The sequence below is a fragment of the Larkinella harenae genome (assembly GCF_054780515.1).
On sequence record NZ_BAAGWE010000001.1, the window covers coordinates 807,400 to 922,742 of the forward strand.

Here is a 115,343-nt window from a genome sequence, read left to right on the forward strand (position 1 = left end):
GTTGAGCAGCGTCTGCATGTTCAGGTTCCAGGCACCGAGCGGATCGGTTTCTCCTTTAGCCGAAAGTACGGCCGCCAGGTGATAAATCTGGGTGATCCGGTACCGCTGAACCAGTTTGGCCAGCGCATCGGCATTGGTGGCGTCCAGTAACTCAAAAATACCGGCTTGGTTTTCGGGCAAACGCAGGTCAGCGCCAATGACCGAATTCATTCCGTAAAGGGCCTGAAGCCGGGGGAGAAGGGCTGTACCGATCTGGCCGTTGGCTCCGATCACTAAAATGGTTTCGCGCTTCATTTTTCTAGTCAGTTGAAGTGTAAACTTAACAACGAAAAGTCAAGAGTTGTTTTGTGGTGCAAATTTACCTCAACCGACTATTTTTGTGTAATTATTCAATAAATCCGTTAATATTGTTGCTAATATATTTCTACGAAGATAATATTTCTGTTTTTGAAGAATTGCCCTGAACGGTTTTAGAAAAATTTTCGGCATGGATCAACTGGATGAAACGGACAAAAAGCTGCTACGGCTTTTGCAGGAAGATGCGAAGCTGACAACGAAAGAGTTAGCGGGACAGCTGGGCCTGACGCTCTCGCCGGTTTACGAACGCATCAAACGGCTGGAAGGGCTGGGCTTTATCAAGCAATACGTGGCGGTTCTGGATAAAAATCTGCTGGGCCAGCCCATCACGGCGTTCTGCCAGGTGTCGATGCGCTACCATGACAAAGCGTTTATCGACAAGTTCGAGGAAGAAATCAAGAAACTGGAAGAGGTGCAGGAATGCTACCATATGGCCGGTCAGGTTGACTTCTTGCTCAAAATTCACGTCAGCAGCCTGGACGGCTACCACAACTTTGTGAAATACAAGCTATCTGAAATTGAGAATATTGGCGTGTTAAACAGCACGTTTGTTCTGAAAGAGATCAAGCATAACCTGGGCTACGCCATTCATTGATTACCGATACGCGGCAAGGTCCAGCCGTACCGGATGGCAAACAGTCGAAGGAGGGTAATGCTAGCGGCTGATAGTAGAAAATTCAAAGTGGGATCGATGGCCAACGATTTCCCCAGAATATACAACAGCGCACCCGCCAGGCAGGCCGTGGCATACACGTGTTTTTCGAAAATCAGCGGGATGTCATTCACTAGTGTGTCGCGCAGCACACCGCCAAACAGGGCCGACATCACACCCAGCAAAACCGCAGCCCAGTTGTTGACATCCAGGCTCAACGCTTTTTGTAACCCGAAAATGGTGTAAATACCGATACCGAGCGTATCGAAAAAAAGCAGGGGTCGCCGGAGCTGACCAAACCACCAGCGTCGTCCGACGATGGCAATGGCGACGCCCATCATAATCACCATGATGTAATTGGGGTCTCGGATCCAGAAAATGGGATGAGCGCCCATGATGATATCACGGGTCGTTCCGCCACCGACCGCGGTCAGGAAACCAATAAAAGAGATGCCGAACAGGTCGTGGTACATTTTTTTACTCAAGGCGGAGAGTGCTCCGGAGATGGCAAAAATGCCCGTGCCGATTAGGTCGAGGAGATACCAATTGCTCATGACTCAAAGGAAACATTTTTTCGCCAGATGCTGCGAAAATTGTCTAGTTTCGTAGCGTTCCTGACCTCTTTTTGACCCCTTTCCATTATGCTTCGCTTCTTGTTTCAATCGATCGGTTTTGTCACTACTTTGTTCGCTTTGTCCGGTGAAACGGTATTGTCTTTCCGCGCAGTAACGGAAGAAACAACGGTTTTTCAGCAAGGCGAAGGAGGGTATCAATGTTATCGGATTCCGGCAATTGTGAAAGCGCCCGGCGGGCAGTTGCTGGCGTTTGCGGAAGGACGGAAAGCGGGTTGCAACGATTTCGGGGATATTGATCTGGTCATGCGCATCAGTGCGGACAACGGCCGAACCTGGGGAGCACTTCGGGTCGTGGTTGATAACGGCAACTTGCTGGCCGGGAATCCCGCACCGGTTTTTGACCGCACCGACCGGGCTTTTAGGAACGGGCGCCTTTTTTTGTTCTACAACACCAGCACGGTTTCGGAAAATGATATCCGGAAAGGGCTGGGTATCCGGGAAGTTTGGTACAAGACCAGTACCGACAATGGGCAAACCTGGTCGGAGGCTGTCAACATCACGACGCAGGTAAACCGCCCGAACAAACCCGATGTAAATCCCGCTTATGCCTTTCCGGAAGACTGGCGGTGGTACGCCAATACGCCGGGCCACGCCCTGCAAATCCGGAAAGGCGGCTACAAAGGCCGGATTTTTGTAGCCGCCAACCACACCGCCGGACCACTTCAGCCGCAGTTCCGCGAGGGCCGGGCGCACGGTTTTTACTCCGATGATCACGGTAAAACCTGGAAACTGACCCCGGAGGTTGCCTACCCCGGCAGTAATGAAAGTACAGCCGCCGAAACTTCGGACGGCCACGTATTGCTGAACAGCCGGAACCAGTCCGGTGACGTAAAAAACCGGTTGTTGTCGCTTTCAAAAAGGGGCGGGGAAAAGTGGGAGCCCGTGCGGGTGGCCCAGGATTTGCCCGATCCAGTTTGCCAGGGGAGTATGATCGATTACCAACCCCGCCGAGGCAAACACGTGCTGCTGTTTTCCAATCCGAACAGCCCAACCAGCCGCGAAAACCTGACCATCCGGTTCAGCACCGACGACGGCCAGAGCTGGTCGGCGGGCAAAACCGTTTACGGCGGTCCGTCAGCGTATTCTGATCTGGTGATTCAGCAGGATGGTAACATCGGCGTGTTATACGAGAAAGATAAGTACGACCGGATTGTTTATCAATCATTGACATATGATTGGCTGGCTCAACAGTAGAAGCCGTGAACAAATTGCTTTCCAGTCTGATAAATCCACAGCCACATCAGGATGAAAAAGCTTGTTTATGTCTGGCTGGCCGTACTGGCCTTTTCCTGCAAAAAGAACGAACCAGAATTTGTGCTGCCCGTGTACGAAGACTGGTATGTTTTTCAATCCCCCATTGACCGACCTATCCAAGGCGTCTGGGGTGATATTGACAAAACGCTTTTGATTTCGACCGGCATTGCCGTCTACCGATCTGTCGATCGGGGAACGACCTGGCAGGCGGTTATTCCGCACTCCAGCAACGGTATTTTCGGGATTACGAAGCAGCAGGATACGCTGTTTGCCATGACGGGCCTGACCAACCGGGGATTTGGATCAACCTATCGTCAGGCATTGGTGAATCCCAGTCAGTACAGTGTTGACGATGGCCAGACCTGGCAGCAGTACAAACGGTACAACCCCACGCTAGACTACGACCGTCTTTCGGAAGCTGAGAAGCGTCGCTTTTTTATCAATCCGGTTACAACCGCAGCGGGAAATTCCTACATCATCAACGTCGTTTATCTGGACGATTCTACCCAGGCCAGACGCCGGTTCGAAACTCCGGGCGTTACAACGTCAGCGGGGAATCGGATCGACCTGCCGCAGCTTCACCAGTTGAACAGTCTCTACCTCGACGCCAGCGAACGGCTTTACCTGTCCGGTACGGATGCGGTGTGTGGGCGTGACCCCAATTTTGCGTTCTGCAACAGCAAGGAAGGACGCGGTATGGTCTACGTGTCTAAAAAGCCCCGGCCCTGATGAATAACCGTCGGAAAGCTATCTACGCCGATGGATCAATTTCGGGATTCAGCCAAACTACTTTTTGTTCGGGCTGGTGCTCCTGACCAATGATGTCGCGGTACAGATCCGGTCGGCGGGCTTTTTTGTAGCGATACCCGCCCGCCATGGTTAATTTTTCCGGTGTACAGGTCGCAATCGCCATGTCGTTACCCAGATTTCGGCATTCGGCCAGTACGTCGCCAAACGGATCCAGAATCATCGAACAGCCATTTTTGAGCTGATCGTCGTCCATGCCGATTGGGTTGGAGAAAACCACATAAATACCGTTGTCGTAAGCCCGGGCGGGTAGCCACTTCATGAGCCACGCCCGGCCTTTCATGCCGTCAAATTCGAGCCGCAGCGAGGTGGGGTCCTGCTCCCGGTTTTCCCAAAGCGCTGGATCGACGAAGCCTGCACCTGGTCGGGTGGAGGGCGTACACATCGTGACGTGCGGCATGAAAATAATATCGGCGCCCAGCAGCGTCGTTGCCCGGACGTTTTCGATCACGTTGTTGTCGTAGCAGATCAGAATGCCACATTTCCAGCCTTTGATTTCAAACACCACATACTGATCGCCCGGCAGCAGGTGCGGATTGATAAATGGGTGCAGTTTGCGGTATTTGGCAATTAATCCGTTTTCACCGACGCAAACCTGCGCCTTGAACAGCCGGTCCTGCTCATCTTTTTCGAACAGGCCCGCCAGAATCACAATCTGGTGTTCACGGGCAATGTCGGTTAGCGTCTGAATGCTTTCTCCGTCCGGAATGCGCTCGGCGATGTCCAGCATCTGCTCGCGCGACAGGTGCCGGGCGTGGGTGTAGCCGGGAATGGAGCACTCGTGAAAAGCAACCACATCGGCTCCTTTCTGGGCAGCCTGGGCCGCCATTCGGCGAATAATGGCCAGGTTGTGCGTTTTCTGGCCGTTGAAATGTTCGAACTGGGCGGTAGCAATACGAAGCGGTTCCATCCCGCAAAAGTAGCAATAGAATGCGGTTCCGCTATGGCCGAACGCGCCAATTTGCCCGGCAAGTACCGTACCTACTGTTTGGCTGCTTCCAGGAGCATTTTCTGTTGCAACCAGGCCAGGTTAAACCGGTAGTGAATGCTGCTGCTGATCAGGTGGATCAGGTTATCGGGAGTTTGCGTCAGGGCCAGGTATCCGCGTGGTTCGGCGTTGGTCGCATTCATTTCAAATGCACCGGTCCAGGCTCCCCCGTTAAGGTAGCGGTATTGGCCATCGGTCAGCAGTTTTTTGACCGGCCAGGTTTTGCCTTCGTCGAATGACAGGGCTGCGTACATGCCGTAGCCTTTGAACGAATTGCCCTTGGCGTCGGTAAAGAGCATTCCTTTTTTGGAATCGTCGGCTTCTTCGGGGTGGTGTGTAAAACCAATCAGCATGATCGGTCCTTCGTTCAGGCGGTACAGAATCAGTCGTTGACCGCCCGCAATGGGTGGGAATTCCGAGGGTGAATAGGTCCAGGTTTTCCCCATGTCGCGCGACAGACTCATGGGCATCCGTAACACACCGTCGGCGTTGGCAATGTTGTCGCTGCGACCGAAGGCCAGCAAACTGCCGTCTTTCAGCTGCGTAACGCCCGCGTGGATTCCGGCAATCAAACCGCCGGTCGCGCCATTTTTGTAGTCCGGTTTCTGCGGCTCCGTGTACGGAGCCACCCAGGTTTTGCCGCCGTCTTTACTGACGTGTACCGCCGAGCCGCCCGATGAGCTGGGGTCGGCGTCGCAGGCTTGCACCAGCCAGCCTTCTTTGGTCTGGAATAGCCCGGCAATGACCTGATGCCGTTTTTCGTGTTCGGGTGCCACCATTTTCGGGGCCGACCAGGTAGCGCCGTTGTCGCGGCTGGTTCGCAATGCCATCGCCAGATTCTGCCAGTCACCGCTGACTTCGACGCCGTTCATGTGGTAGATCGTGCCTTTGCTATCGTGAAAAATCGAGCTGCCCGTCATGTTGCGGTCTGGCACTTTGAAAAACTCCGACGGCATCTCCCAGCGCGCCTGACCATTGCGTAAGCGACTGGCCACCACGGTCATTTCGCGCCCGGCTTCTTTTTCGGTCGAGAACCAGATCGCCATCAGGTCGCCGTTGGGCATCCAGGTGATAGCGGGTTGATGGTTATGCGAATAAAACGGTGTTCCGGAATTACAGTCCGGTTTGTTGACGTAACGGATTGGTTCGAGAAAAACCGGCTGGGTAGCCGATACGGTTTTCCAGCTGAACGGTTTTTGCGAAACGTTTTGTGCGTAAGCGTTGGGTGGTATAGCCGGAAGCGGTTGGGTAGTTGGTGGTTCGGCCTGCACGACCCGAAAGCCTACCAGCCAGTTCTTGTCTTCGGGAATCATGCCGAGCCGGTTGGTGGTGCGCAGGTACTGCACCGGCGTTCCGTGGCTGCCTCCGCGCGTGACGCGAAACTGGCCGGATGTGCGGCCCACCGGATCGCGTTGTTCGGCGGCTTCGTAAGGGCCGTACCAATCCAAACACCACTCTTCCACATTGCCGTGCATATCCTGAAGACCCCAAGGGTTGGCGGGCGTTCGGCCCACGGTGAGGGGAACGACCACCGGAATGCGGTCGGTTTTCTGGCTTTTTTGATAGTCTTTGGGCAAAAACCGTCCCGTCGAAAAGGGCGTGACGGTTCCGGCATGACAGGCGTACTCCCATTCGGCTTCCGTTGGCAGCCGGTACGGTTTTCCTTCTTTTTTACTGAGCCAATCGCAGAACGCCACGGCTTCGGCGTAGCTTACAAACACCACGGCTTCGTCGTCATCTTTCGAAAAACCGGCTTTCCCGCGTAGTTTTTTGTGTTCCGGATCGAACGCTTCGTACTGGGCATTGGTCACTTCCGTTATCGCCATTCGAAACGGCCTGGAAATCGTGACGCGGTGAACCGGTGCTTCGTCGTAATCCTCTCCTTCGCCTTCCGAGCCCCTATAAAACCGTCCGGCGGGAACCGTAACGAGTTTCATGCCCAGCGAGTTCGTCTCCTGGGCGAGAACGGTTTTGGTTAAAAGAAGTGAGATGGCTAACAGACGAATGGATTTCATAACGAAAATGCGGAATAGGCTAAATTGGATTTATCCGGACTAAAGGTCGTAAAATAAATCAAATTTAACCGACGAGCTTTCCGGCGTAAACCGTTTCGATGCCCAACGACGCCTGAAGCTGGTTGGCCGTTTCCACAAGGGCGTCCATGTCGCGTTGCAGGTCTTCAGTCAGCACGCCCACTTCCCGGCGGGTATAAAGCGAAATTGGTAAACCGCGTTTTTGCAGGGTGTATTTGGCAATAATGGGGTATGCTGAGTGAACCAGGTCCATGCAATCGACGAAGAACTGCTGCACACGGTCGATGTCCGGCTGGCGCTCGGTATTGTTAAAATGATCACAAAGCCAGACAATCAACTCCGGGAATTCATTACCCTGAATACACGACAGCCCGGCGGCCCCCGCCCGCAATGATGATACGGCATTCACCATGTAAGCATCGTACAAGCCGAATTGGTAGTTGGCTCCGGCGGCAATCCGGCGGGCCACTTCGGCATCGTCCAGGCAGGTGTCTTTGTGGTAAATCAGCCGCCCGGTCGGCAACAGATCGTTCAAGATATCGGTATTAATGACGCGTTTGTACGGTACCGGGCATTCATAAAAACCGAGCGGAATAGCATCGGTCAGATTGATCAATTCATGCATGCGTTCCAGAAAAACCGCATCTGACTCCTCCTCGTTGGCGATCAGGCTGGTAATTACAATGACCGCCTGAATGCCGGTCGCATATATACGCTTAGCGAAGTCGGCTTGCTGGGCAATGGGGCCACCAAACGTTCCGGTTGCTACCACGGGCACGCGTCCGGCAACCTGATCGACGACGAATTGGGTAACGTCCAGCCGTTCCTGCTCGGTTAGTTCATACATTTCACTGGATAAACAGTTGGCAAACAGCCCCGTTGCGCCGGTTTCGAGGTAAAAGTCAATCAGCTGCGCCAGCGCCGGGTAATCAACGGCCCCGTTTTCCTGGAACGGTGTGAGCATGACGGGAATGAAACCACGAGGTAATGAACCGACGGAAGAGGAGGAAGGCATGATAAGGATAGAATAAAAAGGTTGAAAATAGAGACAGGTTGGTTTTTCGCAGACGCTAGCGGAGTTCGTTAGCGTTGGGCGGAGTCGCTGATAACTCTACAGAACTCCGCTCAACGCTGCGAAATAAATTAAGGGTTTAGGAGAATTTTGGGTTAGGGGTAATCGTCTACTCGTTGAGAACTGTATTTTGGGGTTTAGGAATAGCAGTATGTTTGTTGCCGCGTAGTTTGGTAAGCAGCAGGCCCACCAGGAAAATAGTCAGGGTGCCGACCACCATAATCATATTTTGGTGAAACGGGCTGCGCAGCGAAGCATATTCGTCCGGAATCTGGCTGGAAAAAGTCATCCAGACAATGACCAGCAGTCCAATGGCCGTGGCCATCCAGGCTTCCGTATTGCGGGTCTGCCGGGAAATGATGCCCAATAAAAACAATCCCAGCATACCACCGGCGAAAATTCCGGAGAGCATCCACCAGATATCCAGCACACTCTTGACGCCAATCATAGCGATACCGGTTGTCATGCCCAGCACGCCGAAAACCGTGGTGGCAATGTAGAGCAACCGCAGGGACTGCCGGTCCGACAGGTTGGGGTTCAAATACCGTTGGTAAATGTCCACCGAAAAAACCGTAGCGGATGCGTTCATGCTCGAACTAATCGTGCTCATGGCTGCGGACAGGATGGCGGCAACGATCAACCCGACCAGCCCTGCCGGAACCTTGTTGACCATGAAGTGCGGCATTACTTTATCCCCAAATTCGGCCGGAGTGAGGGTGTTAGCCAGCTGGCGTATCGCTTCCTGACTGCCGTTGGGCAACCGTTCGCCCGCCACCTGCATCCGAACGGCGTCGAGCAGCTCTGGGTTGCTCATGTAATAGGCATACAGACACGAGCCCAGTACAAAGAACATGAGCGAAACCGGCACGTACAGATAGACGCACAGCCAGATCGAGCGGGTGGCTTCCTTGATGGAGGTGGTGGTGTGATACCGCTGAACGTAGTTCTGATCCATCCCGAAGTTGTTCAGGTTCATGAAAAAACCGTAGAGGAACACGACCCAGAAAGTGGCCTGTGTAAAATCGGGCGAGAAACTGCCGAGGCTGAACTTGTCATCGACCTTACCAATTTCTACAATTTTGCTCACCCCGCCCGGCATACCATCGATGACCAGCCAGAGAATGATCAACGCGCCGGCGGTTTTGATAACCCCCTGCACCACTTCCGTCCAGATCACGGCTTCCATTCCGCCCATAACCGTATAGAGGATGATACACAGGCCCACAACAACCATGATCGTCGCCATCGGGTAGCCCGTCAAGGCTTGTAGACTCAGGGCAATACCGAAGAAAATGGAACCCATGCGGGCAAGTTGCGTCAGCAGAAAGCAAGCCACGGCGTAGGTCCGGGCCCAGGCTCCAAAGCGGTGTTCGAGGTGGGTGTACGCTGATACTTCGCCGGTGGTTCGGTAAAACGGCACAAAAAACTTGGCCGCTACCCAGGCGGAGAGGGGCATTGCCAGACTGAAAACGAATGAGTTCCAGTTGCTGCCGAAGGCTTTTCCCGGCACGCCCAGAAAGGTGTTGCTGCTGAGGAAAGTGGCGTAAATCGACATGCCGATGGCCCAGCCGGGAATCTTGCCCGAAGCCTTTGTAAACTGGTCGGCACTGTTGTTGTTGCGCGAGAAATAAATCCCAACCGCTATCATCCCGATCAGGTAAGCAACAATGACCAGCAAATCAATAACGGGTAGGTTCTTCATCAGTTGGGTTACGGTAATTTATCAGAATTATTTCGCAGGCTCCGACGAAAATAACAGCTTCTTTCTTAGCTTGCAAACGCGATTTTATGACTGCGCTGTTATTTTATTTAATTTTACTGGCAAAAATAGTGGATAAAGCCGCTAGTGTGTTGTCTAGAGTTTTCCAATCATTATACGAATTTATCATAAACGAGTGAGGACGGAATGAAGGCTCATTTTCATAAAGTACCGATCAATGCCCAGGATTCATTCAGTGTTCGGCACGACCGGAAGCCTAACTTTGGGAACATCTGGCACTATCATCCCGAACTGGAATTACACTATGTGATTCAGGGTGAGGGCGTCCGGTTCATTGGCGATAATGTCAGCAATTTTTCGGCGGGCGAAATCCTGCTGGTGGGCGAAAACCTGCCGCATACGTGGCGGTGTAACGACGATTATTTCCGGGAAGATGCTGATGTACAGGTGGAAGCAATCCTGATGCAGTTCCGACCCGACTGCCTGGGTCGAGATTTTCTGAACCTGGCCGAAACCCAACCCGTCCGGCGGCTTTACGAACGGGCGTCGCGGGGGCTGTTGATCAGGGGCGAAACGGGCGAGAAGGTGGCCACATTGCTGTACAGTGCCGTGGATGCCCGCCCGCTGCAACGTCTGATTATCCTGCTGTCGATTCTGGAAATTCTGTCGCAATCCGATGAGCTGGAGACCATTACCTCCGAACACGCTTTTTACCAGTCGAACGAACAGGAAACCGTGCGGCTCAATAAGGTGTGTAGTTACACGCTGTCAAATTACGCCAAGGAAATTACCCTCGAAGAAATTGCCTCCATCGCTAACCTGAGCGTTACGTCGTTCTGCCGGTATTTTAAACTGATGACGCATAAAACATACCACGAGTTTCTGACGGAAATCCGGATCAGCCACGCGTGCCGGGCGCTGATCGAAGACAAGCTGAGTGCAGAAGTCATCTGTTCGGAAAGCGGTTTTAACAACCTATCGAATTTTTACCGCCATTTTAAGCGGGTCAAAGGCGTTACCCCCCTCGAGTACAAGCGAAATTATCTGCAGTGAAACGATGAATACGTTTCTATTTATGGTGATTTATGCGCAGGGAGAATAGCCTGAAAGTGCCATAAACCGTATACTATAAACCGAAAACGGTATACCGACTAATCCTAAACCGAGAACTCGTTTAATGAACTCCCGAATTGGCTGGCTCATTCTTGGCGCGGGCCTGCAAACCTGCGCGCCCAAAGCGCATGTAACAATGAATTTTACCGAAAAACAGCTCACTTCTGATGCCAAAGGGCATACGATTCACAATGCCCAGGCATTTTCTCCTTCCGACGAATGGCTCGTGTATGATACCCGTAATGTGGATACGGGTATAGGCAGTACCGGTTCCATTGAAATGGTAAACGTCAGCTCGGGCGAAATCAAGATCTTGTATCAAACGGAGAACCAAACCCAGTTTGGTCCCGGCGTAGGTGCCGTCACGTTTTCACCTGTTCAAAACCGGGTGCTGTTCATCCACGGCATCCGGAATGCAGACGCCGAAAAACCGTACGGTTTTGCCCGTCGCACGGGCGTTGCCATCGATACCGATCAGCCCGGCAAACCGATTTTTCTGGATGCCCGCGATGTGACGCCACCGTTTACGCCGGGAGCTTTGCGGGGTGGTACCCATGCCCACGGCTGGAGTGCCGACGGCCAGTGGATCAGCTTTACGTACAACGATTATTTGCTCGACCGATTGGGCAAAACCAACCCGGCGGTAAAGGATTTGCGCGTAGTGGGTGTGATGGCCCCGCTCAAAAAAGTGGCCGTGGCCGATGATGGCTCGCGGGAGAACAATTCGGGGGAGCTGTTTTCGGTGGTGGTGACCCGCGTGACGGAATCCCCCAAACCGGGCAGCGACGAAATTGACAAAGCGTTTGACGAAGGCTGGATTGGCACGGATGGGTATCAAAAAACCGATGGTAGTCGCCAGAAACGGGCGCTGGCCTTTCAGGGGAATGTGCGAACGAGAGATGGCAAAACCGTCGCCGAAATTTTTGTGATCGATTTGCCCGACGATCTGACCCAAGCCGTCGATGGGCAACCGCTGGAAGGTACCGAAACCACCCGGCCCAACCCGCCCAAGGGTGTTCAGCAACGCCGGATCACGTTTACGGAGCACGGCGCGGAAGGCCCCCGGCACTGGTTGCGGACCACGCCCGACGGTGCATTGATCGGCTTTCTGGCGAAAGATACTTCCGGCGTAATTCAGCTGTTTGGCGTATCGCCCAACGGTGGCACCATTCGGCAACTCACGAAACAGCCGTTTTCGATTCAAACAACCTTCAATTTCAGTCCGGATGGCAAGTGGGTGGCGTATACCGCCGACAACAGCGTATTCATCACCGAAGTAGCCACCGGCGAGTTTCGGCGGTTAACACCCCGGTCGTCGGACGATGAGCAGCCCCGCAACGGCATTGTCTGGTCCAACAAAGGTGATCAGATTGCGTATAACCGGTATGTGACAACGGACAAAGGACGGTTTTTGCAGCTCTTTGTACTGCGGGAAGAAAAGTAGGGCCACTGGAGAGAGACACGCTGACGCCCGGTCAGCGTGTCATCAGGCCGTAGTGAAACAAGGCTAAAATTCTGTTTCAGACCATGATGGAGACCGCGACAAGGCCGTTGTTTCTCCCTAATAATAAGACGGCGACGGGCGTGAAACTTTAAGTAGGATAACCTGGTATTGCCAGAAGCGGGGTGACCATAAGTTCCCTTTTCAGCCCTGTTGATCCGTTGGAGCAAGGCTAACAGACCGTGCGCCAACAAACATCTTCCCTTTTCACTACAACATAGCGACTTTTGGCTACATCCGTTTTCTGATGGCTGATGAACTTTGCATCAACAAAAAATCAGAAACGATGAACTTACAAAACAACACCATTTTGATTACGGGCGGAACGGGCGGTTTCGGCTTCGAATTTGCCTCCAAATTGATGGCTCTGGGAAACACCGTAATCATCACCGGCCGAAATGCACAAAAGCTTCAGGAAGTAAAAAGTAAGCTTCCGGCGGTGCATACCATTCAGAGCGATGTCAGCAATGCAGCTGATATCGTCGATCTCTACAACCGGGTTACGCAGGAATTTCCAGATCTGAACATCCTGATCAACAATGCCGGAGAAATGCGTAAGATCAGCCTGCATCAACAACACGACCTGACGGACATTACGCGCGAAATCGAAATCAACCTGATGGGGCCCATCCGCATGGTACAGCAGTTTCTGCCTCACCTGAAAAAACAAAAAACCGCTGCTATTCTCAATGTTACGTCGGGAATCGCCCTGTTGCCGTTCGCCATATCACCCATTTATAGCGGCAGCAAAGCAGGACTGCGCTCCTACACCCAGGCGTTGAGAGTCCAGTTAAAAAACACCAACATCAACGTAATCGAACTGGTGGCTCCCGGCTCTTCCACACCGCTCAACGACAAGTTTAAGGACGAAGATGGGTTTAGCGCCAGTATGCTGATGGCACCGGATAAAATAGTGGATGCCGCCATCAGAGGAATGCAGAACGACAAAGAAGAAGTGTACCCCGGTATTGCCAAGGTAATGCGGATGATGAGCCGAATTGCGCCTAAATTCCTGATTGCGCAGTCTGGTAAAATGGGAGCATCAACCATGTACGGAACGCACCCGTCTAAAAGCTGAAAAAATGAAAAAGTTATGCTGCGTAGCTACCATGCTGCTGTTGTCGGTGACCGTGTTTGCCCAAAACTCACCTGCCGACCGGATAACCGGCATTTGGCTCAGTGAGGATTCCGATGTGGGGCTTAAATTTGAAATTTTTAAAGCCGAAGGGAAGTATTTTGGGAAACTGTTGTGGGCCACAACGATGTTTGAAGCAGACGGAAAAACCCCCAAGAAGGACCCCAAAAATCCCGATAAGACGTTGCGGAACCGGTCAAGGCAACACATCATCAATGTGACCAACCTCAGGTATGCCGATGGCGAGTATACCGGCGGAAAGTTATACAACCCGGATGATGGAAGGACCTACAGCCTGAAAGCAAAATTACCACACGTCAACCAGTTGGAATTTCGGGGCTATATGGGTATTTCTCTGCTTGGGCAAACCATGAAGTTCAAAAGGATTCCGTAATTACACACTAATAAAAGACAAACCGATGAAAATCGTTAGCATCATCCTCCTGTTGATTTCTGCATTCCTGAGCCTCAAACACGGCTGGGACGCTTTTCAGCCAGCCAACGCCGAACAAACAAAAATGATGGCGGATCTGGGCATTACCAAAACCGCCATGCCGTTTTTTGGCGTATTTTCGATTCTTATTGGATTAATGATACTTTTTCCGCAAACCTTCTTTCTGGGCAATGTTCTGAATGCCATCACCATTGTGTTGATCATGGCGCTGTCGTTGCAGGCAGGAAACATCAGAATGGCCCTAATCGAAATACCGTTTCTGGCTATGCCGTTGGTATTGATCGGGTTGAAGCATCCATTAACTCATTAACGCTCTTATCATGGCAGATTCAAAACCGTATCGCATAAAATCCATCACGGAAATTCACCGGTTAATGGGGCTTCCCAAACCGCATCATCCGCTCATCGGCATGATCGACCTGAAAGGGCTTAAGAACGACCCCAACCTAACTTCCGTTGTTTCTGATCTTTACGTTGTATCGCTAAAAAGGGGCTGCGACAAACTCTTCTATGGCCAACAGCGCTATGATTTTGACGAAGGCTTAATGGCTTTCATCGCCCCCGGTCAGATTCTGCGGGGCGAAGCAAACGGGGTGCCTCACACGCTCGATGGCTGGATGTTGTTTATTCATCCTGATTTTCTGTGGAATACGCCACTCGCCAAAAAAATCAGGCAATACGAGTACTTTGGCTATGCTTCCAACGAGGCTTTGTTTCTTTCGGATAAGGAAGAAACCATGATCAATGGTATCGTCGATAACATCAAACAGGAGTACCACTCCACCATTGACAAATTCAGCCAGGACGTCATTATTGCTCAACTGGAGCTTTTGCTGACCTACGCCCAACGCTTTTACGAACGGCAGTTCATCACCCGCAAGATCACCAACCACAAAATGCTGGACCGGTTGGAAGAGGTACTGGCGGATTATTTCAAGAACGAAGATTTGGCTTCCAAAGGGCTGCCCACGGTTCGCTACATGGCCGACGCACTGCACATGTCCACCAAATATTTAAGCAGTTTACTCAAACAGCTGACCGGGCAAACCACACAGCAGCTCATCCACGAAAAACTGATCGAGAAAGCCAAAGAAAAACTATCCACCACCGACCTGTCCGTCAGCGAAATTGCCTACGAACTAGGCTTTGAGCATTCCCAGTCATTCAATAAACTGTTCAAGGCGAAGACCCGGCAAAGTCCGCTGGAGTTCAGGCAGTCGTTTAACTAATCGGGCGCTCCGGCGTTAGTGCGAAAACCAGCTATCAGGAATATCGGCGGGTTCCGATCCGTTCAGGCTGTATTTCAGCTTGAGCGTAAAGCCGCCCCCGCCCTCGATGAAGTCCGCTTCGAACGGGTGCGCCCCTTTCTGTAACGCTACCTGTCCGCTTTTTTCAATCGGGAAATGGTTGCCGTCGTTATCAACCACCATCCGGTCGGCAATGCGCAGAATACCGCCGTCGTCGCAGGTGTAGAAGAAGCTGTAAACGCCCGTTTCCGGAACGGTCAGGTACCCGCGAAACTGAATGCCAAAGCTAGGCGCATTGACGGATTTCGGCACCACCACGTTGTGGATCGTATACGAACTGTCGGCGGTTTGCTGTTTCATCAGCTTGGTTTCCTTGAAGTATTTTTTGTAATAGTGACACTGCAGACCGGCTTTGGGCGCAGTAACCGTTGCGGGCGTTGCGTAGGCTTGCTGCTGGTACCGAAGCGAGTATACATCCCCGCGCACTCCCGAGGGCGTGAAAGCCGCCACCCGAACGGTTTGGGGCTTCAAAATCTCCAGCCCGTCTTTGAGTTCGGGGGAGTTGATCTGAGGCTGCGAACCGTCGGTTGTGTAGCGCAGGGTGTAGCTGTCCAACGGTTTTTTGATGCGCAGCGTGGCTTTGTCAACAAAGACGTTCTCTTCGGCAAAACCGGTCAGATCCGGCAGACGGTAATGAATGCCCATTTTTTCCATGCGCCCGTAGTGCTGAAGCAGCCGTTGCTGGAATGATGCGTAATCGGGGCGGTTGGTCCAGACTACTTCCGACAGCGCCGTCATGCGGGGCATGGCCATGTAGTCGGCCCGGTTTTCCGACGGGATGTATTCAGTCCAGATGTTGGCCTGCGCACCCAGAAAAAGGTTCTTTTGCTCCGGGGTGATGCCTTCGGGAACGACGGCCAGGTTATACACATTCTCGACCGACTGAATACCCGGAGGACTGTCGAAGTACAGCGTGCTGACGGGCGTCATCACCACCTTGTTGCCGTTGCGGGCGGCTTTCTGAGGAGCGTCTTTTACCCAGCTGCGCCAGTACATCACCGTTGCCGAGGGCTTAAGACCGCCCTCGAGCGCGTCGTCCCAAACCAGCAATTTCTTCCCCTTCGACTGAACGTAGGCTTCAATCCGGTGAACGAAGTAGCTTTGCAGTTCCTCCACGTTTTTGATGCCCTCCCGCTTCATCAGTTCCTGACAGGCGGTGGATTGCGCCCAGGTGGTTTTTTCAACCTCGTCTGCCCCGATGTGGATGTAAGAACTCGGGAAGAGCGTCATCACTTCGTTCAGGACGGTTTCCATGAACGTATAGGTGGGTTCGTTGCAGGGGCAAACAGGCACCGAAAACGTTTTTCCCATGCCCGGCTGGCCGGTGCAGCTCAGAAACGGATACGCCTGAATGGCCGAACTCAGGTGGCCAGGCATGTCAATTTCGGGGATGATTTCGATGTGCCGGGCGGCCGCGTACGCGATGAGCTTGCGCATCTGATCCTGTGTATAAAAACCGCCGTATTGCGTCTGTCCGTTGTGCTGCCGGAGAAATTGCTTCGGTAAATCAAAATCCGGGTTTTCGACGGCCCGTTTTAAAACCACCGAATCCTGATTGTTAAACGTCCGCCAGGCCCCTTCGCTCGTCAGTTTGGGGTAGGCTTTGATTTCCAGCCGCCAGCCCTGGTCGTCGGTCAGGTGGAGGTGAAAGGTGTTAAACTTGTAAAGCGCCAGCCGGTCGATGAATTTTTCTAAATAGTCGATGGAATAAAAATGGCGTGACACGTCGAGGTGCATCCCCCGCCAGCCGTAAGCTGGTTGATCCTGAATCTGGACCGCCGGAAGAACCAGCGACGACACCGGTTTGGCACTCCGGCTCTCAAGGTCAACGGGCAGCAACTGGCGAATCGTCTGAATGGCGCGGAACATGCCGACGGGCTGTCCGGCCTTCAGCGTTACCTGTTGAGGAGTAATGGTCAGGACGTACGCTTCCAGATTGGTCAGGGTCGCATCGTGCTGCAGGACGATCCGGGTGCCCTTGCCGGTAGCGGGCAACGGTTTTCTCAGACCAGCCTGGAGCAAGGCCTGCAACTGCCGGCTTTCGTTCGCAAAACGGTTGTCTTGCACGATCAGGGCGGTTTGGGCCGTTACCGTAAACTGGCCCGCAGCGGGTGCAAGCGAGGTGGGGTAGGGAATAAGCGGATATCGTTGCGCCGGATGCTGCGCTTTCACTTCCAGGACGGCCAGCAAAACCGTCAGCACGACAACATAAATTCGAATCATCGGTAAGATAAATGAGGAAAAAGACCGCTTAAAAAGCGATTCACTAGCTACAGGAAGGGTTCAGGGCGGAAGGCTGACGCGAATCGGGATTCTGTTTTTCAGAGAAGCAACTGATTTACACATCAGCCGGACTCATTCGGCATTACGCCAACCCGTTTCGGACCGTAATATTACCCCTTACAAGCCGGTTCTGCAAACGGGGAATGGTCATGTTTACCCTATCAAGACTACGCTGTCGGCATTGAGCGAGCGGTTTCGGAAGGCGGTTTTACTCGCTTTTGAACCGGATTGGAACCCAGATTTCTTCCTCCGAATCCGGATCATTGTTTCGGTACTTCTCGCCCAGCACTTCAAAATGTGGCCGGTGATCCAGCATATAGTCCGAATGGGGTAGCCACGTTCCGAAAATGTGGTGAAAGGTTTCGGCAAAGTCACTCGAAGCGCCTTTGTAGTGAAAAACGGCGTACAAACCACCGGGCAATGTAAAAGCCGTCATGCCGTCCGGAATAGCTTCGAAATCAGCAACCTCCAACAGGGCCCATTTTTCAAATTCGATGGTGAGCAGGAAATCGGCGTAGGTGAACGGTTTGTCGTAAACCTGCAATGAAACCAGCTCCGTCGTTACCGGATTGGCGATTTCTTTCCGGCGGGGCATGAAACTCCGCCATAACTCACCGGTTCGGTCGTTGGCAACCGACATGCGCAGCCGCTTGCCAACTAATTTCTTTTCGGGTAAGATTTCAATTCGTGGGGTCATCGCTGTCAGGATCATTTACGGCTTGGCATGACGCATTTCGAGACCCACCGACGTCCGGGGTTTGAAACCCGTCCACGGTTCGGCGTCGGAGCTTTCGGGGAGCGTAAGGTATTTTGCGTAAGCCATTCCTTTGAGGTGAATGCCCAGAAAAGCCGTGACAAAATGCTGGTTGATGTTGTTGATCCGGCGCTCGTTCCAGGCGGGTTCGGCGAAGTGCATGTAATCTTCGGATGCTTGGCCAGGTTTCAGCGTGGCGGCTGGCGGTGGGTTCGGCGCGACGTTGTGCCGGGCGTTGATGTAGGTCAGCAGATACCGGTCGGCATTCACGGTACCGTCGTAAATCGCTTTGACCCCTTTTTCGTACCCCGAAACGTCGTCTTTGCTGCCCGCTACCAACAGCGTCGGGAGTTTTAGGCCCGCCAGCCCTTCGGCATTCCACAGCCCGCGTTCCATGCCCCAGGGCGCAAACGCCACCACGGCTTTGATGCGCGGGTCCTGCGAGGTTTTGTAATCAGGAGCGGCCATCGTCCGGTTTTGCAGAGCCGTACTACCGCCGGTCAGCTGCCCGAAAAAGCCACTCGCCTGGGGACTGAATCCGGCCCCCGCCACGTTGAGCACTCCGTAGCCGCCCATCGAGTAGCCGATCAGCGCGGTTTGATCGGCGTTGACGAGCCCGGCCAGAAAGTGATTGGAATTTTTGGCACTCAGCCGCGCCAGTTCATCCAGCACAAACAGATCGTCGAGCGGACGATTGAGCAGGGTGCTGGGAAAGCCGCCCAGGTCGCGGTAAGTCGATTCGGTATGGTCGATGGCCGCAACTACGTAGCCTTTGGACGCCAGATTTTCGGTGAGGTACGTCAGCAAAAGCCGTGAGCCGGGGTAACCGTGCGAGACAATCACCAGCGGATACGCCCCTGTGCCCGGATCGGGTTGGGCATCGCGCAGCGCCCGGCCTACAAACGTAAACGGGACCAGCGGGCGTTTGGGGTCGTTGGCCCGGCCCAGCACTTCGTTGTATGTAACCAGCTGATCGTTACCCGCCGGAATCCGGGCCGGGTACCAGACTTCAACCGTCAGGGGCCGGTCGTAAACCGGGCTTTTTCCGTCTTTGGTTCGCAGCACATCCACCTGCGCCTTGTGGGTCAGCTTCAGCGTCCGGACGCCCACCCCGTAGGTGCCGCGGGGAGCCAGTTCCGGGGCGTCGGGCAACGGATCGCCGGGCAGAAAGGCGTCGGTGGTTTGGGCGTTGGCAGACCAACCGATGACTATAAAAAGAAAGAGCAGCCGCTTTTTCAAGGTCAGCATAGCGCGTGTGAGGGAGATGGGTCAAAATGGTCTTCAAATTACAAATTGCGCGGAGTAAACGTACACGCAACCCCGCAAATCCGTACTTTAGCGACCCAAAAAAGCACGTTGCATGTATACTTTATACGCCATTCCGAATTGCGATACCGTGAAAAAAGCCCGCACCTGGCTGGCCGATCACGGTGTTGAGTATCAGTTTTACGATTACAAAAAACAAGGTATCGACCGGCCCACAATTGAACACTGGCTGACGCAAAAGCCGTGGGAAGAACTCGTTAACCGCGCCGGAACGACCTGGAAAAAACTGCCCGATGCCGAAAAGCCCGCCGATGCCGAAGCCGCCATCGCGCTGATGATGGAGAAACCGTCGGTGATTCGTCGCCCGCTAATCGAAGCGGAGGGGAAAATAATTGCATTGGGTTTTAAACCGGATGAGTACGAAAATGTGTTCTCTAGCTAGAGACTCTTTTGACACTGAGTATGAGTAAACGAACGCTGGATTCTCCGGAAGACATTCGTTTTCTGGTGGATTCGTTTTATGAGAAAGTGCAGGCCGATGACTTCATTGGCCCGGTTTTTACCGACGTCGCTCACGTTGACTGGGATAAACATTTGCCCAAAATGTATGCGTTCTGGGAAAACATCATCCTGGGCAACAACGCGTACCAGGGCCACCCATTCCGGCCCCACCTGCTCATCAACCAGCAACATACGCTGACCCTCGACCATTTTGAGCGCTGGCTGAAACTGTTTTCGGAGACGCTGACGGAGCATTTCGAAGGCACCAATGCCGAACTGACCCGGCAACGGGCCACGCAGATCGCGCTGGTCTGGAACAACAAGTTTCAGTACATCAACAACGATTCGTACATGGGCTAATCATCAGCCCGGCGACTGGTTTTTGTTGCGTCGGCAGCGCTCACTGCAATACTTTACCTCGTCCCAGACAGTTTCCCATTTTTTGCGCCAGCTAAACGGTTTTCCGCAAACGGCGCAAATCTTGGTGGGCAAATGCTGCTTTTTCATATCGGGTTTTCGGCCGAGAAATCAGGCATGGTTTGCGGACGGGCGTACGGAAACTGCCCGATTTTTTCTAGCTTGTAATAGCTGTTCAGGCCCGAAATACCAACATCGTTGACGCGGCTTAGATCAAAATGCCCTTCTTCATCAACGGCTTCGTCGGGCACAATCAGGTGTTCAATCTGACCGATGATCAGCATCGTTCCGTTGAGTTCAATCGGTAACCCCTGCAAAAATTTCATTCCCATTTTCAGTGAACTTTCCTTCACAAACGGAGCCTGAAAACCGGAGAGGTATTCTTCCGTGAAGTGGCACTGGTCAAACTCCGATTCCTCCCGTTTGAATTTGGCCGAGGTGTAGTGTGCCTGCTCGATAAAAGCTTCGTGGACGTGGTTGATGGTGTAGTAGCCGGTTTCGAGAATGTTTTCGTAGGTATGCTGGCCCGCGTCGCGCTCCGGGCGGAGCACAAAGCCCAGCAGGGCCGGATTGCTTCCCAAATGAACGACGGAGCTAAAAATGGCCAAATTCGATTGCCCTTGGTTGGAAACCGTGCCGATCAGGTTCGCCGGTTTGATGCCGGTCACGGAATTGATGATGTTGAGCCGGCGGATTCGCTCGGTGTTGTTCAGTTCTTCTTTTGTCAGGTGCATAATGGTTTGGAAAAACCGTGTTTGGATCAAGACACCAGCTACACGAGGGCTTAATTGCTTTCTCATAACGCGCCGTTGAGCAGGAAGGTTAAGAATTATTCAGTCCCTGTCGCCTTTTGCCCGATTTTTTGCGCCTTTTGACACCCCCGGTCTGGGCGGATTTTGAGAGTTTTGCGCTGATAAACAACTAGATACTATGAAATCAATCTTCTGCCTGGTAGCTGGTTTGTGGTTTACGGGCAGCCTGACCGCGCAGGCTCAGCAGATACGCTTGGCTTACTTCGGCGAAACCGTCACCCATTACGGGTTGAAAGTTGCCTACGAACACCCGCTCATTTCCCGCATCAAACCCCGCAATAATGCCCGGAAAGAATTTCTGATTACGCCCGGCCTGGCGGTTTATAACCATCCGCATAACCACATCGGCATCATCTTTTCGCCCGAGCTGGCCTACCAGCGAACGGGGCCGCGTGGTGGCGTGTTTGAGGTCAGCCTGTCCAATTCTTATTTGCGGTATTTTCTGGCCGGACAAACGTTCGAAGTTGGGGAGAATGGCGCTTTTCAGCGAGTCAAAATGGCGGGTCGAGGGGCTTACCTACCCACGGTTTCGGTGGGTTTTGGCCGGGATTTATCCGTTCGGAAAAACCGTTCCCTGGCCTGGTATGCCCGGCTGAATGTGATGCAGCAACGACCGTTCAACGCATCCCAGTTATACCGCTTCGCCATTGAGTGTGGCATTCGTAAACCGTTGAAACGACCATGAAAATTTTCTATCCATACCTTCTTTTTTTCGTGATTCTCTCACTTTCTGCCTGTGAGAAAGGCGAGGTGACGGATACCGAACGGACGCTTTATTTACGGCACAAAGGCGCGGATATGCCCATCTGGGTGCGCGGCAACCTGGCGTCGAACAAACTGATTCTTTTCCTGCACGGCGGCCCCGGCGACTGCGCCATGTGTTACCGTCATTACCTCAAAGACCTGGAAAAAGACGTGGCCGTGGCCTACTGGGATCAGCGCATTGCGGGCTCGTCGTCCGGGAAAGTAGACGTGAAAACGCTGAACTACGAGCAGTTTGGCGAAGATGCCTATTACGTGGTGAAGCTTCTGAAAGAACAGTATCCAAACACCCGGGTTTACCTGCTGGCCCACAGCTTCGGCGTCGAGTTGGCGTGGCAGTTTCTGACCACGCGCGACAACCAGAAAATGGTCAGCGGGCTGGTGGCCGTCAACGGAACGTTTTCAACTTACCGCTGGCTGGTGCAGATGCGGGAATGGATTTTGCGCGAAGCCCGGGTTCAGAACCAGACCGAAATTACCAACTACGTCGAAGCCAATCCGGTGACCCGTGAGAACCTGGGTACTTACAAATGGCCAGAACTTTACAAACGCATGCTGGATCTGGGCGGTAACCCAGTTTCGATTTATGACGACAAATCGTTTGTGCTCAATTATGTGTTTGCCTCCCCCAACACCGCGCTGGCGCAGTTTTCACACCCCAAATCATATAACGACTACGGTGAGCATGAAATCCGTACGTACGAAAAAGGACCGTTGCTGAAAAATATCGAGATTCCGGTCAGCCTGTTCTGGGGAAAGAAAGACGGCGTTGTACCCATCGAAATTGGTTATGAGACCCGTGATCTGCTGACAAAAACCGTTCCGACCTTCGTGACGTTCGAGCAATCACACCATGAACCATTCATTACGGAAACCGACCGGTTTGTGGCCGAAGTATTGAAGTTTGTCAAATGATTTTTCTTGCTGATCGGGATTGTAACTTCTCGTCGGCACGCTTAGTATGGACTAAAAAAACGTCCTACGCTAATTTTAGTACACATCTGGAACTGATTGAACGGTTTATCGTGTGTTGTGACTAATTCATATTAGACACAAAGAAGAATGAGCAACACAACAAACAAAACCGCTTCAACCTTTACGATTGGCGGTGAGCTGGAAATTAAACGATTGGGCTACGGCGGTATGCAGTTGACGGGTCCCGGCGTTTGGGGCGATGCACCCAACCGGGAAACGGCTAAGGAGGTATTGCGGAATGCGGTCGAAGCGGGCGTAAATTTCATTGATACGGCGGATTCCTACGGACCCCATACCAACGAGGTACTGATTGCCGATGCGTTGCATCCCTATAAGGATGGGCTGCTGATTGCGACCAAAGGTGGTTTCGACCGAACCGGCCCAAATCAATGGGTCACCAATGGGCGTCCGGAACACATTCGCGAAGCGATTGAAGGCAGTCTGAAACGGCTGAAACTCGACCGCATTGATCTCTGGCAACTGCACCGGTTTGATCCAAAAGTTCCGGTGGAAGAAACGCTCGGGCCGGTGGTGGAAGCCGTTCAGGCCGGGAAAATCCGACACGTGGGATTGTCGGAAGTGGGTATTGAAGACATCGAGCGGGCCGAGAAAGTGCTGCCGATTGTGTCGGTGCAAAATCTGTACAACCTCGGCAACCGTCGGTGGGAAGAGGTGCTGGATTATACTACCCAGCGTGGTATGGCGTTTATTCCGTGGTATCCGCTGGCGTCGGGGCCGGACAAGCTCGCAAAGAAAATCGAGAAAATCGCGCAGAAGCACAACGCCACCACAGCGCAAATCGCACTGGCCTGGCTGCTGAAGCGTTCTGCAAACATGCTGCTAATTCCGGGTACCAGTTCGCCGGAACATTTGAAGGAGAACCTGGCCGCCGAGCAGATTGACCTGTCTGATGAAGACTTTGCCGCTTTGTCGGAGTAGGTTTCAGACAAAAGAGAAAAGACAGGAGAAGAAAGACGTACCGTTTCAGCTCTCTTGTCTTTTCTCTTTATGCTATTCTCACTTTTTATCCCACCAGACTTTGCTCAGGTACGTATCGCCGTTGCTTAACCGGGAAGCGGCCTCGTTGTAGTTGGCTACGTTTCGGAGCCGCTCGGTGCTCGAGTAAACCCCCCGGCGCGGAATCTGACCGTTGGTCGTTCCCGGATTGGGGCCCGGCGTCAGTTTGGGGTAACCCGTCCGGCGCCATTCGGCGTAGGCTTCGTAATGCCGCATAAATAGACTAATCCATTTCTGGGTCATGATTTGTTCGAGTTGCTGCTCGGCAGAACCCGTTAGTTTGCCTTCCCGGGCGATGTAAGCCGCGATATCCGCTTCGGCCAAGGAGTACGGCTGGAGCTGCATGGCAGCCCGGATGCCAGCCTGGTAGAAACCTTCAGCCTGGGCGGGCGTGAGACCACCCCAGCCCAGTAATGCAGCTTCGGCCTTGAAAAAACAGTTGTCGGAATAAGCCAGGAATACATACGGGAACGTGGCTTTTCGGTCGTTGTAAATCGAAATGGTGCCGTACGAATAATCGTCCCGGTTGATGATGACGCTGCCGCCCAGCGCAACGCCTAAACCGCGATAAATCGGTTTCCCGGCTTTTTTGGAGTTCTCGGTGGGTTCGGCAATGCGCGGCAAACGGGGGTCATTCTTGGCCAGTAATAGGTCAATGAACGGAGCCGCCAGCTGATTCAGTTCTTTACTGCTGTTGTATCCCGCAATGGTCGGGTGGTAACCAAACGGATTACCGTCCTGCGTAACGGTGGGCATGGCGCCGTTTTCGGCATTGCTCTCAATCAACGGGGCTTTCAGGGCTTCTTCAACGGTTTTACGCGCCAGGGCCGCATCGGCATACCGTAACCGCATACCCAGCCGAAGTTTCAGGGAGTTGCCCAACTTACGCCATTTGGTGACATCACCTTTATAAACAAAGTCCGCATTGCTGTACGAAACATCCGTTGCCGTCAGTTGGCTGATGGCTGCGTCCAGGTCGGCAATGAGCGATTTATAAATGTCTTCCTGTTTGTCGTATTTCGGTAACAGCGTCAGATTATTGTCGGGCAAACCGGCTTGGGTATACGGAATATCACCCCAGAAATCGGTCATGCGTTGCCAGAAATAGATTTCCGTAATCTTGGCAATGGCCAGTTTGGTGCGTCCGTTGGGGGTGGCTTCCTGGCCTTTCAGAACCTGATTCCGAATCTGCGAAAGGTTTTTGATCAGTTCGTAATGAGTAGCCCAGTTGCCGGTTTCGTACAGATCGCGGTCTTCCAGGTATTGCGACGGGGCCGAGAGCGAACCGCTGGCCCACTGCTGTACCCACGATCCGACCTGCCACCAGTTGGTGCCGTCGGCCAGAAAACCGTTGAGTTGGGCCTGCGAATACAGGTATTCCGCCGGGACGTTGCGGGGTTGCGTCGGCGACGTGTTCAGCTCCTCAAAATTATTGGTACAGGCCGATGCCGTCGCGAGCAAACCCAGTACCGGAAGCAGTATTTTTTTAGAAAAATGGTTCATGGTTTTGATTCAGTTTGGGTTCCGATCAGAAGCTCAGGTTTAGGTCGACACCAACGGTGCGCATCAGCGGCAACGAGTGTTGTTCCATGCCCATTGTGCCGGAGTTGACGTTGATTGATGCGTTTTCCGGTGAAAAACCGTCGGTATGCCGTTCGAGGTAGCCCAGGTTTCGGCCGTACAGGGCAATGGATGCGCCCCGAACCACTTTGTTGTTTTTGAGAATCGCCGAAGGGAGTTGGTAGGCCAGCCGAACCTCGCGGATGGCAACGTAGCTGGCATCGTACAGGAATTCTTCGGCCACGGCAAATCCTTTATCCGACGCTACCCGGTTCCAGTAAGCCTGGGCCGTTACCGGAATATCGTTGGGCTGGCCGGTGCTGATCCACTGGTTGCCTTCCCGGCGCGCTTTTACCCCTTCGGCAATCAAACCGCCTTCGCGGCCTTCCAGTGTCCGCTTCGACGTACCGTAGGCGGCTTCCTGCACGCGGCCCTGCGAGAAAATCTGACCACCCCGCCGGATGTCGATCAGCGTGCTCAATGACAATCCTTTGTACGAGAAGCTGTTGGTGACTCCACCAATCCATTTGGGCGTTGCGTTGCCGATTGCCACCGTTGCAATGCTTTGTACGATCGGCAGACCTTTGTCGTCGATCAGGCGATTGCCGTTGGCGTCTTTGAGCCAGGCATAATCGGCGGCTTTCAACTGGCCGTACGGTTCACCCGGCGCGGCTACCACGCGGATGTTGCGGTCGGAACCCACAACGATTTCGTTCACCCCGTCGATCAGTTCCAGCACCTTGTTGCGGTTGACGGAAAAGTTGAAACTGGCGTCCCACGTAAAACCGTTGCTCAGTTTGACGGGCGTACCGCCGATCAGCACCTCAACGCCCTTGTTTTCAATCCGGCCCGCGTTGGTTAGCTTGCTGCTATAACCCGTTGATTGCGAGATAACAATGGGTAGAATCTGGTTGCTCGTAACGGAATGGTAATAGGTAAAATCCAGGTTCAGACGGTTTTTGAAAAACCGTAGTTCCGCTCCGGCTTCGTACGACGTTTTTAATTCGTTTTTCAGGTTCGGGTCGACCACCGTACTGGTGTACGTTGCCAGCGGCTGATTTAGAAATGTGTTGGCGTTCAGGTTGTAATACCCCAGCGTTGAGTACGGATCGCCCGACCGGCCAGCCTGCGCGTACGAAGCCCGGACTTTCAGGTAATCCAGCGCCGGGAAATTCAGCGAAAACGCATCCGTAACCGCCCAGCTTAGGCCTACTGAGGGGTAAAAGTACGAGCTGTTGGTCAGCGGGAGCGTAGACGACCAGTCGTTGCGCGCCGACACGTCGAGGAACAGGTAGTTGCGGAAGCCGACGGTGGCCTGCCCAAACACGGAGTTGATAACCGACTCCGCCACGCCCAGGCGTGGCGTATTCAGGACCGTCCGACCGATGGCGTACAGCCCTGGAATGCTGAGCTGCGAACCGGCATTTCCCGTAATCCGGTAGCGGTTGCTGAGGTGGTTGGCCCCGAGGTTGGCACTGATCGAGAAATCACCAATTTCGCGGTTGATCATCAGCAAACCGTCCACGTTTTCGGTTTTGTTGAACTCTACGTTTTCATAAACATCCCCGGTTTGTGATGTCCTTGTTCCGACGGCTTTCCAGCCAAACTGCCGTTCGTAGTACAGATCGGAGCCGTAACGAAGCTGTACGTTAATGCCTTTGGCGATCTCGTAATTCAGCTTGGCGTAGGCAATAATCCGGTCGCGGGTGTCTTCGTTGTGCGTGTTGTTGATCGTCCAAAACGGGTTGGAGGTTACGGAGTTACTTTCAAAAATTTTCTCCCCGCCGACAAAAAAGGCGTTACCGCCCAAGTCCTGCGAATAGCGGATGTCTTTGGCCGAGTACTCATACCGTTTCAGACCGTCCATGCTTAGGCTGCGGGGGACATACAGGAACCGGTAAACGGGGTTCATGCCATCATCGCCCACGTACGGCCGGTTGTTGACCTTCTGGTTGATGTAGTTGACTTTGGTGTCCAGGTTCAATCCCTTCGCAATGTCTGCCGACAGCTTAACCGTCACCGAATTTCGGTTCAGTTTGTTGGTGGGCACAAAACCGTCGTTGTTGAGGTTGGTCAGCGAAAAGTAGTAGTTCACTTTTTCACCCCCGCCATCGACACTAACGGTATTGATTGCTTGTTTTTCGGGTTTGAAGAAAGCCGTGTACGGGTCCGTAATGGGAGAATAGCTTACGGTATCCCCCCACATGTCTTCTACGGTTTGGCCCTGCATTTTGGGGCCCCAGCTGCCGCGCGTTGTTGGGTTCCGGCCGGCGCTCAGTTTGGGCACTCCACCCGTCAGGTTGGGGTTGAACGCAACGACCGTGCCATTGGCTTGCCGGTAAAACGTAAACTGGCCGTTGTAGCCCTGTCCGTATTCGTTCTGGTAATCCGGTTTCACGAGGGCGTTTCCGACCGAATAACTACCGCTGTACTGAACCGACGGGCGACGGTTGCGACGGCCCGATTTGGTTGTAATGATTACCACGCCATTGGCACCCAGCTGACCGTACAAAGCCGCGCCGTTGGGGCCTTTCAGGATGGTCATGGATTCGATGTCGTTAGGATTGATGTTCGAAATACCGTCACCGCCGTCCAGACCGCCCTGTAATTGAAAAGAGCTGATAGCCCGGCGATTGGAATTGTCGATCGGAACGCCATCAATCACATAAAGCGGTTGCGAATTTCCGGATAGCGAAGAGTTACCCCGAATCACGATCCGTGACGAACCGGCGGAGCCTCCCGCCGATGAGGTAACCTGTACCCCGGCCACTTTTCCCGACAGGGCCGTTCCGAGGTTGGTGACGTTGGCCTGCGCCAGATCCGAACCTTTGATTTCGCCGGCGGCATAAGCCAGCGCTTTTTTCTCCCGCTTGATCCCTAATGCCGTTACGATTACTTCATTGAGCGTTTGGTCGCCCGGCATCAGGCGCACCGTGATGACACTTTGCGTACCGACGGTAACTTCCTGGCTGGCGTAGCCGACGAAGCTAAAAACCAGGACGGCATTCCCGTTGGCGACGTTGAGCTTGTAGGCACCCTGTGCGTCGGTGGTGGTGCCCTGGGTGGTCCCTTTTACGGCGATGCTTACGCCCGGCAGTGGTTCACCTTTGTCGTCGCTAACGGTTCCAGAAACTGCCTGATCCAATGACGCGGTTGTCAACTCTGTGGTTATCAAATCACTCGTTTTATCCTTGGTCAGAATGATGCGGTTGTCGGCCACCTCGTACGCAATGCCCAGCGGAGTGAGCATTCGTTCGAGCACCCCGGAGAGTTGTTCGTTGGCGGCATTGACCGAGATGTCGCGGTCGGCCCGGATGTTTTGCGGGACGTAGATAAACCGGATCTGCGTCTGTTTTTCAATGGTGGCCAAAACCTGTTTCAGCGATTTGTTTTTCAGTTGGAGGCTGATGCGCTGGCTGAGCAGTTCTTTCGTGGCCTGGTCCGGACTGAGGGCAAAGCCCGTTCGGGTAACGGCCAGCAGCAGGAGCAGGTACACGATTCGGGAACATGAATTTCCGAACGGTAGGATTGGTAATCGTTTTCTCATGGTTTGTTTAATAAAGGTGTCGCATGGTTTACTAGGAGTTTACTCGCCACATCCGGTTGCCAGGATGAGGATTTTGCCGTCGGTTACCTCGTAGGAGCCTTCGAGCGATTTGCTGATCAGTCGCAATTGTTCATAGAGCGACAGGCCGGTCAGCGAAGCCGTCAGGGTGCATTTCTGGAGTAAAGGTTCGTTGTAGACAATGTCGATGGCGTAGTTGTCTTCGATGCGCCGGAATACCTCAGAAACGGGGGCATCTTCAAAATCGAAGGAAACCGTTGCCGCATGGTGGGTAATCACAACGGGTTGTTCGACCAGTTCTTTTCGAAAAATTTCTTCTTTGGCGTTGAAAACAACCTGCTGATTGGGCGTCAGGACCACGCCCGTTACGACCGGTTTTTCGGCATTTCGCTGCTGTTCCAGTTCTTTGCGGGAGTACACCGTCACGCGCCCGGTCCGAACGGCCACGGTTACCTGCGGGTTTTCGTCGTGCGCCTTTACGGTGAAGCTGGTGCCGACTACCCGCGTCACTACGTCACGGGCATAGACCAGAAACGGAACTTTCGGATTCGGAACCACGTCGAAAAATGCTTCACCCGTCAGGATAACGGCCCGCACCGGCTGACCAAAACCGGCCACGTGCTGAATCCGGCTGTTGGGCTGGAGCCGAACCGTGCTTCCGTCGGGCAGCCGTACCTCAACGGGTTTGGTTGTGCGGTTGACCTGTTCCACCATGCCTTCCCGGGGCGCTGGATTGACCCGCGAAATTTTGAGGGATTCGGTTTGTTCGGTCACGAGCCAGATAAAAGATCCCAGCACCAGAAAGAACAGGGCTACGGCCGCGACACGGTACCAGGTATGTTCCCAACGCGCCACGGTTTTGGTTGACGGTAGCTGGTTGATCCGGCGGAGAATCTGGTCCGCTTCGTGGTCGAGCGTTACATCGGTCAGGCTGGCATCCAGCGGATTGAGGGCTTCCAGAATATCCTTCGCTAACAAAGCTTCCGACCGGTTGGGGTGAGCTTCCGCCATCCAGTCCGACCAGAACGCTGCGGCAGCCGGGTCACGGCCATACACCCAGGCAATAAAGGAATCGTCGGTTAGAAAATCTTCGGCTTTGTACTGCTGATACGCCTGCATGGATGCGGAATAAGGTGTTCCACCGGGTGTCTCACCTGGGGTGTTATATGGGGATAGAACGGTTTTTTGACTTGATACCCATTCCGAATAAAAATTTTTTATTTACATCAATTTCCTGTCTTGATACTATTTTTTGGTTTATTTTCGAAACTTTGTGGATGCTAAACCACCGTAAGCCTAACCCTCGGACCGTATGGAGAAAAATAGACCAGATTCAGAGGTATGGGATCAGGTGCGCAGGGGAGATGAGCTGGCTTTTGAAGAATTGATCCGGCGTTTTTACCGGCCTCTGTACCACTATGGTCTCAAATTTACCCGCGATGTCGATTTGCTGAAGGACGGTATTCAGGATTTGTTTGTCGAACTGTGGACCTACCGCCGGAACATCACGCAGACGGTGTATGTGCGGGTGTATCTCTTCAAATCATTACGGCGGAAATTATACAAGGACGCGCTCCGAAGAGGGGGAGTAGAGCCGCTGGAAGAGGATTTCTCCGATGGTTTTTTATACGCCGAAAGTTTTGAAGACGAGTTAATCCGTACCGAGTTGTCGGCTTACCAGCGCAGTCGGCTGGAGAGTTTACTGAAGACGCTGACCGACCGCCAGCAGGAAGCGATTCACCTGAAATTTTTTGCCGCACTGCCCAACGACAAAATCGCTGAAGTGATGGGCCTTAGCTACCAATCCGTCGGAAACCTGCTGCATCGGGCGGTCAACAAACTGCGGGAAGGCTGGGGTGGTTTGCTGCTGTGATAAAAAGTCCTGCACTCCGGCCCGTTGTGTATTTCCTACCTCCCCTAAAAATCACTAACTTTGCAATCCTCCGCTTAAGTCGTTTTACTCCGCTTGGCTTCGCGAAATAGCTTGAAGATTATTTCGCAGAGTTTAGCAGAGATTACCAGAGTTTAGCGGAGAGGTAACTTACGGAATTGAATCATGTTTGAAAATCTCCAGGATAAGCTTAGTCAGGCTTTCAAAACGTTAAAAGGACAGGGCCGGATTACCGAAATTAACGTTGCGACAACCGTCAAGGAAGTGCGCCGGGCGCTAACCGACGCCGACGTTAACTACAAAGTCGCCAAAGAGGTCACGGATCGGGTCAAGGAAAAAGCCCTCGACCGCAAAGTACTGATTGCCGTTGAGCCGGGGCAATTGTTCGTCAAAATCGTTCAGGAAGAACTGACTGAACTGATGGGCGGAGAAGCACAGAGTATCAACCTCAAAGGCGATCCGGCCATTATCCTGATTGCCGGTTTGCAGGGTTCGGGGAAGACAACGTTCTCGGGAAAGCTGGCCGCTCACCTCAAAAAGCAGGGCCGTAACGTCTTGCTGACTGCCTGTGATATTTACCGCCCGGCGGCTATCGACCAGCTCAAAGTGCTGGGCGAGCAGGTTGGCGTGGAAGTGTATGCCGAACCGGAAAACAAAAATGCCGTTGAGATTGCGCAGAACGCCCTGGCGCACGCGCGTAAGAGCAATAAAAAAGTAGTCATTGTCGATACCGCCGGTCGTCTGGCCGTCGATGAGGTGATGATGAAAGAGGTCGAGAACCTCAAGAAATCGTTGAATCCGTCCGAGACGTTGTTCGTTGTCGACTCGATGACGGGTCAGGATGCGGTTAATACGGCCAAGACCTTCAACGACCGGCTGAATTTCGACGGTGTGGTGCTGACGAAGCTGGACGGTGACGCCCGTGGTGGGGCCGCACTCTCGATCCGGGGCGTGGTGCAGAAACCGATCAAATTCATCAGTACCGGGGAAAAAATGGAAGCGCTTGACGTCTTCTACCCCGACCGGATGGCCAGCCGGATTCTGGGCATGGGTGACGTGATTTCGCTCGTGGAGCGGGCGCAGCAGGCTTTTGACGAAGACGAAGCCAAGCGCATCAGCTCCAAGATGCGGCAGAATAAGTTCGATTTCAACGACTTCCGTGGCCAGTTGCAGCAGATCAAAAAGATGGGGAACATCAAAGACCTCATCGGCATGATTCCCGGCATGGGCAAGATGATGAAGGATATTGATATCGATAACGATTCGTTCAAGCCCATCGAAGCCATTATTGGCTCCATGACGCCGAAAGAACGCGAGCGCCCTGACATTATCGACGGAAATCGCAAAAAACGCATTGCCAACGGTAGTGGTACGTCCATTCAGGAAGTAAACAACCTGTTGAAGCAGTTTGACGAAATGCGGAAGATGATGAAGAAAATGAACCAGATGCAGTCGTCGGGTAAACTCAGTAAAATGATGAAATAACCCAGAGCCGGTTATTGTCTGGACCAAAAGGCTGGCTGCATCCGATGCAGCCAGCCTTTTTTACTTATCCTGCATCCGCACACGCTGGCTGGCGCTCAATACAGACAACAATTGGCCGGTGCACCGGTATTCGGATGCGTTGCTGCTAGTGGCCGAAACATTGAACGAACAGGGTAAATCAGCGGACGCATTGCCTTATGTAAGCCAGGTACGGAGCCGGTTACCCGCACCAACCGCCGGAAGTCAAACGGCTTTACGGGCTGCCATTGCCAAAGAATGGCGAATAGAACTGGCTTTCGAAAACCACCGCTGGCTGGATTTGCTCCGGAAGGGGCAAGTTATTCCGGTCATGACGGTCTACGGTGCGAAAGTCAAAGCGGTCGATTCGGGCATTCCGGCCAATGCGTATCAGGTTTCCAACGAAAAACTACTCTTTCCGATTCCTTTTACCGAGTTGCAGCGCAATACGGCTCTGGCCCAAAATCCGGGTTACTAATTCGCGATGAGCGATTTCCGTGTGCTGATTCGGCGATTGAACCGGCGCACGAAAATTGCTAACGACTATGCACAGCAAGGTTTTGATTTCAATTTGGTTGGTTGTTCTCCAGAGCGGCTGCCTGTCCGGGTTACGGGCAGCCGCCTTAATGCGTCCCGACCAGCTCACCTGCGAATACCGGTCGAATCCGCTGGGCATTGATACGCCCCGGCCCCGGTTGAGCTGGACACTCTCTGCCGATCAGCGAAACCAGCGGCAAACCGCTTACGAGCTGCTCGTGAGCGATGATCTGAAAGCCCTGACCGCCAATCGCGGAACGGCCTGGGCAAGCGGCAAGATCGCATCTCCCCAAAGTCTGCACATTGCTTACAGCGGGCAGGCGTTACAACCGTTTACCCGGTATTACTGGCGGGTTCGGGTGTACGATCAGAACGGCCAGCCGTCGGCCTGGAGTGCGCCGGCCTGGTTTGAAACCGCGCTGCTGAAACCGTCTGACTGGCAGGCCCGCTGGATCGGTGATGACCAAAAACCGTTTGACCGGGATGAAGATTTTTACCAGGCCGATCCCATGCCGCTATTCCGGAAAGCATTTACGGCAAAAAAGAAAATTAGCTCGGCCCGGCTGTACATCAGTGGAGTCGGTTATTACGAAGCCTACCTGAACGTCCAGAAGGTGGGCGATCAGGTTCTTGACCCGGGCTGGACGGCCTATGGCAAACAGGTGTTGTATTCGGTTTTTGACGTCACGTCGCTGCTGCGCTCCGGTCCAAACGTTGCCGGAATCATGCTCGGGAATGGCTGGTATAATCCGCTGCCGTTGCGGCTTTTTGGGCGGTTCAATCTACGGGACGTCCAGCAAACCGGTCGCCCGTGCGTGAAAGCCCAGATCCGGGTGCGCTATGCTGATGAGTCGGTTGACTGGGTTACCACCGACGAGAGTTGGGAGACGGCTCCGGGGCCGGTTCTGCGCAATAGCGTGTACCTGGGCGAACACTACGATGCGCGCCAACAAAGTAACGGATGGAACACCGCCGGACAACCCGGATCGAACTGGAAGAAAGCCACGCTGGTGGCCGGACCGTCGGGTACACTGACCGCCCAGATGCAGCCACCCGTCAGAGTGACCAACGTGTTGAAGCCGGTGGCGGTTACCGAACCCAAACCGGGTGTGTTCGTTTTTGATCTGGGACAGAACTTTGCGGGTGTCGCGCGGATCCGCGTGCAGGGTTCTGCCGGAACGCACATTACGCTGCGGTACGGAGAGGATATTCATAAAGACGGTTCGCTGAATGTAATGACCACCGTAGCCGGTCAGATCAAAGTCGCCGGACGCGGAGGGCCGGGTGCTCCGCCGGTTGCCTGGCAGGAAGACAGCTACATCCTGCACGGAAATGGCCGTGAAGTCTGGAATCCGCGGTTTACGTTCCACGGTTTCCGGTACGTTGAAGTAACCGGCTGGCCCGGTAAACCCACCCTGAACGATCTGGAAGGCCTGCGGATGAACAGCGATCTGGCCGATGCCAGTGACTTTGCCTGCTCCAACGAGCTGTTCAACCGGCTGAATGCCGTGACGGAGTGGACGTTCCTGAGCAACGTTTTCAGTGTTCAATCCGACTGCCCGGCGCGCGAAAAGCTCGGGTACGGCGGTGATATCATGGCTACGTCGGAAGCGTTTATCTACCATTTTGATATGGCTAATTTTTACCGGAAAGCCGTACGGGATTTTGTGAACGACCAGCGTTCGGAGGGTGGTATGCCCGAAACGGCGCCGTTTGTGGGCATCGCCGACCGGGGGCCGAAAGACAGCGGTTCCGGGCCGCTGGGCTGGCAACTGGCGTTTCCGTATCTGATGAAACAGCTTCACCTATTTTACGGCGACAAGAACATTCTGGAAGAAAATTATGCTGCGCTGGTTCGTCAGATGGAGTATTTGCACACCCGCGCCCAGGACGGTTTGTTTCATCAGGACATCAGCGATCACGAAGCGCTGGACACCAAGCCGGAAGCGTTGACTGCGTCCTCGTTTTATTACCATCACCTGAGGCTGGCCGCTGAATTTGCGGGCTTACTGGCCAAAACCGAGGATTCAACGAAATACGCGCGTCGGGCTGCACAAACCAAAGGAGCGATTCTGCAAACCTACCTGGTGCCGCGCACCGGACGGTTTGACAACGCCACGCAGTCGGCCCAGGTGTTTGCACTCTGGTACGGTTTTGCGCCCGAATCGGAAAAAGCCGCGGCTTTTCAGCGATTGGAGGAGGAGATTGCCCGGCATAAGGGCCACGTATCGACCGGTCTTTTTGCGACCAAGATGCTGTTTGACGTGATGCGCACCGAAAACCGCAACGACCTGGCTTATCGAATTATGAACCAGCGCGATTTTCCGGGCTGGGGATACATGCTCGAAAAGGGAGCAACGACCATCTGGGAAACCTGGGCCTATTCCGACAATGTGTACTCCCAGAACCACCCCATGTTCGGCTCAGCCACCGAATGGTTTTACCGCTCGCTACTCGGTATTAATCCCCTCGCAGCGGGTTTTGAACGAGTCCAACTGAAACCACAACCCACGCAGGACCTGACCTGGGCCAAAGGGCACTACGCATCGGTTCGCGGTAAAATTGGCAGTGACTGGAAAATTGAGAACGGTCGTTTTCAGTGGCAGGTGAGCGTTCCGCCCAACGTCCAAGCCGAAATCTGGGTGCCTGCCAAGGCCAATAGTGCGGTGCAGGAAAGCGGTAAACCGGCCAGCGAAGTTCCGGAGCTACGGTTTTTACGCACCGAAAACGGTTACGCCGTTTACGAATCGGGCTCGGGTGTTTATTCATTTTCATCCGATGCACCGAACTGACAGAGAAGGATTTATTCCCAACTAACCCTTTTTGATTATGGTAAAGCGGCATTTTATGCGGTACGCCCTTTCCTGGGGCGTTTCGCTGGGCGCCTGCGCGTTCGTTTTTTTGTCCACGGGCTCCCGGCCTGAGCCTCAACCAGCGGTGAATAAGCCCGCGGCCCAGTCCTGGAACGAGTTAAAAACGCAGTTTGCGAATCCGGCGTCGGCCTACGGCAGCGGCCCGCTGTTTGTCTGGAACGACCGGATGCGGAAAAGCCAGCTCGATACCCTGCTGAACGATTTGCATCAGGCCGGTTTTGGGGGCGTGTTTGTGCATCCCCGACCGGGCATGATCACGGAATATTTGTCGAAGGACTGGTTCGATCTGTACCGCCATACCCTGCAGCGCAGTAAAGAAAAGGGTATGGAATTGTGGATTTACGACGAAAATTCGTACCCCAGCGGTTTTGCGGGTGGCCACGTGCCGGATCAATACCCCGAATCATCCAATGAGGGGCAGGGATTGCGCTGGATCAGGGCCCGTCAGGTGCCGGATTCGGCTGCGGTTTTTCCGGTCATCCTGAAAAAAGAAGGTGAGACCTGGACCAATGTTACCGCAAACTGGCAGACGGAGCGCGGAAAAACCGGTACGTATGCCCTGTTTGCCAAAGCGTTTTACAACAAATCGCCCTGGTACGGCGGCTTCTCCTACGTTGACCTGCTGAAACCCGGCGTTACCGAAAAGTTCATCGATGTGACGATGACGCGGGGATACGAAAAACATTTCAAGGCCGAATTCGGGAAAAGTATCAAAGGGGTTTTTACGGATGAACCCAACATCGAAGCACCCGGTAACGGGACCATTCGCTGGACACCCGACCTGTTCGAGCAGTTCCGCAAGCGGTGGGGCTACGATTTGCAACCCCATCTGCCCGCGCTCTGGGAAGAAGTTGGCCCCTGGAAGCAAGTGCGACACAACTATTACCAGACGCTGCTGAACCTGTTTATTGATCGCTGGGCCAAACCGTGGTATACCTATTGCGAGCAGCACAATCTGGAATGGACCGGCCATTATTGGGAGCACGAATGGCCCAACCCAAACAACGGGGGCGACAACATGGCGATGTATGCCTGGCATCAGCGTCCGGCCATCGATATGCTGTTCAACCAGTTCAACGAAGAAAGCCACCACGCGCAGTTTGGCAACATCCGGTCGGTGAAGGAACTGGCGAGTGTCGCCAATCAACTGGGTAAGTCGCGCACGCTGAGCGAAACCTACGGCGGGGGCGGCTGGGAAGTCACCTTTCAGGACTTCAAACGGCTGGGCGACTGGGAGTACGTACTGGGCGTCAACTACATGAACCAGCACCTGTCGTATGCCACGATTAAGGGCGCGCGCAAATACGACTATCCGCCCTCCTTTTCGTACCACGAACCGTGGTGGCCGCATTATCGTCAGTTGAACGACTACTTCCGTCGGCTTTCACTGGCCCTTTCGGCGGGCAAACAGGACAACCGTGTGCTGGTGCTCGAACCGTCGACGACGGCCTGGATGTATTACCGTCGGCAGGGCCGGAATCCGGACATGGATCGGGTGGGGCAGGAGTTTCAGCGGTTTGTAACAGCCTTGGAGAAGGAGCAGATTGAGTACGATCTGGGTTCGGAAAATATCATTGAAAACCACGGAGCGGTGGAAAAGGCGGCTTTTCGGGTTGGGCAGCGGGCCTACGACGTGGTGATTTTGCCGCCCCTGCTGGAAAACCTCGACCGCAAAACCGCAGATTTATTGAAAACATATGCCGCCAACGGCGGAAAAGTGCTGGATTTTAGTAAGTGGGAACTGATCGACGGCAAGGCAGTTGGAGCCGAAAGCCGCGTTGGAAATACGGCCAGTTGGCAACGGTTCCCGGCCTGGGAGCCGAAAAACTTCCGCCAGCTACTGCCCAACCCCGAGTGGCAAATCCGGAGCGAGCCAAGGGGTGGAAAATTTTACCACCAGCGCCGGGTGCTGACCGATGGACAACTTTTATTCAGCGTGAATGCCGATCTGGCTGATTCGACACACTGCCGGGTTGCCTTGAAAGGCCAATCGGTTTACGAAATGGATGCGTTTACGGGCGCGATTCGGCTGATTCCGCACCAGAAAGAGAGCGAATTCGTGGTGCTGAATCTTGCGCTGCCGCCCGCCGGAAGCAAGTTGCTGTTTGTCAGTAATCAACCAGCGAAAGGAGCGGTTTTAACTGCCAGACCATTGCCCGCAAAAGAGATGCCCGCAGCCGGGCCGACAAGGGTAAAAGCCGTTGAGCCGAACGTTCTGACGCTGGATTTCTGCGACGTAACAGTAGGCGACAGTACTCGCCGGGATATTCAGATTTACGCGGCTACTGACTGGGTATTTAAAGAACACGGTTTTAAGGCGGGAAATCCCTGGAACACATCGGTGCAGTACAAAACCAGGACCATCGCCCGAGATACCTTTACAGCCGGAACGGGCTATCGGACGGTGTACCGGTTTATTGTAGCAGAAGGTGTCAAACCGGCGGGCTGGGAAGCCGTTGTTGAAAGCAACGGTATTCGTAAGGTTATCAAAATCAACGGCCAGGTGGTTCAGGCGAAGCCGGGGCAGTGGTGGCTCGACCGGTCGTTTTGGGTGTATCCGATTGGTGCCCAGGTCCGGCCGGGTGTGAACGAAATTGAAGTAATTGTGAACCCGATGCGGGTATATGCCGAAATTGAACCAGTCTACATTCGGGGCGATTTTGCGCTGGAGTCGGCGGCTAAAGGCTGGCAGATTGTTCCCGGGAAACCGCTTCAGATCGGGAGCTGGAAAAAGCAGGGGTGGCCCTTTTTTGGCCGGGGGGCTGAGTATACCCAGACGTACACGCTTTCGACGGTTACCAAGTCCTATACCGTGCAGTTGGACGAGTGGGCTGGCACCGTTGCCGAGGTCGTGGTGAATGGAAAAACCGCCGGAATCATCGCCTATCCGCCGTATACACTGCCGCTTGGCGGATTGCTGCGAAGCGGTAAAAACGACGTGACAGTTCGGGTAATTGGCAGCAATAAAAACCTGCTGGGACCGCACCACCGCAATCCGAAGCCGGGCCTGGTGTCGCCCTGGTTGTTTCGGGGCGTAGCCGTTTATCCACCCGGCCACGATTACCAGCAATTGGATTACGGTTTGATGAAACCGTTTCGGTTACTGACCAACTAAAAAGGGCGGGGATCAACCCCGCCCTTCTTTATTTCTGAGACGTGTAGTTACCGCGCTCCAGGTTTCGGGCCTGCGGAAAGAGCGTCAGCGCTTTTTTGTACGTTTCGTCATTCTCCGAGATCATCTCGAAAAACTCGTTGTTGAGGCCGTCGCGGTGGCCTTTCCGCCACGCATATTGCGCAATATAGGCTTTCAACTGCGTCTGAATGTATTTTTCCGACCGTTTAAATTCTGCGGCATTGTACTTGATACCCTGCATCGCAGCATCGTCCGTCAGCCGCTTCATCATGGCGGGCGTAATCACGAAATGCTTTTTGTAATGATCGAAACCGTCTTTTTCCAGTTGTTTGCGGTGATCGTTGGCGTATTCCATCGCTTGTTCCCGCACAATGTTTTTGTTAAACAACTGAATCAGATATTTGGTCATGAACAGCGTATCGCGGGGAACAAATACGTCGGGCGTGATACCACCTGCTCCGAAAACCGTGCGTCCGCCCGTAGTCTTGAACTTGTATTTTTCGTTGTTCTTGATACTGTCGGCAATGTAGTATTCGCCACTTTTCGAACGGGCTTCCAGTTCTTTTTCGTAATCTTCACCGTGGCCAACGGTATACGGTTTTTGAATACTGCGGCCACTTGGGGTGTAATACCGGGAAATCGTCAGGCGCAGCTCCGAACCATCGGAGAGCATCACCGGCATCTGTACCAGTCCCTTTCCGAACGACCGACGCCCCACAATTAACGCCCGGTCGTGATCTTGCAAGGCCCCGGCTACAATTTCCGATGCCGACGCACTGCCCTCGTCGACCAGCACGATGACCGGGCCATCTTCAAACTGACCGGCGATGCGGGCCTTGGTCTGGCGGTCGTAGCGGTCATCTTTGCCGTCGGTATAAACCAGGAGTTTTTCGCCGGAGATAAATTCATCGGCCAGGCTGGTGGCACGGTCCATGTATCCGCCGGGGTTGTTGCGCAGGTCGAGTACCATCTGGCTCATGCCTTTCTGTTTGAGCATTCCCAGGGCTTTTTTAAACTCGTCATAGGTGGTTTCCGAAAAGCGGTTCACCTTGATGTAGCCCGTTTGATTATCGATCATATAAGCTGCATCGACAGAATATGTCGGAATCCGGTTTCGCTGTACCGTGAATGTCAACGGTTTCTTCTCCCCTTTCCGCAGGATAACGAGTTTGACGTCGGTGCCTTTTTTGCCTCGCAACTTCTTAAAAACAAGCGCATTGTCGAGCTTATTGCCGGTCATCTCGGTGTCGTCTACCTTGATGATCTTGTCTCCGCTCAAAATACCGGCGGTTTCGGAAGGCCCGCCCGCCATTGGCGTCACCACATAAACCGTGTCCTTATAAATATTGAATTCAACCCCGATGCCGTCAAAACCGCCTTCCAGCTGGGTACGGGCGGCCACGGCGTCCTGCGGATTGAGGTAGGTAGTGTGCGGGTCAAGCTTTTCCAGCATTTTGGAAATGGAGTAATCCACCAGTTCTTCCGTGTTAACCGAATCGACGTAGTTGTTTTCAATCAGTTGCAGGACTTCCTTGAATTTCGAGTAGCCGCGCCCAATGTTATTAAGGCTTTTGCCACCCCCAAAAAACGTGGCGCCAATCAACATACCGGCTGCCAGCGTAATGCCCAGTAACATTGGCAACCGGACGGTTGCTTTGTCATTCTGGATTTTTTCACGTTCAGGTTCTCTCATAGTAACAAAATGTGCCCACGAGCTAAGAGTAGTGCGTGAGAGTGGATAAAATGGACCAGCAATTTAAGGCAACAACGAAACGGAGTCGTCCGGTAACCCGTGGAAACGTAACTTCTGCATAACGTAAAAAGACCCGTAAATTGTTTGCTGAAGCAGAATGAAAGATAGATAATTTATTCCGGCCCTCCTAGTTAACCAGCAAATCCGATTTCAGGGTGTTGGCCAGCTGAATATAGGGTTCCAGTGCCGACGGATTCCGGAGTGTGTCGGGGTTGCTGACCCGCTCGGGCGAGAGGCCCATCAGGATCTTTTTTATGGGCGCTTCCACTTTTTTGCCGCTGATTGTATACGGCACTGCCGTTACCTGGTAGATCACATCCGGAACATGGCGGGGGCTGTACTGGGTCCGGAGCGCCTGCCGGATTTTCTGGGCTGTTGGCTCATCCAGTTCCGTAGCGGTTTCGCTCGTCGGCTCTTTCAAGACCACAAACAGCGGCATAAGCTGCCGTCCGCCGGGCAGGTCCAGACAAACCACCAGGCTGTCGGCTACTTCCGGAACGCTCTCGACAGCGCTATAAACTTCGCTGGTTCCGATTCGGACGCCGTCGCGGTTGAGGGTGGCATCGGAGCGCCCGTAGATGATCACGGTTTTACGGTCTGTAATCTGTATCCAGTCGCCGTGGCGCCAGATGTTCTCGTACTGTTCAAAGTAACTGGACCGGTAACGTTCGTGGTCAGGGTCTTTCCAGAAATAAAGGGGCATTGATGGCATGGGTTCCAGGATGACCATTTCCCCCAGCTCATTCCGAACCGGATAGCCGTCTTCGTTGAACGACTCGAGCTTGCACCCCAGCATCCGGCATTGAATTTCGCCCTCGTAGACCGGAAGCGTGGGGCAGCCCCCCACAAAACCGCTGCAAACGTCGGTGCCGCCACTGAGCGAAACGAGCCAGACATCTTTCTTGATCGATTCATAGACCCAGCGGAAACCCTCGGGTGGCAGGGGCGATCCCGTTGAGCCGATCGTGCGCAGCGACGATAGTTTGGCTGCACTGTAGGAAACATCCGCCCGCATACAGGCCAGCAAATAAGCTGCCCCGGCCCCAAAATGATTGATTTTGGCGCGCTCGGCCAGGTTCCAGAGTACGTCCATGGTTGGGTACCCCGCCGAACCGTCGTACAGAACCAGCGTAGCACCGACCAACAGCGAGGCTACGGAGTAATTCCACATCATCCAGCCCGTGGTCGAATACCAGAAATACCGGTCGCCGGGCTGAACATCCTGGTGCAACGCGAGTGCTTTCAAGTGTTCGAGTAAACAACCGCCAACGCTGTGGGTAATGGCTTTGGGTTTGCCCGTAGTGCCCGACGAATACAAAATCCAAAGCGGATGGTCAAACGGCACCGGCTCGAAGGTCAGCGTAGCGTTGCGATGATTTTTTAAAACCGTACCCCAGCGAACCGATTGGCTGCGGGGGTGGCTCAAGGGTTCGAAGTTTGCATGCAGATACGGCACCCAGACCACCTGTTTTAACGTAGGGAGGGCCGACTGTAAATCGTAAAATGCATCGGCTTTATCAATGGTCTTGCCGTTGTATGTATACCCATCGACCGCGAACAGAATTTTGGGCTCAATGGGTTGAAAGCGGTCGACGATGCTGGCCATGCCGAAATCCGGTGAACAACTCGACCAAACCGCCCCCACGCTGTTGGTGGCCAGAAACGCCACCACGGCTTCCGGGCTGTTGGGCAAAACGGACACCACGCGGTCGCCGGGCCGTACGTTGTTGTCGCGCAGAAACTGAGCCAGGGCGGCTACCTGTTTCTCCAACTCGGCCCAGCTCAGGGTGGTCAGCGGTTTTTGCTCCGATTGAAAGAGAATGGCCGGGCGTTCGTTGGTTTTATTTCGGAAAATATGCTCGGCATAATTGAGGGTGGCACCGGTAAACCAGCGCGTTCCGATCATGCCTGAAGCAGGCTTTTCGAGCACCTCCTGAAAATCCCGGTGGGACAGCACATTGAAAAACTGCCAGATACTGAGCCAGAAATCTTCCAGATCGGTGGTTGACCAATCCCAGAGGTCGTGGTAGTCGCGAAAGTAAAGTCCTTTTTTGACAAAAAGCCAGTCCAGATACCGCTTCATCTGCGATTGGTCGATGAGACGCCGGTCGGGTTTCCAGAGTGGTTTTTTAGGGTCAGGTTGTATCGAAGTAGTAGAGGAAGCCATTTTTGGAAACAATCTTGAAATTTTACTAAATCCCGGAATCGTTTTCGGGCGAAATTACGTTCCATTTCTGACACAAAGTCAGAAGTTACGGTAAAATACGCTAACTTTGCAGCCCATTTCAGCAATGTAAATTGAAACAGGCTGAAAATCAATCGCATCTACAATAACTACAGTAGTGATACTGCAACATCCATGAGCAAGCGCAGAGAAGAATCAGGAGGTCGTCAGGGAGACCGGAGAGAAGGGTCAGGACGATCTGAATCATCCAATAAATTTTATAGCAAATTCAGTCGGGATACGGATCGTCGGGATACCAATGCGGGGAATGAACGCCGGGAACGGAGTTTCGATAAACCACGCGGAGAACGTTTGTCAGAAACCGGTCGTCGGTTTGATCAGGGCCGTCCGGAGGGCCGTCCCGAACGTCCGCGTTTCGAGCGCAGCGACGATCGTCCACGCAACGACGAACGCCGTTCTTTTGATCGGGCTGAACGGGGCCGCCCCCGGAATGATGGCCCCCGCGAAGGTCGTTTTGAGGGCGATCGGCCGCGTCGGGACTTCGATCGGCCGCGCGAATCGCGCGATGGCGACCGGAGTTTTCGTTCAGACAAAGGACGGTTTGACCGCAACGATAACCGAAGCCGTTTTGAAGGAGGTGGTCCACGCCGGGATTTTGACCGGTCGCGGGAACCACGGAATGACGATCGCGATAACCGTCGCGGAAACGACCGATTTGAGCGTGGCGAGAGAGGAAATGACCGATTTGGCGGAGAGCGTTCGTTCGGTGACCGGCCTCGGTTTGGCGGAAATCGTTCGGAAGGAACTGAACGCCGGGACGACCGGTTTGGAAACGAGCGGGGATACGGTGAGCGGACTGGCCGTGGTCGATTTTCCAATGACGATGCCCCCGCCCGCGAACCACGCGATGGCGACCGGGGTTTTCGTTCAGACAGAGGACGGTTTGACCGCAACGATAACCGAAGCCGCTTTGAAGGCGGTGGCCCGCGTCGGGATTTCGACCGGAACCAATCGGACCGGCCGCGTCGGGATGATCGGGAAAACCGTTTCGAACGGCCCCGTCGGGACGAAGGCGATGACGCCTACCGGCGGCAGGTCGAAGACAGCCGTGAACGCCGGGTTGGCCTTTCACGGGCTCCGGAGTATAACATCGATAAAATGAGAGACAAGGCCTTCAAAGGCCGGGGAACTCGCGATACCAGAGGAAAAAGACCGGGTCAGCAGGTTGGTCGCAGTGAGCGGGTCGATTCGCAGGACAACGAGTCGGGGTTGATCCGGCTGAACCGGTATATTGCCAACGCCGGAATCTGTTCGCGCCGGGACGCCGATGCGCTAATTGCGCAGGGCGATGTGAGCGTGAATGGGAAAGTGGTAACTGAAATGGGCTACAAAGTTCAGCCAACCGATGTGGTCAAATACGGCAACCGGGTGTTGAATCCGGAGAAGATGACCTACGTGTTGCTGAACAAACCGAAGGATTACATCACCACCACCGACGACCCGAACGACCGTCATACTGTGATGGAGCTGGTGGCTGGTGCGACGCCGTACCGGATTTACCCGGTTGGCCGGTTGGACCGGAATACGACGGGTTTGCTGCTGCTGACAAATGATGGCGAGTTGGCCGAAAAGCTGACCCATCCGTCCAATGAAATCAAAAAAGTCTATCAGGTTGAAATTGATAAGCCGATTACCGACGAACATTTCGAAGCCATCCGCGACGGAATTGAACTGGAAGACGGTTTTGTCAAACCCGACGATCTGAGCATTGTAACGCCGGACGCCCACGTGGTTGGTATTGAGATTCACAGTGGTCGAAACCGCATTGTTCGCCGGATTTTTGAACATTTTGGCTACGAAGTAACCAAGCTGGACCGGACGGTTTATGCGGGTTTGACGAAAAAAGAACTGCCGCGGGGCTCGTGGCGGTATCTGGACGAAAAAGAAGTCATCCGCCTAAAATTTCTGCTGTAACCAGCACGGACGAATTGGACAGGGCGCTACCAAGTAGCGCCCTGTTTTTTGTCTATCGCCGTTGTACCTTACCAGCTCGTCCGCCAGGCGGGGAGTTTAATTCCGGGTATACCGGCTTTCATTCCTGTGTGCATCATGCTGTCTTTTCCGCAGTAAAAGCCCAAGAGCGCCGACGTGTTCGGGAACGTTACGCTTCTTTGATCTGCTCATTCAGGGCTTTCAGGCCAAGGGCGATGTGTTCGAACAAAATCGTCAGCCGTTCTGCAATCTGTTCATCCGTCATGAGCGTATTTTTTTCCAGTTTTTTCAGGTTGGCGGCTGCTTCCAGCATGGCCAGTGAATTCAGGGATGAACGGAAACGATGGGCCACGTAATCGAACTCGGTACGGTTATGTTCTTCCAGGGCTTTGAAAAGGGCCGACTGATTGATGGGCAGGTCCTTCTGGAAAAAAGTAATCAGTTCTATCAAGAGTGCTTTATCGCCGGAGGTTATCTCCTGGAGATAGGATTGGTCGATCAAGGCGGGTTCAACACCATTAAGGTTCAAAAAACGATCCAGTATCGCTTCCAATTGTTTTCGCTGAATCGGTTTCGATAAAAAATCGTCCATGCCTGCTGCCCGGCAGCGGGGCCGGGCATCGTATTCTGGATTGGAGGTTACGGCCACAACCGGGGTAGCGAGGCCCAATTGCCCCCGAATGTGCTGGGTGGCAACAAGACCGTCCATGACCGGCATCTGAATGTCCATCAGCACCAGGTCGACCGTCTGCGTTTTAAGAAAATTGACCGCTTCTAACCCATTGCCAACCACCGCACTTGTAATACCGTATTTGCGAAGGAGGGTCACCAAAAAAGTCTGATTAATCAGGTTGTCCTCCACAATCAGAACCTGAGCTGCCAGCTTAGCTTTTCCGGATTTTGATGCAGTCAATTCATTCATGTTGGCGATGCGGAAGCACGGAAACAAGGTAAAGTAGAAATGTGAACGCGAATTTAGGACAACAGTACAAAATTTTTATGACTTCTTTGTCTGGTAATTGAGGCTGGAAATTAGATTTAGAAGGAGTCGATAGGTGTTTTATTTCGTGAATATAGTAACAATAACGGTATGATTTTTGCCCTTTAGTATAAATTAAATGCTATTTCACCGGAATTTAATGTACAAAAAAAGCGCCGGAATGATACGCGTATTTTTAAAATTTCGGGTGGTTGGCGTCCTTTGGGACGCAGATTATCATCCTAACTAATTTCCCGTAATTGGCCCTATGAAAATTTCGTTGATCAAACGGTTGTATATCGGTATTGGTCTAGCCCTTTTTCTGCTCGTGATGCTGGCCACTATCGCTTTCCGCACGATTCAGAATCAGATTGACGAAGCACAGTGGGTTCGGCACAGCTACCGGGTTTTGAAGCAGATCGCAACTACCGAGCAGCTGGTTCTTGATATGGAAACGGGGCGTCGGGGGTTTCGGGCTACCAACGAAAGACGGTTTTTAAAGCCATACTACGAAGCCATCAGCAAAATAGAACCGTCGGCCGAAAACATCCGTGAGCTGGTGGTGGATAGTCCCGAGCAGACAAAGCGGGCGTTTGAAGTAGAAAGCCTTATCAAGGATTTGCTGGAATACTGGCGGGAGTTAGGAACAGATGCCAGTCACTATACCCGGGCGGACATCATTCAGGTGACCGACGGCGAAAAGCTGCGGATGGACCGCATCCGGAATAAGCTCGATGAAATGGTAACCGCCGAGGAACTGCTTTTGTCGAACCGGGAAAAAGACAGTGACAAAGCCGTCAACCAGGCAATCAACGTCTTTATTTTTGGGGCCTTATTTTTGCTGATCTTAGCGAGCGTTATCTCGTACCTGTTTGCCTTCGAAATGAAGAAACGGCAGAAGGCTGAAATTGATTTGCAGCAGAATTTTGACAAATTGGAGCAGCTCAATCAGGCCAGCCAGGAGAAAAACTGGATGCTGACGGGAATGGCGCAAGTGAACGATTCGTTGCAGGGCGTTGGCGAATCGGATTCACTGGCGAAGGCGGTGCTGGTGCGAATTGTGCGTTATCTGGAAGTTCAGGCGGGCGGTTTTTACTGCTACGACGAAGAAAACGAGCGGCTGGAACTGAATGCGTCGGTTGCTCTACCGGCGCAGGTAACCAAAACGTACGGCTTGCGGGAAGGGCTGGTTGGCCAGGCGGCCACCGAACACGAAGTGATGGTGGTTAATCACCTGCCAGCCGATTACTGGACCATTCAGTCGGGCAGCGGGCAGGCCCGACCGGTACAGGTGGTTCTTTTGCCAATTTGGTATAAAAAGGAACTCAAAGGTGTGATTGAACTGGCGGCTTTTCAGCCGTTGAGTCCCACGCAGCTGGACTTGCTGAAAACCGTTGCCAACAACATTGCCATCGCCCTGAATGCGGCCGATGCACGCCGGAAAGTAAGCCGACTGCTGGAACAGGTTCAGGATCAGAAAGAAGAACTGGAACACCAGCAGGAAGAACTCCGGCAATCGAATGAAGAATTAATGCGGCAGGCCGAAATTCTGCAGGCTTCGGAAGAAGAGCTGAAGGTGCAGGAGGAAGAGTTGCGCCAGATCAATACCGAGCTGGAAGAGAAAAACGAAGCCGTTGAAGTGGCGCGGCAAACCCTGGTTTTGAAAGCCCGGGAGCTGGAAGAAACCGGCCGGTACAAATCGGAGTTTCTGGCCAATATGTCGCACGAGCTACGAACTCCGCTGAACAGTGTGCTGATTCTGGCTAAAATGCTGGCGGAAAACAAAACCAGCAACCTGACAGGCAAACAGGTTGAATACGCCAACGTGATTCATAAATCGGGCTCGGATTTGCTGAACCTGATCAATGATATTCTGGACCTGTCCAAAATCGAAGCCGGAAAAATTGACATGGACGCCGAAAATGCGTCGGTCAGTGGCATTGTTTACGACCAGGAGCAGTTGTTCACCGTGGTAGCCGAACAAAAAGGAGTCCGGCTGGTGACGGAAGTGGACGACTCCGTACCGACACACCTGTTTATCGCCAAACAGCGCCTTGAGCAGGTGATCAAAAACCTGTTGTCGAACGCTTTCAAATTTACACCACAGGGGGGCACGGTTACACTCTCGTTCAAGTCTTTGACACCCATGAGCGGTTTTACGAATGAACCGCTGAAGAAAGCCAGGCGGTTACTGGCGGTTGCCGTAACGGATACAGGCATTGGCATTCCGCCGGCTAAGCAGCAGGTGATTTTTGAAGCCTTTCAGCAGGCCGATGGATCGACCAGCCGGAAGTATGGCGGTACGGGGCTGGGGCTTTCGATCAGCAAGGAGCTGGTCAAACGCATGGGCGGAGAAATGCGGTTGCAAAGCCAGGAAGGGCAGGGCAGTACGTTTACAGTTTACCTGCCGTTGACCGAAGCGTCGGCGGGCGAAGCACCCAGGAAGGTAGCGCCAGAACCGGAAAAAACCGTCGTTCTAACCCATTTGCCGGAGGATATTATCGAACAAAATACGCTGAATGATGACCGGGATGCGGTGCAGAAAGGCGATAAGGTCATGCTGATTGTGGAAGATGATCCGGGGTTTGCAGCCGTGGTTCAGGATTTTGCCCGCGGCAAAGGGTACAAAACCGTGGTAGCGCTACGGGGCGACGAAGGAATTCATTACGCCCGGAAGTACAAGCCGTCGGCCATTATTCTGGATATGCAGCTGCCGGTGATTGATGGCTGGAGCGTGATCAACTGGTTGAAGAATGATGACAATCTGAAATCCATTCCGGTGCACGTGATGTCGGCGGCCGATGAGCCCCGGGCGGGCATGAGCAATGCCTTGGCTTACATCCGGAAACCCGTTGACAAGGACGATCTGGAACAGGCGTTTGGGCGAATCAGCGATCATTTGCAGGGCCAGATCAAAAAGGTGCTGATTCTGTCGGGGAATTACCTGAATGACGATTCGTTGCACCGGGTGTTTGGTGAGCGTCAGTTTGACCTGGAATGCGATTATGCCACTACCAATGCCCAAGCCCTGGAAAAATTGAAGCAGCAACCGTATGACTGCCTGATTGTGGACATGGGCGGAGACTTGCAGCAGGGGGTGCAGCAACTGAAAGAACTGCGCGAAGCCATGCCGTCGGAACCGCTGCCGGTAATTATCTACATGGATAAGGACCTAAGCCCGTCGGACGAATGGCAGTTGAAGAAACTCTCGGATGTGGTGATCCGGGAATCCTCCCAGGCCATTGACCGGCTGATGGACGAGCTGGAGCTATTTTTGTATAAAGTGCAGGAGGTGGAAACAAAAGAGTTGCCGAAACCGCTGACAAAAATCGACGATCAGAGTTTACAGGGTAAAAAAGTATTGCTGGTCGACGATGACATGCGGAACATCTTTGCCCTCAGTACGCTGCTGGAAGAACAGCAGATGGAGGTGGTGACGGCCGTGGACGGGAAAGAAGCCCTGGAATTATTACAGCAAAATCCCGACACAAGCATTGTGTTGATGGATGTCATGATGCCCGAAATGGACGGGTATGAAGCGACACGGCGGATTCGCAACGATATGAAAATGATCCATCTGCCGGTTATTGCACTGACGGCCAAAGCCATGCCCGGCGATCGGGAGAAAACCATCGAAGCCGGGGCGTCGGATTACATTACCAAACCCATCGACAGCGGAAAACTGCTTTCCCTGATGCGGGTGTGGTTATCGGTGAAGGTATGAGCACGGGTGCACACATTCATCTTTCGCCCGACGAACTGGAAGAAGTGGTCCAGCTTATTCGGGGGCAGTATGGCTACGACTTTGGCGATTACGCGCGGGCATCACTCCAGCGTCGGGTGGCCCGTTGTATGCAGAAGGCAGGTTATGCGACGGCCTATGAGCTGAAGTACCAGTTGACGAATGATAGCCAGTTTTTTGCGTGGTTTATCGAGTCGATGACGGTCAACGTAACGGAGATGTTTCGCGATCCGGCTTTTTACAAGGAGTTACGCCATACGGTTTTGCCCAAACTGGCCTCGTATCCAACCATCAAGATCTGGCATGCGGGGTGCTCAACGGGCGAAGAGGTATTTTCAATGGCGATTCTGTTGCACGAAGCGGGGTTGCTTGAGCGGACCCGTTTGTACGCAACCGATCTGAATCCGGCCAATCTGGAGCGGGCGCGTCAGGGAATTGTGCCTTTGCAGAACATGAAAGAATATACCGCAAATTACATTCAGTCGGGCGGTACAAACGATTTTTCGTCGTATTATACAGCTCGATACGAAAATGCAATCATTCACAAAGAATACCGGAAAAACCTGGTATTTGCCATTCATAATCTGGCGACCGATCAGGTTTTCAATGAGTTTCAGTTGGTTTGTTGCCGGAATGTACTGATTTATTTCAACCGACAGTTGCAGAATCGGGTCGTGACCTTGTTTAGCAATAGCCTGACTCCGTTGGGCTATCTGGCGCTTGGCATGAAAGAGTCGCTCTTGTTTTCGGATATTCGGCACCAGTTTGACGTGGTCAATCCGGCTGTTCGCATATACCGACGGAAAAAGTAACGATTAGTTCTAACCCTTAAAACCGATGAACCGATTTACCGTGCTGGCCATTGGCGGCTCGGCAGGGAGCATACCGGTTGTAACGGTACTGTTGGAAGCTCTGCCAGCAAATTTTCAGTGTTGTGTCATTATTGTGTTGCACCGGCTGAGAAATGTCTCCAGCAGTCTGGAAACCGTTTTGGTGAACAAAGAATCCGGTATTGCCGTTGAAGAACCCGACGATAAAGAGGTGCTTCGGCCGGGGCGGATTTACCTGGCCCCGCAGAATTATCACCTGCTGATTGAAGCGGACGAAACGGTCAGCCTGGACTATTCCGAATCGGTTCGGTACAGCCGCCCGTCGATTGATGTGTCGTTTGAGAGCATCGCGCAGGTGTTTGCCGAACGAACGGTGGCGGTATTGCTGAGTGGGGCCAATCAGGACGGAACCGCCGGGTTGAAGGCCATTCTGGACGCGGGCGGTCTGGCGCTGGTGCAGGACCCGGCAACGGCCGAATACCCGGCCATGCCCCAAACCGCCATTGAACACAATCCGAAGGCGGTTATCATGACTCCGCAGGAAATGGCATCTTATTTGAAAACACGTATTGCAAGCAGATAAAAACTCAACGATTAATCCTCTTAGAACCAATGACTACAACGCACAGCGCCCCGGACATGACAATCATGCTGGTTGACGACCGTGAGGAGAATTTGCTGGTGCTGGAAGAAATGCTGGCCAGCGAACAGCGAACATTTATAAAAGCAACTTCCGGCAACGAAGCCCTGCGCCACGCCCTGAAAAACGACCGCATCGGGCTGGTCATGCTGGATGTTCAGATGCCCGAAATGGACGGTTTTGAGGTGGCCCGGCTGCTGAAGTCAAATCCGAAAACCAAAGATATTTCGATCATTTTTGTCACGGCGATTAACAAGGAAGAACAATATATTTTAAAAGGGTTTGGTGAAGGAGCGGTCGATTACCTTCAAAAACCGTTGGACGTTAACGTCACCAAAGCCAAGGTCAATGTCTTTGAGCAACTGTATCATTACCAGCAGGAACTAAAGCAAACTGCTCAGCAACTCGAAAAAATAAATAAACAACTGGAAAAGTTTGTTTACATCGTCGCCCACGATCTGAAGTCGCCCCTGGTTGGGATGATTGCTGCGCTGTCGTTGCTGGAAATGCGGAACGAGGAGGAGGACGTGCCACGGGAAGAAATTCAGGAATACGTGGGCCACTCGAAGTCGGCGGCTTATCACTTGTCCGAAATGATCAATTCGTTGCTCGAATATTCGCGGAAAAATGTGGCCCAGCAAACCGTCGAAGAGGTGGATGTGCAGGAGCTGGTGGAGCAGATTGCGCTGTTAATTTTCCCGCCCAAACATATTTCCATCGAAATTAAAGATAGATTACCCAAATTAAAGACCCGAAAAATAAAGCTGCACCAGGTTTTTCAGAATCTGATCAGCAATGCTATCAAGTACAATGATAAAGCCGAGGGAATCATCGAAATCGGCTGCCAGGATCGCGGCCCCTGGATCGAGTTTTACGTAAAAGACAACGGCCCGGGTATTTCGGAAGACGACCACGAAGCCATTTTCAAACTGTTTCGAACCACCTCCAATTCGGCACAGAACGAAACCAGCACGGGTGTCGGGCTATTCATCCTGAAAATGCTGGTGGAAGAACAGGGCGGGCAGATCTGGCTCAAATCGGAGCTGGGTAAAGGATCGACTTTTTATTTTGAATGGATGAAATAGTGTATGGAATCAACGATAACATTTTATGTGGTGGAAGACGATCAAACGGATTTCGATTACATCAACCGGGCTATTCTCGAGATTCAGCCCGACCTGAAAATCCGACGTTTCCTGCACGGTGCGGCTTTGCTCACGCATCTGCACGCCATTTCCCCGGACGAGTTTCCCTCCCTGATCATGCTGGATTTTTACATGCCGGTGCTCGACGGGCTGAAAACGCTCCGCCAATTGAAGGTCAACGAAAACTTTCAGCAAATTCCCGTCGTCATGTGGTCGGGCTCGTCGCGGCCCGAAGACATCAGTCAGGCCTATCGCCTGGGCGCACGGGCTTTTCATACCAAACCCGTTTTGTTTGAAGACTGGCAGGAACAACTGCAAACCACGTTGCGGTATTGGTTAAAAACCGTGCAACTGCCGCATCTGGCCGAATTCTGAAACCGCTCCACACCGGGTTGCTCCACAAAAGATTAATTCTTTATTTGCAACTCGGTCTAACTTCTCCCGTACCAATTTGGGTTATGGTATAGAAGATGCCACCCCATGAAGATCCTGCTGGTTGAAGATGAATTGAGTCTGGCTTCCTTTATCAAAAAGGGAATTGAAAGCGAAGGCTACGAAATAGACGTAGCCTATGACGGGTTGATGGGCCAGCGACTGGCCGACAACAAACCGTACGACGTAATCATCCTGGACGTTAATCTGCCCCATATCAACGGGTTTGAGCTCTGCCGGTACATCAAACAGCAGTCGCCCCGGCAGGTGGTATTGTTGCTGACAGCCCTCGATAGCCTCTCGGACAAAGAAAGCGGTTTTGGCGCTGGTGCCGATGATTACGTGGTCAAACCTTTTGAATTCAGAGAGCTGCTGCTGCGGATTAGGGCGCTGGGACGACGGAGCAGCCCGTTCTTTGGGACCAAAAATATACTGCGGGTGGCCGACCTGGAACTGGACACCAACGCCCGGACCGTCTACCGGGCGGGCAAACGGATTAACTTAACGACCCGTGAGTACGCGTTGCTGGAATACCTGATGATGAATCAGGGTCGGATTGTCAGCCGGGTTGATATTGCCGAAAAAGTATGGGATCTGCATTTCGATACCAACACCAACGTAATCGATGTGTACATCAATTATCTGCGAAAAAAGATTGACAAAGAATTCGAGCACAAACTGCTCCATACCGTGATTGGAATGGGCTACGTCCTGCGGGCTTGATTATGCAGATTAAATACAAACTCATCCTGTGGTTTTCGACCTTGGTAGCAGGCATCCTGCTCGTTTTTTCGCTGTACGTCTACGTAACCTATGTAGGCTTTCGGCAACGCAGCATTGAAGACCGGCTGGAGCGAAAAGCGCGCGTAACCGAACACCTGCTGACTTTGCAGGGCACCGTGGCCGGGAGTGTCATTGCGTCGCTGCCGGAACAGGTTGAGTTTGTTTATTCACCGTCTGATAGCCTGATCTACGCCAGCCGGGATACCAACGATTTCATTCCGGACCGGGCATTTCGAGAGCGGGTCCGGAAACAGCGGTTGGTACGGTTTACGTATCCATCTTCCGATCATCCGTACCTGAAAGATGGCGTCGCGCTCACGTATGGTGGGGCTACTCCGTCGCCGGATGGCCGTCAGTACCTGGCGGTGGTGACGGCATATGATCAGGACGGCTACCAGCGCCAGGAAACCCTGCGTGATCTTTTTATTTTCGGGAATGTATTTGCGATTGGCCTGGTCTGTCTGTTGGGTTTTGTCTTTGCCCGAAAAGCCCTGGAACCGCTGAGCAACCTCATCCGCCAACTGAACGCACCAACCGCTCAGACGCTTGATTTCCGGCTGCAGCCCGAAAATCCGACCGATGAAGTGGGCGTGCTGGCCACGGCCTTCAATGAGTTGCTGACCCGCCAGGAACAGCTGGTCGATAACCAGCGGTCGTTTATTGCCCAGGCGTCTCACGAACTGCGAACGCCCCTGACTACCATCAAAGGCTGGCTCGAAACATCCATGACCTACGATTCGGATCCGGATAGTCTGAAACAGGGGATGCAGCAGGCAGTTCGTGAGCTGGATAAACTGACGGCTTTATCAAACGGGTTGCTTCAGTTGGCGAGCATCGACGGCCTGAATCAGCAACTCGATGGGCCGGCGATTGAAGTGGTGGAGGTTGTTCTGGAGGCCGCCGATACCCTGGGCGTACAACGACCCGGCCAACCCTTGTCGGTGCAGGTCAGCGACGCAATTCTGGAACTGGCGGCTCCGCTGACGGTGCAGGGAAACGCGTATCTGCTGAAAACTGCCCTGCTGAATCTGATGGACAATGCCGTAAAATATTCAAGCGGACAACCGGTGCAGGTGCTGCTTGAAACCGATCATGAACACCGGTTGTACGTCCGGATCGATGATCGGGGTATTGGATTGCCCCCCGGCGAAGAGAACCGGGTATTGCTGCCGCTGGTGCGTGGTTCGAACAGCAAAACAACCGATGGATTCGGGATTGGTCTGACGCTGGCCGACCGCATCATCCGGCTGCATCAGGGGCAGCTTCGGTTGCAGGCCCGCCCCGGCGGAGGAACCCGCGCTGAAGTGGTTTTGCCCACCCGTTCGTCTTAATCTTCTTCTAATGTCTTCTAATATGCCACTAATCTGGCTCTAATCTCCTGCGGATAAATTTACGGTTACCGAATCACACAGTAGCCGAATGGAGCGTCATCATCGAAGTATTTATCTGTTCCTAACCCTTTTCGCCGTTCTTTGCGCAGGGCGTGCCAAAGCCCAATCGGCGGCCAACCGACTGACCTTACCGCAGGCGCTGGAGATGGCGCGGGCCAATTATCCGAGCTTGCGCGGGAAGCTGGCGGGCATCCGAAGTGCCGAAGCCAACGCCCAACAGGTTCGAATGATTGCCCGACCGCAAGTCGGCTTGCAGGCACAGGCCTTAAACGGTACCTCAAATCAGGTGCGGGGGCCTTATGTCTCCAACGGCGGGCTGGCACTTCCAATTTCGGGCAGCATCAAAACCAACGGTTTTACGAACGAAACCCTCTGGACCAGCGGGGCCTCGATGGTGATCGACTGGGAAGCGATCACCTTTGGCCGTTTGCAGGCGCAACGCCAACAGGCCCGAGTGGCCGTTGAAGGGGCGCAGGCCGACTACGAAGGTGAATTATTCACGCACCAGCTGCGGGTTTGCGACGCCTACCTACTGGCCTTGAGTGCCAGTAAAGACATTGCCCTTCAGCAAGCCAATCTGCAACGTGCCGAAACATTGCAGCGGGTCGCCAGCTCGAATACGGTGGCGGGTCTGCGTTCCGGCATCGATAGTGCCATCGCCACGGCGGAAGTGCATCGGGCCCGTACGCAGGTGTTGGAAAGCCAGCGGGTCGCCCAGCAGCAAGCCATTCGGCTGTACGAATTAATTGGGCAGCCGCAAATGACAACGGAACTGGATACGATGGATTTTTACACGAAAGTCCCCGAGTTTCCCAACCAGCCGGTGGCAACGCCCGTACTCCATCCACAGTTGCGGAGTTTTCAGAAACAGATCGAACTGGGCGAAACTACGGCCAAGCTGATCAAAATGTCGGCACTGCCATCAGTATCCGTGCTGGGGTCGCTGTGGGGGCGGGGTTCGGGCATGAAAGAAATGCCGGAAGCGGACGGGTCTTTTGAAACGAATTCATCGATCGGAGCTGGCTTGCCGCTTCGGGCGTTCAATTACCTGGTGGGCGTAACGGCCATCTGGCGACCGACGGATTTGTTGCGCAATAAATACGCACTGGCGGCTCAAAAAGACCGTATCAATACCTTGCGGGCAACGTACGAACAGCAAAATTTGAGCCTGCAGGCCGATGTTCGGAACGCGCGGGTTCAATTGGAACTGGCGCAGGCAACGGCCCGGCAGATTGCTCCGCAATTGTCGGCGGCCCAACTGGCTTTTGCCCAGGCACAGTCGCGGTATGAAGCCGGGCTGGATACTGTTCTGACCCTGACGCAAGTGATCAATCTGCTCAGCCGGGCGGAAGCCGATCAGGCGCTGGCGATCACCAACCTCTGGCGGTCGCTGCTGCTGCAGGCGGCAACGGGTGGCGATCTGGAACGCTTTATTCAGCACCTGCCCCGGTAAAAATCTTTTAAACCGTACCGGTTATGTTAGCGTACGTCGTTTGGCGGCTCGACCCCGAGCTTTTCCGGATTGGCCCCATTGTGTTTACCTGGTATGATGCCTTGGTAATCATCGGATTGCTGGCGACGGTGAAGCTGCTTAACCGGCTGTTTGGGCAAACGAGGTCGCTGCTGCTGTACGTAGGCATTACCACGGTTTTGGGGTCCCGGCTGGGGTATTTCCTGATCGACAAGCCGGTGGTGTGTCTGACGAATCCGCTGGATGTCTTGCTGCCTCCGTACCAGGGCTTGTCGGCCAATGGGGCTGCGATCGGGTTTTTTCTCGGTCTGCTTTTCTACGCGGAAGCCCACCGGAACCTCCGGCAACCGTACCTCTGGCTGGCCGACCGGGCGGTTGTTGTCGTACCCGTGCTTGTTTGTTTTGTCCGGCTGGGCAATTTGATGATATCGGACGGGGTTGGGCAGCCAACCAACGTACTCTGGGCTTTTGTCTTTCTTCAATACCCGGAATACCCCGCACAGCCCCGGCACGCGGTTCAGCTTTACGAAGCATTAACAAGCCTGCTGCTGTTTGGTGGCTTGTGCTGGAGCTGGCCGAAATCGTCAGGCGGTGGGTGGCCGGCGGGCCGGCGGGTCGGTTTTTTTCTGGTCTGGATGTTTCTGCTCCGGTTCTGTTGGGAGTACCTGAAAGAAAATTCGGTGAGCGCAAAAGGCCACCTCTGGAATCTGACTATCAATCAGTTGCTTAGTATTCCGGCGGTTTTGGCGGGAAGTGTTCTGATCATCCGCAGTTATTGGAACCAGCAACGGAAACCGGGGTGTCCGGAACAAGATATGATAACCGCCCTACATAGGAGAAAATGGGAAAAGAGCTAGCTGATCAGAGGGAGAAAACGCGCTTGATTTATCTGGTAGACGACGATGAGGAGGATGTGGTACTGTTCCAGATGGCGGCTCAGGTCAGTTGTCCCGCAGATCGAATCCGGATTTTCCCCAGCGGGCTGGAGCTGCTCCGGTTTTTTGAGTGCAACATCCGGGAGTTGCCGGATGTGATGTTTATCAATAACAATATGCCGATACTGAATGGAATACAGACGCTGACCGAACTCCGGAAATTTCCGGAAGTCAGGCCCGTTCCGAAAATTTTTATTTCCGGCGTGGTGCTGGAAAACCACATTGAACAGGCCCGGCGGGCGGGTGCGGTAGCGTGCCTGGTGAAACCCCACTCCGTTGCTGAATTAGTCGCGCTATTGACGCATTCGCAGGGAATGTGGGGAGACTAAAACTACCGCTTTGCGATTGTGCGTACCATTTTAACGTCATTGATTCGTTGAGTTATGTCCATACTATCCACTTCACTGAAGAAGCCTATTTCCGTCCTGGTGCTGGTCTCCGGCGTACTGCTGTTCTCGATCCTGACGGCTTTGCGGATTCCAATCGATATTTTTCCCCGGCTCAATTCGCCGGTTATTTACGTCATTGAACCGTACGGTGGCATGTCGCCCAAGCAAATGGAGGGTTTTTTTGCCACCCGAATGCAGGACCAGTTTCTGTACGTTTCCGGGATTCAGGAAATCCAGAGCAAAAGCGTGCAGGGCCTGACGGTAGTCAAGCTGGCGTTTTACGAAGGCACCGACATGGCCCAGGCCGCAGCCGAAGTAGCCATTCAGGTAAACCGCGCCATGAAGTTTTTTCCGCCGGGTGCTTTGCCTCCGCAGGTGGTGCGCTACGATGCCTCGTCGGTGCCCATCGGTGATCTGGTGTTCAGCAGCCCGAGCCGCTCCCTGAAAGAAATCCACGAACTGGCCGTCACCCGGATTCGACCGCTGTTCTCGACGGTTCCGGGCTTGTCGGCCCCGCCCCCGATTGGCACCAACTCCCGGACGGTGGTGATCAACCTCGATCCCGCCAAAATTCGGGGATTCAACATCTCGCCCGACGAAGTGGTGGAAGCGCTGGCAAAAAACAACGCCATGACGCCTTCCGGCAATATTCGAATCAAAAACACGATGTTTATCACCACGTTGAACTCGCTCGAAAAACAGGTGGAGGATTTCAGCCGGATTCCGGTGGTGAGCAACGGGCGGCAAATGGTTTTTCTGCGGGATGTGGCCACGGTGCAGGATGCTTCCGATGTAACGGTGGGGTACGCACTGGTCAATGGCAAACGCTCGTCCTACATTCCCGTCGTTAAAACCGCCGACGCGTCTACCTGGTCGGTCGTCACAGACCTGAAGGCGAAGCTACCCGAAATGAAGAGCCTGCTGCCCGACGATATCGACGTCTCGTACGAATTTGATCAATCGGTTTTTGTCATCAATTCCGTGAAAAGTCTGTTGCTGGAGGGCGGTATTGGGGCGGTTTTGACCGGTATCATGGTGCTGCTGTTTCTGGGCGATTTCCGGAGTTCGATTATCGTAATTCTGACCATCCCCATTTCGGTGATTACGGCGGTTTTGTGTTTGTATCTGGCTGGTCAGACCATTAACATCATGACCTTGTCGGGGCTGGCGCTGGCGATTGGCGTACTGGTCGATCAGGCGACGGTAACGATCGAAAACATTCACCAGCATCTCGAAATGGGCAAGCCCAAGCGACAGGCCATTTACGATGCCTGTCAGGAAATCGGTTTGCCGCTGTTGCTGATTCTGCTGTGTATCCTGGCGGTTTTTGCACCTTCGTTCATCATGTCCGGTGTGCCCAAGGCCATGTTCCTGCCGTTGTCGCTTTCCATCGGTTTTGCCATGACGGTTTCGTATTTCCTGGCGCAGAGCCTGGTGCCGGTATTGGCGAACTGGATGTTGAAAGACGAGCCGCACGCAGTACCGCCTTCGCAGGACGTCTATGCCACGGAAGTGAAGGCGCAGCACGAAACAACCACCCGCTTCGACCGGTTTCGGAACGGTTTTGTGCGGCAGTTGGAGAGCCTGATGCGGTACAACAAACTGCTGATTGGGTTTTACTTTCTGCTGGTACTGGGACTGGCGGGACTCGGTTTTGCGGTGATTGGCAAGGATATGCTGCCGCAGATCAATTCGGGGCAACTGGTGATTCGGATGAAAATGCCCGATGGCACCCGGCTCGAACGAACCGAAAAGCGCGTCAAAGACTTGCTGGCTCTGGTCGATGAAGTGACGGACGGAAATCTGGCGGTTTCGTCGGCCTACGTGGGCGTGGTGCCCACCAACTACGCAACGACCAACCTATATGTCAGCACCAGCGGCTCCAACGATGCCGTGATCAAGGTGAGTCTCGACAAGGAATACCGCGTTAACATGGACGACATGAAAGAAAAAATCCGGTTGGCGGTGGAAGACCGGATGCCGGAGATAACCCTCTCGTTTGAACCCGCAGACCTGACGGAAAAACTGATGAGTCAGGGCGCCAATACACCCATCGAAGTCCAGGTGGCCGGGCGCGACATGAAACAGATCGAAACGTATGCCAATCAACTGGTGGAACGACTGAATGAAGAACCGTTCCTGCGGGATGTTCGGATTGTGCAGCCGTTGAAGTTTCCGGTGATCAACATTCAGCTCGATCGCCAAAAGCTGGCGATGCTGGGCCTAAGCTTGCAGGAAACCGCCCGCTCAATTACAACGTCGACCTCGTCCAGCCGCTACACGGAGAAAAACCAGTGGCTTGACGAAAGTTCGGCGTATACGTACCAGGTGCAGGTGCAGATACCGGAATACGCCATGCAGGATTTGACGCAGTTGCAGGCCGTGCCGCTGGTGGCTGGGCAAACACGGCCCCTGCTGGGTGATGTGGCGACGTTTTCAGTGGATACATTGCCCGGTGAGTATTCCCGCAGCGGGCCCCGGCGGTTTGTAACCGTTAGTGCGAACGTCCATAAAAAGGATTTGGGAACTGCCACTCAGGCCGTCGAAGAAGCCGTTGCTTCGCTGGGTAGCCCGCCCAAAGGCCTGATGGCCCAGGTCAAAGGGATGTCGTCGCTGCTGGCCGAAACGCTGAACAGCCTGCAGGTTGGGCTGTCTGTAGCGGTGGTGGTTATTTTCCTGTTGCTGGCGGCCAATTACCAGTCGTTCAAATTGTCGTTTGCGGTTTTGTCAACGGTTCCGGCGGTGATTGTCGGCTCGCTGGCCATGCTGTTGCTGACGGGCTCGACGCTGAATCTGCAATCGTACATGGGCATCATCATGTCGACGGGGATTTCGGTGGCCAATGCCATTCTGATTGTGACCAACGCCGAGCGGTTGCGCTGGCAATACCGCGACGCCCGCAAGGCCGCCATTGATAGTGCCGGTATCCGGCTGCGGCCTGTTTTAATGACCAGTTTCGCGATGGTGGCCGGGATGGTGCCGATGGCGCTGGGAACGGGCGAAGCGGGCGAACAGGTGGCTCCGCTGGGCCGTGCGGTCATTGGCGGGCTGGTAGCATCGACCCTGGCCGCCTTGTACATCGTTCCGCACGTGTATGCCTGGGTGCAGAAAAAAACACCTTTTGAAGATCCATCCCTGATGCCGGAAACGGTTTAATCTCAATTCCTTTGAACCCCTAGTACGCCCGAAAAGGGTTAGCAGCATGAAAACACAACTCATTTATATCGGTTCCCTGATGGCATTGGCGGGAAGTCTGCTGGCGGGTTGTCAGTCGGTGGAGAAAGCCGAAAGCGGAAAAAAACGAGCCCGGAAAACCGTTCCGCCCACCTACCAGATTGGCGAAGTCGTGGAACAACGGCTGGCCCCCATCATGCAGTTGCCGGGTGAATTCAAAGCGTTTCAGGAGGTGAATCTGTACCCGAAAGCGAGCGGGTTTGTGGAAAAAGTGTTGGTAGATCGGGGCTCTTCGGTCAAAAAAGATCAGGTTTTGATGGTGCTGGAAGCGCCCGAACTGGAAGAACAACTGGTGGCAGCCCGCTCGAAATACCTGAGAGCCAAGGTGCTTCTGACCGCCAGCCAGGATCACTACAAACGGCTGCTGATTGGCAACCGCGTGGCGGGGTCGGTTTCGGCTCTGGATCTGGAAACCGCCAAGTCACGTTTGAGAGCCGATAGTGTGGCGCTGATCGGCGAAAACGCCAATTATCAGGCCTTGCAAAAAATCCATTCATATCTGGTTGTCAAGGCACCGTTCAACGGCGTCATCACCGAGCGGCATGTGCACCCCGGTGCGCTGGTGGGTTCGGGGGCGAAGTTCGATCAGCCCATGCTGGTGTTGCAACAACAGGACCGGTTGCGTCTGCTGGTTGATATTCCGGAAACCTATAGCTCGCTGGTGCGGGAGGGAAGCGGTATTGCCTTTCGTACCAACGCAATGCCGGGCCGGGAATTTCAGGGCAAGGTGAGCCGGATGGCGGGTAGCATGAACCGGCAGTTCCGCTCCGAAACCATTGAGATCGACGTGTCCAATCCAAAGCGGTTGTTTAAGCCGGGGATGTTTGCTGAGATCATCCTGTCATCCAGCGAGGCCCCCGAAACGCTGGTGGTTCCGTCGTCGGCAGTGGTCACGTCTACCGAGCGGCAGTACGTCATCAAGCTGGACAACAACAAAGCCCGGTATATTGACGTGAAACAGGGCCACAAGGAAAAAGGAATGACGGAGGTTTTTGGCGGGATTCGGGCCAACGACAAAATTATCGTCAACGCCCGCGAAGACATTGAAGAGGGCACCGTGATTAATTAACGTGAGTTATGGAACGGTTGCGTTTTTTAGGATGCCGTTAGGTATCTCCTAGTTTCTAGCCGTGATTTTGTATTCTCTCCACTGACTGCCGTAGGTAGGTAACGGTTTTCAGGTTATGGCAGTTGATTTATAATCAATTCATTAGGTTGTAAGCATGCCGTCTCTACGAGACGAGGCTATCCATAACTCACGTTAGATTATTTCTTTGTAGCCAGGTGCTTTCTTACCGAAAGTCAAGGCGTCCCGTTGTTGGGGTTGATACTTTTGTGTCATTACAGGGTATCAATTTTACAACAATGAGGAAATTCAACAAAACACAGATTCTATTGATGATTGCCGGTCTGATTGGTATCTATGTTGGTAGCGCTCAATTATTCTTTCCCATAGCTTTCGAGTCTTCTGCCGGAATTAATCTGGGCGGTAATGCCAGTTTGTTGAACGAAATAAGAGCAGCCGGTGGAACCTTATTCGTAGCCGGAATTCTGATATTTTCTGGCGCTTTTATTTCCGGGATGACCTTTGTTTCCATTGTACTGACCACGCTGTTTTATTCGGCCTATGGATGGTCGCGTGTAGTAGGAATGGTCGCCGACGGTTTTCCAAATGAGCCGCTCATGATAGCCGCAGCTGCTGAACTTATCCTGGGATTGTGCGGTGCTTTTATTTTGTACGGATTTCGAAAAGGGAAAGGAATTGTATAACTAGCTAGTAGAAGAAAGAGAATAGACAAGCAATTAATTAACTTGAGGCCGATTGCTTAATCTCACTTCTTTCTTTCTTGTCTGACTGTCTACCAGAGCCCTTACCTGAAGCGTTTATTTTGTGACGATTCTTTTTCTGATTCGGCTCAGTGACTCTGGCGTAACGCCAAGAAAGCGGGCAATTTGGTGGAGAAGAGCTCGGTTTAATAGTTCCGGCTGGTTTTTCAATACCATTAAATACCGGTCTTCGGGTTTATAACCATTTAGTAATGCGATGTAATTCTCGGCTTTGTCGTAATCCCGAAACAGTAGGGTATGGATTAGATTTTCAAGTTTAGGGTGTTTTTTATGCAGCTCCTGCTCTTGTTCCCGGGTTCCTGTCAGCAAAATGCAATCTTCTACACAGGAAAGGTAATGGGTTTGTTTTAAATAACTTGCGTATAAAACGGCGGGTTCTCCATCCAGGAAAAACCGGGTCGTTTTTTCCTCGCCATCCCGTATCTGATAGTGCCGTAAACATCCTTTTAATACGAAATAACAGGTATTGCAAATCAGGCCTTGTCTGACTATCAGATCACCTTTTGAAAAGCATTCGATCCGGGTGTGTTCCAGGAGCGCATTTATTTCATTAAGGTTGAATTTTTCGAGTTTTTCAAGAAACCATCTTACTGTATTTTCCATCTCTGTGGTTTTTTCTATTGAGCTATAGTGGGTTAGCGATGTCTATAATCGCCTGGAATATGGCTCAATTCTGGAGAGGGACAATGCGTAATTACACCGGTGGATAAGACGGTAAATAAGGCTGCTGAAATTCTCCGTTGGAATACTTTGAATGCCGAATGTCATCATTCTTGTCGGTAGATGGGCTGGTGCCGCCATTCGATGAAAAGTGCATCGTTCGTAAACGTACAGAAGTCAAATACGGTTTTGCCAGAGCTGTGATTGATTAGTTTGTTGTCAACCGATCACGGGTAACACAATTCTGCACCAGTTAGCCGGAATTCTGTAACAACGGATCGTGTTCTATGGATGATATTTGCACTACCAATATCAATGGATAGGATCATGGAAAAGCTCACATTTAAGACCAATATCAAGTGCGGTAGCTGCGTTGCCACGGTAACGCCGTTTTTGAACAAAGCCGTTGGCGAAAACAACTGGCAGGTCGACACCCAAAATCCGGATAAGCTGCTGACCGTCGAGGGAGCAACCGCCGACCAGGTGAGAGAAGCCATCAAAGACGCCGGCTACAAGGCCGAACTCGTATGAACGCGCCAGCCGTAACCGAACGAACGGGCCGCACCGGCGCGAAGTCGGTGCGGAAAACGTATCCCGTGCTGGAGATGACCTGCGCGGCCTGTGCGGTCAGCGTGGAGTCGATGCTTAAACATACGGCGGGCGTGGTGGATGCGGGGGTCAATTACGCCAACCAGCAGGCCTGGGTAGAATACGACCCGAAAGCCGTAACGCAGCAGGACCTCCAAAATGCCGTTCGATCCATTGGCTACGACCTGATTGTCGACGCCGAGGATCCGCAGGAAAAGCAGGCCGAAGCGCAGCAACGGTATTACGAATCGCTGAAAAACCGCACGATCTGGGCGGCAATTTTGTCGGTTCCGCTGGTTGTCATTGGCATGTTCTTCATGACGATGCCTTACGCCAACGAAATCATGCTGGTGTTGGCGGCACCGGTGGTTTTTGGATTGGGGCGCTCTTTCTTCACGAATGCCTGGAAACAGGCCCGGCACGGTAAAGCCAACATGGATACGCTGGTGGCGCTGTCGACCGGCATTGCCTTCGTGTTCAGCACGTTCAACACGGTTTATCCGGAATTCTGGCACGCGCGCGGCATCCATCCGCACGTTTACTTCGAGTCGGCGGCCGTTATCGTTACGTTTATTTTGCTGGGCAAACTGCTCGAAGAGCGGGCGAAATCCAGCACCTCCTCGGCGATTAAAAAACTGATGGGTCTGCAACCCAAAACCGTTCGGATAGTGGAAAACGACGCCGAAACCGAGGTTCCGGTGGTGTCGGTTCGGGCAGGGCAGGTGATCGTGGTGCGACCCGGTGAGAAAATTCCGGTCGATGGCACGGTGGTGTCCGGATCGTCGTTCGTAGACGAAAGCATGATTTCGGGCGAACCGGTGCCGGTTGAGAAAAAAGCGGAGCAGAAGGTATTTGCCGGAACCATCAACCAGAAGGGTAGCTTCCGCTTCCGGGCTGATAAAGTGGGCGCAGACACGGTGCTGGCGCAGATCATTCGCATGGTGCAGGACGCGCAGGGCAGCAAAGCACCGGTGCAGAAACTCGTCGATCGGATTGCCGGTATTTTCGTGCCGGTCGTGATCGGGATTGCGGTTTTAACGTTCGTTGTCTGGATGATCTTCGGGCAGGAAAATGCCTTTGCGCAGGCGCTGTTGACATCAGTAACGGTGCTGGTCATTGCCTGTCCGTGTGCGCTCGGACTGGCCACGCCAACGGCTATTATGGTCGGCGTCGGGAAGGGAGCGGATCATCAGATTCTGATCAAAGATGCCGAAAGCCTCGAAATGGGGCATAAGGTCAACGCAGTGGTGCTGGACAAAACCGGAACAATTACCGCCGGGAAGCCCGCCGTTACGAACCTGGAATGGCAGCAAACCGATACCGAACTTCTGTCGTCGATTCTGTACGCGCTCGAAAGTCAGTCCGAACATCCGCTGGCCGAAGCCGTTGTCGAACACCTGAATAGCCGGGGCAGAAAAACCGTATCGCTGGAAAAATTCGAAAGCCTGACCGGGCGCGGGGTGGCGGGTCAGTTTGAAGGAAAAACGTACGTCATCGGAAACCGCCATTTGCTGAACGAACGCCGTATTTCGGTTAGCGCGGCCATCGAACAGCGGGCGCAACAGTGGCAACAGGAAGCCCAAACGGTGGTGTATTTTGCCGATGACAAAACCGTACTGGCCGTACTGGCCATTGCTGATCCGATCAAAGAATCGTCAAAAACCGCCATTCAAACGCTGAAAAAGCGGGGCATCGAGGTGTATATGCTGACCGGTGACAATCCCCAAACAGCCGCAGCTGTGGCTAAAACCGTCGGTCTCACCGATTTTCGCGCCGAAGTGATGCCTTCCGACAAGGCGGCTTTTGTGAAAGAGCTGCAAAGCCGGGGTAAAGTGGTGGCGATGGTGGGCGACGGCATCAACGACTCGCAGGCGCTGGCGCAGGCTGATGTGAGTATGGCTATGGGCAAAGGCTCCGATATCGCGATGGATGTGGCCCGAATGACGCTCATTACCTCGGATCTGGGCCGTATTCCGCAAGCGCTGGAATTGTCGCGCCGAACGGTGCGGGTGATTCGCGAAAACCTGTTCTGGGCCTTTATTTACAACCTGATTGGCATTCCGATTGCCGCCGGTATTCTATATCCGTTCAACGGTTTTCTGCTGAATCCGATGATTGCCGGAGCGGCTATGGCGCTCAGCTCGGTATCGGTTGTCAGCAACAGCTTGCGGCTGCGAAGTGCGCGGTTATGAACTTCAGTCCACGGTTTTAACCGTGTATGCCAATAAAACAACTGTTTTAACGATTTCGGCCAGCTGGTCAAAACCGTTAAAACGGTTGTTTTGGTAAGTGGGAGCTCAAATTAAGAGGCAAGGGTTTGTTTCACGCTCCAGTGCTCGACAATTTTTCCGTCATTCAACCGGAAAATGTCGAAAAACAAGCCTGTTCGCTGGTCAGAAAATTCTGCTGACTGCACGACAACAAAATTCCCTTCACCAATGATCCGAATCATTCGCTGCGTAGACCCGGTTCGCTGTAAATAGTGCCGCAACCCGTCGATCCCGTTGGCGATGTTAGGATGATGCTGAACAAGATCCGTTGCGACAAAATCGGGCAGACGTTCCAGCTTGCGGTCTACAAAAACCGTTTGAAAAAAATCGGCAACAAGGGCTTTATTCCGGGCGGTCGCGCCGAAGTCAGCAGGCTCTACAGCACCACCCATCATCGGGTGACCGTTCAGGCTCGTTTCGGGCTGATCTTCAATAACGTCCCAGTGTTCAATCAATTGGCCATTCCGAATACGAAACAAATCGACAACGGCCTTCGCTTTTTCACCTACTTCGACGCTCAGATTTGTTACGACATAATCACCTTCCGCAATGAGTCGCATGAACGGTTTGGCGGTAGTGGCCGGTTTTGGCATGTTCTTCACGTAGTTCAGTGCTTCCATCAAACCCGCCTTGCCCGGTTTTACCAGTGGGCTGTGATTCAGGTAATTATCCGCGATGATTTGATTGGCAAAGTCGAGATCACCACCGGCGATGGCGCGTTGGTAGAAATTCCGGACGATGGATTTATTTAAAGGTATTGACATGGGATTGGGTCGTTTGAAACTGGAGTGAGAACCCGAAATGAGCAGGCTGACCAACAGGTAGGGCCCGGATGAGGCATTTCATCGTTCACGGATTCCATGAAAAAATAAGAGTGACTAACGGTCAGGCGACACGCCGGAGCCGTATTAGAGAATGCGCAGAAGTGTCCTACCGGTTTGCGGTGGGTGTTTTTGCGGCAGCGGGGCTGTATGGGAAGAAGATCAGTTTCAGGGAAGCAAAAGTACAGCACACACAACGGATGTGCAACACCTGCTCACAGATTCGGGGCCACTTCAATTGGCAGAATCAGGGGCAGGGTAACGGCAAACTCACCATTTTGGTCGGCAACAACCGGGCTGGGCTGGGCCAAACGCTGGTATTGGGTCTGGATCGACGACAAACCGACACCGTTGGAGAGAATCGGGGTATTTTTCCGCTGGAGATTGTTGCGGACAATCAACTGGCCCGTTTCATCCGTCAGTATCTCAACTTTAAGCGGTCGTTTGGCTTGCACGACATTGTGTTTGACGGCGTTTTCGACCAGTAACTGCAACGTTAGCGGAGGGAGCAACTGGTTGGCATACCGTGCTTCCACCTGCACATTCAGATCGAGGGCGCTGCCGTAGCGGGTTTTAAGGAGCCTGAAATACGAACGAATGAAGTCGAGTTCGCTCGAAAGCGCCGTCAGGGCCTGGTCGTTTGCCTTTAACAAATACCGGTAGACCACGCTCAGTTCATCCACAAATTCGCTGGCCTGTTGCGGGTTTTCGTCGATCAGGGAAGAGAGCGAATTGAGGCTGTTGAACAGAAAGTGCGGATTCACCTGTGCCTGTAAAGCCCGAAGCTGGGCGTCGGTTTTTTCCTGTTCCAGCCGCCGGACGGCCAGTTCTGCTTCCAGGCTTTCCCGGTGGCGCTGATCGCGTTCGTGCATCAGTTGATCTTTTTCGCGCGTTTGCTGGATGGCCTGAACCACCGCTAGCTGGCGTTGCCGAAACGCCAGGCACAAGGCCAGACACAGAAGCTCGACCGGCATGACCACGCTAACGGCACGGGTGAAAAAAAGTTCGACGGATGGAGTGGCCCAGCTCCAGTCAAAAACCGTATAAAATACCAGTGTTCGGGTACTCCGCAGCAACAGGATCACACTGGCCGCCGTAAAAAAACGCCCGACAGCATCGTGTCGGTGGGATGCAATCCAGACGCCGGTACCGGCCAGCAGAATCACAAAAAACCAGTAGAAAGCCGAAACATACGGATAGGAAGGGTGCGTGTTGAAACCAATCGTAGCGATGAAAAGGACTTCGAGAAAAAGATACACACCCAGCCCGAGTTGCGCCCGGCGAAACCAGCTGCTTAGCCGCGGATGGTGGGTTGGAAGCTCGAAAAGCTGACGAACCAGTTCCAGGTAAATAATTCGGGACAGGCCAACCACCAGTGCCTGAATGATCAGGTAATTTGCCCGACCGCCCACGTCGTACTGCTGCGTAATGTTGTAGGCCAGCCAGATGAAAAGCTGGAGTGTGAAAAGTCCGTGAACCCGGTCGCGAGACAACGCCCACTGCACAGCATTCAACGAAAAAAGTGCTCCCAACGAACCCATGTAGAGCAAACTCAGTGCATCGTAGGACATAAGAACGTCAACCGATTTTTGACGAAAACCTACGAAGATACACAGAAGTTATCAAATTTTGTTCGCAGAAATCGCCCGTCTTCATGGGGTTGAAAAAGAGCGATTTCTGCGGAGTTTAGGGGGCGTCTGTGCGTTATTTCTGGTGCGCCATCCGGTCGGCATCTTCCGCCGTCAGCAGTGAGGTAAGGCCGTTTTGTTCGGTGATTTTCCGGTGCGTTTCCGGGTAGTGAATGTAGCTGGTCTGGTCGCGGAACATGTGGCGAAGCAGTTCGCCGTACAGGTGCATTTTCTGGTGGTCGAAGCCATACCGGAGTTGTATCTTCTGGGCAATTTCAAAGTCCTTGTGCCGGCCGCGGGCCGCCCGGTCTTTGCCGCCATAATTGCCCGTTATATCCAGAATGGCACCCGGAAACAAATCCATCAGCGCCCGGGTGCCTGCCTCATCAACCACGCCCCGGATCACGGCCTGAGTTGGCACCCATTCATACAGCGTCACATCGCCCCGCTCAAACAACAGCCGCATTTCCTGGCGGTCCATCCGACCGGTTTGCGTAAAGCCGTGGTAAAAGTTAACAACCGTGTTGCCGTAGCGCACCGTGGCATTCACCTGATCTTCGAGGTCCGTACCGTCGCGTTGGCAAACCTGTGCGGCTTCCACCTTTCCGTCGCCGAGCCAACCCGCAAACAGATCGAAGAAGTGAACGCCGTGTTCAATGAAAATACCGCCACTCAGCTCCCGATTCCAGAACCAGTGCTGGGGAGAAAGTCCCTCGTCGCCCGCGTAGTTCTCAAAATAACCGTGCAGAAATTCGCCCAAAATCTTTTTATCAATCAGGGTTTTAACGCGTTCAAACATCGGGTTGTAGCGTTGCATCAGGTTCGTCACCATCAGCAGGCCTTTGCTTTGGGCATACTCGACCATTTCGCGGCCCTGCTGGGCGTTCATCGCCAGCGGTTTTTCGCAAATCACGTGCTTTCCGGCGCGCAGGGCCTGCATCGACTGCTCGTAATGCAGAAAGGGGGGTGTAGCAATGTAAACGATATCGAGGTCGGGCTGGGCGAGCAGCTCGTCGATGGAGTTAAAATGTTCGGCGCCGAACCGGTTGGCCGCCCGGGTTGCTTCTTCGCGTTGCGAACCGGCGATACCGATCAGTTTGACGTGAGGAATTTGCAGAAAGTGCTGGGCGGCAAACAAACCAAAACCGCCAAAACCAATAATGCCTAGACCAAGTTCTTTCAATTCACTCATAATGCGTTCGTAGGTTGTATAAATGAAATGAACCGACGGTTCTGTAAACCGGCCGTCAGATTACTAACCACAAATGAGGTAAACTGTTGACGCAGCCGTGTATACATCCAGCGGGCGGACCGTGCGGAGCCGGTAACTTATTTTATGGACAACGATGAGGGCGAGAGCGGTTGTCCGGGCGTGATCCGCTGGGCGGTCTTTCCTTCTTGGATGAGTTTCAGTGTTGCTGCCAACCCGAAATCCCGGCCGCTCATCAGGTCGTCGTACGTTCGCGCCACTGGAAAATCCGGTTCAACCGTAAAACCGTTCGCACGCCGAATGTCCACCGCGTGGTTCATACTTTTCAGCGGAATCCGGACGCGCAGCCCCGAATTGGGTAGGGTGATGTTCTTAAACTGACCGGCAAAATCGCCCCAGTAAGCACCTCCGCAGGCTTCTCCAACGAATGTGCCCAGTTGTTGGTTAAGTGTTTGGGATAAAACCGTTGCCGTCGCGGAGTACGAAGCGCCGTTGACCAGAAAATAAAGATTGCCCCGGTAAGCATACCGGCTTTTGGGCGGGTGTGGGCGTCCACCAAATCGTTCCGTAAACCCGCCGGTGGTGTCGCTTTTGAACAGGATCGGAAATAACACCCAGGACGCCGGATTGTACCAGGTAACAAATGTACTCCGGTAACCCCGTTTCATGGTTTCGCGCTCCAGCACCCGAAAGGGTTGCGGAAGCCAGTATTGCAGCAGCCGCACCGAATTGACCACGGCTCCTCCGCCGTTGCCGCGCACATCGACCACCAGGTTTTGAATCTTTTTTCGCTCAATCTCCCGGAAGGCCCGTTTCAGTTGTCGGGGGTATTTTCGTGTCAGCAGTTCCAGCGGGTTACCACCGAATGTCGAAACGCGCAACACGGCGGTATTTTTCAGACTATCAATAACCGTTACCGACAGATTGGGTTTTAGATTCAGTTCTTTCCGGTAGCGTTTTTTCAGATTGGTTTCCAGCACTGCCCGGGGCTCGCAGCGGATGTAGCGGGTCAGAACCGGGGTATCTCCGGGAAGGTGGTAGGTTACCTGCACCGAATCGCTGGGGCCAAACCAGTTGGTGTAATAATGGGCAAAACTGATCAGGCTCCGAAACCGCCGACCCGTCAGGTTATTGCCGTCGGACCCGCTGCGGTCTGTATCCTGAAGCAATTGATGAAGAGCCGCCATCGGTTGCCCATTGATGGATAGGATTTCTGTACCCCGTACCAGCGTGGTGTCGGGCGAGAGGTTGTGCGAAACGTAGTAGTGCCCATCCACTTCCCGCAGGTAGAATGGAATAAGCCGACGGTTTTGTTTCATATACCCTTTGCGGTGACCTAACGCCGTATGCCCATCTTTCAGGCTGGTAATCAGCGGGGTGACGGTTTGGAAGAAGGCCTGGTAAGAAAGCGGCTCGTTCAGGTGGCGATCCAGCGAATCATACAACTGACGGTAAGCCGTGTCCGTGATGTAATGGCCGATGCCGGGGTGCAGTCGGTCCATTTTTTTTTTCAGGTAAGCAATATCCGCGCGGGCCTGTTCGGGCGTCAGCGTTTGTGCCCGCCCGAAACCGGCCAGGAAAAGCAGCAGAACGAGGAACGAAAATAGCTTCATCATATCCTGTTGTTCAATGGGTTGAACGCAGCTATAGGAGTAACGAACGAATTGGACGGGATATTGACCGGGCCGGAGCAAAGAGCGGTTTTTATACCAGAGCCGGTACCTTTCAGTAATGGATTTTGGCGTTTCATCATTTTTTTGTCCTAGATGATGAGGGGAAAGCCGACCTTTGATGTCATTCCGTAAACGCTGCAATAGCGCACTAGTCTCATTATACAACCAATCTATGAAACAGTTCTTACAACTATGTCTCCTTGCGTTGCTGGCAGGGCCGGTGGCCCGGGCGCAGGAGGCAAGTAGTCCAGCCCCGGCAGCCCGGCGGACCAACGGGCAAACCACCGTGAGCGGTTACATCAAGGATGCTGCCAACGGCGAAGGGTTGATTGGAGTTTCGGTGTTTGTGAAAGAAACGGGTTCGGGCGTAACGACCAATTCCTACGGTTTTTATTCGCTAACGCTTCCGGCCGGTACCTACAACCTGGTGTATTCGTACGTCGGTTTTTCCAAACAAAACCGGACCATTGATCTGACCGGTGAAAATGTACGACTGAACATTGAATTGCAGGAGGAAGGGCGCGATCTTCAGGAAGTGACGGTGTCGACCAAACGCGAAGACGATAACGTAAAAAGCGTCGCCATGAGTGTTAATACCGTGGAGATGAAGACGATTCAGAAAATGCCAGCCTTGCTCGGTGAGGTCGATGTGATCCGGAGTATCCAGTTATTGCCGGGTGTTTCGACGGTGGGCGAGGGCGCTACGGGTTTCAACGTGCGGGGCGGTAATGTGGATCAGAATTTGGTGTTGCTCGACGAAGCGCCGGTCTACAACTCTTCCCATTTGTTTGGTTTCTTCTCGGTGTTCAACCCCGATGCGGTCAAGGATGTGAAGCTGATCAAAGGTGGCATTCCGGCCCTGTATGGTGGGCGGATTTCGTCTATTCTGGATGTGCGGATGAAAGAGGGTAATTCGAAACGAACAACGGTTTCGGGTGGAATTGGGCTTATTTTTAGCCGGTTGACGCTGGAGCAGCCATTGTTTAAAGACAAGGAAGGACAGGCGCGGGGTTCGTTCATCATTGCCGGGCGCCGGTCGTACGCCGACGTTCTCGCCAAACCGTTCCTGACGGGCGATCTGAAAGGATCGCGGTTTTATTTCTACGACCTGACGGCGAAAGCCAATTACCGCATCAACGATAAAAACACCCTTTACGCATCCGGGTACCTGGGGCGTGATGTATTCGGAGCAGATTTCGGATTTAACTGGGGGAACACCACCACCAGTTTGCGCTGGAACCACGTTTTTAGCGACAAACTTTTTCTGAACACGACGGCTTTTTACAGCAATTACGACTACCTGCTGGACAGCGACTTAAAGCGAAAAAATACAAAGGACTTTTTTAACTGGAAGTCGGGCATTGTCAATTACAGCCTGAAGCCTGACTTTACGCTGTTTCTGAAAAATAATACGTTGACGTTTGGAGGCCAGGCGATTATTTACGATTTCCGGCCGGGCGAAGCCAACGCGGCCAGCGGGGGCGAGGTACGATCCTTCGGGCTGGAAAACAAGTACGCCGTGGAAAGTGCGCTCTACATTGGCAATGAACAGCAGCTGTCTCCGCGGGTGCAGTTGCAATACGGGCTGCGGTATTCCTTTTATAACTACATCGGACCCGGCGAAGCGTATGAATTTCAGACGGATGTGCCGCCCAACCAGCGCCGGTTTCCGGTCAGGACCATCGAATACGACCGCAACGAAACCATTCAAACGTACGGCAACTGGGAGCCCCGGTTTTCGGCCAAGTATGAGTTGAGCGAAACCAGCTCCCTGAAAATGAGCTATAACCGGTTGGCGCAGTACCTGCATCTGATCTCGAATACCACGGCTTCGACCCCACTGGATGTCTGGACACCATCGACCAACAACATCAAGCCACAGATTGCCGATCAGGTGGCTGCGGGCTACTTCCGCAACTTCGGCCGGACCGGAACGGAGTTTGAAGCGTCAGTGGAAGTGTATTACAAGTGGCTTCAGAACCAGGTGGATTACATCGATGGGGCCGACCTGTTGCTGAACAAATACCTCGAAGGCGACCTGCTGAACGGAAAAGGCCGGGCCTACGGTGCCGAATTTTACGTGAAGAAAAACCGGGGCGATCTGACGGGTTGGCTGAGTTACACGTTGGCCAAAACCGAGCGCTTTGTCGAAGGAATCAACAACGACCGCTGGTTTCCGACGCGCTTCGACAAGCGGCACACGCTGAATGCCGTTGCCTTGTACGATTTGAACAAACGCTGGAGCTTTTCGGCCACGTTTGCGCTGGCTTCTGGCACACCGGCTACCTTCCCGACCAACGGTTTTCTATTTCAGAACCGACTGGTTGGCGTTGTCAACGGGCGCAACAATTACCGCATTCCACCCTACCACCGTCTGGATTTGTCGGCGACGCTCGAAAACCGGAAGAAAAGGCCCGAGCAGAAGTGGGAAAGCAATTGGGTTTTCTCGGTCTACAACGCCTACGCCCGGAAAAATCCGTTCTCGGTCTTTTTCCGGCAGGCCGAAGACCGACGAACCGTCGTGATGAACGGCGAATCGGTGCAGATACCAACGGCTGAAGGCATACGGTATTCGGTTTTTGCCACGGTGATTCCGTCGGTAACCTACAATTTTAAATTCTGATAAATCCACTTTGGGAAAACCGTTATGCGACGGTTTTTTCGGAGTGTCAATGATAAACGATCATGAAAAAGACCCATTTGCGTGGATTTTCGATCCTCCATCTGTTTTTGTTCGGGCTGTTTCTGCTGGGGCTGACCTCCTGCGAAGATCCGATTGATATTAAACTGGATACTGGCCCGGCGCAGTTGGCCGTCGATGGCTGGCTGACCGACCAACCCGGTCCACAAACCATTAAGCTCACCCGCACCACTGGCTATTTCGATGCCTCCCAACCCCCGGCGGCTTTGGGCGCTACGGTGATTGTGGCCGACGAAGACAGCGTGATTCACGAGTTCGTCGATGTGAAGGGAACCGGTACCTACGTCTGGACGCCCAAAAATGGGGAGAAGTTCGGGAAGATCGGAAAACGGTATCTGCTGGGCATTCGGTACGAAGGGCAGGAGTATTACGCCATTTCCCAGATGCAGCCGGTTCCGCCGATCGATTCGCTCGTTTTTCGGGAGGAAAAAATTAACCCGGTTTCGAGCGAAACCGGTTTTCAGGCCGAGTTTTACGCAACCGATTTGCCCGGACAAACGGATTATTACTGGATTCGGACCTACCACAACGGCAAGCTGCTCGACGGCCCCGGTGATATTGTTGTTTCGTACAACGGTTCGTTCAACGGGTCGGCTGATACCGACGGTTTGCTGTTCATTCAGCCGATTCGGTGGGCAATCAATATCAATGACCTGTACAAACGGAACGATTCGGTACGGGTAGAATTGTTGTCCATTACGCCGGATGCGTTCTATTTTTTCCTGCAACTGAGCACCCAGATCAACAACGGGGGACTGTTTGCCTCACCGCCCGCCAATGTGCCGACGAACGTTGTCAACCGCGATCCGAAAGGCCCGAAAGCTGTCGGTTTCTTTGGTATTTCGGCCATGAGCAGTAAAACCGCTAAAGTGGAAGATGTGAATATTCGGCCGAGTGATGATTAAAACTGTTTTGATTACGGTATTGTAAGATCACGCGTGCTTAATGGATGAATTTATTAGTCATCAGATTTAGGATATTACGTTCAAACCTGTCTGGTCTTTGAGATGGAGAGACCAGACAGGTTTTGTTTTTTAGTAACTAACTTGAGGGGAAGGAGAACTAGTTTGCTTAACGGTGATAAACCAAATTAAACCTGTCACGATGATGAGCGCGCCTGTTAAGAAGAGCGCTTTTCTTTTGCTTTTAAAAAGTGCATACCCCGTTAAGTATACCTCTGCTAAAGCAATTAAGATAAAAATCGCTTCAATTAGGTAAATTGTATTGATGTTATACTGAGTAAGCTTCTCTGAATTCATCATTGCCCAAAAAGACAGCGGTAGGCCCACAATGCCTATGGTTCGGGTAAAAAATCGTAAGTAGCGCATACAAAACAATTTATAATTATTTCCTCAAAACCGCCACCGCGCCTGTAGTTTCACTTCGCTTTTGTGCGGTTTGGGAATCTGGTCCAGATCGGAGCCGACGGTGTCCTGCTGCCGGAAATCGGTGCGGCTCCAGCGCAGCCAGATGTCCAGGTGTTTGTTTAGGTTATACTGGATCAACAGGTAATTCCGGATGCCTTTGTTGGCGTAGGCCGGAATCGAAAACGCCGACAACACATCGCGCTCGTACACATACTGCCGGCTGTCGTAATTATCCGTGCTGAACCACGCCAGCCGACCGCTGAGCAATAACCGTCCGAAATCGGCAGTGGCGTCCTGAACAACGGCCAAACCGGTCGATGCCGGATGACCCTCATATTGAAAACCACCCCACTGCACCCGTGTCCGCAGCGTTAACATCCGCGAGGGGGCATACTCGGCGTTGAGTGCGTAATTTTTACGCACTGTGCCGACAGTTTCTTTGGCTTTGCTGAGGGCTGTGGGCAGGTTTTTCTCCTTGTGTTCCTCATGGTAAATGCCGTAAATCGTTAATTTTTTGGTGGGTGTATACGTGGCCTGTAATAGATAGTCATACCCCCGCGACGGTTTATCGACCAGGTATTTCCACCAGGGGAAGCGGTAAAAATCCACAAAAGTCCCTAAGGTGAGTTTCCGATAAATGACGTAACGCAGCCCTGTATAAATGCCCTGTTCGTTGCTGGTACGCGTGTTTTCGCCGAACGCATTGGCGTAAAAGCTGTGGAAATTCCGGTCGTAATGCCGCCCGAGCAGAGCGGCATCAAGGCGTTTGGTCAGGCTGGCTACGGCGCCCCCAACGGCCCCGATACCTCCACTGGACGAGCGGGCAGCTTCCCCAAAAAAATTGACGTTTTGCCAAACATAGCTGCCATGCAGGCCAACAACGGTATTTTGCTGGCCGGTAAACTCGTAGCGGTTGTAGGGTAAGTCGCGCTTTTGTAGGAATTTGTCGAAAATCGTATGCAAAACCGTTGCGCCCAGTTGCAGCCGTTGGCCTCGGTGGTAGTGCAGGTGTGCACCCAAATTATGTTCCAGTAAACTGGCGCGGTCGGCCAGTTCGGCGGGTGTGCGGTGCAGGCCGCTGGTCTGGAGAGAACTGATCTTGTCCACCTGGTTTTCGGTATCCACCACCACATTGCCGTCGCGCCGGTTGCGGGCGGCCAGCAGCGTAACGGACCAGTTAGGAGGAAGGGCATACGTGGCCGTCAGGCCGCGCAGGTAACCGAACTCACTCAGCGATGTGTAAGGCCTTGCCCCCAGCGAGGGACGCCGAACGCCCGCGACGGTTTCGGCTCCTTTGCCCAGGGAAAAGCCCGACGCCAGCACCAGGCCCTGCCCGATTTGCAACTGATAATCACCGATCAGGATGTTCTGCCAGCGGCCCCGGTTCTGCCACTGGGCGTGAAACGAAATGTAGTCGATACCGTACTGGTAGCGGCCTGGCTGCCAGCGAAACGGTTCGCCCGGGTCCTGTTCGAGCGTCAGCCCAAAGCTGAAATCGCGCGGACGGCTGTAACGATACCGCAAGTACCACTGCTGTCGGCTACCGGCGTAGCGCCGGGGCAAGTTGCCGTTTTTATCCGGTTCGGCGAGCGAAAACCCTTTTTGTTGTTCCAGAACCCGTTCAACGCGCATGATCAGGTAATGATCCGTCGGGTTTCGGACCGAAAACGAACGGTTTTGAGGGTCAACAGTTACAAACGGCAGCAACCGGCGGATGGTGGGCAGGTCGAAATCCGGAACGGCCTGAAGTTCGTACACCGACAGGAAACGGCCAAACGTCGTGCGGTAGTCGAACAGGCTGTTGAGCTGCCGTTCGGTGAGCAGATTGGTGGCCAGCAGCTCCTCACGAGAGACGGTGTTCAGGTCGAACGGATTGGCGTAAAGCTGGTAGAGATTTTCGTAAACCGTCTGGTAGTCGACACCTTCCGTCTGAACCGGAAACAGGTCTTGGATAAAGTTGTTGAGATTGGTTTCGCGCCGACGGTATTCCTGCGCCAAGGCCAATGAACTCAGCAGCAAAAAGCCGCCGATGAGCCAGAAAGTAGAACGGTATTTCAAATCGTCGTCGCAACAGGAAAGCCGCAGCCTGCCGGGCGGCTCAATCCGGCTGAAAGATTTTCTTTCAGATGCTTAGACGAAGAAAAAGGCGGGGAGATACCCCCCGCCATACAATCTACTCTTTCTGGATAACCTCGACCAGTTCCTTTAAACTCTTTTGCTGCGCTTTTGTCACGGTTGGATACGCCATCGTGAGGCTTTGCAGTTTCTCGACCAGGATTTTGGATACCATCAGCCGCATGTTGCGTTTATCGTCGGCCGGAATGATGTACCAGGGCGCTTTTTCGCTGGCTGTGGCGTTGATGGCGTCTTCGTAAGCCTGCATATACTGATCCCAGTAACCGCGCTCGACTACATCCTGCTTTTCAAATTTCCAGTTTTTTGATTCGGTTTCAATCCGGCTGATCAGGCGCTTGCCCTGCTCTTTCCGGGAAATATTCAGGAAAAATTTGACGACCGGAAAACCGTTTCGAGTCAGGTACTTTTCAAAATTGCGGATGTCTTTATACCGGTGTTTCCAGAGTTTATCAAGATCAGCCGTTTGCTCGTCGGGCAGCCGCTGGGTTTCAGTCACAATTTCGGGATGTACCTTGACAATCAGCACTTCTTCGTAGTACGAGCGATTGAAAATTCCGATGTGCCCCCGTTTGGGCAGGTGGATGGTGCTACGCCACAGGAAATCGTGGCTCAGTTCCAGGTCATTGGGCTTTTTAAACGAATGCATTTGCAAGCCCAGTGGGTTCACACCCGAGAACACGTGCCGAATGGTACCATCTTTACCGGCGGCATCCATAGCCTGGAAAATTACCACCAGGCCATAGCGGTTGTGGGCGTACATTTTTTCCTGCAACGCGTTCAGTTCGGTTGTCTGGTATTGCAGCAGAAGTTCATAATGTTCTTTGCTCTCGTAGAGATCGGGGTAGCTCTGGAGGGAATCGGCGATGGTGAATTTTTTAGATTTGTGGCCCGTAAAACGAAATTGTTCAGTGTCTAACTCCAAGAATTCAAGCATATCAGAAAGAGGTTTGAATCAGCCCGTTAAACGGCGAACCGTCTTTGCCAGGATTCTGTTTTATAACTAGAAAACCGTGGGGCTGAGCAGTGCGTATGTATGGAACTCGCATTTGTTACCTAGTCAACTAAAAACCTTTCAACGTCTTACTATGTTCAAACCAATGCAATTCAGACGGCTGACGACCTGGTTGATGGCTTTGTTGCCCATCATGCCTTTGTTGTCGTGTGGGCAATCGTCAAAACAGCAAACATCCGAACGAAAAACCAAAATGATGAATACCAACAACACTGCGTCTACGGCTCCCGGTATGGAAAAAGCCACCTTCGGAACCGGCTGCTTCTGGTGTACGGAAGCCATGTTTGAATCATTGGACGGCGTTTCTGACGCGGTTTCCGGCTATGAAGGAGGAACCAAGGCCAATCCAACTTACAAAGAGGTTTGTACCGGTAATACCGGCCACGCGGAATGCGTAGAAGTAACCTACGATCCGAAAAAAATCACCTACGCTGAGTTGCTTCAGGCCTTCTTCCGGAGCCACGACCCCACTTCACTGAATCGCCAGGGTGCCGATGTCGGCACGCAGTACCGGTCCGTGATTTTCTACCACAACGACGAGCAGAAGCAGCTCGCCGAAACCGTGAAGAAGGAACTGAACGAATCGGGGGCGTATGACAAAAAGATTGTAACCGAAATCAGTCCGGCGAGTACATTTTACGTAGCTGAAGACTACCACCAGAGCTACTTCGCCAACAACCCGGAACAGGGCTATTGCTCTTTCGTGATTGCACCGAAGCTGGACAAATTCCGGAAGGTATTTAAAGATAAGCTGAAGGGCAGCAGTAAGGTTGCCGAAAATCACTAAAAATCGTTGAAAAAAGCCCCTTTCGGGGCTTTTTTCTTTACTACCGTATTCGTTGGGTTAGTACCTTGCAGTCAGGTAATTAGTCTGCCCATTCCGATCAGATCGCTCGACCCGGAACGGTTTTTTTATTCTAACGTATGACGGCTGGCTCCAACGCGCAATTATTACTGGTCGAAGATGAACCTAAAGTAGCCACATTTATTAAAAAAGGGCTACAAACACAGTCGTATACCGTTGAGGTGGCCCTAACGGGCGAAGAGGGGAAGGAGCGGTTCGACGCAACGGATTTTGATTTGATCATTCTGGATGTTAATCTGCCTGGCCTGAGCGGACTTGAACTGGCCGAATACATTCGGCAGCAGAATCGCCGGATTCCGATCTTGATGTTAACGGCACTGGATACAACCGCCGACAAATTGCTCGGGTTTGAAGCAGGTGCCGATGATTATCTGGCCAAACCGTTTGATTTTTTGGAACTGCTGGCGCGGGTGAAGGCCCTGTTGCGTCGGTCCGGGGCCGATGACGAAGCGGAGCGGGTGCTACGGGTCGCCGATCTGGAGCTTAATCTGGATGAGCGGGTTGCCCGCCGACAGGGGCAAACCATCGAGCTGACGGCCCGCGAATATGCGTTGCTGGAATACCTGATGCGGAACGCCGGACGGGTTGTCTCGCGGGTAGACATTGCCGAGCGTGTGTGGGATATTGGGTTTGACACGGGGACGAATGTAATCGACGTTTATGTCAGTTACCTACGCGCTAAGATTGATAAAGATTATCCCGTTAAACTGATCCACACCCTAATCGGTATGGGGTATGTGCTGAAAGAAAAATGAGTCTTCAGAACCGTCTTACGCTTTTATCGACCGTCATCGTCTCTGTTTTGCTGGCGGTTTTTTGCCTGTTTCTGTACCTGGTGGCGGATCAATACCGCAAGTATGAATTTCTGACCCGGTTGCGGGCCGAAGCGCGTACGGCAGGACATCTGCTGGTGGGCCGCGAACGCATGGGGCCAGCGCTCTACAAACTGATTGACAAAAACCAGCTGACGGTATTGCCCGATGAGGAAATTATCATCTACAACGCTAAAAATGAGCTGATTTACGAAAGCGGTACGGATTATCTGACGGTGACGCCCGAAATCCTGAGCCGCGTCCGGAAGCTGCAAACAACACGCTGGCAGGAGAAGGGACGTGAGGTGGTGGGAATTTTATTTGCCGAAGATTCCGATCCATTTGTCATTTTTGCCTCGGCGGTTGATACCTATGGCGTCCGGACGATTCAGGATTTGGCCGAATTGCTGGGCGGGGGCTGGTTTCTGATGACGGGCATCGTGCTGGTGGCCGGGCGGTATTTTATGGGACGCATCGTGCAGCCCATCAGCCGAATCAATCAGCGCATTGATGAAATTACGGCCTCCAAGCTGTCGCTGCGCCTACCCGAGGGAAAAAGCGGAGATGAATTAACGCAACTGGCGCAGCGGTTCAACCGGATGCTAAACCGTCTGGAAGAGGCTTTTCGATTGCAACGCTCGTTTGTATCGCACGCTTCGCACGAGTTACGGACTCCGCTGACGGCCATTACGGGCCAGTTGGAAGTGTCCTTGCTGGCCGAAGATGAACCCGAGGAACTGCGGGCAACGCTGCGGTCGGTGCTTGACGACGTACGTGGCCTGAACCGGATGACGAACGGTTTGCTGACCCTGGCCAATGCCAGCATGGATTCGTCGGCTGTACCGATGGCGCCTGTTCTGCTGGATCATTTGCTGGAACAGGTGCGGTTGGAGATTCAGCGGCTGCAACCGTCCTATACCGTTTACCTGCGTATTGACCCGTTGCCTGCGGCCTACACCCATTGGCAGTTGACAGGGAGTGAGCCGCTGCTGCGAACGGCTTTTTTTAATTTGCTGGACAACGGCGGAAAGTTTTCGCCCGATCATACGGTATCGATGCACTTGTCGTCGCCGGGAAAGTTGCTGCAACTGAACGTTCACAACGCCGGGTCGGTCATTCCTTCCGATCAGTTGGCCGCTATTTTTGTTCCTTTTCAGCGGGGACGCAACGCAAGCGGTTTGCCGGGATACGGCATTGGGCTTCCGCTAACCGAACGCATTGTGCAGTTGCACCAGGGCGAAATTCAGGTTGCGTCGTCGGCCGAAGACGGCACAACGTTTACCGTTACCTTCCCCCGTTCCTAGCCAATACATTTACCTTCTTTTTCGTCCTTGAATACCCGTAAGGCTCCTTTTTTAGTGGGTTTGGCTCGTTTTAGCTGCATTTCTAACCCCGTTCTAATGCGGCTCTAACACGAGCTTAACACTGGCTTCCGATCTTTGTTATGTCAGCCAGAAGATAGGTTCAGTAGCAACCCGACTTCGTGAGATTGACATCTAAACATAGGACAAGCCATGAAAACATACATTTTTGCTTTAGCTCTTAGTGGACTTTCAATCGCAGCGGTTTCAGCGCAGGATGTTGCCAAAAACCGGAACGATGGAACATACTCGACCCATAATTACAAGCATCCTAACAAAGCCGCAGTAGCCCGGAAATGGGCAAGCCAGAAGGGAACGGAGATTAACGCTCCCGGACTTGACAACCGGGCCGTAGCCAACTACAAACAGCCCGTGCCGAACGCTGAGCCTGTTGATGGATTTGTCGTTCCGCACAACGCACAGGAGAACCTGGCCAACCGGAACTACAAATTTCAGCGGCCCAATGCCTCAACTGCGGTTGATCAGGCATCAGAAGTTGCAACCAATCCACGCCAGTCTCTTCCGAAAGAGAACTAATTAGTATCGAACCTTCCGTCTAATAGATGATTTAGCCGCACTGACCAGTGCGGCTAAATTTTTAGGATCGGTGGCGACGTAAATCCGCAAAAGTTGACACCGTCGGAATTTTAGTTTAGCCCCCAAATTTCAATGATTTTGGGATTTCGCTTCAGCGTTTTTCTTGCGGGTTGCGGCTGCTTTCTTCGCAGAAGCGGACCGCTCTTCAGCGCTGCGTGAGGCTGACGCTGCTCCGCCTTTTTTACCGCCTTTTTGGGCAGGTGCCTGGTTTTCGGCATGTCCGCGGCCCGATCCGCTTTTTTTGCCGCCCCCCGACATTTTGTTTACCGTAGCCCAGGCCCGGCGTTCGGCTTCTTCTTCCGGTACACCCCGGTCTTCGTAACTTTCTTCGATGTGTTCGGCTTGTCGTTGCTGCTTATCGGTGTAAGCAGATTTGTCTCCTCGTGCCATAATCTTCGTTTATTTTGTGTGACAACTACCAGAATTCTCATCCAGCCAAACGCGATCCGACGACGCATGCTGGTTGACTGGTGGATAAAACGGCAATTACTTGATTATGTTTGAACGATTGCTCGATTGAACGCAACCGCTGCTGCACGGTGAAAAAACAGGGGGTATTTACTTTTTCCGCCGAACGTATACATTATTACTGATTGACTCCAAACGCACTTCCGGACCACCGCCGTTCACTGTTCCTTCCAGTAAATAGCCAACCATCGGATTTTGCTGGCGCTTGTTTTTGAAGTCGATAGTCAGGTCGGAATACACCTCTCCAGTGATGGTTTTCAGGGCCAGGTTTGCCCCCTTCGTGCCCGCCCAGTTTAAGTCCACAAAACCGCTGATGGTTTTGGCGAAAACGGCTTCGGTGGCACCCTCAATAGCAATATTTCCGTTGATCGATTCGATGCGCAGTTTGGCTTGCCGGGGCAGAAAAACCTGGTAGTTGATTGTACTGCAGACGTAATGGTACTGCCCGTTCGTTTTGCCAGAGCGCCAGGTTGCCTCTTTACCGGGACAGTCTTCGGCTTTTCCCTCTTTGAGCATTTCCCGGTCGAAGTCGGTTTTGAGGCTGATTTCAGTCGCTGTCGTGTTGGATTCGACCAGCAAGGCGTCATTCAGCCGTCCGTTATTGACCGTGACCGCAATGCGAACCGATACTTCGGCTTTGTCCCAATACCGCACCTGAATGCTGTCGGCAAATCTCAGGTTGAGGTTGACGAGCTGCTGGTTCGAAAACGGGAATTTTTTATCGATAATCTTCTGGGCAAAAGCCGGAGCAAGCAACAGGCTGGTCAGGAGGAGTAGGAATAGCTTTTTCACGGCCGTTTTATTTTTGTTTGCGGATGTAAATATTGCTGCTGATGGTATTGAGCTTCATTTCCACTCCTCCGCCATTGGTTGTTCCCTCGACGTTGTTGCTGCCGCCTACGCGTGGCATCCCTTCCTTTGAACTCTTCTGCCCCAAATCAAAATCGGTATACATTTCGCCGTTGATCGACCGGAGCTTCATGTTCGTTTTGGCATTGGCGGGCAGGGTTACATCAATTTCACCCGAAATAGTGGTGATGGAGGTTGGTTTTTCCTGACTCAGATTCGTGAAAGTAACATTGACTTCGCCATTGGTCGTATTGGCGACCACCGGCCCGGTTACGTTTTTGAGCGAAATGGGGGAGTTGGTGGTTTTGACTTCCAGGTCGCCATCCACGTTACTGATGCTTACCGAGCCGTTCCGCCAGTTGACCTGCCGCACTAAAATAGCCGCTCTTTTGGGCACCCGAATGGTGTAGTCAATATCCTTGCGGGTTGCTTTTTCAATTTTCAAGCCGTTGCCTTCCGGCGTTACGGCCAGTCCGATTCCCGAATTATCGACAGCCGCGTAGTACAACGGTTTTAAGCCTTTGGCCCGTTCGGGGGGGGCTTCGAAGGTGGCCGAAGTACGGATCACCACCTCGTCGCCGTCGTATCCTTCAATTTTGTAATCACCAGCATCCATTTCGATGGTGACTTTCCGGTCTTTTGAATTGCCCAGTTTGGCTTTGTATTCCTGGGCATGAGCATGGAGGGTACACCACAAAATTGCGGTGACTAACAGGGTGAATTTTCTCATTGGTTTGGTTTGAAAAGTGGAAAATCTTAAGTCCGGCTCAGGCGGCTAAGCCCTTCTGCGGCCTTTTGGCGCACTTCTTCCAGGACTTGCTGGTTGCGGGCCAGCCGCTGCATTTCGTTGATGGCCCGTTTTTCCTGAATGGAAACAAGCGCTTCGATCAGCATGATCTGAATGTACGGATCAGTCTGAATTTTCAGGGACTGAATGAGGCCTTCCCGAACGCCCGGTTCGTTGGGCAACCGCATCAGGGCCTGACAAGCTGCCAGCCGCACGTTCACATTATCGTCGAAATTCAGCGTATTGATCAGCAACTGCGTAATGTCCTGATCGGCTTCTGGTAGATCAGACGACTGGTTGACGGCCTGAATGCGCTCGCTGGCCGATGTCTGAGCCACCTGGTCAAACCGCAACACCTCCTTGATAGCGACGGCCGATGTGGTTTCATACGCAGCGTTTGGCTCGTTTGCGCGGTTACTATACTGCAATCCGCCGACAAATCCACCCGCCAGCAGGGCTACACTGGCGGCCAGCCCCAGACTCCAGGTGGCCAGTGTACGCAGTCGGCTAGCCGAACTCAGCCGGTCGCTCAGGCGCTGACGGACTGTCAGCGATGGTTGTTCGTTTCGAACCTCCGCAAAATAACGGAACGGTTCGGCCTGCTGCTGTAAGGCGTCGGGCACTGATGGGCTGTTGAAAAATTCCCGCAACTGCTTTTCCTCCTCCAGTGTACTCTCTCCGGCGTAGTATTTCTCCAGCAGCTTGTCAATATCCTGCTTCATAGTCGTTGGTTTTCAGGTAGCTATCCCGAACTCGTTGCCGGGCTCTCGACAGAATCACCCGGATGTTGTTGACGGTAAGCCCCGTTATTTCTTCAATCTCTTCAAACGAATACTCCTCCACGTCGCGCAGGTGCAGAATGAGTTTCTGGGACTCCGGCAGTGCTTCGATGATGCGACGGAGCAGGGCCGCGCTGTCCGATAATTCGGTTTGGTGGTAAGGTGAAACGCTGTTCTCCTGGACGGTTGTCAGATCGGTGGCATCGTCGGTCGTCCGGTGGCTATGGGCTTTCAGTTTATCCAGACACAAGTTGCGCGTCATCTGCACGGCCAGTGCTTCGACGCTATGGTACGCATCCAACTGCTGCCGTTTTGTCCAGAGTCGCATTAAAATCTCCTGCAAGGTATCCTCGGCTTCTTCGCGGCTTCGCAGAAACAGTTTGGCCAGCCGGAAAAGCCGACCCTGAACGGGGAGTACTTTTTGCTTGAAGGTTTGTAAATCCATTTCAAAGACAAAGACGACCGGTGCGAAAATTCATTACAGAGTTTGCGAAAAAAACTGATTTTTATCAGGAGCGGTGGGCTGGCGCAAGCGATCGGTTTTCGTACTGCTTGAATCCAGCGGGTTACTTGAGTCTGGAAATGAGCATACGTAGAACTACTTGCTACTAGAAAACTAATACGGGTTACTACTACGAAAAAGTAAGGGAATTCTACCCGATTTTCAACCGAAAACGAACAACTACCCCCTTGCCTCTTGTAAGAAGGGAATAATCTCCCTTATTTTGGCTCAAGTTTTACATCTAACTCATTCATACTAATGAAAAAAATTCTCTCTTCTCTCCTAGTAATGGCCCTGCTGTTGGTCGGCACAAAGTCATTTGCGCAAATGCCCATCGATAAAGGCACTAAATTCCTAAACGCCGGGATCGGTGTCGGCGGCTGGGGTGGCATCGGCTTTGGTGGGGGCGGTATCGGCCTTGGAGCTTCGTTTGATCTTGGGGTAGCTAAAAATATTACAGTTGGTGCACTGGGTGCTTTTCGCGGTTACAGCGGCTATGGTTCTTACTATAGCATTGGTGTACGGGGGGCGTATCACTTCAATGAATTGTTGCAATTAGACAATGACAAAGTTGATTTATACGCTGGACTTGGCTTGCTCTATAGTGGCTGGACTTGGAATAGTAATTACGCTGGTTTTCGCGGCTCTTATGGCGGTGTTGATTTAGGTGGCCACATTGGTGGACGGTATTTATTCACCGACAACATCGGGGCTTTTGCGGAAGTTGGTTTTGGAGTTGCACCACTTCAATTGGGCGTAACCTTCAAATTCTAAGCGAATTGATAAAACAGAAAACCGCCGGAAGCGATCTTCCGGCGGTTTTCTGTTTTAAGACAGACTGTTTACTCGCTTGGTCTTACTTCGTTAAACTCGTCACGCCCATATTCCAGAGCGTGAAGGCGTAAATATCCGCCATCATCTCAATATACTTTTTCGTATTGCTGGCCCCGTGGCCCGAATTGGTTTCGATCCGAATCAGAACGGGGTTCGTGCCTTTGTATTTTTCCTGCAAGGTGGCGGCATATTTGAACGAGTGGGCCGGAACCACGCGGTCGTCGTGGTCGGCGGTGGTAACCATCGTGGCTGGGTACGCAATGCCTTCCTTTATATTATGAATGGGCGAATACCGGTAAATCGCCTTGAACTCTTCGGGGTTATCGCTACTGCCGTAGTCGCTCACCCAGCCCCAGCCGACCGTAAATTTATGAAACCGTAGCATGTCCATCACGCCCACCTGCGGAATGGCAACCCGAAACAAATCCGGCCGCTGGTTGATCACGGCACCCACCAGCAAACCGCCGTTGGAACCTCCGCGCAGGGCCAGCTTCTGCGGTGACGTATACTTCTGCGCAATCAGGTATTCGGCAGCCGCAATGCAATCGTCGAAGACATTCTGCTTTTTCAGCTTCATGCCCTGCTCGTGCCAGGTTTCGCCGTATTCGCTGCCTCCGCGCAGGTTCACCGACGCGTAAACACCGCCCTGCTCCAGAAAAGGAATCAGTAGCGCACTGAAAGCAGGGGTCAGGCTGACGTTAAAACCACCGTATCCGTAGAGCATCGTCGGGTTGTTGCCGTCGAGTTTCAGGCCCTTGCGGTAGGTCAGGAATAGGGGCACGCGCGTACCGTCTTTGCTGGTAAAAAACGCCTGCCTGGTTTCGTAATCGCCGGGCTGAAATTTGACTTCCGGCGCGCGAAACAGCGTTGTTTTCTGCGTAGCAATGTCGTAACGATAAATCGTGGCCGGAAAAGTGAACGACATAAATGTGTAGAAAACGAACTTGTCGTCGCGTTCCCCGCCAAAACCGCTTACTGTGCCCAGTCCGGGAAGTTTTACCTCGTTTTCGAGCTTTCCGTTCAGGTCATGGACGTAGATGCGGGACGTCGCGTCTTTGAGGTAATTGGTAAACAACTTGCCCCCGGCGGTATGCGCTTCGTCGAGTTTCTCCGGTTTTTCGGGAATCAGATTGCTGATGGCGCCGGTTTTGGGAACCACCCTGGATACCTTGTAATTCGGGGCGCCATTGTTGTGATACACCAGCAAATCACTACCGACGTTGTCGACCACCGAATAGTTGTATTTGAACCCTTCAAAAAGCCGTTTGAATTCTTTGTCGCCCGATTGAGCGTCTTTGTACCAGATTTCGGAGCCGTCGGTTCCTTCCGAAATGTTGAGAATCAAAAACCGTTCGTCTTCGGTTGTCTGGGCGAAGAAATACCGCAGCGGGTGCGCTTTGTCTTCATAAATCAGCTGATCCTGCGCTTGCGGGGTTCCCTGCCGGTGGAAGTACACTTTCATGAACTCGTTTTTCGACGATAATTCCTGCCCGGCGGCTGGTTTGTCATAACGACTGTAGTAAAAACCGTTGCCTTGCCAGGCCGCTCCCGTAAATTTCACCCATTCAAGTTTATCAGGTAGCGTCTGGAGCGTCTGCATGTCCATCACGAAAATCTCCTGCCAGTCGGAACCGGCTTTGGATAGGGCGTAAGCCGCATACCGACCGTCTTTTGAGAGGTTGAAGCTGGTCAGGCGCGTGGTACCGTCGGCTGCAAGCTTGTTGGGGTCGATCACCACCTCGGGTTTGCCCTCCAGGCCTTTCTGCCGGTACAGCACCGACTGGTTTTGCAACCCGTCGTTTTTGTAAAAGTAAAACCAGTCCCCTTTGCGGCTCGGTGCCGAATAGCGCGGGTAATTGATGATTTGCTCAAGCCGGTTTTCGAGCTGTTTTCGGTACGGAATCTGTTCCAGATAGCCGAACGTTACGGCGTTCTGCGCTTTTACCCAGGCTTCGGTTTCGGCGGAGCGGTCGTCTTCCAGCCAACGGTACGGATCAGAAATTTTGGTGCCGTGGTAGTCGTCAATCTGCTCGGCTTTACGCGTCTGCGGGTATTTGATCGAATTCGATTGGGCCAATGCCCCGGAAACTTCAAGCATAAGTACTAAGCCGGTCAATAACGGTTTTAGCATGATTTGGTAGAATAGGTTACGCACAAAGCCGATTGATAAGTTCAAAAAGCCGTTCTGAAACTACAAAAAAAGGCGCAAACCGTATGCGAAAATCGGCGCTTCCGGATTGGATAAAACAAAATGTCCCGTTGCCAACTAGGTTGGCAACGGGACAGGAAAAGTGAGAAGCGAACGTTTTTAGTTAATATCCCACCAGTTTTTGGTGGCTTGCGTGTCCCCACCAATGCTTTTAGCCGCCTGCTCGCTGTTTACGGCATTGCTGGCGCGGCTACCGCTCGGGTATTTCAACCGTTTCGGAACATCCTTCACATCGGGGTCCAGACTGCCCGAAGCCGGATTGATGAACAAAATGCTGCCATCCGGTTTTTTAGGATCCAGCCGCAGCCGTTCGAGCCAGGCCTGTATGCCCTGCATGTAGAGGGCCAGCCACTTTTGCGTTCCGATGACATTTTTCCAGTTGCCCCCCTTGTACGGCACGCTTTCCAGGTAAGTCGCAACCGCTTTCGAATCGGTGACACCCCACTGCGTCATGGAGGCCGTTATGGCTTCGTTATACAGTTCCTCGGCGGTTTTTGTGCCCACATTCATGCCCCGAGCGGCTGCCTCGGCTTTGGCAAACGCAATTTCTGCGTACGTAATCATGTACCCTTTGGCCGAACCGCTGTAGGCAATCACACCCGGTTTGGAAAGGCCAATCATGGTGGGCGAATTGGCTTCCGTACCGTACACTTTGCCAATGTATTGTCCATTGGTTTCGTCCGGGCGGGCGAAGATCGTCAGGCGGGGGTCTTTGACGGCTTTCAGGTAATCGACCAGCGTCGACGACACGGCAAATTCAACCAGCGGACGTTCCACGTCGTTGTAGGGGAACCGGTTGGTCGCAGCAGCCGTGTTGTACGGGAAAAACGCATCCTGACTCACGCTGGTAAGCGTATTTTTTGCGGCATCTTCAATCACGGCTTTGGCTTCGGCGGGTTGAGCGTCAGCCATGCGCAGGGCAATCCGAATCCGCAGCGCATTGCCAATTCGCACCCACTGTTGGGCGTTGCCGTTGGCAATAATATCACCCCGAATAGCGCCGGATGGGGCATTCTGGAGAATGTCCACCTGCTTTTTCAGCGAGGCCAGCAGCGCGGTGTACACATCCTTGCCTTTGTCATAAACGGGTTGCGGAATCTCGTCGCCCTGAAGGGCCTGCGAGTACGGAATATCGATGTACACGTCGGTCAGGACGTGAAACAGCCAGGCTTTCAGGATTTCGGCAACGGCCAGCGTACTCGCGCTGCTTTCGCCCGGATGCCGTTCGTAATAATGTGCAATTTCCTGCAAATCCATTAATGGACCAGCGTAGAGACCCGACCACAAGCCGTCGTTGGTGAATAAAAACCGTCCGTCGGAAGTTTTGTCGGTACCCATCCAGTACTGCGAAAGTTCCATTCCGATGCGCCCGTTGAAATACGAGTCATACAGCAGGTCCGACGCGCGCTTTTCGGCGTTGGCCAGCAAAAATTCCGGCTGGGTTTCGCTGGATCGGGCCGGATCGGTGTTTAATTCTTCAAAATTATTGCAGCCCGCCAACGTGAGGAATAAGGCCGCTAGCCACGCTTTATTAATTAATTTCATGTTGCTGAATGTTAGATTGACAGGGCAGTCCGGCCCTTAAAAAGTCAGGTTTAGGTTGACACCGTAGCTCCGTACTGGCGGCAGTGCACCGCCTTCAAAGCCGATCTGATTTCCGATGGAATTGGTAATGTTGGCCGGGTCTACGTTCGGCGCATTGCTCTTGATGAGCCACAGGTTACGGCCCGTCAGCGTCAGCCGCAGCGCCTGCATCCGGAGCCGCTTGGCAAGGGCCTCCGGGAAATTCCAGCCCAGCCGGACTTCACGCAGGTAAATAAAGCTGCCATCGTACAGATTGGCTTTGCTGATGCGGTTTCCGCCGTCGGCGTTGAAATGAGTGCGGGCCGTAATGACAACGTCATTCGGGCTGCCATCTTCCTTCACACCCGGGTTGATCAGGCCATTTTCACGAATACCGTTTTCGGCCGTTTCTTCAAACATCCCGGATTTGTTACCGTACAGGTTGGTGTAGGAGAAGAAGTCCCCACCTTTCTGAAAGTCAACTAAGGCTGACAGATACAGGGCTTTGTAACTGAAGGTATTGGACAAGCCGCCGATGAAATCCGGGTTGGCATCGCCAATGATGACCGGAGTTGGCGTTACGTTATAGGTTCCGTTGGCACCCACGGTTTTGTTGCCATTGGCGTCGTAAACGTAGTCGGTGCCGAGCATGGTGCCGAGCGACATGCCTTTCTGGGCCACCATTGACACTTTATTGGTCCGCCGTTCCGTACCGATTACAAACCGTTCGATGCCCTGGATATTATCCGTGTTCAGGTCCAGAACGGTGTTCCGGTTGCGGGAGAAGTTTAGAGCAGCCCGCCAGCTGAAGTTCCGCGTGGTGACGGGCGCGACTGAAAGCGTCAGCTCGATTCCCTTGTTCTGAACCGTGCCACCGTTGACGACCTTGGTTGTAAAACCGCTTTCGGCCGGAATCTGCACGTTCCAGATCTGGTTTCGAGTCTGGCGGTCGTAATACGTAAAATTAATACCCAACAGTTCGTTGAAAAATTTGAGGTCAACGCCAGCTTCCACTTCCGACGAAAGTTCCGGTTTGAGTCGGCTGTTGAACAGCTTGTCGGAGGTGCTTTGCAGCGGGAAGGTGCTAAACGGCGCTACGTAATCGTAATACCGGGATACGCTGTAGGGATCGGCGTCGTTACCCACCTGCGCGTACGATAACCGGGCTTTCCCCTGGGTGAGCCAGCGGGTTTTGGGCATCACATCCGTGAAGATGAACGAACCGGCGATGGACGGGTAAAAATAAGAGTAATTGCCGGTTTGGAACAACGTCGAAGCCCAGTCGTTCCGGCCCGTAGCCGTCACGTACAAAAACCGCTTATACCCGACGGTTGCCGACGCGAAAAGCGAGTTGGTTTGCCGGTTGCCAAAAGCGTTCGAAACCGTTGCAGGTGTTACCGAATTCTGGAGAACGTAAACGCCAGGGTTCTGAAGGCCCCCATTGGTATTGCCCGCGTCTATACTGGCATTGATGTCGAGGATGTTACCCCCGGCTACGGCTTCCAGACTCAGGTCGGAATTCAGGAACGTTTTATTGATATTGACCGTCGCCTGGTAGTTCGTTTCGTGGTTGACGGCCACCCGCTTAGTGTATCCACCGACAAAAAAGCCCTTGGCATTCCGGGTTTCGTCGAGGTGATTCAGGTAATCGGAGAACACCCGTAGGTCGGTGGAAAGCCAGTCGTTGATTTTATAGGTCAGACCGGCGTTGCCGAAGTAGCGGGTATTCTGGTCGGTATTGTAGTTTTCGTACTGATTCCAGTACGGATTTTGCGTGAAAGCCGGTTTCTGGATGTTCCAGGCCGTCCGGTTCCACGATTGTTCGGTGCCGTCGGCGTATTTATAATTTCTCAAGTACGCATCATCGATCTGCCGCTGGCCGTACATGACGTAAAAGAGCATGGGGTTGTTGCCGAAGAAACCGGTGCCCGGGCGTCCTTTGGAACGGTCGTTGACAAAATTGATTCCCCCGCTGAAGGTGAATTTTTCGGTAAATTTATAGACCGTGTTCAGGCTCATGAAAAACCGTTTCAGGTGGCTGCCGGGGTAAATAAAGTTCTGGTTGGTGTTGCCCAGCGAAAACCGGATCGAACCTTTGTCAGTGCTACTGGCGACCGATAAGTTATTCGAGAACGTCACGCCGGTTTTGAAGAAATCCTTTGCGTTGTCCGGATGGGCGCTCCAGGGGGCGGTTTTTCCGAAGTTCGGGTTGTTGCGGTCCTGATCCCACGACCAGTAGTGCCGGACCAGCCTGCCATCGAGCATGGGTCCCCAGGATTCATCAACGCCGTATTCCGGAATCAGGTCGTATTTGCCTTTGCCGTCGTTGTCATCATACGTACCTCCGCCCGGCAGAAAACCGCTTGGATTCTGGTTGACGTACAATTTGGTGAAGTTGGGGCTACCCCCTCCGCCGTACTTATTCTGCAGGTTGGGTAACAGCGAAACCTGATCAATCTGCACGTTTAGATCATAATTCAGCGACAGATTGCCCGACCCTTTTCCGGATTTGGTGGTGATGTAAATCACCCCGTTTTGCCCCCGGCTGCCGTAGAGTGCCGTGGCTGCGGCTCCTTTCAGTACCGAAATGTTTTCAACATCGTTGGGGTTGAGCAACTGTGCCGGGTTGCCGTAATCGTAGCCACCCCCGCCAGTGCCCTGTCCGCCCGTGACGCCGTAGGAGTTCAGGTTCATGTTGGCCATCGGAACACCGTCGACGATAAACAGGGCGTTGTTGTTACCGGAAATGGACTTCAAGCCGCGGATGGTTACCCGCGACGAACCGCCCATCGAACCGCTGTTGCCGCCAATTTGTACCCCGGCCAGCTTGCCTTGTAACGAGTTGATGAAGTTGACTTCGCGGGCTTCCTGAATGCCGCTGCCGTCGATTTGTTGAATGGCATACCCCACATTGCGGGTGTTGCGCTGAACCCCCAGGGCCGTTACCACCACTTCATTCAAATTTTTAACGTCGGGCAGCAGCTTGATCGTTACTTTCGACATCGCGGGCGTTAGCTCCACTTCCTGGGTTTGAAAACCGATGGACGACACCGCCAGCGCTTGTTTGCCGGCCGGAACCGAGATTGAGAAATTCCCGTCGCCATCGGTTGTGGTTCCGGTTGCACTACCTTTAATTACCACATTGGCACCGGGAATGGCCGCATTCGCTTCATCAACAATCTTTCCGGTGACCTGCCGGGACTGCGCATGGACATGAGCCACGCAAAGTAATAGCCCGGCAAGCAGCAGCAGGCAATTACATAGAGTTTTTTTCATGGGTTTAGTCTTGGAAAATTTCAAGATATTTTTGGCAATAATACGTAATATCCTGGTGCAAAACTCATGACAACTTATAATAATATGTTTGGCAGATTATCAGACTTGAGCCTAGCCTGGTATTCGGAAAGCGGTTGAATAGTATAAACTTTTCGGGGCAGTAGAGAGCTAACGGCAAAACCGTTTTATTTGGCTTCTTTTTTAGTAAATCAGCCGTGCTTTTTATAAGGAAATGTTACTAGAACGATCAAGAGGTTACCCTGCTGAGATAGGCCAGTTTACAAAAAATAAAAATGTATGGAAATAAGTAATTATCTCCATTTTTATATCCTACTTTCGTAGTTGATTCACGTTCTCTCACTGCACAACCAAGACTGTATGCCAAAAAAACTACGTTCTATTTTCGGAATTTTATTGATGTTGCTGGTTTGTACCGCTTCGCTGTACGCTCAGGTGGCCGTTTCGTGGCCCCAAAACGGTATGGTTTTTCAGCGGGGTCAGGACAATAAAACCAGTGTAAAAATTATTGTCACTTCAACCAACGGTCAGCCCATCACATCCCTGCAATTGCTGTTTTACAAATACGCGCTGGCGGGTGGCACACAGGGGCCTTTGAACCCGGTAACGGGAAATTCGCAAAGCTGGACAACCGTACCCATTTCGGGCGGTGGAAGTTGTCAGGTGACGGCCCAAATCGACATCGCGGGCGGTATGTATAAGGTTCGGGCCAAGGATAACCAGGGTCGTGAAACCGCCGATTTTGACCTTGGCGTCGGCGAGGTGTTTGTTATCGCCGGGCAATCCAACGCATCGGGAATCATCAATACCAATTATGCCCCCTACGAATCAGGCAACGCTACGTTTGTACGGTTTTTTAATGAAAAGGATCAGAGCAACAATTTACAGGGGTTTGAAGAAAACGATCCGGGCAAATGTGCCGGTTGTCCGCTCAGTACGCTTTCTTTTCAGTGGTATTGGGGCGGCCTGGGTAACAAATTGATTCAGGCGCTGAACGTGCCGGTGGCTTTTTATCAGAGCGCTATGTCGTCGACCAGCGTGGTAGAATGGCGGAACAGCAGCCAGAACCGAAATACACCGTTTTCAAACGGATCGCCCCGGTTTTTGAACGGTTTTCCGTACCGAAACCTGAAGAACTTTCTGACGGGTCGGGCGCGGCAAACGGGGTTACGGGCCGTTCTCTGGCATCAGGGCGAAAACGACCGGCGCGACGACGTGAACACGCCGAACGGTTCACCGACCAACTCGACCAGCGGGTTTCCGAGGGCAAGGCGGTATTTCGATGTACGGACGAATTCGATCAATACCTCGGAAAATGACGCCGATGTGTTGAATGAACTGATTGGCCAGAGCCGGTCGGATCTGGGAGCCGATGTTCCCTGGGTAGTGGCCCAGGCCAGCCATTTGCGGTCAATCGCCGATCCGCTGGTGCGGGAAGATCAGGTGCGGGTAATCGGTTATTCGAGTCATCAGAACAACAATCCTTCCGCTCCGCCAAAATCGTATGGCGACCCGTTTCCGTCGCCGTATGGCCGCTCGAATGTATTCACGGGCCCTAATACCGATCAGTTTGGGGATGGGCATCGGTTTCCGGAATCAGACCGTACTCACTTTAGCGTTCCGGGTCAGGAGCTGGTTGCAACGGAATGGTACAGATCACTCACCAACCTGTACAACGGACAGAACTTCTTCGGTCATTCAACGCCCATGCTAAACCGGGGCGACATCAGTGGTGTTTCGGCACCGGCGAGTTGCGGTACGACCCCACCACCAGTTGTGGCTGGCAATTTCGATGGATACCTGTACGGAGCCGAATGCGAAACCTTCCGGGGCTGGGTCTGGGACGCCAACCGGCCTAATACGCCCATCTCGGTGGAATTGCTGGATGGCAATACGGTTGTCGCGACCATGATCGCGGATGAATTCCGGCAGGATTTGCTGGGGGCGGGCAAAGGCGACGGGCGGCACGCTTTCCGTTACTACCTTGGTAACAACCTGAAAGATGGGCAGAAACATTCGCTATCGGCGCGTGTAGCAGGCGGTAATTTTACCCTGAAAGGAGGGCCTAAAGTGATCGAATGTCAGGGAACTGTAAACCCGAACCCAAATCCCAATCCCAACCCAAATCCAGCGAATAACCCACCGCAACCGCCTTCGGGACCCGTTTTATCAGCGACGCAGGGAGTCGGATTTTCGACCATTCTGCCCGCTTTTACCGATCCGGATGGCGAGTCGTTGACGTATAGTTTATCGCCCTTGCCGGGTGGTCTGAGCTTCGACGCGGGCAACCGTTCGCTGACGGGAACGCCCACCGTCAATGGCACATTCTCCCTGACCTACAAGGCCACCGATCCCCGTAATGGCACTGGAACCGTAACGGTTACGATCACCATTCAACCGCCTTCTTCTACCGTGGTGACGGGTAATTTTGACGGTTTTCTGGATAAAGTGGAGTGCGGCACCATGCGGGGCTGGGTGTGGGATAGCGACCGGCCTAATGCGGCCATGACGCTGGAGTTCTTTGCAAACGGCGTATCGATCGGTACGACGGTGGCCAACATTTTCCGGCAAGATCTGCTCGATGCCAGGAAAGGTAACGGAGTACACGCGTACAGCTTTACGACGCCAGCCCATCTGAAAAACGGAGCCACGTACCAGATTAGCGCCAAAGTGCAGAACAGCAATTATGTCCTGAAATTTGCCCCCAAACCGTTGACGTGTTCGTCGCCCGCAGCCCGGTTGTCGGCTGGTGCTGATGAAGGCAAGCTAGCGGTAACGATTGTGGGCAATCCGGTGGAAGAAACCGTTGAGGTGGAAATCCAGGGCGCTTCCGGACGTTTGCTCCAGCTGCAGCTGGTGGACTTGAACGGTCGGGTAATTACTGAACGTCAGGTGGAGGCCCCCAGCGTGGTAGAGCACCAGTCGATTCCGACGGGGCGCCAGTCGGCAGGTTTGTTGCTGTTGCGGGTTAGCAGTGGCCAACAGGTGATCATAAAGAAGGTAGTAAAGCGCTGATTTATAGTTGATAGAGTTTCAGCAGAGTCAGACCGGGCGATGTATGCTTTGTCTGGCTCTTTTATTTTTCAAGTTTTCCGCCAGCTGCTTCAGAAAGTGGGGGATTTTTACCGTTATTTAATTAGTGGGTTGATTATTAGTTAATTAAAGCTATACTCAGTTGCCTAGCAAACCAAGGTTAGTATAGCCATAATTACTTAGTGTATACTTAAATAGAGGGGCATTCGCCGAGTGGAGGTATTTGCAGGTTAGCAATCGATCTATTAATTTACCATGATGTTTCCGTTTCGGTGACAAATGAAACTAACCCCTCTCTCGTTCCTGCTCTTCTGGTTGGTAACCTTCGGGTCGCCAGGTGTTTCGGGAGCCGACAAAGACCCGTTAAACCGATCGCTCCGGATCGATCACATCGGTGTTGATGAAGGCTTGACGCAGGGTTCGGTGTATCATATGCTGAACGACAGCCGGGGATTTCTGTGGTTGGGTACGCAGGATGGATTAAACCGGTACGATGGGACACATTTTCGGCATTATCGGCCCAATCTGAACGATTCAACGGCGCTGGTCGGCATCAATGTTTCCGGAATTGTTGAAGACCGGAACGGGAATCTCTGGATTGGTACGGAGTACGGACTGAATTATTACGACCGGACTACCGACCGCTTTACCTGCCTGTATTCATACTCGAAAAACAAAAAACCGCTCAAGAGTAAAACGATTCCCTTCTACGCCAACGGGCAGGAGGTTCTGTATTACAGCGAAGCGGAAGGATTGGTTTCGTTGACGATCAAGACGCGCCGTAAGCTGGTGCTTGACCCGGCCATCCGGCCTACACACGAATACGACCAACTCAATTCAACGGTTCGGACCCCACTGGGCGATGTCTGGCTTCACGCGCCAACGGGTCTGATTCGGTATAACCTCTACGAGCGGAGAGCCCATTACTATTTCAGCAGTCACCCCGACAACGAAGCGGGGCCGTCTATGGGGGTTTTCTCGTTTCACTGCGATTCGGCGGGGGTTGTCTGGCTCGGAACGGCATCCGGGCTGGTGCGGTTTGAACCCCAAACGGGTCGTTACCAAACATTTGTGCCCGGCGCGGATCAGGTGCTCACTTCAATTTATAGCATTGCTGAAGATCATGAAGGGCGGTTGTGGCTTGGGACACAGCGCAATGGCATCTGGCTTTTTGATAAATCCGCTGGTCGCTTCAGCCAGGTTGGCGGTTTCACGAACAGCGCCCGAAAATTGTCCGACTACGAGATTTGCAAAATATACATTGATCGACAGGGTATTATCTGGGCCAATACTGACCCCGATGGATTGGCGCGAATTGTGCCGGGGAGTACTTTTTTTGGTGGAATGGCGGTTTCCCGCAACGAACCGCATGTTGACAAAGATCCGTCAACACTGAGCCATTTTGTGGTGCGGGGCTTTCTGGAAACGTCACCTACGGAAATGTGGATTGCCACCGAGCGGAGCCTGGATGTATTGGATCGATCGCAAAACCGGATCATTCGTCGGTACCTAACGCAGGCCAAAAACAGCGATCTGCCTTCCCGAACGCTCATTAAATGCCTTTACAGAGATCCTTCGGGACGTATCTGGGTGGGGACGAACGGGGGCGTTTTTACGTTTGACAAAGCCAAATCGACTTTTACCAAGATTCCGTTGCCGGGTTCTCCCCAGAGCAAGGTTGTCGAAAACTTTGTCCGCCGTCTGCTGGCCCTCGATCAAAATACGATGCTGGCCGCTACAGAAGATGGACTTTTTTTGCTCGATATCCGTCAGCGCAAGTTTTCGCTGCTGCCCACGATGGCCCACCAGAATATTTTCAGTCTGGCTCACGATCGGGCCGGCCGGTATTGGGTGGGGTCTTATTCGGCTGGGTTTTACTGTTACGAACGGGCTCCAATCGGGAAGGATCCGAGGCCACAGCGGGTGGTCAGGGGGCTGGATGGCTATACCGTGCTGTATTTTTACGAGGACCCGGTAAAACCGATTGTCTGGATGGCAACCGATAAAGGACTGGCAGCCTTTAATACCAAAACGGGTCGAATTCGTATTTATGACCACCGGCACGGTTTAACCAATACCTTTCTGTACGGTATTTTGCCGGATCATCAGAATCGCCTGTGGGTCAGCACAAACCGTGGCATTGCCTTCTTTAACCCGACCACGGAAACGTTCAAAACGTTTGATCTTTCCGATGGGTTGCAGGGCTATGAATTCAACGGAAATGCGTACTTCCGAACCCAGGATGGCGAACTGTTTTTTGGGGGTGTGAACGGCTTTAACCGGTTTTTTCCGGAACAATTCCGAACCAGTTCGTACATGCCCGCCGTTCATATTCACCAGTTTTCGGTGAACGAAGTGCCTTATCAGGTCAATGGCTATATCGGCGAAGTGACGCGGGTCGAACTGCCGTACAATCAGAATACCGTGGCCCTCGAATTTACTGCGCTGGATTACTACAGCAACGGGCGTAATCGCTATCAATATCAGTTGGTTGGGTATGACAATCATTGGGTGCAATCGGGCAACGATACCTACGTGCGTTATGCCAACCTGCCGCCGGGAACCTACACGTTTCGGGTCAGGGCCGCCAATAAGGATGGCCAGTGGAGCCCGCGGATCAAGCGATTGACGGTGATCATTCAGCCGCCCTTCTGGCAGCGAACCTGGTTTTTGGTTCTGGTTGCGGTCTTGATTGGAGCGGCCGGTTTTTACTGGCTGCGTCGGCGCGAAAACCGGATTCACCGGGCCCACCAGCAAAGCACGCGGCTAGCCGTTGAGTTGCAGGAGCAGATCAAGAAAAACCTGGCCCGTGACCTGCACGACGAAATTGGCACCCAACTGGCCACGCTGAAATTGTACGTCAGCCGCCTGTCTGATCCGCCGGGGCAACCGGGGCGGTCAACCTCCCTGAGCGACCTGGCGCGCCAGCTCATCAGCGACATCATTGCCAACATCCGCAACCTGCTGCGCGAACTAAGTCCCCGGACACTCGAGCAGTACGGTTATTCGGCGGCCGTGGAGGAGTTGCTTTCCCGGATTGATCAATCGACCCTTGAAACGCATTTCTGGGCTGATGAACTTCCTTCGCGGCTCAATGCTGAAACCGAGCTGATGCTGTACCGGATTACGCAGGAATTGCTGAACAATACACTCAAACACGCTAACGCGCGACAGGTGAGCATTCGGCTGGTGTATGAAGAGCCGCTGCTGAAATTATACTACAACGACGACGGGCAGGGATTCGATTACAAAGCGGCCCGGCAGGGCCTGGGCATTGGCAACATCGAATCGCGGGTGGCGTTGATCAACGGCGAGATCGACTGGCAATCGGCGCCGGGCGAAGGCACCCGTGCAACGGTGACATTGCAATTCCGGCCATCCAACCGGTTTTTATCACTCAACCGGCTGGAGCGGTCGTTTAAGAAAGTAACGGCCTTGTTTTAGCCGAGGTTCAATCGTGGCATGACAGATTTACGGATCAACGGACGGGTTTGGCTGGAGGCTCAGGAACGGTTTTTTGGCATTGGCCGCATGGAATTGCTGGAGCGAATTCAGCAGACGGGATCTATAAACCAGGCGGCTAAAGAAATGAAAATGTCTTATAAAAGAGCCTGGGATCTGGTTCAATCCATGAACAGCCAGGCCGACGCCCCACTCGTTAGCACCCAAACCGGTGGGGAGCGGGGTGGGGGCGCTATCGTGACAGATGAAGGAATTAAATACCTGACGTATTACCGGGGCCTTCAGGAACGTTTTCAGCAGTTTCTGGCGCAGGAACTTCACCATCTTCCCGGATAAGCGGAGCAATTGTCGGTAACGATCTTTGCGTATTTTACAGCTGACTAATGCTATTTATTGTATGTCTGATAAATGCGTTTGTCAGTGCCGCTGTTAAAATAAAAGAAAATTAATTTTTCGGTAAAACGGTCTTTTTCTGCGGCCTGATTGCTTTCCTTTTGTCCCGTTCCCTCGGTTATCTCCTTTTTAAAAAATAATTTACGGCTTTCGAAATCCAAAAATTGGGCTGCTTCGTTCATATGGTTGTCTTGCAAGAAGCACCATTTATACACCCAGTTTAAAATAATCTTTTCTTATGGAAGAATTAACCAGTACCTCTACTTCCCCAAAAGGTTCGAGCGTACCCACTATTCCATCGGTAGAACGTCGGATGTTTCTACGGGCGTTGGGACTTACTACGGTTTCGGCCTCCGCGTTCCTGGCAGCTTGTCAAAATTCAATCAATGAAACAGCTCCCCAACATTCTGGTGCCCGGATTTCGGCCGATGGGGTAAGTTTTGGTGAAGGCGATTTTGCCATTCTGAACTACGCATATGCCCTTGAGCAGCTGGAAACCGCTTTCTACATGGCTGTTATTGAGAAGAAAACGTTTGCGGCAGGTAGCAAGGAGGAAATGATTATGAAAGATATTCACGATCATGAGCTTATCCACCGGGAGTTTTTCAAGGCGGCCATTCCGGCCGACAAACGCATTGGCGAGCTGGAATTTGATGTGAGCAGCATCGACTTTACAAACCAACGGGAAGTATTGAACACGGCCCGGGTGCTGGAAGATACCGGGGTAGCGGCTTACAACGGAGCAGGTCCGCTGATTTCCAAAATGAACTCTATTTACCTGACGCTGGCCGGAAAAATCGTATCGGTAGAAGCCCGGCATGCTTCGCTGATTAGTTCACTGCTCCAACCCAATGGTGGTTTGTTTGCGGGTGATTACGTGGTTGACAACAACGGTTTGGAAAAAGCACTTACGGTAGCCGAAGTACTCGGTCGCGCCGGTAAGTACATCAAAACCGCAATCAATCCTGCTTCCCTGCTTGCCCTGGAATCATCCAAAAAATAAACCTGACGAACGACCATGAATCTCTTTGGAATATTTTCACACGTTGAAAAAGCAGATCCGGAAATTAGCGAAAAAATCGCCTATTCACGCCGGAAAATGCTAAAAACTACTTCGATTGCCGCTGCGGCAACGCCCATGTTTTTCTCTACGGTTGTCAACAAGGCGTTTGGCGAGACTACCGGTTGCGCTGGCGACGCCAAGGCCATTGTTGAGTATGCCTTAACGCTCGAATACCTGGAGCGCGATTTTTACCGGGCTGCGCAGTTTAAGTCAGGGCTGATTCCGGCTGTTGCACGGACGTACGTTGTGCAGATCGCCAAACACGAAGCCCAGCACGTCGATTTGCTGGAGGGCGTTTTGGGTCTGAAACCCAACCAGAAGCAGCCTAAATATAATATGGCTACGCTCAATGCGGCTCTGGCCGATTTTCCAACCTTCCTGACCTATGCGCAGGCCCTGGAAGATACGGGGGTGCGGGCGTATAAAGGACAGGCGGCTTGTTTACTGGAACAAGACACGGCGATGTCGAAAGTCGTATTGCCCGTGGCGCTGCGGATTCATTCCGTAGAAGCCCGGCACGCGGCAGCCGTTCGTCACATGAGAGGGTTGCGCGTATGGCCGTCGGCTCAACAAAATGGTGCTGGTGCCAGCCCGATGGTGTATGCCGATGAAGACATGGGGTCACAAGGGAACGTTAACCTCGTTGACTACTTCAATATGCAGGAAAATAAATCGAAACTGTATCTGCCCGATTGGTCGACTCAGTTAGTTTATGAAGCGTTCGACGAACCGCTGACAAAAGATCAGGTACTTGCCATTGCCGGCCCGTTCATTGAATCATTGCCGATGTAATTCAGTATTGTTTTTTACAAAAAGCCGACTGTTCAGGTCGGCTTTTTGTATTTATTACAGCCAGGATAAGTTGATTGGTTAATCCGGAAATTTAATGAAAAAATAATCTGGGTTTAATCAAAGATTGAAATAGAAATATTATGAATAAATGCTCATGTTATAGAATGTAGTTTTAGCAATTTTATTGTGAGATTATTGAGCCATACCAACCGTATAGTAGTTTTTTTTATAAAAAAGGATATAATTTTATGAGTTTCTACCAAGAACGAACTTAAGAGTAATAATCTACCTAATTTAACGCTAGAAACTACCATCTTTATGTCCAAGCTTGTACAGCTAAATACTTTCTCAATGGAGAAAGGTGATCTTACTGTATTTGAAAAAATACTACCTGGTGAACTAAAGCGAGCGTTTTACATCTACAATGTTGCTACTGTTGCCCAGCAACGGGCTTTACACGGCCACCGGAAGGAATCCAATGCATTAATTGCTTTGAATGGTAGGTGCCGGGTTTTTGTAACCAACGGAAAAGACGAATCGTACTTCTGCCTGAACCGGCCCGATGAATGCCTGGTGATTGAGCCCGGAGATTGGCATATCATTGATGAGTTTTCAAAAGAGACCATATTACTCGTACTTTCGAATGAGTACTATGATCCATCTGACTACTTTTACGATCGACCATGATTCCGCATCTGGACCTCAAGCAGGTCAATGAACCATATGCAGCGGCTTTGCAGGAAGCTGCGGCCCGGGTATTAGCTTCCGGATGGTATGTGTTGGGCCGGGAAGTTGAGGCTTTTGAAAAACAGTTTGCCACTTACTGTGGCGCAACCCATTGCATTGGGGTTGGCAACGGACTGGAGGCTATCGATCTGATTCTGCGGGCCTTCGATTTTCCACCGGGAAGCGAAATTATTATTCCGGCCAATACGTATATAGCTACCGTTCTGCCCATCACTGACCGCGGGCTTACCCCGGTTTGGGCGGAGCCTGACCCACACACGTATACCCTCGACGCCCGGCAGATTGAACCATTAATTACCGAAAAAACCCGGGCCATTGCGGTGGTGCATCTGTACGGACGTTGTTGCGATATGACGCCCATTCAGGCGCTGGCCGAAAAATACAACCTCAAGCTGATGGAGGATGCGGCTCAGGCTCACGGGGCCACGTACCGGCATCGAAAAGCCGGAAATCTGACCGATGCGGCAGCTTTTAGCTTTTACCCCACCAAAAACCTGGGAGCGTTGGGCGATGCGGGTTGTGTGGTTACCAGCGACGATGCCCTGGCGCATCGGGTTCGGTTGCTGCGTAATTACGGTTCGGAGCAGAAATACATTCACCAGATTCGGGGGTTAAACAGCCGCCTGGATGAGATACAGGCGGCCATCCTGAGCGTAAAGCTACCGCATCTGGATACCGACAACCTCCGACGGCAGGCACTGGCGTCCCGCTACCTGAACGAAATTCGACACTCCACCCTGACCCTGCCGCCCGCCGACCGGATTGATGAGGACGTCTGGCACCAGTTTGTGGTGCGGCATCCGGAGCGCGAATCCTTCATGACTTATTTGCGGCAGAAAGGAATCGGAACGGCGGTTCATTATCCGATTGCTCCACACCAGCAGGATGCCTACGCCGAGTACCGGCGTTTGCGGTTGCCCATCACCGAGCAACTGCACCGGGAAGTGTTGAGTCTACCGCTCAACCCGGCTTTGCGCGATGCCGAAGTCGAGTACATTATTCAAACCATTAACGAAGCACCGTAGCCATGTTACTTTCTGTCCTTATCCCGGTCTACAACAGTGAGCGTACGATTCTACCCCTGGTGGAGTGCCTCACCTACGAATTGGCGGCTTACCCGTTTGAAATAGTACTGGTCAACGATGGCAGCCGCGATGCCTCCGAAGAAATCTGCGAAAGCCTGGCGCAGACTTACGAACAGGTGCATTTTATATCCCTGCGCAAAAACTTTGGGGAGTTTCAGGCGGTGATGTGCGGCCTGAATCACGCCCGGGGCGAATTCTGCGTGATCATCGACGATGACTTTCAGAACCCTCCGCAGGAAATCATCAAGCTGCTGCGGGAAGCGCAACGGGGTGGCTACGATGTGGTCTATTCGCAGTACGAGGACAAGCAACACGCCTGGTTTCGGAACTGGGGAAGCTGGGTGGTTAACCGGATGACTACCTGGTTGTTAAATAAGCCGTCGGATCTGTATTTGTCCAGCTTCAAACTGTTGCGGCAGGAAGTGGTGCGGGAAATTATTCGCTACAAAGGGCCGTATCCGTACCTCGATGGGCTGATTTTTCAGGTAACCCGGAATGTGGGTCGGGTGTTCGTTACGCACGAAAAACGGCGGGAAGGCGGCTCTAACTACACAATCAAACGGCTCATTTCGTTGTTTCTGACTATTTTTTTCGGGTATTCGGTGCAGCCGCTCCGCTTGCTGACGCTGGCCGGAATGGGGCTGATCGGCTTTAGTTTACTGGCAGGTGTTGCCGAAGCGGTAGGATCATTTCTGCAGGCGCATCTACCCGAAACGGATCATCTGCTGTGGCTCAGTATCTGCTTCGGGGCTGGCCTTCAGCTTTTTGGCATGGGCGTACTGGGCGAATACGTGGGCAGGATGTTTATGATGCAAAGTGGGCTGCCGCAATACATCGTCAAATCGGAACATTTCAATTATGATCGGAAATCGGAGCGAGTACGAACGAATGTATCAAGTCGAGCGTGAGCTGTGGTGGTACCGCGTGCTGCATCAGAAAGTCATCCGGCAGGTTCAGGCGGCTTTCCCGGCCAATCATACCGTTCGGATTCTGGATGCGGGATGTGGCACGGGCGGTTTGCTGGATGCTTTCCGTCAGGCGGGCTACACCAATTTGACGGGATTCGATGCTTCGTCCGATGCGGTTGCGCTGGCCCGGGAGCGCAATGTGGCTGCCGAGTTGCACGACCTGCGGGCGCTGGACTGTTTTCACCCCGGCGAAAGCTTCGACGTCATTATTTGTAATGATGTGCTGTGTTATTTTACCGATTCCGAAATTGATCGGCTGATGCGCCTTTTCCGGCAACGATTGCGGCCGGGTGGAATATTTGTCAGCAACAACAACGCTTTTCCGGCGCTGCGGGGAACGCACGACATTGCCCTCAATATCGCCCGACGGTTTGTGCGGTCCGAATTTGCGCAGTTTGCAACGAAGGCCGGTTTTACGTTGGATCAGGCCGTGTACTGGAATTTTTTGCTAACTATACCGATCTGGTTTTTGCGGAAAACGCAGTTGTTTCTTCACCGCCTGAGCCGTCCGGATAACCTGGCTTCCGACGTGAAACTACCTCCTTTATGGATTAACAACCAAGTGTTGAGCCTTTTGCGGGTTGAAGAACAGTGGTTCGACGATCCGCCGTTTGGGAGTTCGCTTTTCGTTCAGATGCGTTGATGGAAAACGGAGTGTATGCGTTGCCGTTTCGTTTGATAATTGCGTGCGTGCTATTGGGCTGGAGTCTGGCGCTGGGCGGGCGGCTATTCCGGAAGGTTCGTCCACGGTTTTCCGGTCAATGGGCGGTTGGGATTTCGTTCGTCCTGTTTGTGCTGATTCGGATTCTTTATCGGTCTGATTACGAACAAAACGTTGACACCAGCACCTGGATCGCGTCGGCCCTTACCGTTGGCCAGTCCAGCAATCCATTTTATACGCTACTAACGGTTTCGGATGGCCGACCGCTGGGCGTATTGCCGCTGGCCCTGCTTGAAATTGCGGGTATTCCGCTCAGTTACGGCCTGACGGATTTCGCCGGTGTTTTGCTCTGGTGCCTGACTCTCTGGCTATTCTGGCGAATCTGCGCTGCGTACCTCGACGAAGCGGTTGCCACCGTTTTGCTTTGGCTGCCGTTGCTGCTGCTGAGCACCATCTGGTACCACGATTTTGCCAGTTTCAACACCGAAGTAACGGGCAATCTGTGGCTGATTGTGGGATTATATGGCCTGCTGCGAATCGAATCTAAACCGGTGTCTCGCGTGGTCTTGATTGGATTTTGGCTGGGATGCCTGCCCTTTGTCAAATTTCAAACTGTACCAATGGGTCTGGTCTTCGGGCTGTTTGCCGCCTGGAAGCTCTACCGGTCCAGCCGTTTTGGGGCGCTAGTGGCAGTGTTGGGCGGGGCGTTGTTGCCCGTGTGTCTGCTAACGGTTTTTTACGCGGCTCATGACGATCTGGAATCGTTTTGGGGTGATTATTTCAGCAATTATTTTGTGTATTCCTACACGACGGAGTATTCTGCTTTGTCGGGTTGGGAGCGGTTCTCGCCGGGTCGGATGGCTCGCTTTGTTTTCCATTCCTACAAAGTGGCCGGATACTGGATCGGTATTCTGGGGGCCATGCTGGTGGGCGTCTGGCGCTTTCGACATGGCCCGGTTTTCCAATCGGTCGATCAGCGGGGACGGTTCTGGCTGGGACTGGGTTGGCTGCTGGCGAGCCTGTACGCCGTTTTGCAGGCTGGTAATCCATATCCGCATTACCAGCTTTTTCTCATTTTTTCGAGCTTGTTTGTGCTCGCGGTTTTGCTCGAAATCAACGGTTTTTCGACCGTTCGGCGAATGGTTGTCCTGAGTCTTGGGTTGGTGCTGGTACAGGCTGCGGTGAATGCATTTTACCGCGCGCCAATTCCCCGGCATCCCGGCGAACCGTTATTCCGGCAACTGGCCACCGAAATCCGGCTCCGAGGCCAGCCGAACGAACCCGTCGTGTTGTGGGGTTACCTCGACCGGCTGTACGTCTACGCCCGCCGACCGATGGGATATCGGTCGTCCAATACCTTTTGGGTCTACGCACCGACCTCGACGCAACCCTACCGCATTCAGCAATTTCTGAGTGATCTGGAACAGACCCGGCCGCGTCTGTTTGTCGATGTGATGTCGCCCCGGATTGCCCCTTTTTCTGATCCGGCGTACCAGTTCGAGCGAATTCCGGCCGTTCGCGACTACATTCATCAACATTACCGGCTGGTCAAAACCGTTGAAGATGTGCGGATTTTCGAACGGATCAAGAATAAGTAAGGCTGGATTGGTAGATTAATTAACATAATGTTACTAATATAAAATATAACTAAACAGAGAAATTTATTTTTAAATATCCTTGTTTGTGCTTGAAGTTTGTCTTAAAATTGCTCGCACATACAAAAAAGTACATCCATGCTATATCATTTACTAAGCAAAATTCTGTTCCGATTTTCAGGGATCATCATTGTTGTTTTCGTGACATTGGGGGCTACTTCACCTGTGAAAGAAGGGCCTGTCAGCAGCTTATCTCCCTTCCATCCCCCGTTTCGTTTGCCCCAAAAAGCGACCAACGATCCCATCCGGTTTAGCCTGCGGGCAAGCCATACCGAAGTCGCTCCAGGTCAGTCGATCGACCTGAAGATCACCGCTCACTACCTCAACCTCTCCCCCACTTTGTTGTATACCGTTGCCGGTTCCAATGCATTTCGGCTTAAATTGATCTTGCCCGAAGGTTTCGTTCGCACCGGTGGAAATTATGATGACTTGGTTACCACTGAACTTTCGGTGGCCAAACCGTCTGCTACCTTCACCGTAACCGGCTATTTCACCAAAGTCGGGGCAGAGCCCGTTTTTCGACTTTTACGAAGCCATGCAGCCGCCGACATCAACAGCCTGTTTGTTGAAAAAGCGCGACTCTCCATTACCGTTGTCAACTCCGCTGAATCCGTTACCACTCGTCTGGCCCGCGCCAGTGCCAGTGGCGATTATGAAGGGCATTTTGATGGAGCCAGCTGCGATAACATCTGGGGCTGGGTGTATGACCGAAGCAACCCCAATGCGCCGATCACCGTCGAGATTCTGGCCAATGGCCAAGTAATCGGTACACTTTCGGCCAACCAGTACCGCCCGGACTTACAAAATGCAGGGAAAGGCAACGGGCAGCATGGTTTCAACTTTACTCCTCCGGCTTCGATCAGGAATAATCAAAATCAATCGATTAGTCTTCGGGTGCCAGGCAGCGGGTACACTTTTCCGGTGAATAATCGCAACATAACCTGTGCCGGTAGCGGCACGACCACTCCTCCGCCAACAACGCCTACACCATCCAATCCTGCCAGCGGGTGCAATTTTAGCCAGGGACAGCTTTTATTGAACTTCTATGGGGAAGCCATTTATGCCCATCAGTACAATGGGGTGTGGTATGCCGCTTATCAGGATGGTTCCAACTTTAAACCCCGGCATTGGTTGGTAGCGGCAGGTTATGATCCCTCGCGGACGAACTGTTTTGCCGCCGAAGATCCCCGCAACGGCACGACCAATCCAAATCCGCCAACCAATCCGAATCCGCCTTCAACCGGGGGGAGTTTAGCATTCCAGATTGTAAGCTATGATTGTAATTCAGGAATTCTCAGATACCAGTTTAGCAGCAGTACTAACTCTCCCGTTACGGTTTCGATGCCCGGTATCTTTGCCGGAACGGTGAATCCCAATACCGTCGCCAGTTATACGTTTCCCAGTGATGGGCGAACCGGCCGAACCATCACGGGTTCAGCCAATCAGTCCGGAAATCAAATCACCATTAACTTTACCACGGGCTGTTCGATATCAACGAATCCAAATCCGCCGACTAATCCGACTCCATCGAACGGTAACTATAATGGGAATTTTGAGGGAGCAAACTGCGACAACATCTGGGGTTGGGTTTATGACCGTAACAACCCCAATAATCCTATCATCGTCGAGATTTTGTCGAATGGGCAGGTGGTAGGTAGTATTTCGGCGGCTGCTTATCGGCAAGATTTACTGAGCGCGGGCATAGGAAACGGGCAACACGCCTTTAACTTTACGCCACCGGCCTCGATTAAGAACAATCAGAATCAGTCCATCAGCGTCCGGGTGAAGGATACTAATTTTTCTTTGCAGAATAGCCCAAGAACAATTCAATGTCAGGGAAATGGGAATGATCCACAAGAAACAGCACATATCGATGCTGTTGTTCTTGAAGGTCTGGTAGATGGAGTAGGAGGTACGGATAAAACCGGTGGGATTTATGTCTGGGACTTCGAAACATTAGGTGAAGACCCTATCATTATCCCGGGACATTCAAACTTGCCTGAAGTAGTTATATATGGTGTACGTCCAGACATCCTTCCAGGTACTGAGGGACCAGGGCGAGGGGGACCATCTTTGCAAAGTAATCCATACGTTAGTAAAGCTTACGAAGATAAGAAAAAGGAGTTGGAGAAGATAGTGAAGCCAGGGAAACTTCATAAAAAAGCAAATCAATGTGAGGTTTTCAAAAAAATGTGGGAAGATTCATTTAAGGATGGCGTAGCTCATCATGAAAATGCTGCCTTGATAACGAATAAAGGGATTCTTTGGTTACCCAATTTTAATAATTCACAAACACAATCTCGGTTGGATTACTACCAATATCGAAGAGAACCAAACAACACCGTATCGGTAAAATTTTATAATGAATGGATAAATGTGTTAGGAGTCATTCACACTCACCCAAATGGTTATTCAAGAGGCCCCAGTATTTCAAAAGATCCAAATGGACAAGATGATTATGTATTAGTAAAAGCTTGGAATGTTCCTAACTTCGTTTTAAATCCTCAAGGTGAGCTTTGGATGGGGATCTTTGATAATGATGGTAAAAAAGCACAACTTTTGATTAATAATAATTTCAAAAATTGTGGCTATAACATTTACGACTGGTCCGGTAAATTATAATCGCCATGGCTATGAAATACTTACTACTATCAATCCTATTTCTTCTGTTTTTTAAAGCAAATGGTCAGTCTGTGAGATTTCCTGATCAGAATTCGAGAAAAATAGTATTTAACCAGCCCTATATAATCGAGGAAATCAAAGAGTTCTTCAAAGCCACTGGAAAAGGAGTCATTAGATGTAACATTCGAAACGAAAATGGAAATTTGATTTACATACTCAGCAATGTGGGATACTTAAGCGAATTAAAGAAATCACCGGTATCCATGTATAGTATAATTGAGGGAAATATCATTTTTATTTCGAGTGGTATCGAACCTGTTATCCAAACAAATGGCTTCTTTTTCAATACAGTCAGGCCACTTGTAAAATACAGGATTGTAGATGATCTATTACCAAATGGTGATCCAAATCCTAATGCGGTACCCTTAGTAGGATTTGAGCCTATTTCCAAAACTATTTATTTTAAAAATGGAAAGATTGCAAAAGTAGAGAATAGCTACAAATAATATATGCCCATAAATCCAACTATATGAAAACAATCATAGCATTTCTATTCAGCCTAAACACTGTTGGGGGACTGCCATCAGTAGACTCAACTTATTAGGCTAAGTTAAGTAGTGAGCAGGAAACAATCCTTAAAAATATAAAATATGCTTCATGTAAACTTGGTATACAATACCAATCAGCCTTATCATAAGGATCTTTCACTTGTTTTTGATGATCTCATCAATGACACCCAAGACAGTTATTTTTACGCATTGGACAACTTCATTCTACCAAAAGAAGAGACTTGGGCAAAAGTAATAGTAGTTTTAAATAATGTTCTGATTAAATGGAACAATATAGTAAGTAATTTATCAGAGAATGAGGTATCCTATTTGCCTTTTGATTTTTCCGATCAATATATTGGCTGTATGAGAGTCGCACAGATCACCCAAAAGAATATAAAAATTCAATACGGATATCAACTGCTTTTGACGGCACTACATTATGCCCTTCTCAAGTTGAATTGTTTAAAATTAAGCCAGAAGAGTTTGAAACTTCATCTCGCTTTCCGAATACTTTATTAGTTGAAAAAGAAATATTTATTCAGGAAATCAAGCGAGAGATGCAAAAGTTTAACTACGACATTTAGCTTAATTTTAATAGCATTAAAATCTGTTCTTGGATGAATATAATACTTCACAATCTTCTTCCTGACCATGTGCTTCCTAAGCCTGACCTCAACCAGATAAAGTCCGCCCGACAACGTTCGTGAATTCAAACTTCGCTCCAAACCATTTTCGGTTTTCTGGAATTGCTATTTCGAGGCTTCGATACCGGCCACCTTTCGAACAGGCAATGTCAGCACAACCCGCAACGCGTTTCGGAAAGTGAGTTTGGCTACACTGATTACTTACCGTTCCGAAGAATACCGAAAATTCATTTGACTGCATTCCGGGATTCTTTGAAAACTACAGACTAATCGTCTGCTGCCCTTCTTTCAGCACTACGGTTTTGGTTTTCCATTTCAGCGCTCCGGTCAGGCCGTCGGGCAGGGTAACGGTTCCTTTCAACCCACCCGTTGGTGTTTTGTCAAACCGCACGGAAATATCGCCGTAGGGATGCGGCATCGTTCCTTCCGCAAATTGCAGATTCCCCAGATACGGCGTGATCACCACCGTTTCAAAGCCGGGCGAAGCCGGATTGATGCCACAAACCGTCGACAGAAATTCGTAGTTCGGGGCAGCGCTCCACGCGTGGCAGTCGGAACGGGTCGGTTCCGGATTTTCCGCAAACGTCGTTAGGCCCATCGCCAGCATATCGTGCCACGGTTTCAGCAGGGGCAGAAACTGGTCGGCCAGGCCGGTTTTCTTCAGCGCCTGGAACAGGTAAAATTTAAAGTAAAAGGTTGCCTGCGTCAGGGCTGGATCATTCATGACTTTTTGCATCAGCGCCTTCTGCTGCGCCACCGGAACGGCGTCCGTCAGAATGGCCCAGATGTTGGCGTGCTGGCTGAAGTTGTTTTTGTCGGGCGTGTCGGCCAGCAACCCCCGGTTGGCATCCCAGCACCGATTGTACACATTCTTGGCCAGCCGGATGCCGACGGCGCGGTAATGCTCGGCCTGCTGGTTTTTGCCGTAATGGTAAAACAACTGCGAAATCCGCTGCATCGTGTAGGCTTGTTGCAACGTTAGAATGGCCGAACCACCCTGCCGTGCGCCTTTTGGAACCCCGCCCATGCCTTCGCCCGGCGCTTCCCACTTCGCCCAATCAACGAAATTCCACCATTCGAGCGGGCCGTTCAGGCCGTTGGCCGACAGTCGTTTTTCGTGCCAGTCGAGCACGCTCGTAATGCCGGGCAGCATCGATTCCACGAATTTGTCGTCTTTGCGGTGCATCCAGTAATCGTAGACCATTGTCACCCAGAACAGCGAAAACGGCGGAATCACCTGGAAATCGGCACTGGGGTAGCGGCTTTGGGTCAACCCGTCGCTGAACCGGCTGTGGTCGTAATCCTGAATGGCTTTGCGCATCAGCCGGTCATCGCCCGTCACGTACAGCGAGATCAGCGACTGGATGCGGGTATCGCCCGTATACTGCAACTGCTCATAGTACGGACAATCGTAATACGTTTCGCCCGCACAAAGCCGGGCCGTTCGCCAGCCCACCGTCCAGATGGGGGCCAGGCTTTCGTCGCTGCTGGCAAAGCGTGCTTTTTCCTGAAACGGATAGCCCGTAAAGTGCCCCATCAGGTCGTGGATTTCAACGGGATCACCCTTAGTTTCGATGGTAAGCTGCAAATACCGGTACGTCCGGAACAACAGCGGACGGAAAACGCGTTTCTGCTTGCTGCCGTCGCCAATAAACTGGTCTTCAAAACCAATTAGCTGCTTGCCAGTCACCTGGTTACGGTTTCCTTTCTGCCGTTTGTCGTCCACCAGCGCTTCGGCGTAGCCCAGCGTAATCACCGCATCTTTTCCCCGGCTGACGGTCAGTTCCGGAAAAGCGTTGGTGAGGTGGCCCTGGTCGAGCAGAATAACGGCTTTGTGGTTGCGATGAACGGTAAAAGAGTTTTTTCCCCGTAAAAAATCGTCATCGACATCAACGCCTTCCGCCCGCCGAACCGTGGCCAGCCGTTGCGGAGTTTCTTCCATCAGCGGAATGGTGCGCGGAACCAGATTCCAGTTGCCATCAGTGCCCAGGCCGCGCGGTTTGGCCGCCCAGCCCACCGGTTTGGCCGCTGGCCAGCTGGCGTCGTCGAACGCAGGCTCCTGCCAGCCCCAGGGATACTTTGCCCCGTCGACCCGGTCGCCCGCGCCCACCACGATGTAGGTGCGCAGCTTCGGAATATCGTTGATCACCGGCGAGTAGGCCGGGTTTTGGTATACTTTCCAGGTATTGTTCGTATTCGCCACCTGTTCAGCGTCGCCATCACCCTGCACGATAAATCCAAACTGGTAGTGCATCTGGTAAAAGGGAGCGTATTCGGCCATGTAGGTCACTACGGCCGCCAGGGTGTTTTTGCCGTTGATTAAGTACGGGGCAATGTCAACGGTTTCGTAGTTCCAGTTTTGCAAATCGCTCCGGCCCGGGCCAGAAACGACGGCTTTTCCGTTGACAAAGAGTTGGTAGCGATTGTCGCCGGAAACGTTGATGACGAAACGGTTGGGCTTTTGGGGCAGATTAAAACTTTTCCGGAAATGGTAGACACCATACGCCCGGATCGGGGCCGTTGGATGGCCGATCCATTGCGCTTTCCAGAAGTCGGTTTGCCAGCGTTTGTCGGGTGTCAGCGTACGGTTAACGGTTTGTTGGGCAAATGAAAGAGTGGATAAGAATACAAAGCACAAAAAAAGCCAGGTTTTCATACAAGCGCGTCGGTAAAATCTGACTGCAAGATAAGGACAAATCCGGGCTGTTCGACGGATGATCATTTCCTTTAATAAGAACGTCCTCACAAACTATTTTTGGCAGGTCTTGCGGTTTTTAAGTACTTTAACGAGCGTTCGGTGTCGGCCATTGATACTCAGCTAACCGAAAACTCACTCCGCTTTACTGGCTACACGAAGTACGATAAGTTTGCTTACTATTGTAATACTCAACACTTTTAGAAATATGCACCGAACGCTTAGCCTCCTTGTTCTCCTGGTTTTATGGCTGGCGTCCTGTGAGAAACCGGTTCACCCTGCGGCTGATCACGTGGTGTGGGCCGATAGTGTATCCGAACGCGCCATCAATCTTATGGAAGGGGATGCTCCGGCCCGGTCGCTCACTTATATTGATTCGGCTTATCGGACCTTGGCCCAGCCCGGAATCGGTGACTTGTGGAAAAAGTACAATGTAAAAGCCAGCTACTATACTCACTACGGACACGATCTGATCAAAAGAAAACAGTATGTAGACAGCATGCTGACCGTGCTGGATCAGGAAAAGAACCGGTACCGGTTTGAGTACGCCCACTCGCTCTATGCCCTGGCGAATCTGTTGCAGGAAGAAAAGAAATACAACCAGGCTTTCAAACTCTATTACGATGGCCGAAGCTACGCAAAGGGCAGCATGGACCCTTGTAGCATGAGCGAATTTACGAATGCGTTGGGTATTATCCGCTACCGGCAGGAGCAATACCGGCAGGCTATTCCTTATCTGAAACAGGCCCTTCGGGAAATCAGGTCGTGTGCGAATCCGGCTTTTCAATATAGCTTCATTCAACAGCAGAGTATCCTCAATTCAACGGCACTGTGTTTTGAAAAATCCGGGCAGCCAGACTCCGCCATTTATTATTACAATCAGGCACTGGCTTTTATTCAATCGGGTGAGAATAAACACCCAAACAAGCGGGATTTCATGACGGTGGCCCGCGCTGTCGTAGAGGGAAATCTGGGCGGTGTTTATGTAAAAATGAATCAATTTCAGGCGGCCGAAAAACACTTGCTAACCAACATCCGGCTCAACGACCGGCCGGGGTTTGGTATTGAAGATGCCCAGACGGCCAAAACGAAACTGATTAGGCTGTATATCAACTACAACCAGCTACCCAAGGCCAGCGCGTTGCTGGATGCGTTGGAAGCCGATCTGGTATCGGGCCGGGGAAAGAGCATTGCCCACGGTGTGATCTGGGAAAACTGGTATGAACTCAAGTGGTTGTATTACGATAAAGTGGGAAATGTTGCCAGCGCGTACCGGTTTTCAACTAAATACCATGCTTACCAGGATTCGCTGGATCGGCTCGATACCGGATTGAAAAAGGTAGACATGGATCAGGTATTA

Annotated in this window: 91 protein-coding genes (2 of these 91 only partly in view); 56 read left to right on the forward strand and 35 right to left on the reverse strand. The window is 52.5% G+C overall.

The features are described 5' to 3' along the window. Positions 1-294: the 5' portion of an NAD-dependent epimerase/dehydratase family protein gene (locus ACYVH9_RS03325; RefSeq protein ID WP_460634872.1), read on the reverse strand. The gene continues 666 nt to the left of window position 1, outside the view; 294 of the gene's 960 nt are visible here — the first part of the coding sequence; the start codon lies at positions 292-294; its stop codon lies off the left edge, out of view. Positions 295-487: 193 nt separating this feature from the next. On the opposite strand from ACYVH9_RS03325, the gene ACYVH9_RS03330 reads away from it, so the two are divergent. Further along, a complete protein-coding gene (locus tag ACYVH9_RS03330) occupies positions 488-952 on the forward strand; it encodes an Lrp/AsnC family transcriptional regulator (RefSeq protein WP_460634873.1) in 465 nt (154 codons plus the stop codon). Here ACYVH9_RS03330 and ACYVH9_RS03335 read toward each other — a convergent pair. Further along, positions 946-1,563 carry a trimeric intracellular cation channel family protein gene (locus ACYVH9_RS03335; protein WP_460634874.1) on the reverse strand — a complete coding sequence of 206 codons (618 nt, stop codon included), beginning with the start codon at positions 1,561-1,563 and terminating at the stop codon, positions 946-948. The genes ACYVH9_RS03330 and ACYVH9_RS03335 overlap by 7 nt on opposite strands. A gap of 87 nt (positions 1,564-1,650) precedes the next feature. Here ACYVH9_RS03335 and ACYVH9_RS03340 point away from each other — a divergent pair, with 87 nt between their 5' ends. Together ACYVH9_RS03340 and ACYVH9_RS03345 are read left to right on the forward strand one after the other, a co-directional pair. Then, entirely contained in the window at positions 1,651-2,838 is a 1,188-nt protein-coding gene (locus ACYVH9_RS03340; RefSeq protein WP_460634875.1) for a sialidase family protein, read from the forward strand. Between the two features lie 51 nt (positions 2,839-2,889). After that, positions 2,890-3,627 carry a hypothetical protein gene (locus tag ACYVH9_RS03345; RefSeq protein WP_460634876.1) on the forward strand — a complete coding sequence of 246 codons (738 nt, stop codon included), beginning with the start codon at positions 2,890-2,892 and terminating at the stop codon, positions 3,625-3,627. Between the two features lie 22 nt (positions 3,628-3,649). On the opposite strand, the gene ACYVH9_RS03350 is transcribed toward ACYVH9_RS03345, so the two are convergent. The 4 genes from ACYVH9_RS03350 to ACYVH9_RS03365 all read right to left on the reverse strand — a co-directional run bounded on the left by ACYVH9_RS03350 (position 3,650) and on the right by ACYVH9_RS03365 (position 9,500). Beyond that, on the reverse strand, positions 3,650-4,615 hold the full coding sequence (locus ACYVH9_RS03350; protein WP_460634877.1) for a nitrilase family protein: 966 nt from the start codon (positions 4,613-4,615) through the stop codon (positions 3,650-3,652). A 71-nt stretch (positions 4,616-4,686) separates the two neighbouring features. Next, a complete protein-coding gene (locus tag ACYVH9_RS03355) occupies positions 4,687-6,708 on the reverse strand; it encodes an SUMF1/EgtB/PvdO family nonheme iron enzyme (protein WP_460634878.1) in 2,022 nt (673 codons plus the stop codon). Between the two features lie 64 nt (positions 6,709-6,772). Further along, on the reverse strand, positions 6,773-7,741 hold the full coding sequence (locus ACYVH9_RS03360; RefSeq protein WP_460634879.1) for a dihydrodipicolinate synthase family protein: 969 nt from the start codon (positions 7,739-7,741) through the stop codon (positions 6,773-6,775). A gap of 166 nt (positions 7,742-7,907) precedes the next feature. After that, entirely contained in the window at positions 7,908-9,500 is a 1,593-nt protein-coding gene (locus ACYVH9_RS03365; protein WP_460634880.1) for a sodium:solute symporter family protein, read from the reverse strand. A 204-nt stretch (positions 9,501-9,704) separates the two neighbouring features. Between ACYVH9_RS03365 and ACYVH9_RS03370 the strand changes: the two genes are divergently transcribed. From ACYVH9_RS03370 to ACYVH9_RS03395, 6 genes are all read left to right on the forward strand, one after another. Then, positions 9,705-10,571 (forward strand): AraC family transcriptional regulator, encoded by an 867-nt coding sequence (locus tag ACYVH9_RS03370; RefSeq protein ID WP_460634881.1) that lies wholly within the window; start codon positions 9,705-9,707, stop codon positions 10,569-10,571. 124 nt (positions 10,572-10,695) lie between these two features. Continuing rightward, complete coding sequence (locus tag ACYVH9_RS03375) at positions 10,696-12,075, forward strand: DUF3748 domain-containing protein (RefSeq protein WP_460634882.1); 1,380 nt, start codon at positions 10,696-10,698, stop codon at positions 12,073-12,075. Positions 12,076-12,418: 343 nt separating this feature from the next. Next, positions 12,419-13,210, forward strand: a complete 792-nt coding sequence (locus tag ACYVH9_RS03380) for an SDR family oxidoreductase (RefSeq protein ID WP_460634883.1) — start codon at positions 12,419-12,421, stop codon at positions 13,208-13,210. 4 nt (positions 13,211-13,214) lie between these two features. Beyond that, entirely contained in the window at positions 13,215-13,661 is a 447-nt protein-coding gene (locus ACYVH9_RS03385; protein WP_460634884.1) for a DUF2147 domain-containing protein, read from the forward strand. Positions 13,662-13,686: 25 nt separating this feature from the next. Further along, positions 13,687-14,031 carry a hypothetical protein gene (locus ACYVH9_RS03390; protein ID WP_460634885.1) on the forward strand — a complete coding sequence of 115 codons (345 nt, stop codon included), beginning with the start codon at positions 13,687-13,689 and terminating at the stop codon, positions 14,029-14,031. A gap of 10 nt (positions 14,032-14,041) precedes the next feature. Then, positions 14,042-14,950 (forward strand): helix-turn-helix domain-containing protein, encoded by a 909-nt coding sequence (locus tag ACYVH9_RS03395; RefSeq protein ID WP_460634886.1) that lies wholly within the window; start codon positions 14,042-14,044, stop codon positions 14,948-14,950. A gap of 15 nt (positions 14,951-14,965) precedes the next feature. Here ACYVH9_RS03395 and ACYVH9_RS03400 read toward each other — a convergent pair whose 3' ends face one another. From ACYVH9_RS03400 to ACYVH9_RS03410, 3 genes are all read right to left on the reverse strand, one after another. Next, positions 14,966-17,251 carry a family 20 glycosylhydrolase gene (locus ACYVH9_RS03400; protein ID WP_460634887.1) on the reverse strand — a complete coding sequence of 762 codons (2,286 nt, stop codon included), beginning with the start codon at positions 17,249-17,251 and terminating at the stop codon, positions 14,966-14,968. A 268-nt stretch (positions 17,252-17,519) separates the two neighbouring features. Then, positions 17,520-18,008: a GyrI-like domain-containing protein gene (locus ACYVH9_RS03405; RefSeq protein ID WP_460634888.1), complete on the reverse strand. Its 489-nt coding sequence runs from the start codon at positions 18,006-18,008 to the stop codon at positions 17,520-17,522. A gap of 15 nt (positions 18,009-18,023) precedes the next feature. Next, the gene (locus ACYVH9_RS03410; protein ID WP_460634889.1) at positions 18,024-19,313 is read right to left on the reverse strand and encodes an alpha/beta hydrolase family protein; all 1,290 of its coding nucleotides are present in this window, start codon (positions 19,311-19,313) and stop codon (positions 18,024-18,026) included. 112 nt (positions 19,314-19,425) lie between these two features. Between ACYVH9_RS03410 and ACYVH9_RS03415 the strand changes: the two genes are divergently transcribed. After that, a complete protein-coding gene (locus ACYVH9_RS03415) occupies positions 19,426-19,773 on the forward strand; it encodes an ArsC family reductase (RefSeq protein ID WP_460634890.1) in 348 nt (115 codons plus the stop codon). A gap of 20 nt (positions 19,774-19,793) precedes the next feature. Continuing rightward, positions 19,794-20,192, forward strand: a complete 399-nt coding sequence (locus ACYVH9_RS03420; protein WP_265994120.1) for a group III truncated hemoglobin — start codon at positions 19,794-19,796, stop codon at positions 20,190-20,192. 3 nt (positions 20,193-20,195) lie between these two features. Here the strand turns inward: ACYVH9_RS03420 and ACYVH9_RS03425 are convergent, their stop codons facing one another. Both ACYVH9_RS03425 and ACYVH9_RS03430 read right to left on the reverse strand, forming a co-directional pair. Further along, positions 20,196-20,339 carry a DUF2256 domain-containing protein gene (locus ACYVH9_RS03425; protein ID WP_460634891.1) on the reverse strand — a complete coding sequence of 48 codons (144 nt, stop codon included), beginning with the start codon at positions 20,337-20,339 and terminating at the stop codon, positions 20,196-20,198. Continuing rightward, positions 20,336-20,983, reverse strand: coding sequence for a flavin reductase family protein (locus tag ACYVH9_RS03430; protein WP_460634892.1), 648 nt, complete (start codon positions 20,981-20,983; stop codon positions 20,336-20,338). The genes ACYVH9_RS03425 and ACYVH9_RS03430 overlap by 4 nt, the downstream gene beginning before the upstream one ends. 196 nt (positions 20,984-21,179) lie before the next feature. On the opposite strand from ACYVH9_RS03430, the gene ACYVH9_RS03435 reads away from it, so the two are divergent. The 3 genes from ACYVH9_RS03435 (at position 21,180) to ACYVH9_RS03445 (ending at position 23,737) form a co-directional block, all read left to right on the forward strand. Continuing rightward, positions 21,180-21,746 (forward strand): hypothetical protein, encoded by a 567-nt coding sequence (locus ACYVH9_RS03435; protein ID WP_460634893.1) that lies wholly within the window; start codon positions 21,180-21,182, stop codon positions 21,744-21,746. Then, positions 21,743-22,738: an alpha/beta fold hydrolase gene (locus ACYVH9_RS03440; protein ID WP_460634894.1), complete on the forward strand. Its 996-nt coding sequence runs from the start codon at positions 21,743-21,745 to the stop codon at positions 22,736-22,738. The genes ACYVH9_RS03435 and ACYVH9_RS03440 overlap by 4 nt, the downstream gene beginning before the upstream one ends. Before the next feature lie 147 nt (positions 22,739-22,885). Then, complete coding sequence (locus ACYVH9_RS03445) at positions 22,886-23,737, forward strand: aldo/keto reductase (protein ID WP_460634895.1); 852 nt, start codon at positions 22,886-22,888, stop codon at positions 23,735-23,737. 78 nt (positions 23,738-23,815) lie between these two features. Here the strand turns inward: ACYVH9_RS03445 and ACYVH9_RS03450 are convergent, their stop codons facing one another. From ACYVH9_RS03450 to ACYVH9_RS03460, 3 genes are read right to left on the reverse strand one after another with little or no spacing between them, the layout of a single operon-like run. After that, on the reverse strand, positions 23,816-25,318 hold the full coding sequence (locus ACYVH9_RS03450) for a SusD/RagB family nutrient-binding outer membrane lipoprotein (protein ID WP_460634896.1): 1,503 nt from the start codon (positions 25,316-25,318) through the stop codon (positions 23,816-23,818). Between the two features lie 25 nt (positions 25,319-25,343). Continuing rightward, positions 25,344-28,922, reverse strand: coding sequence for a SusC/RagA family TonB-linked outer membrane protein (locus tag ACYVH9_RS03455; RefSeq protein ID WP_460634897.1), 3,579 nt, complete (start codon positions 28,920-28,922; stop codon positions 25,344-25,346). Positions 28,923-28,961: 39 nt separating this feature from the next. Beyond that, entirely contained in the window at positions 28,962-30,059 is a 1,098-nt protein-coding gene (locus tag ACYVH9_RS03460; protein ID WP_460634898.1) for a FecR family protein, read from the reverse strand. 193 nt (positions 30,060-30,252) lie between these two features. On the opposite strand from ACYVH9_RS03460, the gene ACYVH9_RS03465 reads away from it, so the two are divergent. From ACYVH9_RS03465 to ACYVH9_RS03485, 5 genes are all read left to right on the forward strand, one after another. After that, positions 30,253-30,813 carry an RNA polymerase sigma factor gene (locus ACYVH9_RS03465; RefSeq protein WP_460634899.1) on the forward strand — a complete coding sequence of 187 codons (561 nt, stop codon included), beginning with the start codon at positions 30,253-30,255 and terminating at the stop codon, positions 30,811-30,813. 183 nt (positions 30,814-30,996) lie between these two features. Further along, a complete protein-coding gene (gene ffh / locus ACYVH9_RS03470; RefSeq protein ID WP_460634900.1) occupies positions 30,997-32,316 on the forward strand; it encodes a signal recognition particle protein in 1,320 nt (439 codons plus the stop codon). Positions 32,317-32,404: 88 nt separating this feature from the next. Next, entirely contained in the window at positions 32,405-32,812 is a 408-nt protein-coding gene (locus ACYVH9_RS03475; RefSeq protein ID WP_460636440.1) for a RagB/SusD family nutrient uptake outer membrane protein, read from the forward strand. 67 nt (positions 32,813-32,879) lie between these two features. Continuing rightward, positions 32,880-35,663: a family 78 glycoside hydrolase catalytic domain gene (locus tag ACYVH9_RS03480; protein ID WP_460634901.1), complete on the forward strand. Its 2,784-nt coding sequence runs from the start codon at positions 32,880-32,882 to the stop codon at positions 35,661-35,663. A 37-nt stretch (positions 35,664-35,700) separates the two neighbouring features. Beyond that, a complete protein-coding gene (locus ACYVH9_RS03485; RefSeq protein ID WP_460634902.1) occupies positions 35,701-38,859 on the forward strand; it encodes a glycosyl hydrolase in 3,159 nt (1,052 codons plus the stop codon). A gap of 28 nt (positions 38,860-38,887) precedes the next feature. Here the strand turns inward: ACYVH9_RS03485 and ACYVH9_RS03490 are convergent, their stop codons facing one another. Together ACYVH9_RS03490 and ACYVH9_RS03495 are read right to left on the reverse strand one after the other, a co-directional pair. Continuing rightward, complete coding sequence (locus tag ACYVH9_RS03490) at positions 38,888-40,570, reverse strand: S41 family peptidase (RefSeq protein ID WP_460634903.1); 1,683 nt, start codon at positions 40,568-40,570, stop codon at positions 38,888-38,890. Positions 40,571-40,757: 187 nt separating this feature from the next. Next, complete coding sequence (locus ACYVH9_RS03495; RefSeq protein WP_460634904.1) at positions 40,758-42,797, reverse strand: acetoacetate--CoA ligase; 2,040 nt, start codon at positions 42,795-42,797, stop codon at positions 40,758-40,760. Positions 42,798-42,989: 192 nt separating this feature from the next. On the opposite strand from ACYVH9_RS03495, the gene ACYVH9_RS03500 reads away from it, so the two are divergent. Further along, a complete protein-coding gene (locus ACYVH9_RS03500; RefSeq protein ID WP_460634905.1) occupies positions 42,990-44,789 on the forward strand; it encodes a pseudouridine synthase in 1,800 nt (599 codons plus the stop codon). Positions 44,790-44,976: 187 nt separating this feature from the next. On the opposite strand, the gene ACYVH9_RS03505 is transcribed toward ACYVH9_RS03500, so the two are convergent. After that, on the reverse strand, positions 44,977-45,729 hold the full coding sequence (locus ACYVH9_RS03505; RefSeq protein ID WP_460634906.1) for a response regulator: 753 nt from the start codon (positions 45,727-45,729) through the stop codon (positions 44,977-44,979). A 325-nt stretch (positions 45,730-46,054) separates the two neighbouring features. Between ACYVH9_RS03505 and ACYVH9_RS03510 the strand changes: the two genes are divergently transcribed. From ACYVH9_RS03510 to ACYVH9_RS03570, 13 genes are all read left to right on the forward strand, one after another. Next, positions 46,055-49,510 (forward strand): response regulator, encoded by a 3,456-nt coding sequence (locus ACYVH9_RS03510; protein WP_460634907.1) that lies wholly within the window; start codon positions 46,055-46,057, stop codon positions 49,508-49,510. Further along, on the forward strand, positions 49,507-50,340 hold the full coding sequence (locus ACYVH9_RS03515; RefSeq protein WP_460634908.1) for a CheR family methyltransferase: 834 nt from the start codon (positions 49,507-49,509) through the stop codon (positions 50,338-50,340). Before ACYVH9_RS03510 ends, ACYVH9_RS03515 begins: the two co-directional genes overlap by 4 nt. 25 nt (positions 50,341-50,365) lie before the next feature. Beyond that, positions 50,366-50,941, forward strand: coding sequence for a chemotaxis protein CheB (locus ACYVH9_RS03520; protein WP_460634909.1), 576 nt, complete (start codon positions 50,366-50,368; stop codon positions 50,939-50,941). A 29-nt stretch (positions 50,942-50,970) separates the two neighbouring features. After that, positions 50,971-52,083, forward strand: a complete 1,113-nt coding sequence (locus ACYVH9_RS03525; RefSeq protein ID WP_460634910.1) for a sensor histidine kinase — start codon at positions 50,971-50,973, stop codon at positions 52,081-52,083. 3 nt (positions 52,084-52,086) lie between these two features. Continuing rightward, positions 52,087-52,518 carry a response regulator gene (locus ACYVH9_RS03530; RefSeq protein ID WP_460634911.1) on the forward strand — a complete coding sequence of 144 codons (432 nt, stop codon included), beginning with the start codon at positions 52,087-52,089 and terminating at the stop codon, positions 52,516-52,518. A 105-nt stretch (positions 52,519-52,623) separates the two neighbouring features. Next, positions 52,624-53,298, forward strand: a complete 675-nt coding sequence (locus ACYVH9_RS03535) for a response regulator transcription factor (protein ID WP_460634912.1) — start codon at positions 52,624-52,626, stop codon at positions 53,296-53,298. A gap of 2 nt (positions 53,299-53,300) precedes the next feature. Next, positions 53,301-54,689, forward strand: coding sequence for a HAMP domain-containing sensor histidine kinase (locus ACYVH9_RS03540; RefSeq protein ID WP_460634913.1), 1,389 nt, complete (start codon positions 53,301-53,303; stop codon positions 54,687-54,689). An 88-nt stretch (positions 54,690-54,777) separates the two neighbouring features. Further along, the gene (locus tag ACYVH9_RS03545; protein WP_460634914.1) at positions 54,778-56,202 is read left to right on the forward strand and encodes a TolC family protein; all 1,425 of its coding nucleotides are present in this window, start codon (positions 54,778-54,780) and stop codon (positions 56,200-56,202) included. Between the two features lie 23 nt (positions 56,203-56,225). Beyond that, positions 56,226-57,077, forward strand: coding sequence for a prolipoprotein diacylglyceryl transferase (locus ACYVH9_RS03550; RefSeq protein ID WP_460634915.1), 852 nt, complete (start codon positions 56,226-56,228; stop codon positions 57,075-57,077). Continuing rightward, the gene (locus tag ACYVH9_RS03555; protein ID WP_460634916.1) at positions 57,062-57,484 is read left to right on the forward strand and encodes a response regulator; all 423 of its coding nucleotides are present in this window, start codon (positions 57,062-57,064) and stop codon (positions 57,482-57,484) included. The genes ACYVH9_RS03550 and ACYVH9_RS03555 overlap by 16 nt, the downstream gene beginning before the upstream one ends. Positions 57,485-57,538: 54 nt before the next feature. Further along, positions 57,539-60,700, forward strand: coding sequence for an efflux RND transporter permease subunit (locus ACYVH9_RS03560; RefSeq protein WP_460634917.1), 3,162 nt, complete (start codon positions 57,539-57,541; stop codon positions 60,698-60,700). A 46-nt stretch (positions 60,701-60,746) separates the two neighbouring features. Then, positions 60,747-61,847 carry an efflux RND transporter periplasmic adaptor subunit gene (locus ACYVH9_RS03565; protein ID WP_460634918.1) on the forward strand — a complete coding sequence of 367 codons (1,101 nt, stop codon included), beginning with the start codon at positions 60,747-60,749 and terminating at the stop codon, positions 61,845-61,847. A 296-nt stretch (positions 61,848-62,143) separates the two neighbouring features. Further along, positions 62,144-62,548 (forward strand): DUF4345 domain-containing protein, encoded by a 405-nt coding sequence (locus ACYVH9_RS03570; protein ID WP_460636441.1) that lies wholly within the window; start codon positions 62,144-62,146, stop codon positions 62,546-62,548. Positions 62,549-62,662: 114 nt separating this feature from the next. Here ACYVH9_RS03570 and ACYVH9_RS03575 read toward each other — a convergent pair whose 3' ends face one another. After that, a complete protein-coding gene (locus ACYVH9_RS03575; RefSeq protein ID WP_460634919.1) occupies positions 62,663-63,229 on the reverse strand; it encodes a Crp/Fnr family transcriptional regulator in 567 nt (188 codons plus the stop codon). Positions 63,230-63,613: 384 nt separating this feature from the next. Here ACYVH9_RS03575 and ACYVH9_RS03580 point away from each other — a divergent pair, with 384 nt between their 5' ends. Both ACYVH9_RS03580 and ACYVH9_RS03585 read left to right on the forward strand, forming a co-directional pair. Continuing rightward, positions 63,614-63,817 carry a heavy-metal-associated domain-containing protein gene (locus ACYVH9_RS03580; RefSeq protein ID WP_460634920.1) on the forward strand — a complete coding sequence of 68 codons (204 nt, stop codon included), beginning with the start codon at positions 63,614-63,616 and terminating at the stop codon, positions 63,815-63,817. Beyond that, positions 63,814-66,066 carry a heavy metal translocating P-type ATPase gene (locus ACYVH9_RS03585; protein WP_460634921.1) on the forward strand — a complete coding sequence of 751 codons (2,253 nt, stop codon included), beginning with the start codon at positions 63,814-63,816 and terminating at the stop codon, positions 66,064-66,066. The genes ACYVH9_RS03580 and ACYVH9_RS03585 overlap by 4 nt, the downstream gene beginning before the upstream one ends. Positions 66,067-66,176: 110 nt before the next feature. Here the strand turns inward: ACYVH9_RS03585 and ACYVH9_RS03590 are convergent, their stop codons facing one another. The 4 genes from ACYVH9_RS03590 to ACYVH9_RS03605 form a co-directional block, all read right to left on the reverse strand. After that, positions 66,177-66,908: a nuclear transport factor 2 family protein gene (locus ACYVH9_RS03590; RefSeq protein ID WP_460634922.1), complete on the reverse strand. Its 732-nt coding sequence runs from the start codon at positions 66,906-66,908 to the stop codon at positions 66,177-66,179. Positions 66,909-67,180: 272 nt separating this feature from the next. Beyond that, positions 67,181-68,536: a histidine kinase gene (locus ACYVH9_RS03595; RefSeq protein ID WP_460634923.1), complete on the reverse strand. Its 1,356-nt coding sequence runs from the start codon at positions 68,534-68,536 to the stop codon at positions 67,181-67,183. Between the two features lie 133 nt (positions 68,537-68,669). Further along, positions 68,670-69,785, reverse strand: a complete 1,116-nt coding sequence (locus tag ACYVH9_RS03600) for a Gfo/Idh/MocA family protein (protein WP_460634924.1) — start codon at positions 69,783-69,785, stop codon at positions 68,670-68,672. Positions 69,786-69,922: 137 nt separating this feature from the next. After that, positions 69,923-71,419 carry a S41 family peptidase gene (locus tag ACYVH9_RS03605; RefSeq protein WP_460634925.1) on the reverse strand — a complete coding sequence of 499 codons (1,497 nt, stop codon included), beginning with the start codon at positions 71,417-71,419 and terminating at the stop codon, positions 69,923-69,925. A gap of 229 nt (positions 71,420-71,648) precedes the next feature. On the opposite strand from ACYVH9_RS03605, the gene ACYVH9_RS03610 reads away from it, so the two are divergent. Together ACYVH9_RS03610 and ACYVH9_RS03615 are read left to right on the forward strand one after the other, a co-directional pair. After that, the gene (locus tag ACYVH9_RS03610) at positions 71,649-74,099 is read left to right on the forward strand and encodes a TonB-dependent receptor (protein ID WP_460634926.1); all 2,451 of its coding nucleotides are present in this window, start codon (positions 71,649-71,651) and stop codon (positions 74,097-74,099) included. A 62-nt stretch (positions 74,100-74,161) separates the two neighbouring features. After that, positions 74,162-75,082 carry a DUF4249 domain-containing protein gene (locus ACYVH9_RS03615; protein WP_460634927.1) on the forward strand — a complete coding sequence of 307 codons (921 nt, stop codon included), beginning with the start codon at positions 74,162-74,164 and terminating at the stop codon, positions 75,080-75,082. Between the two features lie 129 nt (positions 75,083-75,211). On the opposite strand, the gene ACYVH9_RS03620 is transcribed toward ACYVH9_RS03615, so the two are convergent. The 3 genes from ACYVH9_RS03620 to ACYVH9_RS03630 all read right to left on the reverse strand — a co-directional run bounded on the left by ACYVH9_RS03620 (position 75,212) and on the right by ACYVH9_RS03630 (position 78,614). Then, positions 75,212-75,505 (reverse strand): hypothetical protein, encoded by a 294-nt coding sequence (locus ACYVH9_RS03620; RefSeq protein ID WP_460634928.1) that lies wholly within the window; start codon positions 75,503-75,505, stop codon positions 75,212-75,214. A 24-nt stretch (positions 75,506-75,529) separates the two neighbouring features. Next, complete coding sequence (locus tag ACYVH9_RS03625; protein WP_460634929.1) at positions 75,530-77,602, reverse strand: ComEA family DNA-binding protein; 2,073 nt, start codon at positions 77,600-77,602, stop codon at positions 75,530-75,532. A gap of 115 nt (positions 77,603-77,717) precedes the next feature. Next, entirely contained in the window at positions 77,718-78,614 is an 897-nt protein-coding gene (locus ACYVH9_RS03630; protein ID WP_460634930.1) for a PPK2 family polyphosphate kinase, read from the reverse strand. 274 nt (positions 78,615-78,888) lie between these two features. Between ACYVH9_RS03630 and msrA the strand changes: the two genes are divergently transcribed. The 4 genes from msrA (at position 78,889) to ACYVH9_RS03650 (ending at position 82,267) form a co-directional block, all read left to right on the forward strand. Then, a complete protein-coding gene (gene msrA, locus ACYVH9_RS03635) occupies positions 78,889-79,479 on the forward strand; it encodes a peptide-methionine (S)-S-oxide reductase MsrA (protein WP_460636442.1) in 591 nt (196 codons plus the stop codon). 137 nt (positions 79,480-79,616) lie between these two features. Further along, positions 79,617-80,312, forward strand: coding sequence for a response regulator transcription factor (locus ACYVH9_RS03640; RefSeq protein WP_460634931.1), 696 nt, complete (start codon positions 79,617-79,619; stop codon positions 80,310-80,312). Then, the gene (locus tag ACYVH9_RS03645) at positions 80,309-81,673 is read left to right on the forward strand and encodes a HAMP domain-containing sensor histidine kinase (protein WP_460634932.1); all 1,365 of its coding nucleotides are present in this window, start codon (positions 80,309-80,311) and stop codon (positions 81,671-81,673) included. The genes ACYVH9_RS03640 and ACYVH9_RS03645 overlap by 4 nt, the downstream gene beginning before the upstream one ends. A gap of 210 nt (positions 81,674-81,883) precedes the next feature. Continuing rightward, complete coding sequence (locus ACYVH9_RS03650) at positions 81,884-82,267, forward strand: hypothetical protein (RefSeq protein WP_460634933.1); 384 nt, start codon at positions 81,884-81,886, stop codon at positions 82,265-82,267. 129 nt (positions 82,268-82,396) lie between these two features. Here ACYVH9_RS03650 and ACYVH9_RS03655 read toward each other — a convergent pair whose 3' ends face one another. The 5 genes from ACYVH9_RS03655 to ACYVH9_RS03675 form a co-directional block, all read right to left on the reverse strand. Next, on the reverse strand, positions 82,397-82,717 hold the full coding sequence (locus ACYVH9_RS03655; RefSeq protein ID WP_460634934.1) for a plasmid stabilization protein: 321 nt from the start codon (positions 82,715-82,717) through the stop codon (positions 82,397-82,399). A gap of 168 nt (positions 82,718-82,885) precedes the next feature. After that, positions 82,886-83,587 carry a DUF4097 family beta strand repeat-containing protein gene (locus tag ACYVH9_RS03660; RefSeq protein ID WP_460634935.1) on the reverse strand — a complete coding sequence of 234 codons (702 nt, stop codon included), beginning with the start codon at positions 83,585-83,587 and terminating at the stop codon, positions 82,886-82,888. A 7-nt stretch (positions 83,588-83,594) separates the two neighbouring features. Then, positions 83,595-84,374, reverse strand: a complete 780-nt coding sequence (locus tag ACYVH9_RS03665) for a DUF4097 family beta strand repeat-containing protein (protein ID WP_460634936.1) — start codon at positions 84,372-84,374, stop codon at positions 83,595-83,597. A gap of 26 nt (positions 84,375-84,400) precedes the next feature. Then, positions 84,401-85,153, reverse strand: coding sequence for a HEAT repeat domain-containing protein (locus ACYVH9_RS03670; RefSeq protein WP_460634937.1), 753 nt, complete (start codon positions 85,151-85,153; stop codon positions 84,401-84,403). Beyond that, the gene (locus tag ACYVH9_RS03675) at positions 85,137-85,655 is read right to left on the reverse strand and encodes an RNA polymerase sigma factor (protein ID WP_460634938.1); all 519 of its coding nucleotides are present in this window, start codon (positions 85,653-85,655) and stop codon (positions 85,137-85,139) included. The genes ACYVH9_RS03670 and ACYVH9_RS03675 overlap by 17 nt, the downstream gene beginning before the upstream one ends. Positions 85,656-85,970: 315 nt before the next feature. Between ACYVH9_RS03675 and ACYVH9_RS03680 the strand changes: the two genes are divergently transcribed. Further along, a complete protein-coding gene (locus tag ACYVH9_RS03680) occupies positions 85,971-86,486 on the forward strand; it encodes a hypothetical protein (protein ID WP_460634939.1) in 516 nt (171 codons plus the stop codon). A gap of 82 nt (positions 86,487-86,568) precedes the next feature. On the opposite strand, the gene ACYVH9_RS03685 is transcribed toward ACYVH9_RS03680, so the two are convergent. The 3 genes from ACYVH9_RS03685 to ACYVH9_RS03695 form a co-directional block, all read right to left on the reverse strand. Further along, on the reverse strand, positions 86,569-88,644 hold the full coding sequence (locus ACYVH9_RS03685; protein WP_460634940.1) for a prolyl oligopeptidase family serine peptidase: 2,076 nt from the start codon (positions 88,642-88,644) through the stop codon (positions 86,569-86,571). Positions 88,645-88,854: 210 nt separating this feature from the next. Next, positions 88,855-90,300 carry a SusD/RagB family nutrient-binding outer membrane lipoprotein gene (locus ACYVH9_RS03690; protein WP_460634941.1) on the reverse strand — a complete coding sequence of 482 codons (1,446 nt, stop codon included), beginning with the start codon at positions 90,298-90,300 and terminating at the stop codon, positions 88,855-88,857. A gap of 36 nt (positions 90,301-90,336) precedes the next feature. Then, positions 90,337-93,594: a SusC/RagA family TonB-linked outer membrane protein gene (locus tag ACYVH9_RS03695; protein WP_460634942.1), complete on the reverse strand. Its 3,258-nt coding sequence runs from the start codon at positions 93,592-93,594 to the stop codon at positions 90,337-90,339. A 378-nt stretch (positions 93,595-93,972) separates the two neighbouring features. On the opposite strand from ACYVH9_RS03695, the gene ACYVH9_RS03700 reads away from it, so the two are divergent. From ACYVH9_RS03700 to ACYVH9_RS03710, 3 genes are all read left to right on the forward strand, one after another. Further along, on the forward strand, positions 93,973-96,627 hold the full coding sequence (locus tag ACYVH9_RS03700) for a putative Ig domain-containing protein (protein WP_460634943.1): 2,655 nt from the start codon (positions 93,973-93,975) through the stop codon (positions 96,625-96,627). A gap of 297 nt (positions 96,628-96,924) precedes the next feature. Next, positions 96,925-100,089 (forward strand): ligand-binding sensor domain-containing protein, encoded by a 3,165-nt coding sequence (locus ACYVH9_RS03705; RefSeq protein WP_460634944.1) that lies wholly within the window; start codon positions 96,925-96,927, stop codon positions 100,087-100,089. An 18-nt stretch (positions 100,090-100,107) separates the two neighbouring features. After that, positions 100,108-100,443: a winged helix-turn-helix domain-containing protein gene (locus ACYVH9_RS03710; RefSeq protein ID WP_460634945.1), complete on the forward strand. Its 336-nt coding sequence runs from the start codon at positions 100,108-100,110 to the stop codon at positions 100,441-100,443. Positions 100,444-100,493: 50 nt separating this feature from the next. On the opposite strand, the gene ACYVH9_RS03715 is transcribed toward ACYVH9_RS03710, so the two are convergent. Further along, positions 100,494-100,682 (reverse strand): hypothetical protein, encoded by a 189-nt coding sequence (locus tag ACYVH9_RS03715; protein WP_460634946.1) that lies wholly within the window; start codon positions 100,680-100,682, stop codon positions 100,494-100,496. Between the two features lie 56 nt (positions 100,683-100,738). Between ACYVH9_RS03715 and ACYVH9_RS03720 the strand changes: the two genes are divergently transcribed. The 10 genes from ACYVH9_RS03720 to ACYVH9_RS03765 all read left to right on the forward strand — a co-directional run bounded on the left by ACYVH9_RS03720 (position 100,739) and on the right by ACYVH9_RS03765 (position 111,163). Next, positions 100,739-101,503, forward strand: a complete 765-nt coding sequence (locus ACYVH9_RS03720) for a ferritin-like domain-containing protein (RefSeq protein WP_460634947.1) — start codon at positions 100,739-100,741, stop codon at positions 101,501-101,503. Positions 101,504-101,518: 15 nt separating this feature from the next. Beyond that, positions 101,519-102,355: a ferritin-like domain-containing protein gene (locus ACYVH9_RS03725; protein ID WP_460634948.1), complete on the forward strand. Its 837-nt coding sequence runs from the start codon at positions 101,519-101,521 to the stop codon at positions 102,353-102,355. A gap of 318 nt (positions 102,356-102,673) precedes the next feature. After that, complete coding sequence (locus ACYVH9_RS03730) at positions 102,674-103,042, forward strand: sugar 3,4-ketoisomerase (RefSeq protein ID WP_460634949.1); 369 nt, start codon at positions 102,674-102,676, stop codon at positions 103,040-103,042. Next, the gene (locus tag ACYVH9_RS03735) at positions 103,039-104,127 is read left to right on the forward strand and encodes a DegT/DnrJ/EryC1/StrS family aminotransferase (protein WP_460634950.1); all 1,089 of its coding nucleotides are present in this window, start codon (positions 103,039-103,041) and stop codon (positions 104,125-104,127) included. The genes ACYVH9_RS03730 and ACYVH9_RS03735 overlap by 4 nt, the downstream gene beginning before the upstream one ends. A 2-nt stretch (positions 104,128-104,129) precedes the next feature. After that, a complete protein-coding gene (locus ACYVH9_RS03740; RefSeq protein ID WP_460634951.1) occupies positions 104,130-105,095 on the forward strand; it encodes a glycosyltransferase family 2 protein in 966 nt (321 codons plus the stop codon). Next, positions 105,076-105,798, forward strand: coding sequence for a class I SAM-dependent DNA methyltransferase (locus tag ACYVH9_RS03745; protein ID WP_460634952.1), 723 nt, complete (start codon positions 105,076-105,078; stop codon positions 105,796-105,798). The genes ACYVH9_RS03740 and ACYVH9_RS03745 overlap by 20 nt, the downstream gene beginning before the upstream one ends. After that, complete coding sequence (locus ACYVH9_RS03750) at positions 105,798-107,414, forward strand: hypothetical protein (RefSeq protein ID WP_460634953.1); 1,617 nt, start codon at positions 105,798-105,800, stop codon at positions 107,412-107,414. The genes ACYVH9_RS03745 and ACYVH9_RS03750 overlap by 1 nt, the downstream gene beginning before the upstream one ends. A 135-nt stretch (positions 107,415-107,549) precedes the next feature. Further along, positions 107,550-110,093 carry a hypothetical protein gene (locus tag ACYVH9_RS03755; protein WP_460634954.1) on the forward strand — a complete coding sequence of 848 codons (2,544 nt, stop codon included), beginning with the start codon at positions 107,550-107,552 and terminating at the stop codon, positions 110,091-110,093. An 11-nt stretch (positions 110,094-110,104) separates the two neighbouring features. After that, a complete protein-coding gene (locus tag ACYVH9_RS03760; RefSeq protein WP_460634955.1) occupies positions 110,105-110,599 on the forward strand; it encodes a hypothetical protein in 495 nt (164 codons plus the stop codon). Between the two features lie 144 nt (positions 110,600-110,743). Then, positions 110,744-111,163, forward strand: coding sequence for a hypothetical protein (locus tag ACYVH9_RS03765; RefSeq protein WP_460634956.1), 420 nt, complete (start codon positions 110,744-110,746; stop codon positions 111,161-111,163). A 384-nt stretch (positions 111,164-111,547) separates the two neighbouring features. Here the strand turns inward: ACYVH9_RS03765 and ACYVH9_RS03770 are convergent, their stop codons facing one another. Next, positions 111,548-113,944, reverse strand: a complete 2,397-nt coding sequence (locus ACYVH9_RS03770) for an alpha-L-rhamnosidase-related protein (RefSeq protein ID WP_460634957.1) — start codon at positions 113,942-113,944, stop codon at positions 111,548-111,550. Between the two features lie 247 nt (positions 113,945-114,191). Between ACYVH9_RS03770 and ACYVH9_RS03775 the strand changes: the two genes are divergently transcribed. Beyond that, on the forward strand, positions 114,192-115,343 hold the 5' portion of the coding sequence (locus ACYVH9_RS03775; protein ID WP_460634958.1) for a tetratricopeptide repeat-containing sensor histidine kinase. The gene runs 891 nt beyond the window's last position; 1,152 of the gene's 2,043 nt are visible here — the first part of the coding sequence; the start codon lies at positions 114,192-114,194; its stop codon lies beyond the right edge, outside the window.

Coding starts and splice junctions, on each gene's coding strand:
- ACYVH9_RS03675 (WP_460634938.1), bottom strand. CDS start 85,655: ATGGATTTACAAACCTTCAAGCAAAAAGTACTCCCCGTTCAGGGTCGG.
- ACYVH9_RS03385 (WP_460634884.1), top strand. CDS start 13,215: ATGAAAAAGTTATGCTGCGTAGCTACCATGCTGCTGTTGTCGGTGACC.
- ACYVH9_RS03380 (WP_460634883.1), top strand. CDS start 12,419: ATGAACTTACAAAACAACACCATTTTGATTACGGGCGGAACGGGCGGT.
- ACYVH9_RS03715 (WP_460634946.1), bottom strand. CDS start 100,682: ATGAACGAAGCAGCCCAATTTTTGGATTTCGAAAGCCGTAAATTATTT.
- ACYVH9_RS03480 (WP_460634901.1), top strand. CDS start 32,880: ATGCACAGCAAGGTTTTGATTTCAATTTGGTTGGTTGTTCTCCAGAGC.
- ACYVH9_RS03425 (WP_460634891.1), bottom strand. CDS start 20,339: ATGAAAAAGCAGCATTTGCCCACCAAGATTTGCGCCGTTTGCGGAAAA.
- ACYVH9_RS03720 (WP_460634947.1), top strand. CDS start 100,739: ATGGAAGAATTAACCAGTACCTCTACTTCCCCAAAAGGTTCGAGCGTA.
- ACYVH9_RS03730 (WP_460634949.1), top strand. CDS start 102,674: ATGTCCAAGCTTGTACAGCTAAATACTTTCTCAATGGAGAAAGGTGAT.
- ACYVH9_RS03450 (WP_460634896.1), bottom strand. CDS start 25,318: ATGAACCATTTTTCTAAAAAAATACTGCTTCCGGTACTGGGTTTGCTC.
- ACYVH9_RS03750 (WP_460634953.1), top strand. CDS start 105,798: ATGGAAAACGGAGTGTATGCGTTGCCGTTTCGTTTGATAATTGCGTGC.
- ACYVH9_RS03415 (WP_460634890.1), top strand. CDS start 19,426: ATGTATACTTTATACGCCATTCCGAATTGCGATACCGTGAAAAAAGCC.
- ACYVH9_RS03520 (WP_460634909.1), top strand. CDS start 50,366: ATGAACCGATTTACCGTGCTGGCCATTGGCGGCTCGGCAGGGAGCATA.
- ACYVH9_RS03620 (WP_460634928.1), bottom strand. CDS start 75,505: ATGCGCTACTTACGATTTTTTACCCGAACCATAGGCATTGTGGGCCTA.
- ACYVH9_RS03440 (WP_460634894.1), top strand. CDS start 21,743: ATGAAAATTTTCTATCCATACCTTCTTTTTTTCGTGATTCTCTCACTT.
- ACYVH9_RS03680 (WP_460634939.1), top strand. CDS start 85,971: ATGAAAAAAATTCTCTCTTCTCTCCTAGTAATGGCCCTGCTGTTGGTC.
- ACYVH9_RS03375 (WP_460634882.1), top strand. CDS start 10,696: ATGAACTCCCGAATTGGCTGGCTCATTCTTGGCGCGGGCCTGCAAACC.
- ACYVH9_RS03490 (WP_460634903.1), bottom strand. CDS start 40,570: ATGAGAGAACCTGAACGTGAAAAAATCCAGAATGACAAAGCAACCGTC.
- ACYVH9_RS03685 (WP_460634940.1), bottom strand. CDS start 88,644: ATGCTTGAAGTTTCCGGGGCATTGGCCCAATCGAATTCGATCAAATAC.
- ACYVH9_RS03745 (WP_460634952.1), top strand. CDS start 105,076: ATGTATCAAGTCGAGCGTGAGCTGTGGTGGTACCGCGTGCTGCATCAG.
- ACYVH9_RS03530 (WP_460634911.1), top strand. CDS start 52,087: ATGGAATCAACGATAACATTTTATGTGGTGGAAGACGATCAAACGGAT.
- ACYVH9_RS03395 (WP_460634886.1), top strand. CDS start 14,042: ATGGCAGATTCAAAACCGTATCGCATAAAATCCATCACGGAAATTCAC.
- ffh (WP_460634900.1), top strand. CDS start 30,997: ATGTTTGAAAATCTCCAGGATAAGCTTAGTCAGGCTTTCAAAACGTTA.
- ACYVH9_RS03420 (WP_265994120.1), top strand. CDS start 19,794: ATGAGTAAACGAACGCTGGATTCTCCGGAAGACATTCGTTTTCTGGTG.
- ACYVH9_RS03765 (WP_460634956.1), top strand. CDS start 110,744: ATGCTTCATGTAAACTTGGTATACAATACCAATCAGCCTTATCATAAG.
- ACYVH9_RS03505 (WP_460634906.1), bottom strand. CDS start 45,729: ATGAATGAATTGACTGCATCAAAATCCGGAAAAGCTAAGCTGGCAGCT.
- ACYVH9_RS03370 (WP_460634881.1), top strand. CDS start 9,705: ATGAAGGCTCATTTTCATAAAGTACCGATCAATGCCCAGGATTCATTC.
- ACYVH9_RS03560 (WP_460634917.1), top strand. CDS start 57,539: ATGTCCATACTATCCACTTCACTGAAGAAGCCTATTTCCGTCCTGGTG.
- ACYVH9_RS03400 (WP_460634887.1), bottom strand. CDS start 17,251: ATGATTCGAATTTATGTTGTCGTGCTGACGGTTTTGCTGGCCGTCCTG.
- ACYVH9_RS03355 (WP_460634878.1), bottom strand. CDS start 6,708: ATGAAATCCATTCGTCTGTTAGCCATCTCACTTCTTTTAACCAAAACC.
- ACYVH9_RS03600 (WP_460634924.1), bottom strand. CDS start 69,785: ATGAGTGAATTGAAAGAACTTGGTCTAGGCATTATTGGTTTTGGCGGT.
- ACYVH9_RS03710 (WP_460634945.1), top strand. CDS start 100,108: ATGACAGATTTACGGATCAACGGACGGGTTTGGCTGGAGGCTCAGGAA.
- ACYVH9_RS03535 (WP_460634912.1), top strand. CDS start 52,624: ATGAAGATCCTGCTGGTTGAAGATGAATTGAGTCTGGCTTCCTTTATC.
- ACYVH9_RS03510 (WP_460634907.1), top strand. CDS start 46,055: ATGAAAATTTCGTTGATCAAACGGTTGTATATCGGTATTGGTCTAGCC.
- ACYVH9_RS03410 (WP_460634889.1), bottom strand. CDS start 19,313: ATGCTGACCTTGAAAAAGCGGCTGCTCTTTCTTTTTATAGTCATCGGT.
- ACYVH9_RS03405 (WP_460634888.1), bottom strand. CDS start 18,008: ATGACCCCACGAATTGAAATCTTACCCGAAAAGAAATTAGTTGGCAAG.
- ACYVH9_RS03340 (WP_460634875.1), top strand. CDS start 1,651: ATGCTTCGCTTCTTGTTTCAATCGATCGGTTTTGTCACTACTTTGTTC.
- ACYVH9_RS03705 (WP_460634944.1), top strand. CDS start 96,925: ATGAAACTAACCCCTCTCTCGTTCCTGCTCTTCTGGTTGGTAACCTTC.
- ACYVH9_RS03645 (WP_460634932.1), top strand. CDS start 80,309: ATGAGTCTTCAGAACCGTCTTACGCTTTTATCGACCGTCATCGTCTCT.
- ACYVH9_RS03580 (WP_460634920.1), top strand. CDS start 63,614: ATGGAAAAGCTCACATTTAAGACCAATATCAAGTGCGGTAGCTGCGTT.
- ACYVH9_RS03360 (WP_460634879.1), bottom strand. CDS start 7,741: ATGCCTTCCTCCTCTTCCGTCGGTTCATTACCTCGTGGTTTCATTCCC.
- ACYVH9_RS03350 (WP_460634877.1), bottom strand. CDS start 4,615: ATGGAACCGCTTCGTATTGCTACCGCCCAGTTCGAACATTTCAACGGC.
- ACYVH9_RS03430 (WP_460634892.1), bottom strand. CDS start 20,983: ATGCACCTGACAAAAGAAGAACTGAACAACACCGAGCGAATCCGCCGG.
- ACYVH9_RS03365 (WP_460634880.1), bottom strand. CDS start 9,500: ATGAAGAACCTACCCGTTATTGATTTGCTGGTCATTGTTGCTTACCTG.
- ACYVH9_RS03565 (WP_460634918.1), top strand. CDS start 60,747: ATGAAAACACAACTCATTTATATCGGTTCCCTGATGGCATTGGCGGGA.
- ACYVH9_RS03740 (WP_460634951.1), top strand. CDS start 104,130: ATGTTACTTTCTGTCCTTATCCCGGTCTACAACAGTGAGCGTACGATT.
- ACYVH9_RS03550 (WP_460634915.1), top strand. CDS start 56,226: ATGTTAGCGTACGTCGTTTGGCGGCTCGACCCCGAGCTTTTCCGGATT.
- ACYVH9_RS03435 (WP_460634893.1), top strand. CDS start 21,180: ATGAAATCAATCTTCTGCCTGGTAGCTGGTTTGTGGTTTACGGGCAGC.
- ACYVH9_RS03770 (WP_460634957.1), bottom strand. CDS start 113,944: ATGAAAACCTGGCTTTTTTTGTGCTTTGTATTCTTATCCACTCTTTCA.
- ACYVH9_RS03610 (WP_460634926.1), top strand. CDS start 71,649: ATGAAACAGTTCTTACAACTATGTCTCCTTGCGTTGCTGGCAGGGCCG.
- ACYVH9_RS03595 (WP_460634923.1), bottom strand. CDS start 68,536: ATGTCCTACGATGCACTGAGTTTGCTCTACATGGGTTCGTTGGGAGCA.
- ACYVH9_RS03555 (WP_460634916.1), top strand. CDS start 57,062: ATGGGAAAAGAGCTAGCTGATCAGAGGGAGAAAACGCGCTTGATTTAT.
- ACYVH9_RS03515 (WP_460634908.1), top strand. CDS start 49,507: ATGAGCACGGGTGCACACATTCATCTTTCGCCCGACGAACTGGAAGAA.
- ACYVH9_RS03760 (WP_460634955.1), top strand. CDS start 110,105: ATGAAATACTTACTACTATCAATCCTATTTCTTCTGTTTTTTAAAGCA.
- msrA (WP_460636442.1), top strand. CDS start 78,889: ATGAATACCAACAACACTGCGTCTACGGCTCCCGGTATGGAAAAAGCC.
- ACYVH9_RS03495 (WP_460634904.1), bottom strand. CDS start 42,797: ATGGCTTCCTCTACTACTTCGATACAACCTGACCCTAAAAAACCACTC.
- ACYVH9_RS03570 (WP_460636441.1), top strand. CDS start 62,144: ATGAGGAAATTCAACAAAACACAGATTCTATTGATGATTGCCGGTCTG.
- ACYVH9_RS03665 (WP_460634936.1), bottom strand. CDS start 84,374: ATGAGAAAATTCACCCTGTTAGTCACCGCAATTTTGTGGTGTACCCTC.
- ACYVH9_RS03545 (WP_460634914.1), top strand. CDS start 54,778: ATGGAGCGTCATCATCGAAGTATTTATCTGTTCCTAACCCTTTTCGCC.
- ACYVH9_RS03725 (WP_460634948.1), top strand. CDS start 101,519: ATGAATCTCTTTGGAATATTTTCACACGTTGAAAAAGCAGATCCGGAA.
- ACYVH9_RS03630 (WP_460634930.1), bottom strand. CDS start 78,614: ATGCTTGAATTCTTGGAGTTAGACACTGAACAATTTCGTTTTACGGGC.
- ACYVH9_RS03445 (WP_460634895.1), top strand. CDS start 22,886: ATGAGCAACACAACAAACAAAACCGCTTCAACCTTTACGATTGGCGGT.
- ACYVH9_RS03485 (WP_460634902.1), top strand. CDS start 35,701: ATGGTAAAGCGGCATTTTATGCGGTACGCCCTTTCCTGGGGCGTTTCG.
- ACYVH9_RS03605 (WP_460634925.1), bottom strand. CDS start 71,419: ATGATGAAGCTATTTTCGTTCCTCGTTCTGCTGCTTTTCCTGGCCGGT.
- ACYVH9_RS03590 (WP_460634922.1), bottom strand. CDS start 66,908: ATGTCAATACCTTTAAATAAATCCATCGTCCGGAATTTCTACCAACGC.
- ACYVH9_RS03345 (WP_460634876.1), top strand. CDS start 2,890: ATGAAAAAGCTTGTTTATGTCTGGCTGGCCGTACTGGCCTTTTCCTGC.
- ACYVH9_RS03330 (WP_460634873.1), top strand. CDS start 488: ATGGATCAACTGGATGAAACGGACAAAAAGCTGCTACGGCTTTTGCAG.
- ACYVH9_RS03735 (WP_460634950.1), top strand. CDS start 103,039: ATGATTCCGCATCTGGACCTCAAGCAGGTCAATGAACCATATGCAGCG.
- ACYVH9_RS03700 (WP_460634943.1), top strand. CDS start 93,973: ATGCCAAAAAAACTACGTTCTATTTTCGGAATTTTATTGATGTTGCTG.
- ACYVH9_RS03525 (WP_460634910.1), top strand. CDS start 50,971: ATGACTACAACGCACAGCGCCCCGGACATGACAATCATGCTGGTTGAC.
- ACYVH9_RS03460 (WP_460634898.1), bottom strand. CDS start 30,059: ATGCAGGCGTATCAGCAGTACAAAGCCGAAGATTTTCTAACCGACGAT.
- ACYVH9_RS03650 (WP_460634933.1), top strand. CDS start 81,884: ATGAAAACATACATTTTTGCTTTAGCTCTTAGTGGACTTTCAATCGCA.
- ACYVH9_RS03755 (WP_460634954.1), top strand. CDS start 107,550: ATGCTATATCATTTACTAAGCAAAATTCTGTTCCGATTTTCAGGGATC.
- ACYVH9_RS03640 (WP_460634931.1), top strand. CDS start 79,617: ATGACGGCTGGCTCCAACGCGCAATTATTACTGGTCGAAGATGAACCT.
- ACYVH9_RS03615 (WP_460634927.1), top strand. CDS start 74,162: ATGAAAAAGACCCATTTGCGTGGATTTTCGATCCTCCATCTGTTTTTG.
- ACYVH9_RS03540 (WP_460634913.1), top strand. CDS start 53,301: ATGCAGATTAAATACAAACTCATCCTGTGGTTTTCGACCTTGGTAGCA.
- ACYVH9_RS03670 (WP_460634937.1), bottom strand. CDS start 85,153: ATGAAGCAGGATATTGACAAGCTGCTGGAGAAATACTACGCCGGAGAG.
- ACYVH9_RS03690 (WP_460634941.1), bottom strand. CDS start 90,300: ATGAAATTAATTAATAAAGCGTGGCTAGCGGCCTTATTCCTCACGTTG.
- ACYVH9_RS03695 (WP_460634942.1), bottom strand. CDS start 93,594: ATGAAAAAAACTCTATGTAATTGCCTGCTGCTGCTTGCCGGGCTATTA.
- ACYVH9_RS03500 (WP_460634905.1), top strand. CDS start 42,990: ATGAGCAAGCGCAGAGAAGAATCAGGAGGTCGTCAGGGAGACCGGAGA.
- ACYVH9_RS03575 (WP_460634919.1), bottom strand. CDS start 63,229: ATGGAAAATACAGTAAGATGGTTTCTTGAAAAACTCGAAAAATTCAAC.
- ACYVH9_RS03335 (WP_460634874.1), bottom strand. CDS start 1,563: ATGAGCAATTGGTATCTCCTCGACCTAATCGGCACGGGCATTTTTGCC.
- ACYVH9_RS03465 (WP_460634899.1), top strand. CDS start 30,253: ATGGAGAAAAATAGACCAGATTCAGAGGTATGGGATCAGGTGCGCAGG.
- ACYVH9_RS03455 (WP_460634897.1), bottom strand. CDS start 28,922: ATGAGAAAACGATTACCAATCCTACCGTTCGGAAATTCATGTTCCCGA.
- ACYVH9_RS03390 (WP_460634885.1), top strand. CDS start 13,687: ATGAAAATCGTTAGCATCATCCTCCTGTTGATTTCTGCATTCCTGAGC.
- ACYVH9_RS03655 (WP_460634934.1), bottom strand. CDS start 82,717: ATGGCACGAGGAGACAAATCTGCTTACACCGATAAGCAGCAACGACAA.
- ACYVH9_RS03585 (WP_460634921.1), top strand. CDS start 63,814: ATGAACGCGCCAGCCGTAACCGAACGAACGGGCCGCACCGGCGCGAAG.